Consider the following 115,343-nt stretch of genomic DNA (forward strand, 5'->3'; position numbering starts at 1 on the left):
GGTACTTTGAGAATGGTTGATGAAAATGGAGTGGCTCGGGTAACTATTAAAGGTGGAAGTCAACGCGCACCTGGTAGTGCTGGCCCTCATGTTGAGCTTAAAACTTCTAGTGGTCAAAGGGTAAATCCTGCTGGTAATCAAGTAACGCGTAAGAGCCCTGAAAATCACACACCAATTGACTTTGATTTATAGGGGGCTGTGTTATGAGTAATTATTATCACTGGGAAGGCTTTGCTGGTATTTATTTTGAAGATAGCTTTGTATTGGGTATTTATGAATCTTCCAATGAAATTTCTTTTATTGTTGAAGCGGTCTTAACAGAGAATCACCCATTATATACGACACCTGAGAGTGATGAGCAATATTGTTATAAGAAAGGTAAGGTTGTTTTTCAAGGCTTAAAGCGCGTTAAATGGATAAGTAGAAACGAAACTCCATTTAAAGATGTTTCCGGTGAAGAAGATTATGGCAATATTGATGTTTTTCAATTATCGAATGATCAGTATTTTCTGTCGGGCGATTGGGGTGAACTAGAAGTCACGTCATCACCTGTAAAGTGGATTTGGATTTAAAGTCAGAGCCATTCAGAACAAATGGGCCGGAGTTGATGTGAGCATTTGATTTAGATGGTCTGACTTTTTTATCTCACCTTAACAAAAACGCCTCAAGTGAACCTTGGGGCGTTTTTGTTTCTGTAACATCATAAAGCTACGGCTGTGTCTCTAGTTTTTTATCGCCACACATATTACTTTCATTCTGTTGGGATGGTGAGATTAAGAATTTCTTCGTTACAAAAATAATCAATCGTTGAAAGGCAATTTAGAGCAAAATGATATCTATCTCTTAACATCAATTTGTCAAAAAACACCATTCGAGTTAGCGATATCCCCACCGCTGATTAGAGAATAAACTCTCATCGAGAAATCAAGTGCTTGAATTGAATCCCAGTGCTCGACAATTCTGCCATCTTCGATGCGCCATGTGTCGATGATGTTCATCCCTTTTTGATCATTTCCTCTGTCCTCTCTATCTAATGTGGCATGCGAATGGAAGATCACGTAATCGCCGTCTACGTAGATATGTTTAACATCATAGGCATAGTCTGGGTAGTCCTCGACAAACTCTTCCAAGAAGTTAACTAAGCCTGTCACTTTATCAGGTAGATTTCGATTGTGTTGTACATAAGAGCTGTCGTTATAGTGCTCCAGGATGTAGCTAAAATTGTGATTATTCATGAGGTTTTGAACGAAATCAGTAATCAATTCTGCATTCTCAACCTCTTGTTCTGACCAATTCGTTTTCTGGAGCGATGGCAGATCAATGATCAACGTGTCTTTAGATTGCGCGTGTACCACTGTGCTTGCAAATAGAAGAATAAGTGAGGTAAGTGATTTAAACATAGGTAACTCCAATGGTCGTCTTGCTATTAAGGTATACATTGATAACTATAGTAATTAATAGTAACCTACATAACAAGAAGGCACCAAATACTTAGTTAGGCACTTTTTGGTAACCAATAGATTGAGAAGGGAGCGACAAATGGCAAAGAAAGTTAACTCAGAAAGGCGTGTTTTTCACAATAATGAAGATTGCCCTGTACGTAATGTTGTAGCGCAGATTGGCGATAAATGGTCGCTATTGATCCTCTTTGCTCTTGTAGATGGCTCAGAACGATTTAATGCTCTGAAATCAAGAATAGAAGGAATCTCTCAGCGAATGTTGACCCAAACTCTTCGTGATCTTGAACGAGAAGGTTATGTGAATAGAACTGTTCATCCTGAGGTGCCTGTACGAGTAGAATATGAACTAACGAAGTTGGGGCGGGAGTTGGTTAAGCCTTTGTACGAACTGGTTTGTTGGGCTGACGAGCACCAAGAAGAAGTAAAGCACTCTCGAAAGGTTTACGATGAAAAAAATTAATCTTGTTTCAAAGTTGGGATGGATATTAAACCATAAACATCTGTTGCATTTCTAAGTTTGAGACAGATATGTACAGTCCATTGATTTAGTCGTACGTACTTTCTCTTTGAACATTCTCACATTATCATTGTCTCAGTTTTTATCTTTGATGTGAATGTATGGTGTATGGAATGAAACATTTGATGTTGGCAGCACTCCTATCTAGCACTTTCCCAGTGAGTGTGTTGGCTGATGATGTGTTGGGTGTTCCCAATGTAGAACCAGAAGATGAGGGCTGTTTGAGTGTTGTGTGTAAAAACACTATCGAGCCAGAAACGGTTGCTAAAGCAGGTGAGTTTCCAGACCGTGAGGGCAATGAAACCCTATCCGCATTAGGGAGCGTACTCTTTGCAGCAGGAGAAATGGGGTTAGCCGAGAACTTACAAACAGAAGATCCAGAGCTGAGCACGACTAGGTAGTAAAGGAATGGTACTATGACGGGATTCGCTCTCTTCTAAATTAGTGTTCTCTATTTTATAGTAATACTAATATCTGAGTATCTTTGATACGCTCAATAAGTGATTCAAAAATAAAGACCGAGCCTTGTGCTCGGTCTTTTCGTTTGTGAGATGTTTTCTCACTTTTGAATCCTAAGTAATATCTCAATTTCGCGACTAGAGTGATGGGTTCCAAAGTTAGCTCGCAATCATTGTTTTCAGTCTGTTATGTATGTTTCCACAACGATTAGTATGAGTGTGCTTTCACAACACTCGAATGGAAGAAAACAAGGAGAAAACATGAAAAAGTCACTAACAGCACTTGGTCTTGCTTTGGTATTTGCGAGCTCCGCGAATGCGGCGAATTGGGGCTACGAGGGGGAGCATGGACCTGCTCATTGGGGGGAGTTTGCTTCCGAATGCGCTAAAGGACAAAACCAAAGCCCAATTAATATTCAATCGTCTACTGAAGCCCAACTAGATAAGCTTCAATTTGATTATCAAGGTAAAGCGATTTCATTGCTAAACAACGGTCATACCTTACAGACGAGTTTAGAAGGGAAAAATACACTGACGATTGATGGCAAAGAGTTCGTATTAAAACAATTTCACTTCCACACGCCATCAGAAAACCATGTAGATGGAAAGGAATACCCTCTAGAAGCGCACTTTGTGCATGCTGATAAGGCGGGTCACCTAGCCGTTGTCGCAGTGTTCTTCAAACTGGGTAATGAGAACCCAGATCTAGCTAAGTTACTGCAAAACATCCCTAATAAAGATCATGATGTTGCTATTGAAGTCCCTTTTGATGCGGACGCGCTTATCCCAAGTGATAAAGACTACTACCGTTTTAATGGTTCTCTAACGACTCCGCCTTGCTCTGAAGGAGTTCGTTGGTTGGTGATCAAAGACACTAAAACGATCTCACCTGAGCAGGTGAAAGAATTTGCTAAAGCAATGGGACACAACAACCGTCCAATTCAGCCGCTTAATGCACGTATGATCCTTGCTCAACAGTAATCCGCGCTCACACAGAGAAAGATCCCACTAAAGCTAATGAATGGCAATCAACCTGTTTTTGCCATTCATTTTCTAACCCAAGCGTCGCATCATCCCTACCGTAACCGTTTTGGCATCTGTTGCTAGAATTTTCTTATCATAAATAGTCGTGAAGAATGCCCTCTAAATACTGCATAGCCAATGAGTACAGGATTTTCTTTTTCATCGTCTTTAATGGCTTAATTTGTTAGCGTAATGTAACTTAAAACCTCAATTAAGCTTGAGGTTGGCATTTGTAAGAACAAGAGGCAAAGCATGGAAATCAGTGTTGGTGAGGTAGCAAAGCGTTCTGGAGTAAAGGTTTCAGCACTGCACTTTTATGAGCAGAAAGGACTCATATCAAGCTGGCGAAACCAAGGCAATCAAAGGCGGTATCACCGCAGTGTACTTCGTCGTATTGCGGTAATTAAAGCAGCTCAACAAGTCGGACTATCCCTAGAAGAAATCAAACAGGCATTAGAAGAGTTGCCCAAGCATCAAGCGCCAAACAAGCAACAGTGGGAAACCATGGCAAGTCATTGGCATGCACAATTGGATCTAAAAATTCAAAAGCTAAAAGCATTACAAAATGACTTAGGCGGGTGCATTGGATGTGGCTGTTTGTCGCTTGAAACGTGTGCGTTAAGAAACCCAGAAGACGTATTAGGGAAAGATCATTCGGGGTCGAACTTAACGTTGGATGATTAGGGGCAACTAGCCCCTAGTGACGAGAATGTGGTTCTATTCTTTATCAAAACTATCGACGACGATAGCGCCCATTGAAGCTGGCATGGTTATGACTATTACGCGTTTAAGAGCGATAATTGGGTCGGTAAACATTGGCAATTTGTTGATGCAAAATAGAACCAGAGCAACAACTACAGCGGCAATAAAATAAGCAATCACGACACGAAAAATAAATACCGTAATACGAGTCTTGATGTTGCTTTGAAATACACTTTGATAGGCGAAAAAACCTAAAAAGAGTACTGAAAGGCTAAACAACATCAGTAAGTTAATAAAAGGCAGGCTTTCTCCTAGTCGCCATGCCTCTTCCGAAAATGAAATTGGCACGGCTAAAGCAAAAGCACCAACGAGAACTTGGCTGGCGTCTTCGAGATTGAAGTGGCTACTCATGCTTAGACTCTGTAGTGTTACTTGTGAGAAGTTGCTCGAAGCGTTCATGCCCATGAAGCAGTTCCAGATCTTGCTCTTCAGCTAACAAGTCGCGAATTGATGGACTGGCATCTATTGCACGCTCCAAATCTTCAATCGCTTGTTCTTCAATGCCGAGTCGAGAGTACGCACATGCACGTTGATAAAGCGCCGGTCCGTTAGTGTCATCTACTTCCAAAACGCGATTACATAAGCTCAGTGCCCAATGGTATTCTTTGATCTCCATTGCGGCATCTGCTTTGTAAGTGAGTGCTTCCAAATCGCCCGGGCGAATCAGCAGAATCTCATCGTAGATATCGATACGTTGCTCTGGAGTTTGTGAGCTTTGTGCACGAAGCCATAAGTTATGGATTTCGTTGATTTTCTCGATTTCTTTGTTGTTCTCGCTGATGATGCGAGTTTTGCGTTTTAAGTCGCGTTCTAATGCTAGGAACTTTTTCTCGTATTCCTGAGCGATTTTTTCTAGTCGCTTGTCTGCCATTTCTTTGGTGTTGTGTTTAAATTCACGCAGTGACTGCCAACCGACAAAGGCAATTAGCGATGCAACACCTGCGATGATATAGAAGAAGTAGGTGACGGTGACGTTAGCGTAGTTCAATGATTTATCGGCTACGGTAAGTTCGCGGTCGGTGATCTCGACGACCATCCGTCGTTCTAAATCCTGTTGTTCCTGACGTAGAGACTTTAATTCGTCGAGGATATAACGTTCCATCAAAGGGCGATCTAAAAGGTCGGATTCTGAATACTTTTCTTCTGATGCTAGAGATGGAAAAGAGAGTAGAGCAGCGAAGAATATGCCGATGATTAAGCGCATAAAACGTCCTTTTGCGTCGAGAGTGGATGGATCTCTGAAACCATAGCAAATAGCGACTATGTTTAGCAAAGAACTCATGAAAAACACTTGTTTTATAATGTGTTCTGACGAGTCATTAGCTTTTCGTCTCGTGGCGGGCTATCTCACTTTGTAGGGCGTTTGCTCTTTTTACTCCGGTATTGTGTAAGTGGTCTATGCGAATTGATCTGGGCTGAACAAGCCTTGGGTCAGTGTTTGCCACTCTTCTTTCAATACGCCATATTTGACCGAGTCGTAGTATTCGCCTTGGTAATAACGCACTTTACGAATTCGTGCTTCTTGCTGCATGCCGAGTTTCTCCGCACAGCGCATCATCCTCGGGTTACCTGACCATGTGGTTAATCCGACTCGCTCTATTTCTTGTGTGTCAAAGATATGGCTTATCCAAGGCACCAATGCGCTAAAACCTAACCCTTTGTTCCAGTAGTTAGAATCGTAAATGACGATCCCAGCTTCTAACCAACGCGTGCTCTCGCATTCCCAATACCAACTGACAGAGCCAACAGGTTTACCCTCGAACTCAATCAATAACATGTCTTCACCTTTTATTAGGCGTTGTAAGGTGTTGTTACGAAAGCCTTCCAGTGTCGGAGTTTGATATGGAAAGTAAGGACCATTAAATTTAGCCCATCGTTCATCTTCAGTAATTAACTGATATAGATTCTTTGCTTCTTCAGGGGTCGCGCGTCGCAGTGTCACGCCTTGGAAATGGTACATAGTTTACCTTTTAATTAACGTTTAATGGCGGTGACGCTGAACGTGTGCCAATGCTTTGTGTGTCCAACAGCTGTTGTGCCATCTTCATCTCGTTCGTGAAAATGAAGTATTTCATAACCTTCAAACAAAGCTTCCACTTGCTCTTTGGTGAAAGCACAGATGTTGGGGTGAGTATCTGCCTCAACCCAAGAATCGTTGATTCCTAACAAGTCGCCACAAAATACGCCGTTAGGTACTAATGCTTTGTTGATTTTTTGCCAGACCTTGGCGAAGTGTTCGCTAGGGCAAAAGAACAAACTAGCGCTGGCGATAAATAAACTGCAAGCAGGGTACGTAAAATCACTAAAACAAGAATGGGATATGGAATAGTGAGGGTTGCCTTCAAAGCGAGTTAAGCAGGTTTCGACAGCGTCTTGATGCGCATCGAAAGCATGAACGGTGTAGCCTCGACTAAGAAGATACTGAGAGTCTCTTCCAGTTCCACATCCCGCATCTATAGCGGTTTTATTATCGAGAGTAAGTAAATTCGCTGCACGCTCGACGTTGGGACGGTGCGGCTGCTGCGCGACCTTTTGATAATATTCGTTCCATTTTACTGACATCGTGATTCCTTTTTCACTCTTCTATTTTTGTCGTATTACGTTTCAATAGAACACGACTCCCTTATGTTCTGAGCGGTGGGCTATTCTCTCTGGTTTCTGGTATTTAGCAGGCGCATAACGAGGGTTATAGCTGATCTTCAATTGGAAGTATGCCAGAGAACCAAGCGCCCATTTTTCTCCATACACTGGCTTCTGGCTCCGAATCGAATTCTTCACCAGTCTCCATATCAACCCACGCTATGTCGCCATCTTTGATTACGATTTTATAGGCATTTTCTCTGAGCTGTTTGGGCAACTGCGCTAAGGATTTTTGCACGTATTCAGGTTGTTCGATGACGACTGCCATTTCGGTATTGAGTTCAGCGGAACGTGGATCCCAATTCATGGAACCAACAAACAGAGTTTTACCATCGATCATCATGGCTTTGGCATGCAAACTTGCTCTGCTACTGCCCGTGAGACTCCATTTACTTTTGATTTTTGCGCTGGCTTTCACTTCCCAAAGCTTGATCCCAGCTTTAACCAAGTCTTCTCGGTATTTCGCATACCAGCCATGAACGGCAAACACATCGTTCGATGCCAAGCTGTTTGTGACTATTGTGATGTCGATACCTCGCTTTGCCGCGTCCGTCAGTGCTTTTGTCCCAGATTTTGTTGGCACAAAGTACGGGGATATTAGTACAAAAGAGTTATCTACGTTTGCTAACAGTTCACTGAGGTTGGCAACAAGTTGGCTTTCTTGAGTTGCAATCTTATCGGGCAAGTCGAACCAAACTTCACCTTGTCCCCAGTATAAATTCAACTTGCCCTGTTGCAGTTCTTCGTAAAGATCGAGTTCTTTAAAATTATAAGGACCAGTAGAGAACTTTTCTTCTAATTTCAAGTTCTTAACTTGAGTTTTAATAGCATCGTCGGCAACTCTTTCTGATTCAGGCACAATCCATTCCATTGGGATCGCATACAAGCTGTTCCAGTAAAGGTCGAATTGATCCGCGGTTTGTGTCACAGCCTCGCCATAAAGCATGACATCGAAATCGCCGAATTCGACATTAGATTCAAAAGAGAAGTATTCATTGCCAATGTTTCTACCACCAACAATCGCGGAGACACTATCTGATATTAGTGACTTGTTGTGCATACGACGATTAAGGCGGTCAAAGTCACTCGCAAGAGCAAATACGCGCGCGTCTCGGTATTGATGAGGATTGAACAAACGAATTTCGATGTTAGGGTGAGCATTCAGTTGCGCCATACCTTCATCATTGCGTTTTTGCATGTCATCCAGCAATAGGCGAACACGTACACCGCGTTGAGCGGCTTCATACAATCGCCATGTCATCAGTTGGCTAGTTTCGTCGCTACGGTAAATGTAGTACTGCAAATCCAAACTTTTCTCGGCGGATTCAATCAGAGCTATTCGAGCAAGAAGTGCGTCATTGCCTTGGTTTAGTGGATAAAAACCGGTATCAGAGTCTGGATCTTTGTCGTAGCTTTCAAAAAAAACAGCCAAAGCAGAATCATTTTGATAGCCAAATTGAAAGCTGGTGGATTTCTCACTTGGATCTCTGGGTTGAATGGATGAACACGCTGAGACCAGTAAGAGCATAGAGCCCAAGAGGGCTTTTGAGAGAGAACGTCGCAATGCACACTTCCTTGTTTATCATAACCTTTTGATTATATATCAAGCGTTGGTAACTGGTAATGCGAGCGGGTTAGGTTAAGTCGCAGTTTTCACATTCAAGGCAAAGAGCGCGAAACCACATTTAATGCATGAAAATGGAATATTATTCAGGCGGACAATATCATGTTTTTAACTTATGTTTTGTTGGTAAATGGTTAATATCACTAATATCTGGTGGTAATTACCAACACTGAACTACAAAAAATAGCTAGATTAATTTAACTTATTGATATTTAAAAAGTAAACGATTGGCACACCTATTGCGTATAAACGGTGAGTGTGAGAGGCCGTAACTTGCGAAAGTGGTTAAGTTTTTGTTAATTTTATTAACTTGCCATGGATAGTTCTTTTGTGATCGATAGTCACAAAAACAGCGGAAGCACGGCTCTTTTATAAAGTTGTCTATTTCAGATGCAAATATCTCACTGTTTGTCCGCGGGGAGTGTAAGGTCCAGTTACAAAATCTCGGATTTTTAACGTGGTCTTAAGGCGAATGCCTGATGGGGATGAATAGGAGAATACAAAAATAAAAAAGGATTTTTGATGTTAGCAAAACCAGTATTACGTTGGCTTTTACCCTTCGTCGTGATGGGGGGGGCTTATGCGGGCTATGCCGCTATCGCTGCGACCGCACCAGAAAAAGAGTCAACCAAAGACACCGTTACTGAACCTACAGTACAAACTTCTTCACTTTTTCCAACCGATCATAAAGTCGTAATCACCAGTCATGGTGAGATGGTCCCTTTTGAGAAAACCCACCTCGCTGCACAAGTCAGCGGTGAGGTCGTGAGTTGGCATCCAAACTTTGTCACTGGTGGCATCGTTAAACGTGGTGAAGTGCTATTCACGATTGAAAGTGATAATTACGAAGCGGCAGTACTCCAAGCTGAAGCCGGTTTAGCAAGCGCTCGTGCAGCTCTAATTGAAGAGCAAGCAAAAGCTGAGGTAGCGAAACGTCAAGCGAAGAAGTTAAGCGATAAACAAATTACAGACCTCTATTTACGCAAACCACAGGTGTTAAGTGCTCAAGCGCAAGTGAAGTCAGCGCAAGCAGCCCTGAAACGAGCAAAGCGTGACCTAGAAAACTGCAAAGTGGTAGCACCTTACGATGCTCTCGTTGTTGAACGCGACATCGGTGTCGGTCAATTTGTTTCTTCTGGTTCTCGCGTGGCTACGTTAAATAACATTGAAGTGGCAGAGATCCATGTTCCGATCGCAGGCTTTGACAGTGCGTTCCTTCCTGACTCCTTAAAAGAACTGCGAGCAACGGTGACCCAACAAGGTATTCTTTCAACAACGAGAGAAGGTAAGGTCGTTCGAGATTTAGGAATGATCGACAGCGCGACACGTATGATCAACATGGTCATTCAGGTGAAAGATCCTTATGGCTTAGATAACAAGCAGCCGCCGATTAAGTTTGGTTCGTATGTCGAAGTGAGTTTCACAGGTAAAGAACTAAAGCACATTTATCGCTTACCACAAGAGTTAGTGAAAAACCGAACGGTTTGGGTAGTGAATGGTGAAAATGAACTGCAACCAAGAACAGTAAACGTGCTTCGTGCAGAAGGTGAGTTTTTGCTTGTTGGGGAAGGCTTAGAGCAATCAGACATGCTTGTTCTGACTTTGCCTGAGTACCCGCAAAAAGGCATGGCAGTCCAAGTCGCAAAAAAGAATGACGACTCCGAAACCGTCGTACAGTAAGTAGGAGTCAATCATGGAAGAGAATCAACAAAAAGGCATTATTGCCTATTTTGCCAATAACTCTGTCGCTGCAAACTTAATGATGGTGTTCATCATCGTGATGGGCATCGTGAGTTTCTTATTCATTCAACGCCAAATGTTCCCGAATGTTGAGGTCAACTACATCAATATTCGTGCTGCTTATCCAGGTGCTTCTCCACAAGAAATTGAAGAGAGTATTTTGGTGAAAGTGGAAGAGTCGATTAAAGACGTCACCGGCATCAAAAAGACGGTCGCACGCGCATCCCGAGGCAGTGCGCATGTGTCGATTGAAGTGGATGTGAACGCGGACATCAAACGTGTGTTGGACGATGTAAAGCAAAGAGTGGACACCTTATCCAATTTGCCTGCGGGCATGGAGCCGATTAACGTTTATCAAGTGGAGTGGCGACAAGAAGTGATTGAGATGGGGTTAGTCGGGGACCGACCTCTTGAAGAGCTCAAACCTATTGCTAAACAAGTCGAAGATGAGCTTCTGCAACTACAAAACGTTATGTTAGTGGATCTCAGTGCGCCAGAGGAAGAGATTGCGATTGAAGTCGACCCACTTGTTTTGCGTAAGTATGATCTAACACTGAATGACGTGAGTAATGCGATTCGTCGCTATTCTGCTAACTTCTCCGCAGGTGAGGTGAAAACCAACGCAGGTATGATTGCGGTTCGTATTGAGAACCAGTATTACCATGGCGATGAATTTCGAAATATCCCCGTTAAACTCGGCGCAAATGGCGCCAAGGTGTTACTGCAAGACATTGCAACCATCAAAGATGGCTTCACAGAAGAAGATCGTTACTTTGAATATTCAGGTCAAAATGCAATTTACATGGCGGTTCAAGCCACGCGCGACCAAAACATCATTCCTGTTGCAGAGTCTGTTCGTAACTATATTGAAGCAAAGAACAAAACGTTACCTAGCGATATTCAGTTAAAAGTACTGGTTGATATGACCTATTACCTCAATGGTCGTCTCGATATGATGCTGAAAAACTTGCTTCAAGGTGCGGCGCTTGTAGCGATCATGCTGAGTGTGTTCTTGCGTTTCCGCTTGGCGATGTGGGTAATGTTAGGGCTGCCAGTGTGTTTCTTAGGCGCAGTGATGATGATGCCCATGCTTGGTATCACTGTAAATATCGTTTCTTTATTTGCCTTTATTATGGTACTCGGTATCGTTGTCGATGACGCTATCGTGACTGGGGAAAGTGCTTATAGTGAAATCGAAGAGAAGGGCGGTGGTGTCGAAAATGTTGTCACTGGCGTTAAACGTGTTGCTACACCAGCTACCTTTGGTGTGTTGACTACGATTGCGGTATTTGCACCTTTCCTGCTTTCTAGTGGTATTGATAGTGCCTTCTTTTATGGCATTGCTGGTGTTGTGATCCTGTGTCTTACCTTTAGTTTGATTGAATCTAAGTTGATTCTTCCGGCTCACTTAGCGCATACGAACTTCAAACCAATCAAACCAGATGGATGGCGTGATAGCTTTAACAAGCGTTTCTTTGGTTTTGTGAATGGTCCTTACCGTAGTTTTGTTAAAGCGTGTACGCATTGGCGCTGGACTGTATTTGCTTTCTTCTGTGGCTTGCTTCTTATTAGTGCAGCCTTGGTGAGTTCTAACTATGTGCGTGTGATTCCGAATCCAAAGGTACCAACGGATTATCCTGCGATTACGATTGAAATGAATGACACGGTATCGAGTGAGCAAACCATTAATGCGCTAAAAACCATTGAAGGTGTGATGCAAGAAATCGAAGATCAGATCATCGATGAATACGGTCAAGGTATGATTCGTGACATGCTGTCTTACAACCGCAGTCGTACTGAAGGTCGCATTCTTGTGCCACTTGTCGATGAAGAATTACGTCCATTTAATACCTTTGAGCTTGCGCGTCGTTGGCGTGAAGCTATGCCTGTGATTCCGGGAATGAAGAGCTTTAAGATCCGTGAGCAAAGTGCAGGCGGTGGTGATCGTGATGAGTTTGGTTACTTATTGTTTGGTTCGGATATTAACGAGCTGAATGAAGCGGGTCGTTACTTGATTGGTCGACTGCAGCAAGAAGAAGGTTTGTATGACGTATCTTCGTCTATCGATTCCGGTAGCAAAGAAGTTCTACTATCACTTGCTCCAGTTGCTTACGACCTTGGTTTGGATCTGACGATGATTGCAGAACAAGTTGGTGGCAGTTTCTATGGTGGTGAAGCGCAGCGCATTATTCGTGATGGTGAAGAAATCAAAGTCATGGTGCGTTACCCGCAATTGACTCGTGAAGCGTTTTCTTCTTTACGCTATGCAGTGATCACGACGCCAGCAGGGAAAAAGGTCATGCTGGGTGATGTGGTTAAGATCAACGAACAACCGGGTGTGAGTAGCATTCGACGAGAAGGTGGTTACCAAACCGTTTACGTTTATGGTTCTATTGATGAAGAGTTGGTTGAACCTCAAGAAGTTGTGAAGGTAATTGACGACAACATCTTACCGGACATGAAGCAAGCTTTCCCGAGTGTGAAAACGGAATTGGGCGGTGATATTGAAGAGCAAGCTGCGCAGCGTAACGAGCAAATCATGTTCTTCATTGCAGGCATGATCATCGTATACATCTTGCTGGCTGTGCCGTTGAAGAGCTATACCCAACCGCTGATCGTCATGTCGGTGATTCCGTTTAGCTTAACAGGTGCGATTTGGGGACACTTCTGGCTGGATATGGACATCAGCATGATGTCGACGTTTGGTTTGATCGCGGCAGCGGGTGTGGTTATCAATGATTCCTTGGTGATGACAGATTACGTCAACCAAGTGCGTGAAAAAGGCATGAGCATCAAGCAAGCAGTCGTTGAGGCAGGGTGTGCACGTTTCCGAGCGATCACGCTGACATCGATCACGACGTTTGCTGGTGTTTTACCCATCATGTTTGAAACCAGCTTGCAGGCTCGATTCGTTATCCCTATGGCAGTAGCCCTTGGTTTCGCAGTGCTGTTTGCTACTGTACTTACCTTGATTTTGGTGCCTTGTTTGTACCTGATGCTTGAAGACATTAAAAACATCTTCCGAGCAATCAAACGCTTTTTCGGGCGTGTGATGAGTAAGTTCAAGAAGCCGTCAGCGAATACAACTGGTAGAGAAAGTATGCAAAGCTAGTTTCACCTAGAACGAAATTACAAAGCAGTCTTCGGGCTGCTTTTTTTGTACCTTAAGCGAACTGAAATGAACTTCCTATACTATAAATTGAGTGAATGGTTAAATATTCATAAATTTGCTTGGTTAATTTAACACTGAGTGTGTGAAATTCGCCACCGAGCAGATGGTGGAAAAATGATGCTTATTTTAAGTCATTGATATTAAAGGTTTAAAAAGTTGGCATTCTATGTGCAATGTATAGGATGCAACCCAATGAACTGCTAATCCCTAAGGAGCTTATTATGCAAAGCGTATTTCTATCTACTCTAGGTCTTATTGCTGTAATGTCATCACCAATCGCTGCTGCTAACACTCTAGACAAAGATGAGTGGAGTGCAGATCTACGTCAAGAATTTACAACAATGAAGCATGAGGCAGTTGCGGACATCCAACAAATGAACATGGACGCCATTGATGAACGTGATGAGCGCATTGTTAAACACATCAAAGAACAACAAGCGCAGTTGGTAAAGATCAAGTGCCAGAAGATAGAGGCAACCAAATCTTAAGCTCTGACGTTAAAGATTCCGTGTTAGTCACAAGGAAGCGCGATTAACCAAAGTACATCCGATACAAGGGCGACGTGATGAATTATCGGCGTCAATCTTGTTGCTCTGTTTGCCAATCTATTTAACTAGGTTGGCTTTTTTTGTGTTTACGAGTTAGTGAAAACGAACGATATATCTGGCGACATGATAGGCAACAGTAGTGAGTTGAAATAGTTAGAAAGAAAAAAGCCCGCGAAGAATACCTTCGCGGGCGAAAAAAGGGCACCAATTTGGGTGTCTATTCATTTTGGAGATGGTCGAACGTCCATATCATACTGACAATAGGCTTGGTGAGAGGCTTACCACCAGTGCGACCAACGGGGCTAAAGTTAACATTGTTGTAATCATTGTTAAAATGTTAATTCTTCAATCAATGATTTCATTATCGTTAGTTCAAATTGTGAATGTGTTGTCTGTGTGTGTTTTTACTGTGCTAAATGTCGTTTTTGATAATAAAACTTATCATAAACACGGTACCTGTCATTTGAATTAGTTATATAAAAGTCAACATATCGCATTCTCAATTGTTCATATTTGCACTTAATGCCTCATAATAACCTTTTAATTGTTACGTGTTTGTGTGGCTTTTAACGTTTTTCACTGAAAACAAAAAGAGCGACCTAAGCCGCTCTTGTTTGTTTTGATAAGGAAACTTATCGGATTGTTTTAGATCTCTTCGTGCTTATGAACTAGACCGAAGTCAGCCAAAATGGCATAAGCGGCAGGAATCATAAACAGTACCAACAACGTCGAGGCGAAAATACCAAACACGATAGAGATAACCAGAGGTTGGATAACTTGGGCTTGCAAACTGGTTTCCGTTAGCAACGGTAGCAAACCTGCAGCGGTTGTCATCGAGGTTAGGAATACGGCACGGAAACGTTCTCTACTCGCTTTAACGACAGAATCATGAACATTGTCACCTTCATCTACATGATGGCGTATGTACTGTACTAGCAAGATTGAGTCGTTTACTACGATACCAGCCAATGAGACAAAGCCCATCATGCTCGGCATACTTAAGGAATGCCCAAGCACAATATGCCCCCATACTACCCCGATAAAAGCAAGTGGGATCGCGAGCATGACTACAAACGGTTCCAAGTAACTGCGGAATTGGTAACTTAGGATGGCAAACACGCCAAATAACCCAAGCAAGAAGCCTTTGCCCATAGAGGCTCCGGTCTCGGCGGTGTCTTTAGCTTCACCTTCAAAGTCGAAACGTAACCCAGGGTACTTCTGCATCAATTTTGGCGCTTCATCTTGTTGGAATTGGCGAATGATAGCGGTTGAGTTTGCCTTGGTGTTGTCGGTATCACCAAATACGCTCACCGTGCGCAATCCATCAATACGTTGGATGCGTACGTAGTTGCGCTGGAAATTCAATGTTGCAATGGTCGCGAGCGGAATTTGGCTACCGTCTGGCAAGATAATCGGAAAGTTCGCCAACTGTTGTAAGTCGCCTGCTTGCGTTTTATCTAGCCGAACTTCTATCGAAATATTCTCAACGCCGACTTGGATTTCGTCAGCGGTTTGACCAAAAAATGCCGCACGCAGTTGGTTTGCAACAAGCTGACCATTGATGCCATAAGCTTCTGCGCCGGGACGCAATTTAACCAGAACTTCCTCTTTACCCATGCGCATGTCATCTAGCACGCCATGAACACCGTCAAATTCATTAAGATACTGTTGAATATCAATCGAAGCCGCTTTCAATGCATCAAGATCATCATGTTTTGCACGAATTTCTATTGCTCGACCACCCGGTCCCATCGTGGGCTGTTTGAATACCAGAGAGATGGGATCTGCGAGTTCTCCAATATCTTCACGCCATGCTGTGATAAAGTCATCAATGAGAGTGTTGCGGCTTTCTGCCCCTAACAAGTCCAATCTAACTGTTGCGATATGGGGACCTGATTCGTTGGCATCAGCATTCGTGTTGAATTGACTGGTTATGTGTAGTACGAGCGGATTACCGCTTTCAACTTTTTCAGTCCATTCTTTATCGAGCTTTTGCGCTGATGCGACGATCTTATCTACCACTGCCTCTGTTTGGGATAGCGAAGACCCAGGAGGAAGAATGATACGAGCTTCGGCAATATCACCGTCTAGCTCAGGGAAGGGCTGGAATTTAAGCAAACCGCCAATTAACGTTGCGGCAGAAATCAGCAGCAAAGTAATGACACTGCCCATGAAAGCGTAGCGATACTCAACCACTTTATCTACGGCATTAACCAGCGTGGTATTACGGAAGTTCTCAAAAGATGCCAGTAGCTTTTGTTTGAACTTTGGCGTGGTCTTGTCTTGTTTTTGTTTATGCAGTGAATGAGATAAGTGGTTGGGTAGAATCAAAAATGCTTCCACTAAGCTCAAGCTTAATACCAAGATAAGTACTTGCGGAACCGCCTTTAGCACTGCACCCATTTCACCTTGTAGAAACAGCAGGCTACCAAAGATGCAAACGGTGGTTAAGAAGGAAGAAATTACACCCGGTAAAACTTTCTTAACGCCTTTGATAACGGCGTCATCAATCTCTTCGCCTCGGTCAAGGTGAGCGGCAATGGATTCCGCTATAACGATTGCGTCATCCATCATGATACCGATCGCCATTAGCAAGCCGACTAAGGACATAATGTTGATGGATAGTCCAAGCTGTGCCATCAAAAACAAGCCACCTAAAAATGCAACAGGTAAACCGGCGGCAACCCAAAATGAATAGCGAAAGCTAAAAAACAACCACATCGTAGCGAAGACCAAAATGATACCTTGCCAGCCATTTTTGACCATCATAGTAAGACGATCCCAAAGCACCGACGAGAGATCATTGGTCATTTGTAGCATGACTCCGTCTGGCGCAATGGCTTGCTGTTCTTCCACAAATTGAGCGACACGTTCTTTGATTCTGAGAGCATCGTCTTCTTTGTTTTTACTGATCTTTAGAAGGGCAGAAGGGTGACCATCGAAGAGTACTTTCTGCTCATCTAATTCGAAACGATCTGTAATCGTAGCGATGTCTTTTAAGCGAATGATTGAGCCATTCGGACCTGAGCCAACAACAATAGTTTCTAGTTCTTCTGGCGTAACGCGGCGTTCGTCAAAACGAATCAGGAAATTTTTGTCTGGTGTTTCAACATTACCACTTGGTAACTTAACGTTTTGACGACCAATTTGTTCCGCAATATCACCCACACTCAGACCTAATTGTCGAATCGCTTGTGTATCAAGCTCTACCCTGTATTGATGATCCGAGAAGCCTGCCACATCGACCAGAGACACGCCGTAATCGAGTTTTAGTGTGCGTTTAAGTTGTTCGGCATACCCTTTTAATTCCGGCCAAGTCGTATCTGCAGTGATTGCCACATCAACGACAGGCTCGTTCCAGTCCAGTTCTTGAACTACGGGCGACTCAATTTCTTGTGGGAAGTCATTGATCGAGTTAATTTGAGTTTGAACGTCAACGAGCATGCGACCGATATCGGCGTCCTCATTTAACTTTAAGATGAGACGAGCTGACCCTTCAATAGCTTCACACTGAGTTTCTTCAATATTAGCGAGTCCATCTACGGCGTCTTCCATACGAACACAGATACTCTCTTCCACTTCTTGAGGGGATGCTCCTGGATAAACCACGCCAGCAAGAATATAAGGGGGATCGAACTCCGGAAAGGTTTCTCGCTTGATGCCAGAGAGGGAAGAAATACCCAAGATAAGCAACGTCAACATCAACAAATTGGCTGCGGTTGGGTGTTTTGCAAAGAATCGGATCATGAGTCGGACCCCTCAGTCACCGTTTGGCTCTGCTCTGATGCTTCCTTCAACAACATGCCGTTGATAGCAGGCAACAGGTCATTAATGATTAACTTTTGACCTTGTTCCAAGGCACCTTCGACAACGACTTGGTTGTCGCGTCGATAGAGTACCTCAACAGTCACGATTTGAAGACGGTTATCTTCACCCATCAGGTAGATCTTGTCTCCATGGAGCGCGCGTTCAGGAATAACCCAGCTTGGATTCTGTTGTCCTTCAATCAACGCACGTACAAACATACCGTTCACGAGAGGTGGTACAGACGTTGGTTTCAATGCTCGATAATCTTGCTCAATCTCCAATATCACCCCAGCGGTGGCTTGGCTTGGATCCACCGTCTCACTGATACGCGCGACTTTAGCAGACCACGACGCAGATAGGTTGCCGCTATTAAGCTCAATAATGGCGTGGATAGCATTCATATCAGGTTGTGGGATACCAGACTCATCACGTAAAAACTCACCGATGCTTGAAGCAAGGGTTTGCATATCATGTATCGACAGCTGGGCTTCAACTTCCATCACATCAATGCCATGCCCTGTGACCATAGTTTGTTGAAGGTTCACTACTTGATTTTGTTCGATATCCACCTGAGCAATGCGCAGATCATATGGGAGCGTGATGAAGGTTTTATCAAGTGAACGTTTCGCCTCATCCACTTTCGAAGCGTTGACCTTAACTAACGCCTCAGCGACACGCTTCTCATCTGGCATCAAACCTATCTGATTTTCAATATCAAGCACCAACTTACGCTGAGAAAGCGCACTTTGCTCTTGTTGATCCACATCAGATTGTGATGTTAAGCCTTTCTTGCGTAGGTTTTGTTTACGAGCAAGTTCCTTGTTGGCGATCACTAAACGATTCGCTTCAATTTTTAGTGTGCTTTTTAAGTTCGCTTCTTCTTGGTTTAGCTTAGCTAGAGAGGTTTGTGCAGACTTAAGGTCGGCTTGAGCTTGAACCAGTTTTAATTCGTAATCGAGTGGATCGATCCTTAAGATCTCCGTTCCTGCTTGTAGTACTTGCCCTTTTTCCAATTGTGGGTGGCGATAAACTACTTTTCCAGTGACTTCGGCGATAGCCTTCCACTCAATTTTGGGTGTAATTTTTCCGAACCCAATAGCGATAGGAGCAATGGCTTTCAGTTCAAGAGGAACAGTTTCGACTAACCTTGCGCGATCCCCCGCAGGTTTTACTGGCAAATCTGGTTTGAGGTTAATTGCCAAAAGCAGAATGACGATCCCGGCAGCAAGGGCAGGAAAGAACAACAGTTTTTTATTCATTTTCATATTGGTCGCCCGAGTCTAAGAGTCCATATTTCATCAGTTGTATGTTGTGTTCGAACAACCGGTTCAAGAATGCTTCTGAGAGTTCAATACCGTGTATGGAGAGTAGCGCTGGTGGTGCCATAAAAGGGAAAACCATTAAGCTGATATAAGAGACACGACAAAGTTGCGGATCAGCTCCCTTTCGCAGAACACCACTGTCGACCAACTTATCGAAGATAACCCCTTGCATTGGTTGGCTGATGTCGGCAAATACTTTTTCAAGTAACTTTCGTTGAGTTTCGGAAGGAGGCATGTGCATGACTTGAGCTATTAAGCGAGGAAACTGCGGCACTTTGATCATTTCTCGGTAATAGGTACGCATTAAGTCGAGAAAATTTTGCTCACTGCTGTCTGATACGAGAGCTTGCAATTGCTTCTGCATGGGTGACAGTGTCTCGCGCAGCATCGTTTCAAATAGCCCTTCTTTATTTCCAAAGTAGTAACGAATCATCGCGACATTCACTCCAGCCTTTTGTGCGACCAAACGAGTGGATACTTTGTCGTAGGCCATGATGGTGAAGAGCTCGCGTGCGTGGAATATTAACTTTTCACGAGCATCAATTTGGTCTGTGGGTCTTCCTGCCTTTCTTTGAGCTTTTGTCACCGTTGCCTCTCAAAATATTAAACATTTGATTAATTATAAGACGGCGATTCGTTATACGACATACGAAAAATTCATCGCTATTTAATCAATTGATTAATTTGTGATGAAGGCTTGAACTTGGTGTTTTAGATGTTGTCATCTTCCATTTTTAGTGAAGGAAAGTAAATTTGTAAAAGATAAAATACTTACTTACACAAATTGGATGCACCACTCGTAATATATCTAATCTAATCCTTAAGTTTGTATTGAATTTATTAACATATAATCTTTGCTATATTTGAGAAAGATAAAATGACTTGGAAAATGTTAGATAAAGCTCCGACGGAAAGTAATGCGAGAGATGTTTTTGTATTAAATAGAACGAGTGATTATATAAGTTTATTAGGGATTAACCCTAAATTTTTGAGCGATAAAAATATTCACATTACTAGACAAGCAATATTGGTAATAAAGTCAATGACAGATTTCGATAGGAAAAATGTCATAGATGATATTTATAAAATAATAAATAATCCTAATAAGTCTAGTTTGATAAAACATAGGGTTAATCCTTTTTGGCGCATTGCAAGAAATATGAATCCATTTACAAGTTATCATTTTTTAATTCTATATCGAATTTCTGATATTGGTTCTATAGTCATAGAAGAGATTATGATTGACAATGAACTACATGGTTCAAAACTAAAATCAAAGCAACAAAGAACGATGTTATATGATGTAAGAAAAAAAAGTGATGCTCGATATACTAAAGATAAATGCAGTAACTCTGAAATCGAAGATGCTTTAAATAGCTGGGATAGTTATGGAGCTGAGATCATCAACAAAGTAAATTGTGAACATGTGACTATTAATGGAATGAACAACGACTACAATACTGCATCTAAGCTGATGGGTGTTCATACAGATGTCGCATACAGAAAAGATAATATTGTTAGGTACAATCTATTTCATAACCCTACTGATGGTGGAGTGTTCGATTTAGCTGAATGTATATTTGACCAAACTCGAATATTCAAAAGCAGGAATGCTCAACAGCTTGCATCTTTAATGATAAAGTCGCAAGGTGAACGTAGAAAAGTAAAATGGACGGTTCATAGCCAAGGAGCCATTATATTTCGTTCAGCACTTGAAGAAGTAAGAAAGCAGAGACCAAATTTAAGATTAGAGGGGCATGAGTTAGCAGTACATAGCCCTGGTGGAAATTATGGAATTTTGGCTGTTAAAGCCAAAAATATTGGTATGAAGGTTCAGGAGTTAAGATCTAATCCAGCAGATTTTGTACCTAACGTTATAGGTTTAAATGGAATGACTAGCTTGACAAAAATGAACTTAAGTTTGAGTCCAGTATTTATTTGGGCATGTTTTTTATCTAAAACAATTGGTGGAAGTCCTCATTCACTTCCTTACCTTGGACTTGACACCTATGAAAAACAGTTACGAGAGAATGGTGCAAAGCAAAAGGCGAGGGTGGTAGGAAAATATGCGAAAATAGGAAAGCACTGATGTACATTTCTTCATTTTTTAATCTTAAGTTTCGGGCAGGAGCTAAGCTTGCTCAAACGCAACAAAGACTCTATCGGTTTGGTAGTTTAATTTGTGACTTGACTGTTCCTGAAGGGTTTAACGAAAGTAGTCTAAGTGGTAATTTGCCAGAAGTGGATTTTGAATACTATCTTAATAATTCAAAAACTAAATATCATAACGATATTATTGAAATATCACGTTTAGATTGGTTTTACCATACGTTAATTCCATATCCTATGAATTATAGTTACTATGGTAAATTGACCGTTAAAATTCAATTGATCCCTTTTCTTTTTAAACATAAAAAAGAAATAGACATGGATTGTATAAAAAGAGATATTGAACAAAGATATGAAACATTCTATAACGCAGAGGAATATGATCCTGAAACAGGAAGAGGGTATAATAAATTTAAAATTAAGCTAATTAATGAACATTTCAACGAAAATTACATTATTGGTGATTTGAGACTTAAGGAAAGCCTTATAAATAAACGAATTCAAGAAGTTTTAATAAAAAATCCTGAATTTGTTTTTAGGGGTAATTATATAATGTATGAAGAGGTTCGTTCAGAATCAAATCTAAAGAATCAGTATTTCTATATCCTCAATGAATATGGATATATTAATTTGGAAGTCCACCATGATGGATGGAATGATAAATATATGGGTGTCTGCTTCGAAAATTCGAAACAGGCAGAAGAGATTATAGTGTCTTCATTACATGTTTCTAAATATATTGAAGAAGGCTCTTCTGAGCACTTGCTGAAGTAGGCTAGGTTTCATCAGAGCATGATTTTTTATCTACCTATTAGCAGTTAGTGTTGAACCACTAACCCCAATTCAACAAGGTCCAATTCGGTCTTTCAGCGTGCACTTTTAAGCGAGGGCATGGATTCACAAGGTAGACGTAATTTGCGTATTCACACAGTGGCAAGTCGTTGATTGAATCAGTACAGAAGTGGATTTCCGAATAGGACTTTGCCTGTGTCGCCAACCACTGTTTTAATCGGGTAACTTTGCCTTCTCGGTAACTTGGGATTCCATCGATTTCTGCGGTATAGCGGTTATCCGCTACCACCAAGTCAATTCCAAGAGAAGTCGGAATACCCAGATGTCGTCCAACAGCTGTCACTAAAAAAGTGACACTTGCAGAGATGATGACCATATCAATACCATCACCAGACAGTTGCTCAATGAGCGTTTTGGCTTGAGGGTACTGTTTAGCCAGAATATGCTTTTCAACGCACTCTTCAACCAAGGCGTTGACTTCTTTAATAGGCATGTTTTCTATTGGCTTCATGGAAAACGCTAGGTAATCTTCCATCTCCATTTTCCCTTCTGCGTACAAGCCCATTAGGCGAAGATCTTCCTCAATAAAGTTAGGCTCAGTTGCGATGCCTTTCTCCACCAAAAACTCATTCCAAATCATTGCACAATCTGCGTTGATTAAGGTCTCATCCATATCAAATACATACAAAGGTTTGGACATAGTTTGGTTCTCACTGGTTGGGTTGAGGACGATGTAACTTGTCGCTCAGTATAGAGCGAGGCTTATGAGTGCGTGAGGTATGCTAACGACAAACTGTGACGGTTTCGTTGCACTTTCTCCGGACTATCACAAAACTTAGTTTCAATGATTAGGGATGAAGCATTTCTGAGTTGGCGTTAGAGAGCTACAATAGAACTTTCGAATCTAATCTTATTCTTGTGTACTGAATACAGTCACGCTTTTGAGCGATAATAGAGTCACTCGCAAAGCGAACGTTAAGAAAAATACAAAAAGAACCCCCGATATGAACCAGTATGTAAATGATCCATCCAATTATCAGTTACTAATTAAAAACTTGCTGTTTTCCCCAGTTGCTTTCAACCCAGAGCAAGAAATCGTCTACGCTAACCACCGCCGTCATAGCTACAAAACGTTTCATGACCGTGTAAGACAGTTTGCCAACGCGCTTACCAAAATGGGCGTGAAAAAAGGCGACACGGTTGCTGTGATGGATTACGACTCCCACCGTTACCTTGAATGTTACTTTGCTATCCCAATGATTGGTGCCAAGCTGCACATGATTAACGTTCGTTTGTCTCCAGAACAGATCCTTTACACCATTGATCATGCTGAAGATGACATCATTCTTATTCATGAAGAGTTTCTACCAATTTTAGACCAGATCAAAGGGCGCATTGATACGGTCACTCGCTACGTTGTGTTACGTGATGATGAAGAGTGTGAGTATGAACGCCTTCTTGAACAGGAAAGCACGGAATACAATTTCCCAGATTTCGATGAAAACACGGTGGCGACAACTTTCTACACCACGGGTACTACAGGGTTTCCAAAAGGCGTTTTCTTCACGCATCGTCAACTTGTTCTTCATACTATGGGTATATTAAGCACAATCGGTACCAATGCTTCGCAAGGTCGATTGCATCAAGGTGACATCTACATGCCGATTACGCCGATGTTTCATGTCCATGCTTGGGGGCTTCCATATATGGCAACCATGCTTGGTGTTAAGCAAGTCTACCCGGGTAAGTATGTTCCAGATGTTTTGCTTAACCTGATTGAGCAAGAGAAGGTGACGTTCTCACACTGTGTGCCGACTATTTTGCATCTACTTCTGAGCTCTCCAAAGTCGAAGGCGATGGACTTTTCTGGGTGGAAAGTCGTCATTGGTGGTGCTGCGCTACCAAAAGCATTATGTAAATCAGCTCTAGAACGTGATATCGACGTATTTGCTGGTTACGGCATGAGTGAGACTGGACCTATTCTTTCTATCGTCCAATTGACGCCTGAGCAATTAGAGTTAGATGTCGACCAACAAGCGGAATATCGCTCGAAGACAGGTAAGAAAGTTGCGCTTGTAGAAGCGTATATTGTGGATGAGGATATGAACAAACTGCCTCATGATGGCGAAACCGCTGGTGAAATTGTTGTTCGTGCACCTTGGTTAACGCCTAACTACTACAAAGACAACAAAAACTCTAAAGCACTATGGCGTGGCGGTTACCTGCACACAGGTGATGTGGCGCATATTGATGACGAAGGCTTTATCAAGATCACTGACCGCGTAAAAGATATGATTAAGATATCTGGTGAGTGGGTAAGCTCTTTAGAGCTTGAAGACATTCTCCACCAGCATCAGAGTGTTTCCGAAGTTGCGGTGATTGGTATGCCGCACAACAAGTGGGGTGAAGTGCCGTTAGCTTTGGTGACATTGAAAGAAGACGCTCAAGTCACAGAAAAGGAACTGTTAGGTTTTGCGAAAGACTTCATCAATAAAGGGATTCTTGCTAGAGAAGCATTATTACTTAAAGTGAAGATAGTGGACGAGATTGCTAAGACCAGCGTTGGTAAAGTGGATAAGAAAGAACTGCGTAAACTTCATCTGTAAGTAGTGAAACTTTTTGAATCCAAACCATAATATTCGGCCCCGACACAAGTTATCTATCGGGGCCGATTTTCATTTAGTTAAGGCTGCGTACTCAGTAACGTACTAAATCAAACCTTGCTCTTTCGCCATGTGGTTCGCGATGCTTGGTGCTTTCCAAATGCTTGGCAGCAGAATAAAAGACACGGGTACTGCCGTAATGACGATGAAAGACTGCAGTGCAGAGATACCACCTGAGCCCATAGAAATAAGTGCGATTGCCACCACCCCCATCATCAAGCCCCAAAATGAACGAATAACGGCATTTGGCTCGGTAGAACCCGTCATCACGACACTAATGGTGTAAGTCATTGAATCACCAGTCGTTACGATAAAAGTCGTAGTCAGGATCAAAAACAATACTGAAATCACCATTGGGAATGGCAATTCAGAGGTAATGGCAAGTAGAACGGCGGGAAGGTTAAAGCCTTCGAATGCTGATGAAATCAAACCTGGGTTTTCTAGCTCGAAGGCCAAGCCGCTGCCGCCAACAATGCTGAACCAGAAGCAGGTGATCAAAGGCGCAGCGATGCTGATAGAGAGGATCAACTGACGAATGGTTCTGCCTCGTGAAATACGAGCAATGAAAATCGCCATCATTGGTCCGTAACCAATAAACCAACCCCAGAAGAAAACCGTCCACCAACTTAACCATTCTGTGTCACCGCGATAAAGCGCCATTGGGAAGAAGTTATCAACCATGCGACCAATGCCTTGTACGTAACCATCCACAATAAAGCTAGTTGGTCCGAAGAACAGAATGTAACCAATCAATGCTACAGACAACACAATGTTGTAACGGCTAACAAGTTGAATGCCCTTGCTCACGCCGCTTAGCGCTGACAAAGTGTACATGAGAATCGCAGCGACAATCACCAGGCTTTGAGTAATGAAGGTATCTGGCAAACCAAACAGAGAGTTCAATGCGTAGCTGATTTGTAGACCTAAGAAGCCGATTGGACCAATAGTACCAGCGGCTACAGCAATGATGCTGCACGCGTCTGCGACATCACCAATTCGACCGTGAATCGCTTTGTCGCCAAACACAGGGTACAGCAAAGTGCGTGGTTTAAGCGGTAAACCTTTGTCGTAGTGAAGGTGCATTAACACCACAGAAGAAAGACAACCTAAGATAGCCCAAGCAAGGAAGCCCCAATGCATGAAAGACTGAGAAAGCGCATTGATTGCAGAGGCTTTTGGTGAGGCTTCACCATATAAAGGTGGTGCAGAAACAAAGTGAGCAATAGGCTCAGCTGCAGCCCAGAATACACCGCCACCAGCAAGTAGGGTGCAAAGTACGATTGATAGCCATTTAAAGGTATCGATATCTGGTCTCGCTAAACCACCTAAGCGTACGTAACCCGTACGACCTAGCGCAATAGCCAAACCAATAAGGAAATTCAGAAGGAGTAATACTTGCCAGAAGGCACCGAAGTATTGAGTTGCAAAGCCAAAGCCTGCATTAACCATTGCGGTCAGAGAGTTTGTATTCGTTAGAGCTAGCAAAACAAACACAGTGAGGAAGCTACCACTTAACCAGAAAACAGGGTTAGTGAGTTCAAGACGCTTGAGAAGGGAAGGAGGATGAATCGCAGAATAGTCTGCCTCCTGAATAGGAGCATGAGAGGCGGCGTTCGTCATATTTGACATAATTACTTCGCTTTTTAGGGCTCGGAAGCCGTGCATTTCCCTCACACGAATAGCTCGAAAAGTGTGAGGATGATCAAAAAGCCGCTGATACTAGCACGTTGAGCACACCAATATAACCGTAGAGCCAGATTAATTATGGAAATCTGAAGCAAATTACTGATTTTGGGGTAGAGATTTTTTGCGTGAAGTGCGCCGCATTTCATACGTAAATGACATTTCCCTTATTCTTGCAAGGACATCTCAGGATTACATTGAACCAACCTGTTCTAATAAAAATTAAAGGTCTTATCCTATGGCTCATGTTGAATTCAATGGAATGTGGCAGTTAACTTCACCACAGCACCCAGATATAGATATTCCAATGACTTTGCCTGGAGACAACGTTTCTGCGTTGTTACAAGCAGAGCTCATCCCTAATCCTTATTTTGCGGATAACGAAGCGAAAGTTCGTTGGATTGAAACGTGTGATTGGCATATTTCACGTCAGTTTGATGTGGATGACGCAGTGCTCTTTGCCAAACAAGTTTGGATGACACTTACTCGCGTTGATACTTTAGCGACGTTTTACATTAATGGTGAGCAAGTACTAACTTGCAGCAACATGTTTGCCCAACAATGTCTTGATATTAAACCTTACTTAAAACAAGGCACTAACACGATTCGAGTTGAGTTTGCTCGCGTAGACTTAGAAGGCGCAGAGCGAGCAAAGAAACTGCCGTTTCCTATTCCTTCTGCAATGGGCAACAACCAAATTCCACACATGAATTTGCTCCGCAAAACCCAATGTCATTCGGGATGGGATTGGGGTATTTGTTTAATGGTCTCGGGTATCTATGACCCGATTCAAATCGATGTTGTCGAGGACGTGTGGTTAAAAAGCTTCTCCACAAACCAGCAATGGCAGACAGATGGAAGTGTATTGGTTGACGTTCTTATAGAGGTAGAGGCTGGCAATCAATGTCATGAAATCATTGTTAATTTTAATGGTGAACGACAAGTGCTCCAAACCGAAGGAAGTGGTCACTATCACTGTGAGTTCCTTGTAAGCGAACCTAAGCTTTGGTGGCCGGCAGGTTATGGTGAAGCGCATCTCTATTCCATTTCAGTCACTTCTGGTGAACAAACTCTAGTCCGTAAGATTGGTTTACGAGAGTTGAGCTTAAATAATCAAGCTGATGAACATGGATCGGCGATGGAATTCATCATTAATGGCACTCCGATTAATGCTAAGGGGGCGAACTGGATTCCGATCGATGCCATGCCGGAGCGTGAGTGCGAAACCCGCTACCGAACGCTTTTACAAAGTGCCGTTGATGCCAACATGAACATGATTCGTGTCTGGGGTGGTGGGCAGTATGAGAGTGAAACCTTCTATGACTTGTGTGATGAACTGGGGCTGTTAGTTTGGCAAGACATGATGTTTGCTTGTTCGCTTTACCCTTCTAGCGATGACTTCTTAAAAGAAGTTGAACAAGAACTGCGTTTCCAAATTCCACGCTTAAAAGAACACCCATCTATTGCGTTATGGTGTGGCGACAATGAAGTTATTGGAGCTATTGGCTGGTATGACGAATCCAAGCATAACAAAGTGAAATATACGGTGAACTATGACCGTCTCAACCGCATGATAGAGCAGGTGATCGGACAGTTAGACGAATCTCGTCGTTTTTGGTCTAGCTCTCCTTGTAATGGTGAACTGGACTTCGGAGATGCTTGGCATGATGACAGTAAAGGTGACATGCATTTTTGGGATGTGTGGCATTCAGGAAAATCATTTAATGCCTACCTAAACATTAATCCTCGCTTTTGCTCAGAATTTGGTTTCCAATCTTGGCCTTCGTTTGCGGAAGCAAAACAGTTTGTACCGGAACAAGACTGGAACGTTACGTCACCTACCTTTGAGCAGCACCAAAAGAACCCACGTGGTAACAGCATCATTACTGAGATGTTCACCCGATATTTCCGTTTTCCTAGCGGTTTTGAGCAAATGTTGTACCTTAGCCAAGTGCAGCAAGCGATGGCTATCAAAACTGCGTGTGACCATTGGCGAGCCATCGCACCGATATGTCGTGGCATGTTGTATTGGCAACTTAATGACAACTGGCCTGTGAGTTCATGGTCTAGCATCGAATACAGTGGTCGTTGGAAGCAGTTGCATTACCATGCGAAACGCTTCTTTGCACCTCAGTATTTCGTGTTCTCGGAGCACACAGGCAACTTGAGTCTGCATCTGCTCAACGATGCCAAAATACCAGTTAGTGCGGATATTCAACTTCATTGGGTTAATTGGCAAGGCGAAATTGAGAAAACTTGGCAGATAGAGAAAACGGTGATGAATGATAGCAATACTGTCATTTGGTCTTTAGATGAGCAGGTTGACCTAGTTGGTTTGGGCGACCTGAAGTCTGGGTTCTTGTATGTGGAAGCGCAGGTGGGTGATGAACGAATCAACAATACCTGGTTTAGCACTCATGAACTGAAGACGCTACCTATGGTTAAAGCAAATATTGAAGTAACGATTGAAGCAAACCAAGTGACCCTACGGGCAAATAAAGCGGCGTTTTTTGTTCATTTGGAGTGTGATACGGCTGGGCGCTTTGAAGATTCAAGCATCACTTTATTGGCAAACCAGCCCGTTACGTTAACATTCTTGGGTGACGATTGGGCGGCAATGGCAGAGTCTCTGCGTGTTTACCACTTGATGCAATAACGGAAAGCACTTTTGAAAGGGGGCTTCCGTGCTCCCTTTTGATTTCTCAGCCTGAGAACGGCTTGATTTAGAACAGGTTTCGTTTTGCCCAAGTGATCGCCTGCATTCGATTCTTCACTTCAAGTTTGCGAAAGATACTGTAGAGGTGCGACTTCACAGTGTGCTCACTTACAAACAACGAGTCGGCGATATCGAGGTTAGAACCTCCTTGGCAAAGCGCTGTAAGTACTTGCATTTCACGTCGAGTTAGCTCAATTTCGAGTTTCGTGTCGAGCTCAGCAACCGAGTGATTTAAGTTTACAAGATAGCTCACTAAACGATTGAGTATGTCGCGTGAGAGCCAGTTTTCACCATTCACAACACCTTTTAATCCTCGAATCACCTTGTCAAAATCTTCATCGAAGTAAAACAGACCTTTTAAGTTCGACCAAGAGAGCAGACTCTCGATGCCCAAATTAGGTTCGGCATTAACCAAAACGGTCGCATCAACGTGCTCGAGCTCGTTGAGCACGACTTTAACCCCAGAGAGATCTGGCAGTGAACTGTCGACAATAGCAACATAGTGTTCATCGCGATAAACAGGAAGATCAGTACTTGATCCTTTCGCCAAGAGGACTGGTTGACCAAGCTGTTGTTCGATTGTCGTCTGTAAGCCTCTTCCTTGAATGTTGTTGCAAGTGAATAATAAGATGGTGTTGGTGGTTGGATTGTTATTCATCATTAGTGGGCCTCCTGTCGAGACTGCATAAATTCATTTCCTACTTGATGGAAGCGATACAAAACAAGATCTAAGAATCCATCGAAGCAGTGTTTAACCATTGGGTTTTCAAATATTTGAGTGGCGGGTGCTTTGAAGTACGTGACTCGCCGATGGTGATAGAAATCCCGTATAAAAATGTCGAATAAAAGTTGCTTTACCACGGGTTCATGAACCGGAAAGTGGACAACCGCATTCCCCATGACTTGGATGATATCGGTGACTAAAAACTTCAGGATAGAGCGCCCCAAATGCCATAAGCTTAGAATCCTAAATTCAGACCTCAGCTCTTGATAAATAAGGTGTCCGACTAACATGCCTTTACAGTAATACAGGCGTACCTTACTTGAAGATTCATCAAATTGATTGAGCGTATCTGCCATACCGCCTGGGGTGATTAACTGCTTGTGGACTGCATCAATTTGTTGATACTCCGACGCGCTTATTTGATTGAGTGAGCAACTCTTTACATCGGTGACTTGATACTCATAAACAATGTCTTTAAAGCTTAAATAAATGTTTTTACTTTGCGAGGCTTTAACGCGCTTATACTCGCTTGAGGTATATTGATATTGCTCACCAATATAATGAGAGAAGGCGAGCCTTTTTAATAAACTCGGTGTGACTTTTCCGCTTTCCCATTGACTTAATGTAGGTTGATTTAAGCTTTCAAAAGCACTGTAACTCCGTGCTAACTCGTCTGCCAACTGACCTTGAGTTAAACCTCTCTCCTTTCGAATTGTTGCAACAGCATGCGAAAATTCTAACTTGCTAACCATATATCTACGTCCTGAACTCATTATATTTTTGATTGCTTGAAACGACTCGGTATGAGTCGCAAATCTATGTTCTTGATCTTTTAGTGAGATACATCATTTGGTCTGCGTGCTGGATTAAGGAATCGCTGCTATTGCCCTCATAAGGGAAACGTGCAATACCAACACTCAAACCGATGTGAACGTTTTGAAAATGGATAAAAATAGGTGCGCTACACGCTTGGTGCAGCGAAGACTGAAATTGTTCTAAGTCCTTTGTACTTTCTAGCTCAGGGAGGCAAACAATAAACTCATCACCACCTATCCTTGTTGCGAACTGACCACCACTGAGTAGGTTTAAAATACGCTGGGCGGTGATTTGTAGTACTTTGTCTCCGGCGTCATGACCGAATTCGTCATTCACCGATTTAAAGCCATCTAAGTCGATATATAACAGAGTAAACGGTTGAGCTCGTTGTATCTGTTGTTCGATCAACTGATTGCCTTTGAATCGGGAATAACACCCTGTTAGCTCGTCAATCTCGAGCAGTCTTTCTAGTTTTTCAACTTGTTCATATTGCGTTTGCCAGGCGCTAAACCAATAGCACTCGATGGAGCGCAAGCCTTGGTAAATAAAGAGATTGAACAAGTAAAGAAACGTGCTCCGAATGGAGAACTCACTTAAACCCTGTAGTTTAAACAGGTAATTACCTGCGGTTATCAAATCAATGTTAAAGCAGATTGCCATTGATAAGACATATGTGAGTGCCGACCAAAATACGCCAAACTCAATCAGGGTTAAAAGGAGATTCACGGTGACTAACGAAGAGAAGAGAAAGTGCCCGCCTAAGAAGTAATACAGGTAAAAAGTGAGGGTGTAGCCGAGGATCAGAGCGATGACAACAGACTGATGCTTTTGCTCGAGTGCAAATGATTTGCCCACCCAAAGGTAGGCAAAACAGACCATCGCGGAAAATATATAAGGAAGGTATACAACATAATCAACCCCTCTGATTGCACAAGCGACTAAGGTGATAAGAATCCCAAGACTTGTGGAGCGCATATAGTAGCGCGTAAAAATTTTGGTGAACTGCGTTCTGTCCATAGTTATGTCTCAAAGGAACAGCAAATAATGGGCAGTCAGAGAGAGGATTCTGTATGGGTTGAGTGTGGATGGAGGACGAGAGAAACATAGAACCAGCCCCGCATAAATAAGGAAATGCGAGGCGCATATGCTTTTTCGGGCGTTTTTCTCGTCTGCAAGCGACACTGCATTTCATATAGTTGCTCGATACCTACTGCCGTTTTTATAAACTATTCTATGAGGCGGGGTTGCATAAAACTATACGGTTTTCGGGAAAATGCTCCGATCTCAATATGTCCGCGTAAAAAGTGCGTTAACCGGTAAATTATTGAGGAAAAACTAGTACTTAAGTACTATGCGGGGTGATTAAAATGAGTCTTAAGTTTGAGATGTCTACTTGAGTTTTTGGTGGATACGGTAACCTATTGCATAACCAAGATAGAATAAGGCTGCAAGGGTAATAAACGCAGAAATGTAGGCAAACAGGTGATTCAGCCCTAAGCCGAATGACAGGGTAAAAGCAATGCCATTCACGGCTTCCATTGGGATCTTGTACCAAGAGGCGTGTACGGTCGAACCAAAAAGAATAAGGGTTCCGATTAAAAAGAGGGTACCAATTGAAAGGCCAACCCATCTGCTGCTGTTCATGTTCATCTCAAGAGTTACAGAGTTCGTAACAAAATATTTCAAGGTCAGCATTATACAACTTAGTGAGGGGGGAAGTGGTAGCAATATTTGCTTGAATAAAGCAAGAGAACACCGAAGTGTCCTCTTTTTAACCAGATGGCGTTTTAATTATCCAATCCAATTGATGAAGTATGGAATGATCAGTGCGTTGGCTAAGTCGATAAAAAACGCACAGACTAAAGGCACGATGATAAACGCTTGGTGAGAGTTACCGTACTTCTGTGCGACTGCCGACATATTTGCCATCGCCGTTGGAGTGGAACCAAGAGAAATTCCACCAAAACCAGAACAAACCACCGCCGCATCGTAGTTTTTTCCCATCAAAGGGAAAACGACAAAAATCGCGATACAAATAGCGACAAGAAACTGTGCGCCAAGAATGATGAAAATCGGTCCTGCCAAATCCACCAAAGCCCATAGTTGCATACTCATCAGTGACATCGCCAAAAATGCTCCTAACGCCATATCTGCGATCAATGCAACCGCGGGTTTTCTAGCCGGCCAGCGCGTTCCTGTTAGGCGCGGGTAAGAAGCAGGAATCAGGTTAGAAATCAGAATACCAGCAAACAGACAAGTTACGAACAATGGCAGCTCTAACCCTAAACTGCTGACGCCTTCATTCAAGATTGCACCTAAGATAATACATACATGAATCGCTAGCATCGCGTCTAAAAAGTCATAGGCATTGATCGAGGGTTGAGGCTCATCTTGCGCGGTACCGACATCCATCTCTTCAACTTTCGCGGGTTTGAGGTTGTGTTTGTTGATCAGGTACTTAGCAATAGGTCCTCCCATCAAGCTTGCTAAGATCAAACCGAATGTCGCGCTAGCGATACCGATTTCCATGGCGGTATTTAGGTCAAAAATTTCAGCAATTCTTGGTGACCAAGCGATAGCAGTGCCATGCCCACCAATTAATGAGACTGTGCCACTTAGCAAGCCAACCGCTTCTGGTTGACCGAGCATGGTGGCGATTCCGATACCAGTAAGGTTTTGAATCAACATATAGCCGATGGTGACCGAAAGCAGAATTAATAAAGGCTTTCCCCCTTTAAACAGATCTTGCAAGCTTGCGTTAATGCCGATGGTGGTAAAGAAATACACTAAGAGTAGGTCACGAGTCGCGAGATCGAATTGGACATCAATTTGAGTAACGTAATGAATCACCGCAAACAGTACGGACACCAAAATACCGCCAGAAACCGGTTCTGGAATACTGAACTCTTTGAGGAAAGTACTCGCTTGCGTTAATCGCCTACCTAAGAATAAAACGATGATTCCAAGAGTCACCGCGAGAAAGGATTCGACTTGTAATACACCGTCGACAAAGTTCATAACCACTCCTGTTCTAATAAAACATGATGAGAGAATTAATCGGTACGTTTACCTCTAAACATACTGACATGTTTGAATTACATCCAGTTGCATACTAATGAATTTGAACCAAGTCGGATTACTCTGAATATGGTATTCCCATGACAGATAGAAAAGAGGAGTGATACAAGGTTGCGTTAACCTATGCATGACTCCTCGTCGAATCAGCTCAAAAAGCCCCTAATTAAATAGCCAGTAGCTTTCTGGGTTATCAGGGCATTGGTATGGACCACACTCGGCAAATGTACCGATGGCATTAAGTGCGACAACGGAGATAGCCAACAGGCAAGCAATTCGACCAAGGTTGCTCATTTGGTAAGGTTCCGGTGACTCTTCTTTACTGGTGAGCATAAGGATGACCGCCACCGCAAATATAGTCGCGACGAACAAGACAAACGCCCAAGTGTAATAATGCATACCTAAGATAGGGCTACCATAACCAGGCGTTCCCGGAATGACATGCAGTGAGACTTGTCTTAGCGATGTGGCTACTCCATAAAGTGCGCCAATTAGAACCACGCCATAATGTCGAGCGTGCGGACCGTAAACCACATTCAATAGAAAGCCGAACATGATCATGACAAAGCCAATGCGTTGTAACAGACACAATGGGCAAGGCAGTTCATTGAGTACAAATTGCAGAACAAAACCAATTAACAACACGGCGGTCATGCCGAGTAATCCGAGGGTATTGAGTAAAGCCAAATAGTTGCGATTCATATCAACGCCCCCTACAACAAAATAGCTAGAGGGTCGGTTGCATGGTGGCTGAACCAATACAGCCCAATGATCACGGAGGAAGCAAAGAAGGCATAACCCATCGCTTTCTTGCCTAAAAATGCACTGAGCATCGCGATTAACAATAGTACAAAAATTAGTGTCATCATGAGGGAGTTCCTTCCTTACTCTCTGATTTCAATCCTTTTAACTATAGGAAATGCGTATCAATGCGCGACTTTATATAAAAAAGAGGAGAGGGCAGATTCGAGGTCCCAGATGAATCTGATCCTCTCCCCAAAACCGTTTTTACAAAAACGCGTTACTTACCGTCTTGTTTTGGTGGTTGTTCCAACGCCCAGTCACCGCCTAATGATTTATAGAGTGCGACGGTAACTTGTGCCGTTTGCAATTTGGCAGCAAGCTGACGGTCTTGCATCATGCGTTTTTGTCGCTGTGCATCAAGGACGGATAAGTGATCGATTAAACCTGCGCGATAGAGTGATTTCGCTTTGCTGACCGCGTTGTCCGTTGCCTCCAGCGCTTCTTCAATTCGGCGTTGGTTCTCTTGGCTTCTTCCGTAAGCAAATAGGGTCGAGTCTACTTCTGTAAATGCGGAATCAACGGCGTGTTGGTAAGCCAAGGTGGCGGATTCAAAACGAGCTTGGTTGATTTTCTCTAACGCTTCACCACGACCTCCGTCAAATACATTCCAACTGATACCTGCTGAGCCTACCCAGCCAAATGAATCACTACTGAATAAGTCATCAAAGCTAGACGCTGAAACACCTGGCGCCCCTGTTAGGAAGAACTTCGGATATTGATTGGCCACACTAGCTGCGAGTTCTTCATTGATGGCAGCCATTTCACGTTCCGCAATGCGGATATCTGGTCGACGCTGCAACAAGTCAGAAGGCAGCCCAATCGGCACCACGTTTTGCATGGTAGGTACTGTTTGTGACTGAGCGAGTCGTATCTCGACTTTCGATAAAGGCTCACCAAGTAGTACCGCAATGCGATGCTTGTGCGCTTGTTGTGCGATTTCCAATTGAGGGATGATGGATTCCATTGCTGCCAATGTTGCTTTAGCTTGGGCTAAATCGAGCTCGGAACCGTAACCACTGCGAACCACCTTTTCGACTAAATCCATGGTTTTTTGTTGGTCCTCTAGGTTGGATGTTGCCAACGCGAGACGTTCTGTTGCACCTTGATATTGTAAGTAGTTGTGGATCAAATAAGCGGTGAGCAATGTGGTGAGCCCACTCTGATAGATTTCAGCTTGTTCTACACGAATCTTTGCCGCATTAGATTGACGCTCAAGACGCCCAAATAAGTCCACTTCCCATGCGATGCTTGCACCAGCAAAAACGCCATCATGTTGATTATCTAATAGTGTCGTGTTGCCAATCTGTGGCGGTAAACCTGCTGCTGAATCACCAATCGGATTGAGTGCAGGACCCAGCAGAGAATCATTTTTGCTCAGTTGGTAGTTGAAGTAACCCGCGCCAATATTGACGGTTGGTACTTTGAATGACTCTACAACGGTTTTGTAGTTCTCAGCCATCTTGATGCGCTCTGCTGCCACTCGTAACGGGATGTTTTGGCTTTGCATATCAAGGACTAAATCGTTCAGCGTCGGATCATTAAATTCCGTCCACCAAAAGGCTTCTTTTTCGCTAACCTGGCTGACGTTGCTTTGCTCAGCATGAAGATAGGTTTCAGCCATACTTGTGGTTGGCGCTTGGTAGTCGGGACCAACAGCGCAACCGGATAAACTCATTGCCAATACAAGTGGCGCAAGAACGAACTTTTTCATGATTACGCCTCCTTCAGTTTGGCGTCAGTGTGGGTTGTTTGTGGCTTTTCTTTGTATGCCAAGCGATACAGTGCCGGCATGATGAACAATGACAATACTGTCGCTGCTGCCAAGCCACCGATAATGGTTGCTGCCATTTGGTCGAACAATAGGTCTGACAGCAGCGGAATCATTCCAAGGGCTGTTGTTAATGCACCCATAGAGATCGCCATCGTTCGGTTGACGGTAGCCTCCTTAATGGCATCGACCAATGCGCGTCCATTTGCTCGTTCTAGTTCGATTTGATCCATCAATACAATGCCATTTTTAATGATCATCCCAGTCAGCGTTACCGCACCAATCAATGCCATAAAACCGAATGGTTTATCAAAACCAAGCAAAGCAAAGGTTGCGCCCGTTGCGGCCAATGGCAAAGTCGCAAAAATGATGATTGGTTGTTTAAAGCCGTTAAACATCGCGACCAAAATGATCACCATAATTAACATCGCTTTCGGTAATTGCTTGAAGATATCCGTAACAGCTTTGTGTTCGTCGTAGAACTCTCCACCCCATTCCAAGCTGTAGCCCGCAGGAAGGTGAATGGCTTCAATCTGATCTTTCACAGCATTTCTTACTGTCGCAGGTGTCGAGTGACGTGCGACACCCGCTTGCGCAGTGATGGTTTTTACTCGGTTACGACGCCAAATCATGCTCTCTTCTGGTACTAACTCAAAGCCATCAACCACCTGACCAAGAGGTACGCTGTGCATGCCCAGTAGTGAACGTACAGGTAATGTTTCCAGTGACGCCATGTTTTGAGAAGTGCCACGCAGTTGAATTGGAATGAGCTCATCATTGAGATTCATCTGTCCCAAAGGCATGCCGTCAGAAGCACGTTTCAAAGCAAAGGCGATGTCCGCACGGTTGATACCAGCTTGACGCATTTTGTCTTGATTGATGATGGGTTTGAGAACCTTGCTCTCTTGGCGCCAGTCATCACGAACGTATTTTGCATCAGGATGAGTAGCAAAAATGGCTTTTGCTTGATCCGCTAGCTGATGCAGTACTACTTCATCTGGACCAGAGAAGCGAGCTTCGACTGCGTATTTGTCCGAGGTTGCGAGCTTCAGCGCTCTAAAGCGGGGCTCTGCGTCCGGGAATGTGTTCTGCAGCCATTTATCACCACGTTCAACAAGTTGGCTGATGCCTGCGTAATCCTTGGTATTAATTAAAATCTGACCATATGCGGGATCAAACGGTTCGGGTTCTACAGTCACAGAGAATCGAGGTGCACTTGCGCCCATGTAGCTAGAAATACTTTCTACTTCAGGTTGCTTGAGCAGCCACTGTTCGACTTTGCGCATGTCTGCTGAGGTTTGCTCAATCTTGGCGCCATTTGGTAGCCAGTAATCTAGGAACACGATAGGGCGATCCGATTGTGGGATGAAGTTTACCGCTACATAGGGCACGGCAAATGCAGTCACTAAAATCAGCGGAATCAATGCCGTCAGTGCTTTCATCGGATTGTCGACTGTCCAAAACACTAATTGCTTGTATCGGCTTGGTTTGGCATCTTCATCCGCGGGTGTTGGTTTGATGAACATCCAACACATCAATACGGTGAAGGTCATGGCAACCAGCCAAGACAGCAGCAGCGATGAAGCAACAATGTAGAATACTGAACCGGCAAATTCAGCCGAGTCGGTTTTCGAAAACAATACTGGGCTTGCACCCATGATGGCGATGATGGTGGCACCAAGTAGTGGTACTGCCGTTTCCTTGACTGAATCAATAGCAGCACGAGTGCGCTCAATGCCTTTGCTCAGCTTCACGATCATCATGTCAGTGATCACGATGGCATTATCTACCAACATGCCTAGCGCAAGGATGAAGGTACCTAGCGAGACACGATGCAAATCAATTCCCGCGATGTTCATGTAAATCAACGTGAGCAAGATTGTTAGCAACAAGCTTGAGCCAACAATCGTTGCGCTTTTAAAGCCCATGAAGACCAGCAGCACCACGAATACGATACCGACACTTTCCAGTAGGTTGCCCACGAAGTCATCAATGGCTTTTTGTACTTCCTCTGGCTGATAAGCGACGGTAGAAATATCGACGCCGAGCGGCAATGTTTGCTCGTAGTTATGGATAATGTCACGAATGGTATCGCCCAATGACACAACGTTAATGCCTTCAACAGGACTCACCGCCAAAGTCACGGCAGGTTGACCATTAAATCGACTTTCTGTCAGCGCGGGAGTTTGGTATCCCATACTCACTTCGGCGATGTCACCTAAGCGAATTAGACCTGTGCCTAGTTCACTTACGCCACCTTTGATTACCAAGTTGCGAATATCGTCTAGTGATTGAAACTCGCTGGTTTGCGTGATGCGAATACGCTCGGTTCCTGCATCGAATTTCCCCGCTTCAAAGGTCATGTTTTGTGTGCTGAGCTGGTTCCACACTTGCGCCACAGATAAGCCGTATTGTGCTAAACGCTCATCAGGCATATCGATGTGCACGACACGCGGCTGTACGCCGTGAAGTTCGATCTTTTTGATGCCTTTTACCGCCTTAATTTGGCGCTGAAGCTCTTCTGCATAACGACGTAATTCTTCTGGTGCTGCGTCTTCACTGTGGATAGAGAAAAGCATGCCGTACACTTCAGAAAACTCATCTTGCACTATGCTGATTTGTGCCGTAGAAGGCAGTTGTAGCTTCACGTCATTCACTTTACGTCGCAGTAAGTCCCATTGCTGAGGCAACGCTTTTGAATTGAGACTCTCTTTCAAATCGACAAATACCATCGACATTCCAGGACGAGACAATGAACGTAATCGGTTCAGTTCTGCCATTTCCTGCAGCTTAGTCTCAATAGTATCGGTCACTTGCTGTTCGACTTCTTGAGCCGATGCTCCCGGATACAAGGTCACCACGACAGCGGTTTTAACGGTAAAGCTTGGGTCTTCTAATTTCCCTAGGTCGAAGTAGGAGTAAATACCCGCCACCACACTTAAGGCGATGAAGAACAACACGAAAGTACGCTGTCTTATCGCGAATTCGGCTAAATTGATCATGGTTTGAACCTATAGCGTTTTGATGGTTAGGTTTGGCGTGTTATCGCCTGGTTTGAGATAGTGAGTTCCGCTGATAACGACATAGTCACCTTGTTGGAAATCGCCGGAAACACAAGCTTGATGAGAATCGATGGATTGCAAGTTAACGGGTTCACTGTGTACGACAGCATCTCGCACCACGTTGACGTGTAGGGTCTTCTTTTCGCCCAAAATGGCAGAGTATGGGAAGCAGTGGCTTGATTGATTCGGTTGGAACGAGGTCGTTACCGTAACCGCTTTACCATTGAACAAGTTTTTAGAAATAGAATCGATCGCTAGCGTGACAGGATAAGTTTGCTTGATTAAATGCTTTTTCGGAGCAATCTCGGCGACTTTTGCACTGTAGGTTTGCTCAGCACCGTACCAAGAAAGTGCTGCAGATTGACCAAGGTTAAACTGTCGAACCATATTTTCTGGCACATCGATATCCACTTCCCATTGCCCATCTTGCTGAATCGTAGCCACGCTCACGCCAGGCAGGGTTTGTTCGAAAGCATCAATACGGACTTCACCAATGTTGCCTGAAAATGGTGCGCGTAATGTGGTGTAAGTCAGTGCGTCTTCCGCTCGCTGGATGTTTTTTTCTACCACTTTGACAGCGGATAGACTGCGTTCATAACCGCTGATGGCACGGTCTAAATTAACGCTAGCAATGGCATTATCGTCAGTTGCTTGCTTAACGCGCTTAAGCTCCGCTTTCGCCAGTTTATGTGCGGACTTTGCCTCCAGCATACGAGCTTGTAGCTCTTCTAGTGAGACTTGATAATCGTGTGGGTCAAGCGTAGCAATGACTTGCCCTTTCTCGACATGATCGCCTTTCTTCACCAAAACGCTTTCTACCGTGCCTGGTACACGAAAAGAAAGAGAAGCACTTTCTTTGGCGTGAACAATGCCGCTAAATGATTTGCTTGAGGCGGAGTTGCTGTCCTTTACTTCGACGACTTGTATTGGTCGAGGAGATTCAGGTTCGGCGAATGTGGTTTGGTTTTGGTTACAACCAAGCAGCGCGAGTGTCGCTGCACTTAACGCTGTGGTTTTGAATAGACGGTTCATAAGATGGCTCCCTAATTTTGGTGCCATCATACAATCGAACGCTGTTCAGATAATTACTCGACTCTGAGACTCACTGTCTCAAAAAATGAGACAATAATGTATCTAAACCAATTTGGGGATTTCTTTAATTAGATGCTCAATAAGTAATCGGCTCGCTTGGCTTAGGGTTTTAGGTTGAGGGTAGAGTAGCCAGCCAGACTCTTCTGTTACCGAATACTGTGACAATAACTGGACCAAAGTGCCCGATTCTAATTCACGTTTTACGAGCAGTTTGGGCATAAAAGTAATGCCGCGATCTAAGATGGTGGCGTTTTTAATAAAACCGATGTTATTCGAGATAAGCTTGGGACTGAGTTGTACGCTTTGTTCTTGAAAATGCCAGACATTATCAATGTCGCCATTTGGCCAACGGAAGCACACGCATTGATGCGTTTTTAATTGCTCTAGTGTTTCCGGCGTTCCATGGGTTTGTAGGTAGCTCGGGGAGGCGACCAAGCATCGGTCGAGCGTCAGCAGTTTGCGTGCCACAATATCAGAATCGAATAATGCACCACCGTGAAACGCAATATCCAAGCCTTGTTGGAACATATCATGAAAGCCGTTGTTGATATTACGAATATCTAACTCAACATGAGGGTATTGATCGTGAAAGTCGAACAGAATAGGGCGCACTAGTTCATCGGTTTCAGGTAATAAACCGAGCTTGATTCGACCGCGGACCTCATTGGTATCGTTGCTGACTTGCTCATTTGCAGAGTCGAGCATAGTGAGTGCTTTTTGCAGATTCTCGTAATACGCCTCGCCGTTGTTGGTGAGCGATAAACTGCGTGTTGTTCGATGGAATAGCTGTGCTCCAAGAGATTGTTCTAACTCTCCAATTCGCCGGCTTACATTCGCACGTGGTAAGTCCAGCGCATTGGCTGCGGCGGTAAAGCTACCTAAATCCACCACCTTAATGAACAGTTTGAGATCGTCAATTTTCACTCTGGCGCTCCATGCTTATTGAACACTGTATTAAACCGTGACACTCTAAAGCATCACGAGGTTATGCACAAAACATAACGCGACTTTTGATAACCGTCACTTGTCATCAAATAGAAATAGGGAATTAATGTGCTGAGAGTTATCCAACGCCGTCGAATCAAAAAGGTCATTAAATTACTGTCTGCAAGGCTAATAAAGGGCTATGGCAGTCGTGACTACTTTTCTATTGGTCAAGTTCAGAGCAGTACAACTGAGTTAAGTAAGCGCCAACAACACATTGCTTTAGCGCTTTATGCTAACCCTGAAGCGCTTAACTCAGAAGAAGCTACTGAAATTCAGTCTCTGCGCACTGATGTCGCCAATGATTTTTTCGAAGGTGGTGACTACAACGCGCAAGATGTGTTGAATTTATTGGGCTCTGGCGGCTGGAAGGGAGGACGTATGGATGATGATATGTCCCACCGATTTGGAATGAATAGCCGATACTAAATCTCGTAATCTAATACGATGATGTCTTCAAGCAGAGGTCTAAATACTTCTTTCAAGGCGTCGTGCTCAGGGTGAGGCAGATAATTCTGACGACCTGCTTCATCAGAAAATGTCATTATCACGGCGTGCGTGTAGTCTTTGTTCTTTCCTTCTGGGCTGTTGTTTAAGCCCCACTCAACGTCGGTTACGCCTTCTACTTTCGTTGGCATGGTTTCGAATAGCTCTCGTAATTGCTGAATTTTTTCGCTGGTGGCAGAAGCTTTAAATTTGATGAGTAGAATGTGTCTGATCATGGTTTTGGTCATGTTGTTGTTTTTGAAGAACAACACTATAGCGGGCATCTGCGCTCAAGTTAGCTCTTAGCTTCACAAAATAGGAAAACCAAAACGCGAGCACAGTGGCTCGTGCTTTAGTTAAGTTAGCTAGATTATCGGTAGTTAGTGTGAGCGATTAACCTTCGAGACGCTTCACCAAGCAGAAGTGCTTTTTACCGCGTTGAAGCAACCAGTACTGGTCGAACAGTGGGAAGTTCAAGCTTGGTTTTTCTGTATCGATTTTTTCGCCGTTCACACTGATGGCGTTGTTGCCAATTAGCTCACGAGCAACGCGTTTTGAGCTGGCTAGACCGGATTCAACCAGAAGCTCAACCAAGTCTTGCTCAGCACTTTGCATGCTCGGTAAGCCATCGAGTTCCAACTGTTTTAGCTCGCTCAAGCTCAATTGCTGCACATCACCGCTAAATAGCGCTTGAGTGATTCGTTCTGCACTTGCTAATCCTTTTTCGCCATGAACAAAGCTTGTCATTTGTTCCGCTAAGATACGCTGTGCTTGCGGTTTGCCTTTACTCTCTTTGTCTTGTGTTTCAATTGCTGCAATCTCATCGCAACTCAAGAAGGTGTAGTAGCGTAGGAAGTGGTAAACATCGGCATCTTCCGCGGATAACCAGAATTGGTAGAAGGCGTAAGGCGAGGTTTTACTTGGATCCAGCCACACTGCACCTCCTTCGGTTTTACCAAATTTAGTGCCATCGGATTTGGTGATCAAAGGTAAGGTTAAGCCAAATACTTGTTCACCATTTTGACGGCGAGTAAGGTCAATGCCGCTAACAATGTTGCCCCACTGGTCGTTACCACCGATTTGTAAGCGACAGCCATACTGACGGTTTAATTCTGCAAAGTCGTAAGATTGCAGCAGTGCGTAACTGAACTCGGTGAATGAAATCCCTTGGTCTGGGCGTTGTAAGCGTTGCTTAACCGACTCTCGGCTGATCATGGTATTCACGGAGAAGTGTTTACCCACATCGCGGAAGAAGTCGATCACGTTAATTTGCTTCACCCAATCTGCGTTGTTTACCATGATCATTGGCTTGCTGACTTGGTTATTCATCAATTGTTGAATTTGGTTCGACAGATCTTTTACCCAGCCTGTTACGGTTTCTTCTGAGTTTAAGCTGCGCTCTGTTGCTTTAAAACTTGGATCGCCGATCATACCCGTTGCCCCACCAATCAGGGCGATGGCTTGGTGTCCTGCATCTTGAAAGCGTTTGAGCATAATAAGTGGAACAAGGTGACCGATGTGCAAGCTACCTGCGGTTGGATCGAAGCCGCAGTACAAGGTTTGTGGCTCAGAAAGCAGTTGTTGAACTTGGTCTAAATCACTCGCTTGGGCAATCAAGCCGCGAGTTTGTAAATCTTCAATCAGTGTCATCGTCTTATCTTTATCTGGTTCGGTTGTATTCAGATTAAAAGGCGATGCGGAATCGAGATATATCCCTAAAGGGACAGTTTGTTATCTTGATTGAGTGATCAGGTGGTTGAGAAACAACTGAAAGAACTCGCTTAAAGACGCCACATTCAGTTGTGCGTAGATGCGTTTACGGTGATTCTTGACTGTGCCTTCTACGACATCTAGCTGCGTTGCAATCTCTTTGCTGTCATAGCCTTGCGCGATTAATGCGGCAATTTCTTGTTCTCGATTAGTGAGGACAGTTTCGCCAAAAGATGCCAGAGCGGATTCAATTGCAGTACGCATTTGTCCCGAGTAGGTGGTAGGACTGAAAACTGGCTCGGCGAGTGTAAACTCGGTTTGTTTCCAGTGCTGTCGGCACAAAGACTGAATAATGGCAAAGTAAGATTTGAGCTTGGCTACTTGAGGCTTGGTGAAGCGCTTATCGTCCTGCATAAAACCGAAGTAGAACATCACCCAACGTGTCGGTTCGATTTCGACCAACATGCTGAGTTCATCTTTCCAGCCAGTTTGATGGTAGAACTGCTCGCAGTAGGCTTGATAATCGAGATCGTTGCGCGCGACATCTTTTCTCACCACGTCTTTGAGCGTAAAGATACCTTGTTCTTTGTTAGCGTTAAGTTTTTGATAAAATGGGTCATTTTGAAAAGAAGTCGTGAGATAACGCTGGAACAGTAGCTCGCGTTCATTTTCAATCGAATCATACAGGTAGATAGGGTGTTTGCCTTCGCGGTAGCCGAGGATCACTGCGCAATCAAAACTCAGTAGTGAAGCTATCACGCACATGAGTTTAGGCGTAAAGCTTGGTGAGTTAAGGGCAGATATTGTTTCTGCAAGCTGAGTGTTGAATGCGTCGCTGGGCATGGTGATTCGGGAGTTCGATAAAGGTTGGGGTAAGCATAACGCAACAGGCTGATATCCCAAAGTGATCAGAAAGGGGAGCGTTGTGCTCCCCCTCAATAAATCATTGTCACTAAGAGATTACTGTGAATCGGTTAGCTCTTTATTCACCCAGTACTTTGAGCCAGAAACGTTTGCATCAACTAATAACCCTGTGGTGTTTAGCTGATATACTGCTACGCCGCTGTTGAATTGCGCTGTCATTTCTTCGCCGTCCTCACCAGCGACTAAAGAAGCTTCGCTTGATGCTTCCCAACCTTCTTCGACAAAGGTGTTAAAGTCTTTTTCTTTTTCAAACAGTACGACTTGCTGGTAGAACTTACCACCAACGCCAAGAGCGACGCCTGCACCAAACATATTCATATAAGTACGTTGATCTGTGGACTTGTTGACCGCAACCCCAGAGCCCGAGTTGGTATGGAACATCAGCGATAGTTTGCGTGAATCAAAAACCGCGTAGCCGTATGCCTTGTCGTACAGTGCTTTGGCTTTAGGCTCTTCATTGAACAGTTTGAGAAGTGTGCTATCCGCCATAAGATCAATCGCTTGGCGTGCTTCTTCAGGTGTATCGCCTTCCATCAGTTCGGTGATCTTCTTGTCCGCTTCATCGATCCAACCTTTACTGGTTTCAATGCTTGCGTCGGTCCACTCGCCAGCGGTGTTAATCGCATCTTCTGACCAATTGGTGAAATCCTCCCAAGCTTGTTTGGAGAAGGCTTTGGTGCTGTCCCAAGTTTCTTTAGCGGTGTCAGAGACGGCATCTCCTAGGTCTGAAAGGCTGTTGGAAATGTCATCCCAGTCTGCATAAGCAGGAGAAGCAAGAAGCGTTAATGCGGTAATGAGAGCAAGTGGCTTTTTCATAGGTCCATTCTTTTATGAAATCATATTCTTTTATTCTAGGTGAAAATTTTAGCAGGGAGAATTGATCAGCTTATTGGGTTGGGATTGCTGTCACGAACTCACGTAGGTTTGACATAATTAAGACACAGTAAAAAGCCCTCAAACTCAGGAGCTTGAGGGCTATATTATCGACAGAGTAGAGTGGCTTATTTGCTCACTTTACCTAGCTTCAACCAGGTATCGATAACCGTATCTGGGTTCAATGACACAGAGCTGATGCCTTGTTCCATTAACCATTCTGCAAGGTCATCGTGGTCTGATGGACCTTGACCACAGATACCAACGTATTTGCCTGCTTTAGTGGCCGCATCGATCGCCATTTGTAGCATGGCTTTCACCGCTGGGTTACGCTCATCGAATAGGTGTGCAACATCGCCAGAGTCACGGTCAAGACCAAGTGTAAGCTGAGTCATGTCGTTTGAACCGATAGAGAAGCCATCGAAGTACTTCAAAAATTCGTCAGCAAGTACCGCATTTGATGGCAGTTCACACATCATGATGACTTTTAGACCTTGGTCGCCACGGCGTAGGTCGAACTTAGCAAGTAAGTCGATAACCGATGCCGCTTCGCTCGGTGTACGAACGAACGGGATCATGATTTCAACGTTTTTCAGACCCATCTCGTTACGAACGCGCTTGATTGCCTGAGTTTCTAGCTCAAAGCAGTCTTCAAACACTGGAGAAATGTAGCGAGATGCACCACGGAAGCCCAGCATAGGGTTTTCTTCATGCGGTTCGTAACCTTTACCGCCGACCAAGTTGCTGTACTCGTTGGATTTGAAGTCAGACATACGTACGATGACGCGTTTTGGCCAGAATGCTGACGCGATGGTAGCAATGCCTTCTGTTAGCTTACTAACGTAGAAGTCGATTGGATCTTTGTAACCACGGATACGTTCAGTGATTTCAGCTTTTAGCTCATCGCTTTGTGCGTCGAAGTTCAGCAGCGCTTTCGGGTGAATACCAATCATCTTGTTGATGATGAATTCAAGACGCGCAAGACCGACACCTTCGTTTGGAATCTGAGCGAAGTCGAATGCACGGTCTGGGTTACCCACATTCATCATGACTTTGGTTGGTAGCAGTGGAAGTTCATCAACCGCAGAGCGTTTCACTTCGAAGTCCAGCTCGCCTTGGTAAACGTAACCCGTTTCGCCTTCAGCACAAGATACTGTTACGGTCTCACCGTCAGTCAGTTTGCTGGTGGCGTCACCACACCCAACGATAGCCGGAATACCAAGTTCACGTGCGATGATGGCTGCGTGACAAGTACGACCGCCACGGTTTGTAACAATCGCAGAGGCTTTCTTCATCACTGGTTCCCAATCTGGGTCAGTCATGTCTGTAACCAGTACATCACCGTCTTGGACCAATGACATTTGGTCTAGAGAGTCAACCAAACGTACTGGACCTTTACCGATACGTTGACCAATTGCACGACCTTCAACCAAAACGTCTGCTTTGTTGCTCAGCTCGTAACGTTCAATTACGTTTTGCTCGCTTTGAGAACATACGGTTTCAGGGCGTGCTTGAACGATGTAAAGTTTGCCGTCGATACCATCTTTTGCCCACTCAATATCCATAGGACGCTGGTAGTGCTTCTCGATGATCATCGCCTGTTTTGCCAGCTCTTTGATCTCTTCATCGTTCAGAGAGAAGGCATTGCGCTCTTCTACAGAGGTATCGATGATCTCAACTTGCTTACCGATCTCTTGGCTATTTGAGTAGATCATCTTGATCTGCTTAGAGCCAAACGTCTTCTTAACGATAGGGTATTGACCCGCTTCTAGCATTGGCTTGTGAACGTAGAATTCATCAGGGTTAACTGCACCCTGAACCACCATTTCACCCAAGCCCCAAGAAGAGGTGATGAATACGACCTGATCGAAGCCAGATTCTGTATCTAGGGTAAACATAACGCCAGAAGAGGCTTTGTCCGAGCGCACCATGCGTTGAATGCCTGCCGATAGCGAGATGCCTCGGTGGTTAAAGCCTTGGTGTACGCGGTATGAAATTGCACGGTCATTGAACAGAGAAGCGTAAACGTGCTTAGTCGCTTCTAAGACTGCATCAATGCCTTTTACGTTTAGGAACGTCTCCTGCTGACCAGCAAATGACGCGTCCGGCAGATCCTCTGCAGTTGCAGAAGAGCGAACAGCAACAGAAATCTCAGGGTGATTATCTGTCAGTTCTTTGTAGTTATCGCGGATGTCTTGTTCAAGATCCGCCGGGAACGGGGCTTCTAATACCCATTGACGAATGGTGGCACCTGTCTTGCGCAGGGCTTCTACATCCTCAACGTCCAGTTCATCAAGTAGTTGGTGAATACGCTCATCCAAACCTTCGTGGTCAAGGAATTGGTTAAACGCATACGAGGTTGTCGCAAAACCGTTTGGTACCGATACACCAACATTGGCTAGGTTAGAAACCATCTCGCCAAGTGAAGCATTTTTACCGCCGACTTTGTCGACATCATCCATGGATAGTCCATTGAACCAGAGGGTGTTCTTTTGCATGTCTTTCTCCAGAAACATTGCAGCTTTGTAGGGATTAATACCAACCTCGAACAGTGGTTATGCATCCTTGCAGGTCAATGTCATTGAAGACGCAGTTTCGAGCTGATAGCAGCCATTGTAGATAAGGGGCGTTAACTACAACTTCCCAACTAGGGCTTAAACGAATTTTCCGACGCAAACATGTATCAACACTTTTCTTGGTTGATATGAAAGGCAAACGATTACGTATTTGCTGAAAAAAACTCCGAAGAATTTTCAAAGCTGTGGGGAACGTAATTGCAAGCCAAACTCATTTATTAATATTATGTAAACCATCCTACTCAAATGAATTTGAAAAATTAAACTAAAATGCAAATAAATAACCAAAGTCGTGATGTATTCTATGTTTCTGACGGAACGGCCATAACATGTGAGACATTAGGACATGTTGTTTTGGGTCAGTTTCCCTTTATTCCTAATGAAAAAACCTTTCCTTTTGTTGAAAGTGAAGACAAAGTTGCCGATGTCATCAAAGAAATCGAGATTTCCTACCAACGTGATGGCGTGAAACCGCTGGTTTTCTTTTCGATTGTTGTGCCAGAAATTCGTGAAGTGTTGCTCAAAGCTCCCGCTTACAGCTATGACGTGCTAGAAAGCATTGTGCAAAAGGTACAAGACGACATTCAGATGGCTCCTCAGCCTAAGATGCAGCGTTCAAGAAGCGTGAGCAAAGATTCCGATACTTACTTTGACCGTATCGCGGCGATTGAGTACACACTTGCTCATGATGATGGTATTACGCTCAAAGGCTTGGAGGAGGCTGACATTATTCTGCTTGGCGTCTCACGCAGTGGCAAAACCCCAACCAGTCTTTACATGGCGATGCAGTTTGGTTTACGTGTGGTGAACTACCCGTTTATCGCTGAAGACGTCAAGATGATGCGTTTGTTGCCGGAGTTCGAAATTCATCGGCACAAACTGTTTGGTCTAACCATCAATCCAGAACGTTTGAATGAGATTCGCGAGAACCGCTTATCAGGCAGCGAATACGCGAGTACGGAACAATGCAAACTGGAACTAGATACGGTAGAAGCGTTGTTTAGAAGAGAAGCAATTCCGTATATAAATACGTCTTCTTTGTCTGTAGAAGAGATCACTACGCGGATTCTTGAAAGAGCAGGGATGAAGCGCCGCTTGTTCGGCTAAGTTTCCTGTAATAAATCAAAAAAAGAGGAGGCACCTGTGCCTCCTCTTAAATTTAACCTCAAAAGGTCAATAGACCCTAGTAATGCTGAAACATCTTCTGAATGTCTTGGTAATTTTTGGTTTGTGTCAGTGATAGCATCAGCAAAATACGTGCTTTTTGTGGGTTTAGTGTACCTGATGCTACGAAACCGTACTTATCATCATCAACCTCTGAATCTAAAGTGGTTGAGCCGGTAGGCGTACGAGAACTACGAACAACCAGAATGCCGTCTTTGCTTGCTTTTTCTAACTCATCAAATACCGTGTGGTACAAGTTACCATTGCCGACACCTGCGCTGACGATGCCATCAAACTTCGCATCGACGAATGCTTTAACAGGTAAGCTCGACGCATTTGCATAGTTATAAACGATTCCGACTTGTGGCAACTTATCGAGCTTGGAAACATCGAAGGTTGTTTCAGTAGTGTGTTTACGTTCCGGGCTTCTTTGATATTTCGCATCACTGTTGTGGATATAACCTAGCGGACCAAAGTTAGGAGATTGGAAAGTGCTGACTGACGTTGTGTTAGTTTTTGTTACGTCACGCGCATCAAAGATGGTGTCATTCATCGCAACCAGTACACCACGACCTTGAGAATCTTCGTCTGTTGCTGTGACCACCGCATTGTAGAGATTAACCGGACCGTCAGCACTCATTGCAGTAGAAGGGCGCATTGCACCAACGATAACCACTGGTTTATCGCTTTTTACCGTTAAATCGAGGAAGTAGGCTGTCTCTTCTAATGTATCAGTGCCATGAGTAATCACAATGCCATCCACGTCATCTTGGGCGAGTAACTCATTCACTCGTTTAGCCAACTTAAGCCACACCTCGTCATTCATATCTTGAGAGCCGATGCTGACCACTTGCTCGCCAGAAATGTCGGCGATCTTCGTCATACTGGGTACGGCGGCGATCAACGAATCAACACCGACTTTACCTGCGGTGTAATTTGATTCTGTCGCAGATTGACCTGCGCCAGCGATAGTGCCGCCAGTCGCCAGAATTTTGATGTTTGGTAAATCGGCATTGGCAAAAGCAAATGAGCTCATGCACAAACCAAGCGTGATCGAACTGAGGCGGAGAAACTTTTTGGTCATAGGAATCACCTGTTTTTGGGTTAGATGTTGGGGGAAACGTTATCTATCCTAAAAACAGAACAGTAGATTTTTTGAGTACAACTTCACCAATTTACAGATGAAAATCGTGATCAACTAATCACTTAAAGAACATTAAATCAAGTGTTTAACCTAATTGGCGTGCTTCATTAACAAGTGAGATGTTCCGGTAATCTGGACAACATTTGATTAATTGTAATTAATTGATTTGTAAGTAAAGACCCTGCGAGAGAACTCGGAGTGACAGTTTACTTGAGTTACCTTTGGTTAGCCATACGAGCTCCAATCTGCTTGTTCAACTGCTGGTTGATGATCGCTGCTTAACTGACGGCAGGTGCGAATTTTTGAAAAGCGACGGTTGGCTTTACTTCTAAATAATCGAGAAAGAGAGGTTTAGGTAGTGGTTTTGAAAAGTAGAACCCTTGAATGTTGTAAAAACCGAGATCGTGCAAGACTTGCAATTGCGCTCGCTCTTCTACTCCTTCGACAATCACTGACATGCTTAGGTTTCTTGTCAGGGTGAGGATTGCTTCCAACAAAGGTTGGATCGTCTGGCCATTACCAAGGTTGTTAACGAATACGCGGTCGATTTTGATGATGTCGAATGAATATTGACCGATAAAATCTAAACCCGAATATCCGGTACCAAAATCATCCACCGCAATTCGGATACCAAGTGCGGTTAATCGGTCCAAGTGCTTTCGAAGTACAGCCAGTTCACTCGCGCTGAAGATGGCTTCTTCGGTGATTTCAAACACCAAACGCTCACTAATGAAATAATGATATTTAAGACGCGATTCAACCTCTTGAATAAAGTCTTCTCTGAGGATCAATGAGCGGCTCACGTTGACGCTAATGTAGCGGTCATGGAACGCAAGCTTGTTACTGCTTATCATGCTGATCACTTTATCTAGCACAAGGTAAGTGATCTGATCGATCAACCCCACCTTTTCTGCCAGAGGGATAAAGATGCTTGGTGAAATAAACCCTTGTACTGGATCGTTCCAGCGAACAAGTGACTCTCCACCAATAACTCTGCCATCACGTTGATCGACAATGGGTTGATAATGAACGGTTAAGTTACGCCCTTTAATGGCAAGAGCAAGAGAGAATTCTAAGCTATTTTTGGCGAACTTCTTGGAAGAGAAAAATAGGTGAACAATCAACGCACACGCCATTCCCAACAACCCAATCCAAAGCTTGCTACCTAAGAACTGAAAATAGAATGGATAGCTGATTGCAGAGTAGACGGTAAAAGGCAAAATCTCGGAACTGGCTTGTTCCATTCTAAGTGGGTTGAGTGCAATGGAATCTATAGCGGTTTTGTCTGTGATGTCGATTCGGTAATCCATATCACCAAAACGAAATATATCGCTAACGAGAACTTCCAAAACCTCTTTCGGGAAAACAACACTGATTCCTCGTCCTTGTTGTTTAGTGAAAAAGAGAATCAGAGCTTGGTTGTTGGTGAGCGCTCGCTTAGTAAAAGCCAATGTTGCATGCACATCACTGTCACCAAGACGCGTCAATATTGACGAATAGATACTGAAAGACGGGTGGCGTTCGCTACTCGTGCACAACACTTTTCCGTTTTGATCGAAGGTGGCAATGTCTTTTGCCATGCCCAGACCAAAAATGCTTGTCCTGAGATCATGGATAAGCTCGTCGCACGACTTAAGAAAAAAGTTATCGTCTAACAGGTGTGTTAACTGCTCCACGTTATCGTGAAATTCAGACTCAATCGTCAAGATAGCTTCTTCTGTGAGCTTTTTATGATATTGGTGTGCAAAAGGGATAAAAGCCAGCATAGTGATGCTAAAAGAGAGTACACCAACAACTATTAATGCAATGTTGTCACTCCAACTCTTGGACGGATTTTTAAAGAATTTATTGTTCACAGTTATCGGTGCTACCAGCAAGTAATTGCGTAAAACTATAACAAGTGTCTCATTTTTAGGAATTGAACATTTCAAAGTGTGATTTGGATCTTATAAATTATCTATAAACTACTATTTTAAAATAAAAAGTATGGGTTTCCTTATCTAAATATAAGGCGACCATAAAGCGAGTTTATTCAATTTTAGTTGCTATTTAGGCAACTGCTCGTGCCTGTTCGAGTAGAAATTGGCTGAGATAAAGACAATTTTTTTGCATTATCTTAGGGTGATTTTGATGTGCTTTTATTTGTTTCTGGGAGTGAAGTTTTTGAGATTAAATACTGGATTTATGATCGATGAAAATGCTGGTTTTTGATGATGAGATAGTCATGAATATGAGAGGTTTTGGTGTTTTTTGCTGAGCTTTTATTTCTCTTTTGAGCTTTATTTGCAACTTTGTGTGGGCGTATAGTTTATCGATGATGACTGAATGACAGCATACTGTGCTGGAAGCGCACAATGACGGGATAAAACTAAAAAAAAGCGGCTTTACCCCGGAAAAGATAAAAGCCGCTTGCCAATAGACGTGTTAATTCACGTCTTAGCGCATAATCATTTGTTCACGACCAGGACCAACCGATACCATCTTCACAGGTACACCCATCAGCTCTTCAATACGTAGAACGTATTTTTGTGCCGCGACTGGTAGCTCTTCGAATTTACGACAACCAGTAATGTCTTCGCTCCAGCTTTCCATCTTCTCGTAGATTGGTGCTAGTGCAGCCGTTTGAGGCCAAATTGGGTTTTCGCTGTGCTCGCCTTCGTAACCAACACAGATTTTTAGATCTTTAAGACCAGTCAGACAGTCCACTTTTGTCAGTGCGATTTCAGTCGCTGCTTGAAGCTCAACACCGTTCTTCGTTGCTACTGCATCGAAGTAACCCATGTCACGTGGACGACCTGTTGTTGCACCGAACTCACCCGCTAGTTCACGGAATGCATCTTGCTCTTCCATTGCAGTAATTAGTGTGCCGGTACCTACCGATGAGCTGAACGCTTTTGCTACCGCAATAACACGCTCTGGACGAAGAGCAGGAAGACCACTACCGATACCAGCATACATAGACACAACGTTTGAAGATGTTGTCCATGGGTACTCACCGTAAACAAGGTCACGACCTGCACCTAGCTGCGCTTCGAACAGTAGAGTTTGGTCTTTTGCTTGCAGTTCTTTTAGCGGTAGCGTTACGTTGCAGATAGCGTCACGCCAAGGTGAAGATACTTCTAACAACCAGCTCGCCATCTCTTCAGCGGTTTGTTCAAACTCGAACGTTGGGTAAAGCGCACGTAGCTGAGGAAGTTTCCACTCCATCCAGAATTTGATGCGCTCTACTAGGACTTCTGGCTGCTTCAACCAACCAACTAGGATGCCTTTTTTCATCACACGGTCGCCGTATGCAGGTGCAATACCTTGACGAGTTGAACCGTATGCTTTGTCGCCTAAGCGTTGTTCTTCTAGCGTATCTTCTAGTGCGTGTAGAGGTAGACACAGTGTTGCGCGATCAGAGATGCACATGTTCACTTTAACGCCCGCTTCTTCAACTTCCGCAATCTCCTGAGACAGCGACGCTGGGCTGATTACCATACCCGGACCTAATACTGCCAAACAGTCAGGGTTGAAAACGCCACTTGGTAGCTGGTGTAGCTTAAACGTACCTAGGTCGTTAACTACGGTATGACCCGCGTTGTTACCACCTTGGAAACGAATGCTTGCAGAAGCTTGCTCTGCCAAAAAGTCAACGATGCGGCCTTTGCCTTCATCACCCCAGTTTGCACCCACAACAACGATAGACGACATAATTCATTCTCCAAAAACAGACCGGAAAATCTTAGGATGCTCGCATGAATAAGAGAAATTAATTATACTCATTAACTTGATAAGAAACTCATATCGGGTAATTTTCTATGTTGGATTTGAACTGGTTACGCACGTTTGTCACCTTGGCAGAAGTGAAACATTTCGGAAAAACAGCGATTGAACTGCACATGACGCAGCCAAATGTGAGTCTTCATATCAAACAGCTAGAACAAGCCACTCGCACTAAGTTGATTGAACGCAACCCTGTGCAATTGACCCAAGCCGGAAAGCGTTTGTTAGACACTGCCGAGCACATGCTGAATGAGCTGCAAATCTGCCAATCCGACCTCAATGCCATCAATGACTTAACGCAAGGAACGCTCTCGATTGCAGCGAGTGATATTGTCTCGCGCCTATTACTTATCAAGCCTTTTCAACAGTTTAAAAGTGAATATCCTGGAATTGATTTGGCGCTGTTCAACACTACATCATCACAAGCGGTAGATTTGGTAAAAAGTGCTCGTGCAGACATCGGCTTTGTTATTGCGCAGAAAGAGAGCCAACCATTGCACTTTACGTCACTTACTCAAATCCATTGGTGTGCTTTCGGCGATAACATCTTCGATTGGCGAGAAAACAGTGAAGAGAACCAAACATTGATCTTGCTCGGTCACGATACCCGAACGCGCGAGTTGATTGACGCATCTCTACCAGAGCTAAATCTTCCTAGGCATAGGGTCATGGAAGTTGGCAGTGTTGAAGCTCAAATAGATTGGGCTGAAGCCGGATTTGGAACTGCGATTGTGCCTGACTTCTCCCTCGACCCAAGGTTGAAACTCTCGCGAGAAGTCACACCATTACCTAGTTTCCCCAACACGGATTTTGGCTACATAGTGCGCCAAAACCAAGTGCTGTCCAAAGCCGCAAAACAGCTTCTTAAATGGGTGGCTGATAATGTGTCTGTGGTGGGGTAATACCTAATAAAGCTCTTCGAAAGTAAGCGCATTTAGGTCGCAAACACTATAGATTTCATTGGTGACTGGTTCCGTTTGTGTTGTAGGGTAAGTGAACACTTTGAGTGGGGAGTTCAAATTACAAGCTAAGCTTTCAAGAGAAATGAGCAGAAGGGGAGACGGGTGAAATGAGTGTACTTTTGATTGCCATATCGTCACTTCATCACCTTGAAACTCGGTACTCAGATCCAGCTTCACTCGAATATCTTGCAAAGAATGTTGTTGGTGTTTGGAATCTAATAGCACAGCTTCAAAAACAAAGTGCCCTTCGGCGTCAGATTGCGTCGAGTCAGAAGCAACACCGTTGAAAACAATCGTCCTTTCTATATTGATGCCCTCGACGGGCTTGCCATTTAAATGCAAATAGCCAGAAATATAAGGGCTTAAAATGCGCTCTATTTCTTATATCACCTTGTCCAAGAATGAAAGGTGCCAGAATCTTTAAAGTCTATTGAGCGGGCAAGCATAAACCTTGTATTTTCGACCAAAATCACCACGCTTTGAAAACGATTAGGTTTTCTCGATGAAAAAATGAGGCGAGCTGTTTATCATAGGCGACGAAATTAACCATGCCACTATTGTGATGACTGACAAGACTATCTCCATCCCTCTACCATCTTTGATTCACCGAATTGGTGGCGATCATGCTAAGCGAGCTAAAGCAATTGCGGCTGAGAAGAAGTGCGAAATGAAGCGCATTCGACGCTCTCGTAATTGGCAAATTGCTGGTGATGCGTTGGATTTGAAAGTGTTCCTCGATCATATCAAGGCAGAAGAATCTGAGCCGATGCGGTTCGTGATAAACAAAATGGAAGCTGGTCTCGCCAAGCACAGCGATAAGCTTGAACCTTTGGAAGCCAAGCTGATTCGATTGGTCTTGGAGAATCCAAACATTACTTTGGCGGAGCTAATGTCAGAAACCAACTGTACTATCGCCCAAGCTCGAACGGCGCGTTTCGAGGCTGAGATGCTTTAAACCTGAAAGTTTCTTCTGATTTTTCCTGTCTATACTGGTAAGCGACTGATTATCGACATTGGATAAGATGAGAGAGGAAGTTATGAAGCTGATATCGAAACTTTTGAGCGTATTCTTCATCTGGGGGAGTTTGACGCTTCCTGCTTTCGCGCTTGATCCTGTTTATAGCGACTTTCTCGGTAAAGCGATTCGTGGTTATGACCCTGTCGCATACTTCACTCAATCGAAACCGGTAAAAGGTGACAGCGATTTCACTTACCGTTGGAATGATGCCAAATGGTACTTTTCATCGGCTGAAAATCGAGATGCATTTGCGAAAAATCCTGAGAAATTTGCACCGCAATATGGTGGTTATTGTGCTTGGGCAGTAAGCAAAGGTTACACCGTAAAGATAGACCCGAATGCATGGTCAATTGAGAATGGCAAGCTCTATCTCAACTACAGTAAATCTGTGCAAGCGACATGGGAAGAAGACATTCCTGGTAATATTGCGAGTGCTAATAAGCATTGGCCAACACTGCTTTCCCAATAGGGCTCTGATGCCAAAACGAAAAGATACAGAAATCAAAAGACGCAGAAATAATTAAGCCGCGATGATCGCGGCTTTTTCAATTTGGGTTCCAAGAAGTGGAGCATTACCACATCAGATCGTCTGGTACGACGAAATCTGCGTACGGATCATCTTCTGCCGGGATGTCTGCTTCTGGTTCTTTTTGCTCGATGATCACAGATTCATCGCGTTGAGCAATCTTGTTTGCTACACCACGTGGGATGACAACGTAGCTTTCACCAACAATCGCGATTGCCAAGATGCCTTTGATAAGCTGTTCGCGGATCTCTGACTCAACGTACAGAGACTTCACAAGTGTACCGTGTGTGAAATTGTATTTGATGTCTCCATCTTTCAAATCAACCTTGTTCATTTCAATCAGTTGGTTGATTTGCGCTTTGATTTCTTTGTTCAAGCGCTCTGCGTTTTGTTGCTCGCTCAATTGCTTGTCACGCTCTAACTGCTGACGTTTGTTCTCTTCAACCGCCGCTTTTACTTCGCGAGCTTGAACGCGTGATTTTTTAGAGCCTTTTTTCGCTTTCTTCAGTTTTTTCTCGTTAACCAAGCCTGCTTTTAGCATCTGCTCTTGAAGGGTAAGTTTTGCCATGATCTATCCAGTTAGTGCGCAATTTTGTGCATTTTAACCACTCATCCGCCGCAAAGAAAGAGGGATAAACACAAGGCGGGATATGACTCGGCGCTTTGTTGAGCAAAAAAACAAAAAATAAATCGAGAAAGTGTGCGTCTTATTGCAACTTCCAGCGTCTTAAGTACATTAGGCGAAAAATTTTGAAGCAAAACCATGAGTACCTCAGACAAACAAACGATCCCACAACAAGTGATTGAAGAAGCTTGTGAGTGGGCAATCATGCACGGCGTGGCATTTCGCCAAGCAGATAACACCGCAAGACACTGTCCTTTTAGCTTTGCGCCAATGACGATAGAGCGTGATGTGTTAGCACATTTGAAGAAAGTGACGCCGTTGATCGCCAAGCTGATCAGTCATGTGTCTGAGGATTATGAATTCCTGCAAACCTCCTTAGCCGAGCTAGGCAAAGCCGATACTTTCTTTGAGCGTTTGTTGGAACTGCATAAAGAGGTTCACCATGAAGCCACGCGCCAACCCCTGTTGTTAATGCGCACCGACTTTATGGATGATCGTCAACACGGCGCGAAAGTGATCGAGTTCAATGGCATCGCGGCTGGGATGGCGCCGTTTGGTCAGCGTACCACAGAGCTGCATCAATTTTTGAGCTCTCAGTGGGGCAGCGTTTACCAACAATGGTTAGAAGATAAAACGGCAACACCAGTCGATAACCAAGGCATGCAGCAACTTGCGCTTGGCATTGCCACTGCCGCGAGAAAAGTCAAAGCGCATTTTAATGAAGAAGGCGCACCGACGTTTTTGATGGTGGTGCAGAAAAACGAAGACAATGTGTATGACCAACACTTACTCGAAGTGGAATTGCAGAAGCTTGGCGTTCGCACGGTAAGACGTACCTTTGAGCAGCTAAGTTCACAGCTATCGAGTGGTGACAATCAACGCCTCTTGTTAGAAAACATTGGCGGTCTTGACGTTGTGTACTTGCGTGCGGGCTATCAATATATGGATTACTTCTCTCCAGAACTGAATGAACCAATCTGTTGCCATACCTTGAGCCAAACTCGTTTGTTCATGGAAAAGCACTACGTAGCGATGAATGCGACCATCAGTCAACAGTTGGCGACCAGCAAATCAATGCAAATGTTGTTAACCATGATGCCGGCAAGTGAGTATCAGCGCTGGGGACTCAATCTTGAAGAAGCCGAGTTGGTCAAAAGCGTATTGGCAGAGATGAAGCCAATTAACACTGACACGATTAAATGGTTTGCTGCTTCTGGTAACAAAGACGAATGGGTATTGAAAAACCAAGGCGAGGGCGGTGGTCACTGTATCTTTGGTGAAGATATAGCGAAACAACTGAGTCGACTGCCACAAGAGCAATACAGTGCTTGGGCTTTGATGCAGCGTTTGTATCCGCATGAAAGAGAAATACCGACGATTGCAGTGCGTGATGCAAAGCAGAGCGTGGTGACGGACCTTGTGAGTGAAATTGGTTTATTCACGGCGCACTATCAAGGTGAACCTGTAACGCAATTGGATGGCTACGCGGGTTATTTGATTCGCAGTAAACCAGCCAGTGAAAACGAAGGTGGCATCCACAGCGGCAAAGGCATCTTAGATTCTTTAGTGCTGGTGGATTAAAAAGAAACACTCTCCATGAGTAAAACGTGGAGAGTGTTTTTTGTGGATTAGTCAGTTATATGTGACCCATACCGTGGAACATCCCTCCGAACAGGGCACCTAAGATACTGAAAATAATACCTAGGATGATCATTGCAGGGATTGAAGCGATAGCGAACTTGACCATAAAGATCACCATCGACATAAATGGCATCTTAATATCAACAACCGTCACTTCTTGTTTTGTATTTTCATCAGACACGAGCGTCCTCCTAAATTTGCATTCTGAATATGCAGCCAGTTTATTACACTCAAACTTAAGAAAACGTTGAGCTGTGTTGCGCTTTTCTTTTTATGGGATAGCAACTGATTAATCTGAGAAATACGGCACGCTATGAATCGTTATCAGAAGCGGGTAAAGCCTCTCAACCAAGCGCCGGATAATCTGTATAGCCGTGTTCATTACCACCAAAGAGTGTGGAGCCATCCAGTTCTGCCAGAGGTTGTTGGTGCTGTAAGCGCGCCACCAAATCTGGGTTAGAAACAAACGGGCGTCCAAACGCGACTAAATCCGCATAACCTTTTTCAAGCACCTCGTCAGCACGCTCTTGGGTGTAACTGCCCGCGACGATAATCGTATTGGTGAAGTATTCGCGCAGTTCGATGCGGAAGCTTTCTGGAATCACTGGTGCGTCGTCCCAATCCGCTTCAGACAGGTGTAAGTACGCAATATCACGAGCTTGAAGTTGTTTCGATGCATCGAGGATGGTTGGCACAATATCTGGGCAGTTCATGTCCTTGAAAGTGATGAAAGGTGCGAGTCGTACTCCTACTTTGTTGGCACCAATGGCTTCGCTCACCGCATCGACCACTTCTAATAAAAAGCGAAGTCGGTTTTCGCGAGTACCGCCGTAGTTGTCGGTTCTGTGGTTTGAATTGGTACGTAGGAATTGGTCAATCAGGTAACCATTACCGCCGTGGATTTCGACGCCATCGAAGCCTGCTTCAATCGCACGTTTCGCTGCATGGGCAAAATCACTTACCACACGGTCAATATCGGCTTGAGTCATCGCTCGTGGCTCTACACAATCGACCATGTTGCCGTTGCCTTGCTCGTCGGCAATCCACACTTGGGTTTCTACGGGTTTTAGTGCTGATGGGGCAATAGGCTGTTCGCCTTTTTGGAATGTTGGGTGTGATACACGACCGACATGCCACAACTGACAAAACATAGCTGCGCCTTGCTCTTTTGCTGCTTGAGTGACGGTTTTCCAGCCTGCCACTTGTTCATCAGTGTAGACGCCTGGTGTGAATGAGTAACCCTGCGAATCGTCTGAAATCTGGGTGGCCTCAGAGATGATTAACCCTGCGGTAGCGCGTTGCTTGTAGTAAGTCGCCATCATTTGGTTTGGAATGTTTCCCGGTTGGCTAGTGCGCGCTCGGGTCATTGGAGCCATGGCTACGCGGTTTTGCAGAGTTAGTTGTTTCAGCTGTGTTGGTTCAAATAGTTTGCTCATGATCGATTCCTTACTTAAGTAGTGGTACTTGGGTTTTGTTGCTTACAGATTCCATCCAATCTTTCACAGCGTTGTCCCATTGGATTTCTGCGGCGCTGAAGAATCCGCGCAAAATAGAAAATAGGATCGCTTCGTCTACCAAAGTCACATGCTGATAAGAGTCGAGATTCAACACGCTTTTCGCACGTTCAATGAGCGCTTCGACCTCTTTGGCAATGTTTGGTGTGTCTTGCAAAAGTGCATCAAAATTGAGTGCATCCGTTTCCTTTTTTGCGCGCCAAGCTTGTTGTGCAGACTGAGTGGCAAACTCTGGTAAATCCATGTTTGACCAACGTGGGTAACCCACTTTTTGTAATGGAAGGAACGCGATTTTTTGCCAATCCAACACCGCTTGCGACGGTTGGCTTGTTTCACTTGATGTTGCCAGTTCAAGGAAGTAAGCGATGATATCGAGACTTTCTGCCATCGCTTCACCGTTGTCTTTGATAAGAAGTGGCACTTGCTTGGTTCCAATCAGGTCTGTTGTGGTTTTATCGTCGTCATAAGCAATATTGATGACGTCGAGTTGGATATTCAGCATGCCAGCAACGTAGCGGACGCGAGCACTGAATGGGCAATGTTCGTAAATGTAGAGTTTCATAGTATTTTCCTGGTGATTCGTATTGGGTAGCCCCGCTTGCTCGAGAAGCGTTAAGTCAGGGCTACCTGTAGGGATGACATTAGTTGTTGAAGCTCGGAGCTAACTCAGCCTGTTTGCTTTCTTTACGGTTTGCCTTGGCGATGAATAGCAAACCAATCAGTGGAACAATGATGGCTGCGTAAGGGATCATGCCTGCGCCCATTTGGCTATCGAGCACCATGCCGCCTAAGAAACCGCCAAAGGCATTGGCTAAGTTGAACGCCGAGATGTTTGCTGTCGCTGCTAATTCCTGACCTTCACCACCGTGGTTCATTACTCGAAGTTGCATTGCTGGTACGTTGGCGAATGACGCAATACCAAATACAAAGGCGGTGGCAATGAACAGCACTTTGCTGTCTACAGTGATTCCGACCAGTACGAGTGACACAATCATCGCGATAGCCCAGAACATAGATGCTTTTTGTAGGTTTTTATCCGATGAACGACCACCCATGGTGTTACCAACAATCAGACCGACACCAACAATAACCAGAATCCAAGTTACGGCACTTTCACCAAAGCCTGTGATGTGCATGGCGATAGGGGCGATGTAGCCATACAGAGTCATGAACCCCGACCAAGCAAATACGGTGATCGCAAGGCTAATAAGTAGCATTGGGTTTTTGAACGCAGCTAATTGTGCTTTGACATCTTTTGCTTCGCCATGACCTGTGGATTTGATCACTGAAGTGATAAAGAACAGAGCGACTAAACCAAAAGCTGCAACGGTCAAGAAAGTGGTGTGCCAGCCGAATTGCAAGCCAATCCAGGTACCGCCAGGCACACCTAAAACGTTAGCCAGCGTTAAGCCCGCGAACATTTGTCCGACCGCACGACCTGCCATTTTTTCTGAAACCAAATTGGTCGCGACCACGGCACCGATGCCGTAGAAAGGACCTTGAACTAAACCTGTGATCACTCGGCTGACCATCAATACAAAGTAGTTCGGCGCGAAAGCGGACAACACGTTGCCGAGAATAAACAGCACCATTAGCCCAGCCAGTACGGCTTTCTTGTTAAAGCGTGCTAAGTAAATCGTAAGTAGCGGACCGCCAAATACAATGGCAAGTGCGTAGGCACTGATTAGGTAACCGGCTTGTCCTTCCGTGATGGACAAAGAGTTGGCGACTTGAGGAAGGATTCCTGCAATAACAAATTCTGCGGTACCGATAGCAAAAGCTGCAAGTGTTAAGATCCATACCTGCAGCGGCATTTTTTCTTTATTCATGGGGGAGTCTCTTTTTTTAATTAGTTTTAACCCATTGGTGCCATGCTTTTTTCTTGCTCTGGCACCTTGTTTTTATTTGTTGTTATCCAAACGTGTGTTGTTAGCCGAGCAGTGCGCCACCATCGACATCAATCACGGCACCGGTCATATAGGTGTTTTCAATCAGAAGTAGGTAAGCTTTTGCAACGTCACTGGCTTCGCCAACTTTGCCCACTGGTAAGCTATTTTGTGTGCGTTTGTACATGGCATTTCTGTCGTCTTCGTTCATGCCTTGATACGCCTCAGTTTTGGTCAAACCTGGGCTGACTGCATTCACTCTGATTGGAGCCAGTTCTTTCGCCAGTACTTTTGTGGTTGCTTCAATGGCAGCGTTAATCGCGGTTTTTACGTAGGTGTTAGCAACAACTTTGCGCGATAACATGCCGGAAGTTAGCGTTATTGATCCGCCTTTCTTGATGTAGCGTGCTCCATGTTTCGCTGCGTTGATGGCGCCCCAAAATTTGGTATCGAACGCGTATTTTGCTTGGGAAACTTCTACATCCACCACTTTGCCTGCTGGAGCATAAGAACCTGCTGTGACGATCAGGTGGTCAAAAGCACCAATGGTTTCGAAGTAGTGGTAAACCGACTGTTCATCGCTGATGTCTAACCCTGTTTTGCGGCTTGCTACGTGGACAACCGCATTGTCGCTCGCAAGTTGTTGGCTAAGTTCAGCGCCAATACCTGATGTGCCACCCAGTACGACATAAATGGTTTTTTCTGTTGTCATGATTTGTTTCTCCAATCTCGTTTCGATGGAGTCAGTATATTGATTGGAATAAATTTGATAATTGAGTAATATTTGAATTGATTATTCAGCTCAGATGAATAATGAAGTTTAAGGAGGGAATGTGGACAAGTTTTCGGATATGACGCTGTTTGTCAGCATAGTGAAGAACCAAGGGTTGGCGGCGGCTGGCAGAGAGCTCGGCTTATCGCCAGCAACAGTAACGGCAAGATTGCAGTCGCTGGAAGATCGCTATGGGGTGAAATTACTTAATCGCAGTACAAGGCATATCTCACTGACGGACTCTGGCGCTATGTACCATCAGGCATGCTTGGAAATCATCGACAGCGTCAAAGAGACGGAGAACTTACTCCAAACTGGCACCAAAGAAGTGCGCGGCACACTTAAAATCTCGGCTCCTCGTGATATTGGAAAGCAATACATTTCGCCAATACTGTCGGAATTTAGTCAGCTCTATCCCGATGTGATCCCTTATCTGTATTTGAACGATAACTTATCCAACTTAGCTGAGTCCGGTTTGGACATCGTTATCCGATATGGGGAGCTAGCCGACAGCAACCTTATCTCTCGCAAACTGGCGTCCAGTCGCCGAGTGCTTTGTGCTTCTCCTCAGTATTTGGCAAAGAAAGGCACGCCGATCACGCCACAAGATTTAGCACATCACGATTGTTTAGCCATGGTTCGCAGCAATGAAGAGTTGAAAACATGGCACTTTCAAGATGAAGAGCAGCACAATGTTGTTACTGTCGTACCGAAGCGTTTTTCTGATGATGGCGAAGTGATTCGTCAGTGGGCGTTAGATGGCGCGGGTATTGCGTTGAAATCGATTCTCGATGTACAAGAGGACATCAAACAGCAGCGTTTAGTGACGGTATTAAATGGCTATATGAAGAACTTCAACGCATCGACCTCTTCTGCAGGCGCGGATTTGAACGTGATTTACCTGAGCCGCCAGTATCAACCCAAGCGACTTCGCTTGTTTTTGGACTTCTTGATTGAGCGTTTTCACACTCAATTTTAATGAGGCGAACGTTTCGATGTGTCGCATGGAAAGGCTGCATCATACTGAGGTTAGAGATTAGTAACACCGCGCTTTTAAGAATATTGGCATCAAGTGCGGTGTGGCTGAGTTAGCTAAAAACAGGTCTGAAGAAGCTGCGTTCGTAACTCAATACACAGTCGGTCTCTTCCGCGAACTTAAAGGCTTGGATGCACTCTTCATCGTTGAGCGACTTTTCTCGGTATTCCTCATACGCCGCGAGGCTTGGGAATGTAAATAATGCCAGTGCAATATTGTTAGCACCTTCAGATGGAAGATAGTAGCCGTTGTGTTGTCCGCCAAATTTCTCTACTAACGGAATCCACATTTTTGCGTACTCTTCAAACTCTTTGGTTTTTTTTGCATCAATGACATAACGAACATAGCAAGTGATCATAAAGATAAAGTCCTTTTTATTTGGTTTATACCCAAGTAACCTCGAGATGCTAGGTTCAGCGAGAATGACTTGGTTTGTAGACGCGGCGGCGATTTAAAGGTCTAGTGGGTCTAAATCAAGAATCGACAACAAAGTATACAAACCAAGACAACTCGCCCTTTGGGAGCGTGTCATTGACTCGACTTCTGCGTCATACAACTTGGAAAGAGCTGGCTATTACGCTGCGTTGTTTTCCTTGACCTCGAATCAATGACTACGCTCTGAATCCTGCATCTTGAAGTCACTTGGGTATATATATCCGAGAACCTTGAGGTTACTTGAGTACAAGTTTTAGGTTTGGCCAAATGGTTAGCCAATTTTTCTGAGTTAATCGCTGTCGAAATAAAACTAATGGTCGTTCTGGATTCCAAGTCAGGTAACCTCTAAACAAAGACTCAAATCCGAACGCTGAAATGCACTCTATCTGGTTCTTTTCGTTCAATCTGGCAGCAACCGCCGTCTCTTTTTCTGGCCAGTAACTCATCGCATCCAAGGTAGTTTGGTATGGCTTATCACCATTCCTTAGGTGCATGTTTGCTTGATTACGTACTTGCCAGTTGAACTCTGGCATCATTGCAGTTAACTGGGCTTCATAAATCAACGCCGCCTTGTCATCTATTTCATTTGGGTCGAAGTAGACAATATCAAGGTCATTGAGTGGGGTTGGCTGCGGTTTGTGATGAAGATGGTCCCAAACTAGATTTCGTACGAAGCCTGCAGCAATGTAGCAATCTGGTAAAGCCAGTGAGCGAGCACATTCCATTGCTTTCATACGTTCATGATCGGCGAGCAATAATTGAACAAGATCTTCCATGTTCACCCTTAAGATTTGGCTGGTGGCAGCTCAATGCCCAATTCATCGCGTTTTCGCTTACTCAAGCCAAGTGCAACTAATCGATAAGATTCTGATAAATAGTACTTTAGCTCTTCGTCTAGGCGTCCGGAGGTTTCCGTTTGTTGAATCCACTTCATACCTCGGTTAGCGAAATAAGGGGCAGGAATATAGCCTTCATAATCACTTAAAAAATCGAAGTTTAAAGGGGAAGTCTTAAACGTAAATGCAGGCTGCTTGTCTTTACTCCAGCCACCAATAGCAAATACCTTTCCACCGACTTTCCAAACGTGCGCATCACCCCATTGAACAACATGAGAAGTAGCAGCGAATGAGCCACAGAATTGATTAAATTCATCGTATGTCATGATGACGTCTCAACCTATCTTAGTCACGGATTTCGCTAGACTAACACAGGTTGAGAGTAAGGTTAGGACGTTTGCGGAAAAGTGCTCACCAGCGCTTGGATTCCGACATGCTAATGGAGAGATGATCGATAAAGGCTCTTAATAACGGTGTGACTTGTTTACGTGTGCCATAGATGGCATGAACGCCTAACGTTTTTGGGTGCCATTCTGGTAACAGCTGAATCAACTTACCCTCAGTGAGCAAATCCTTCACGGTTGGGAAAGGCTGTAAGCTGATTCCGTTACCATTTAAAGCGGCAGCAAGCAGTACTTCTGGGGTATTCGCGCTGATATTGCCTTTGATGGAGACTGATTCATCACCGTTTGGTCCAGAGAATATCCACTCGGAACGACCAAAATAGCTAAAGGAAAGACAATTGTGGTGTCCTAGATCTTGGGCGTTTAACGGTGCGCCTTTTTGTTCGATATATTTGGGGGACGCACATATCACCGAGCGGCATTCACCTAATTGCTTTGCTACGACATTAGCAGGTAACTCATTGGTGATGCGTATGGCAAGATCAATACGTGATTCCACGAGGTTTACGGTTTCATCTGTCGACACAATATCAATCGCCACATCAGGCCATTGTTCAACAAAGCTTGTGATTGCATCAATGAGGAAGCTACTCACAATGGAATAGCTTGCGGTAATACGCAATTGACCTTTTAGATTCACTCGATTTTGGTTTCGGATTCCGCTTAGGGACTCTTCAAGTGCAAGTAGCTCTCGTGCAATCTCAAGCGTCTCTTTCCCTGCACTGGTTAAGCTGAGGCTTCGAGTTGTGCGGTGGAGTAAACGAGTATCCATCCACTTTTCGAGCTCACCTAGATAACGTGTCACTTTAGTTCGCGAAAGATCGAGATGCTCAGCGGCAGCACTTAAGCTTCCTCGCTCTACGATCGTGACAAAGACGTTCATTGCCTCAAGTCTGTCCATTCTGTTGCTTCACCTTAAGAAAATCGCCGTCACAGTATATGTCCGGATTTCGCAATAGTGAAAGTTGATTTGCTGTCTATTTCATCTAAAACCAATCAAATAAGATGACCTCAACACTAAACGAGCCGCATGAGTTGGTTCTCTAATACGGAATAAGATGATGAATAAGCGTTCAATTACTCTACTGATCACAGCACTAGCGGCATCGAACTATGTGTCGGCTGCGGACTTAACGATTACCCACTACAACCCCGGTAAAAATGCGATCTTTCCTGCAAGCTCTGTGCTTGTTTCTGGTGAAAAAGAGCTGATGTTGTTTGACGCACAATTTAGCGTCAAAGACGGAAAAAAATTGGTGGAACAGATTAAAAACACTGGCAAAGAGCTGTCGATGATTTACATCAGCAGCGGTGACCCAGACTATTATTTTGGCTTAGAGCCTATTGTTGCTGCATTCCCTGATGTAAAAGTGGTTGCGAGCGAAGCGGTTGTTAAACATATCGAACGAACAAAAGACGCGAAACTGGCGTACTGGGGACCTATTTTGGAAGAGGGGGCACCATCAAAAATTGTTGTGCCTACTGTGCTCAATGACACCACCCTGACGCTTGAAGGTAAGCGCATTGAAGTAAAAGAAATCAATACTCATGATGCTTACCTTTGGGTGCCTGCGGAGAAAACTGTATTTGGTGGTGTATCGGTTTACAGTGGTGTTCATGTTTGGATGGCGGACACTCAGTTGAAACAAGAGCGAGCTCAATGGTCTCAATCGTTGGAGCGTATGAAAGCACTGAAACCAAAAACCGTGATTCCGGGACACTACCTTGGTGATATGCCGAAAGGTGTGGAAGGTGTTCAATTCACTATAAACTACATCGCAGACATTGAGCAGACGTTAGAAAAGTCAAGCAAGCCATCATCAAGCGAGATTTCGGCAGCGATGAAGGCTAAGTACCCACAGTTTGCTGCGACAGAAGGTGATCTTGAACTGGGCGCGAAAGTGCTAAGTGGTGAAATGGAGTGGCATTAATCTAAGCTTGCTATTCGCCATACTGCCCAAAAAAACAGCCCCTCATTGTGAGGGGCTGTTTTTTATTATTTTGCTGCTTGTGGACGTGGCTTGCGACGTTGTCCTGATGGCTTGTTGCCTGACGGTTTGCCGTTTGAAGGTTTTGCACCCGCAGGTTTACCGCTGTTAGGCTTGCGGTTTCCTGATGGTTTACCACCGTTACCATTTTTATTTGCGCCTGATTTGTTCGTATTAGGCTGTTTGGTATTCGGTTTGTTACCGCTTGGCTTGTCGTTTGTGCGAGCTTGACCATCACGGTTGCCTTTTGGCTTACCAGCGCCGCCTTTGCCTGATTTGTTTTCGCCCTTGCCATTTTTGTTGTCGCTGTTGAAACGACGCTTTGGTTTGTTGTTACCGCCGTTGTTTTTCTTCTCAGCTGTTTGACCGTTTTCACCTTCTGCTTTTGGCTTCTTAGGCTTTTTCGGTTTCTTTGGCTTGATAGGGCGAGTATCAAGCTTCGACTCTGGCAATACGTTAGTTGGTGCGTAGCCTTCCAGTTCTTTACGAGGCAGCAGTTGTTGAATTAAACGTTCAATCGCAAACAACTCGGATGCTTCAAGTGCGCATACTAAAGAAATCGCTTTACCCACTTCACCAGCACGACCGGTACGACCGATACGGTGAACGTAGTCTTCAGCTACTTTTGGCAGCTCAAAGTTAACCACTTGAGGAAGCTGAGGAATGTCGATACCGCGCGCAGCGATGTCTGTTGCGACTAATACGCGAACTTCGCCAGATTTAAAGTCAGCCAGTGCTTTGGTACGTGCGCCTTGGCTCTTATTGCCGTGAATTGCAGCTGCTGTAATCTTTTGGTCGATTAGGAACTTGGCTAAGCGGTTCGCGCCATGCTTGGTTTTGGTAAATACCAATACTTGTTTCCAATCGCCTTCTTTGATCAGCTTGACCAGCATTGGTGCTTTCTTCTTCACGTCTGCTGGGTAGATGCATTGTTCTACGGTGCGTGCTGTCGAGTTTGCTGGGTTAACTGAAATCTCAACAGGGTTGTTGACCAGACCTTTCGCAAGCTCACGGATTTCGTTTGAGAATGTCGCAGAGAACAATAGGTTTTGACGTTGCTTCGGTAGCAATTCAAGAATCTTGCGAATGTCGCGAATGAAACCCATGTCAAGCATGCGGTCTGCTTCGTCCAGTACTAGCATTTCTAGTTGGTCGAACTTCACTGCATTTTGGTTGTGTAGGTCCATTAGGCGACCTGGTGTTGCAACCAATACGTCTGCACCTTTACGCAGGCGAAGCATTTGTGGGTTGATCTTCACACCACCAAATACCACTGCACTCGTTAGAGGTAAGTGACGGCTGTACATGAATACGTTTTCTTGTACCTGGGCAGCAAGCTCACGAGTTGGTGTCAGCACCAATGCGCGGATGTGGTTGCCGCGTACGCGTGGACCGTTTGACAGACGTTCAAGAATTGGCAGCGTAAAGCCCGCCGTTTTACCTGTACCAGTCTGTGCTGCTGCCATTACGTCTTTCCCTTCCAAAACAGCAGGAATTGCTTGAGCCTGAATCGGCGAAGGGGTGTCGTAGCCTTTTTCCTGAATAGCCTTAAGGATTGGAGCAGATAGACCTAACGAGGTAAAACCCATATGTATGATTCTCAATTGTCGAGTTTGATAACAAGGCGTCGATTTTATGCGCGACGCGAAAAGTGCGACATTCTGAGGCTTTTGGGCGTTAGCTTCAACTATTTCCGTCATGGATAAATGTTTGAGGTAGATCTCATTTCGAAATTGAGTGAGCTAATCAAGCGATTTGAGCGTCGAAGAAGAGCTCTCATACCTTTGGCATTTTTGGTAGTGATGATAAAGGAGGTCGGCTTAACAACACATTTCATAGATATGAATACTGTTGCTAAATGTAATTGTTGCTTATTAATTTAAAGGTGTCTTTTTTATTTTATAATATTTGGTTATGCAAATTAAATTATCTTTCTATTTATAAAGCAAAAATATAGCAAACGATAAAACGACGCTTTGTAATTGAAAATTAAGAATTAATCTAATTGATTTCATGTGTGTAAAGTGAAGATGAAAAAATAGAAATAATCGTCTTAACAATGAGACCAATTGCTGTGCTTAAATGCTGAACGCCGAAACGGCTATTAAAATAAATAGATATAGTGGTAATAAGAGCGATCATAAACCACATAGATAAATGATATTCAGCTTGCTTAATAAAGGTTCCTTAATGTTCTCGTTTCTTCGTATTAATTTAAAATATATATCCTCATTTCTTTATTATAAGTTCAACGTTATTCTTTCTGTCAATTAATTGACTGCTTCGGCGTGCCAGCGTGAAAGTACCGCTCTGTAACGCCCTGATTTGAAAATTATATAAATTCACTGCTGTTTACCTGACCACGTCATTTAGCGGTTCGGGTTCAAGGCATTTTTGCGTTCCTGTCGATTAAATTATTCAAAAAAGATCTGTAAAGGTTCTATATTTTTAATTAGTAGGTCGTTCTAATATTTGTGTGAGTAATAATCATGTTAATTGAGAATGAAAAGTTCTATTGGCTCGGGGATAAACCAACTGAATACGAACTTGAAAATGTAGAGTATATCAATGACGTAGAGGCACTGCCTGCTGGTATGGGAGGTATGTTTTGTGTAAACGCTTCGGAACCAAAGCAACTTGAAGGAATACTTAAAGCTTTTTACCAACAGCAAGAGAGATGGAGTTGGGCTGTCTACACCACGATTGAAACACCATATTCTCGATGTGTTACTGATGGCACTTTTGATTTAACGATGTCCTATAAAGCATGGCAAAGCTCGCGAAGCCGCCTTGAATCGGTACCTCAGGTGACGTTGTTAGATCCGCTGATTGGTTGGCTTGGCATAAATAGAAACCGCAGATTAACGGCGATGAAAAGCCTTGAATCATCTTCAATTTATACGTATCCGCTGATAGAAGCGTTTTACCCTGACATTTACTCAACCTATCGCTATGTGTTGTCCGAGAAAGCAAGAGATATTATAGAAAGTGAACAACTGATGGATCGTATTCGTGTCTGTACGCATTGCAACAGCGGTCACTTGAATTACGTTGAAGTTTGCCCTCAATGCAGCAGTATCGACATTGAGTCTCAGAGTTCGCTCCACTGCTTTACTTGTGGTCACGTTGGTGAGCAGCAGTCATTTCAACGCCGCGGTAAGTTGGAATGCCCAAAGTGTTTAACGCAACTAAGACACATTGGTGTGGACTACGACCGCCCTCTAGAGAATCACGTTTGTAATCAGTGCTCTAATCTTTTTGTTGAAGCAGCAACGATGAGCCAATGCTTGAGTTGTGATGAGAAGATGAAGGTTGATGATCTCGTTGTGCGCAAGCTTTACCAATACCGTTTAGGTGAAGCAGGAGAATACATATTCCAGCACGGAAAGTCCTCTCAAGCTCCTGAGCTCTCAATCAAAGGCAAGGTTGAGAACAGTTTCTTCCAGAACTTACTCGCGTGGCTCAATAAAGTCGCTATGCGCCACAAAGAGCATCACCTACTTTTGGGGTTACACCTTCCATCTTTAGATGAGTACGGAAAGCAGCACGGTGACGCCAAGCTTTTCTCCTTGATGGATCAACTGACTAAGCGTCTTAGTGAGATATTCAGAGATACGGATATCTGCTGCCAATTTAAGCAAGATGTGTTGCTGGTGCTCATGCCGAATACCGAAACGTCTAGCTTATCGGTATTGCAGAACAAACTCTCGGCACTGGGAAGCCAAATTGAAGATGAAGAGTTTGAGCTCAATGTCTTCTCATGGGCACTTCCTCAAGCAAGTATTGAAGATGGCGTAGCGGTATGGTTAGAAACACTGGTTGGTGATATTTATGCTGCAAGATAGTCTTGTTCTGCTTGATTATCTTCGAGGGATGCTGCTTCACAATGAAGAGCTGTGGCTACTGCTATTCCCGGTCATGATTATTATCGAACTGCCCTTGTACCTGTTGGTATTAACGGGCATTTTTCGATGGTCGTATGATCAGGAAGACGTTGAGTTGACGCAGTTTCCATCGATCAGTTTTGTCATCACTTGTTATGGCGAAGGGGATGCGATTGGAATCACCATCGACACTTTAGTTGAACAAGTGTATCCGGGTTACATAGAAATTCTCGCCGTCGTAGATGGTGCGGTACAGAACCAAGATACTTACCAAGCGGCGTTGAACGGAGAACTGCGTCACGCTGGCGTCCGCAATCGCAAAGTACGGGTTATTCCAAAGTGGCAACGTGGCGGACGAGTGTCGACTCTTAATGCTGGTTTATCTGTTGCTCAGGGCGAGATTGTGATTAACGTCGATGGTGATACCTCCTTTGATAACGACATGGTGTTTACCATGATGAAACAATTTACATCGAAAGATGTGATTGCAAGCGGAGGCGCGTTACGGGTTAGAAATCATGACGCCAATATTCTGACAAAAATGCAGTCCTTAGAATACATGTTGTCCATGCAAGCAGGCAAAACTGGGATGGCAAAATGGGGCGTATTAAATAATATTTCAGGTGCGTTTGGGGCTTTTAGAAAAAACTTACTCAAACAAGTGGGTGGCTGGGATACGCATACTGCAGAAGATTTGGATCTAACCATGCGTTTAAAACAATATAAGCGACGCTATCCAAACAATAAATTAGCTTTTGCCACACATGCGATTGGTCATACCGATGTTCCAGATACCTTAAAAGGGCTAGTTATGCAGCGTTTAAGGTGGGATGGCGATTTGCTTTTCCTATTTTTGCGTAAGCACAATGAAGGATTATCACCATCTCTTTTGGGGTGGGGTAATTTTCTATTTACTCTCGCTTATGGTGTGGTTCAAAACGTCTTATTACCTTTGTTAGTTGTTATTTTTACGGTGTATATGCTTATAGCGTATCCGCTTAAAGCTGTTCTGGCGTTAATGCTGTTGCTGTACTTAACGTATTTATTTCTCTCTTTAATTATATTTATTGTTTATATCGGGCTGGTGTCTGAGAGAAAAAAAGAAGACTTAAAATTTACGAAATGGCTATTTCTATACCCCGTTTATCAGTTTTTCATGCGTCTAATAACGGCGTTTTCGATGGTGAATGAGGTAGTAAGACGCAGTCACGAAGAATCTAGCATGGCACCTTGGTGGGTATTGAAACGAGGCAAAAAGTTTTAGTATGAAAGTTAACTTTCACTTAGATAAAAAGAACAAGCCACAATCTGAGAGTGGCATGAAAGTCGCCTACGGTCAGGCGAAGCGTGGTGGTTATCGACTTCGTTGGTATCTGATTTTGGCAATTGTCATTAGCCCGCTGTTATTTATGGCTTATTACTTGTTTAAGACGCAGATTCTAGTGACTGCGCCCGGTATCGTGACCTCTTATCCATTAACGATAACGGCGACTCAAGCCGCAATTGTTGGACCGATTCCGGCGAATGTTGGAGACGAGGTAGGCAAGGGGCAGTCTTTAATTCTATTGGCAGATAGTGCGTTAAACAAAGAAGTCGAGTTTTTACAAAAAGAGTTGGTTTCGTTGTCCAATAACAAGGTTCAAAGTACAGATGAGTTGTACCAGCAAGCGATAGCCAGTACCAAAACAAGCCTCGCTAAGGTGCAACAAATTCAGCAAAAGTACGACCAATTTAGAAAGAAAGGTCAGGTGTCAGAAGTGGATTACGCTGCGGTAGTTAACGTGAGCAATGCCATTGATAGCCAATTGAGCGACCAAGAAATAGCTTACATCAATGCCAAACGTGATAGAGAGCAATTGGCATTGGCGGGGCCGGTTGCACAGCAGTATCGAGCGTTAATGCAAGAGCTTGTCGTAAAGCGTGCCCAACAAGAGAGCTTGACGTTTAGAGCACCGTTTAGTGGTCGAGTTTTGGATATTCATGTTCATGAAGGTTAGCGCGTTACAGAGAATGCACCATTATTGACGGTAGCTCAGAACGTAACACCGGACATTACCGCATTTTTAAATCCTAAGTATCTGGATTACAGCCAAAAAGGAACCAAAGCGAAGGTCATCTTTCCTGACGGTAAAAAGTTATCTGCGACAGTTTCAAGACCGGTTGAAGTGGTTAACAAGCTACCCCAAGAGCTGCAAAGCCCGTTTGAGGGTCAACCAGCGTACCTGAAAGTCACATTATCTTTTGACGAACCCGTAGAGCAAACGAGATGGATTGAGGGCGTTGAAGTGGAAGTTCGTTTTTAACTTAATGAGTTTAATAAATGATAAAAGGGAGCAAATGCTCTAATGCCGTTCACTTAAGGTGAGCGGCATTGTTTTTTCTAGGGTATCGGCTAGGTTTTTTCTTCACTACTCTAGGGAAGGATCTTTCCCGTCTTGGCTCTAATATTAAACTCTCGCTTATTGAGTAAAAGTTCTGGAGTTGCCTAGGTATTGCTCCTGGTGACGAATATGGAAGACCGACTAGCAAGCGCATAATATGGGCTAATGCACCATTGAAGCTTAGTTGGTATGGCAGGTAATCTCCATTCAACGTATGACACATTTGAGCCATTTGATACCTGACCAAGTTATACGTTAGCAAGATACCCCAGAGCTCTTGCTTCACTAATTCTGGAAGTCGACTTCTTAGTGTAAGTCGGTTGCCAAGCATATATTGTTTTTGTTCTCTGTATCCGAGCTCAATTTCCCAGCGGTATCCATAAAGACCAACTATGTCTGATTTTGGGTAAAGCATCGGGTCGGTCATTGAGGTAAGAACATCATATGACTTGCCATTCTTGACCCTCGTGATTAGACGGACAACAACTTCACGTTCTAGCGTTGGCCATTTCTTGCGAGCTTGCGGGTTACTCTTCAGTTTAATGAGTTTATCTTGTCGACCAAGGGACTGAACGACTTCATAATTTAATCCCTTTTTCATTGGGATGAGCCAATGTCGATTTACACCTTTAGCGCTCCACTCTTGAAGTAACCCGAGAGAGTAAAAGCCTTTATCGAAAAGGGTTAGACTGTTGTCGGGAGTCGTTTCTATTAGTTGCTCGGCCAGCGTCATTTCATTCACGGTATAACAGTCGAAAGCGCTGCCTGTGATTAGATGACTGCTTAGTTCCATCTGGCACACCATACGTAGCTGAGGGTACTGTGTTTCTTTACCATCACGATTGGTAGGCTTTGCAAAAGCCTCGGCGTTATCATCAGTATCCTCTGTTCGCCACAAAACCCCATCAACACCAAGCAGTGTGAGTCCGTTCCAGTTGGGTAGTCTTGCATGCTCAAACCAATGTCTTTGCGTACACTTAAAAAGAGCTTTAGCCGCAGATTCACCGAGATTTTTTCTACGCTGTGTTAATGCACTCGGGGCAACAAACGGTTTACCCGAACGGTCGACAATATCGAGCATATTAACGATATCAGCCATAGATTTGTCGTTATAAATAGCCATTCCGACCAACAGCCATGCCATCGATTCCAAAGTCAGTTTTCGCTTTCTAAGAGTGACTGTATCTGTCAGCTCATAGGCATCTTTGATTAGCTCAATCGGTAGGAGGTCTGCGAGAGTTTCGACTTCATTCGGTTTGTAGTTATTTATGATATCGAGGGCTTGAGAAACGTGCATAAAAAAATCCGATAAACAGAGTCTATCGGATTTTTACACATTGGAAGGATCATTCAATTGATCTGCCGATTAATGTTTAACTGATCGGCATTAGAGCAAATGCTCCCTTTTTTGATGAATATCGCGAATAGACTCAGTGCTTCGCGTGATCCAAAAACGCTTGAGTCAGCGTTTGAAACAACGTATCAACACTTAGTTTTTGTTCTATATGGTCGAATAGGGGAGTATGAACGTCGCCACGAATATCATCGTTATGCCCGCAAAGGCGATTACATAGCTTTACTGGTTCAACGATTTTTTCTACGTCAGCATCTATGAGAATACAGGCTTGAGAGAGCACTACTTGTCCTCCGCCTTTTTTCAGTAAGACACGTTGTGCTGTCCCAACCACTTTTTTCCCATCAATATTTAAGTTGTATTCGCCATCACAATAGGAGTTTGGCGTAGCGTGCACATCAACTTTGACACCTAACTGTTTAAAAAACACGGCGAGTACGGAACATAAGTCGAGATACGCTTTTTTAATGTCGTAAGGTTGACCTTCAGGCCAGTGGTAGATATGAGAGAGGTTTATGATCCCCGGAACCTGTGGAACTGGTGCACCGCCGGTTTTACGTGAAAACAGCCTCCAACCTGAGTCTGCTAGACCTTGTTCTAGTTGCTCTGAAATTGTCCACTTCTTACCTGCTGGAAGCACTAGCGTAGGGCTTTTGACTTGCCACAACAGTAATACTTGAGAAAGTTGACCAGATTGAACAAGCTTGATTAACTCGTCTTCTTTGCTGAATACGTCAGCTACTTCTTTAGATTGGTAACGGATCAGTTTGTTTTTCGAAGTCAAATTCAGTCCCTCTTGCCGCTTACTCCTCTGTTTTACTCTAATTTGGTCAAAAAGCAAATCGCCTAGTTATTTATGTTTTCTATTAAATTATTAACTAAAACATAAACTTAATAAAAATCCATTTAATTAAGCTAAATTTTAATGATTTTATTTTGGGTGCAAGTGTTGCGTACGCAATGATTGTTATGTAATCTTTTTTGTACCGTGAGTCCCAACAACATGAAAAGAGAATATCGCTATGAAAAAGACACTCAGCTTTGCTCATCGAATCACCTCTATTAGTGCATACCTGCTCATCATTAGCTTTTTCACCAGTACAGTCGCGGTTGAGTTGTTTGGTGATCATCACACAATTTTGGCGGTTAAAACTTATATCTCGTACGCGATTTGGGCAGTTGTCCCTCTTATGGCAGCAGCCGGCATAACCGGATCAAAGATGGCTCCGAATGTGAAAAAAGGACCTCTAGCGGCAAAGAAAAAGCGTATGCCTTTCGTTGCGATGAACGGCATCTTGATTTTAGTTCCGGCGGCGATTTATTTGCAGCATTTAGCCGCAAGTAATCAGTTTGATACGACCTTCTATGTTGTTCAGTTGGTTGAGTTGCTTGCTGGTTTCACGAACCTAACATTGATGACGCTGAACATTCGCGATGCGCGTGCATTAAAGAAGCCTAAGAAAGCTCCTAAACGAGCGGTTATGTAAAGCATAAAAATAATTTGTTGGTCATTGTCTAAACGATAAATAGAATCCGCAGACGATTTAATTCTAAGGCGATGAAATTATGAAAAAGTTAATGACTGGTGCAGCATTAGCAGCGTTATTAACTGGCTGTGTGACGTTCCCAACACAAGAATCTGAACAAGTAAAAGTGATTTGGGATGACGCAAACGCAATCGCGAACTGCCAACATTTAGGTACAGTGATCGGTTCAGAAGGTCACTTCTATGACTACTGGTTGCATGCGGACAAAGATATGGTTTGGGGAACGCTGAACCAAATGCGTATCAAAGCTGCTGAACTGGGGGGTGACACTCTTTATTTGTACCAACCGCTTGGTTTTTCGAGCTCAGTGACAATGTTCGCTAACGCGTATAAATGCCAGAACTAATAAAAGCAGACCTGAGGTCTGCTTTTGTTTTTGTGTAATCGTCAATTTTGCTATCTAATTCAAGCCCGCCGTTGCTATGGCGACCGCATCAGTAAATGACACCGAGAATGCTTCGTCGGTATTCAACACCTTCGCAGGAAATTCCAGGCTAAGCTTCATTTCGGATGCGACTTCCGACTCGATACTGGTAATGAAAGTGCGTGTTTCTCCCGGAGCAATCACCAGATCAGTTCCGCTTTCTGGACCGAGTTCAGCGATTCCCACGGTTGTTAGACCATTTCCCTCGCTGTCCACTAAGCTCAACAAGGATTCTGATTTGTAGATAAGTTCACCTTTGTCTGTTTGGTATGCCCTAAACGTATTGAAGTTTGGTTGTAGTTCACCATCAGCGGATAGGTTAGTCACAGAGAAGGTCACATTGGAGCCATCGAACTTTTCAACTTTAACCAAAACATTTGGGTCTTGATAGCGAGCTGCTGCTGCTGCCGCTAACTCTTGCTGTCTCTCTTTCTCACGTTCTACTTCTTCTTGGCGCGCCTTTTCTTCTGCGAGCTTCGCTTCTTCTTCAGCAATACGTTTTTCTGCCATCGAATAAGACTTATCGACCATTGTTAGCAGAGCTGGTATTGAAAATGCAGTTAACCCCTCTAAATGGTCAAAATCGATTTTTGCATGCGTAGTGAGTTGGTTGGTTGAGAACTGGCAGTGCCCGTCAATAAGGCTCACAAACGCTACTTCAAAAGTCCCTTGAAGCTTACTCACTTCTACGCCTGCTTTTTCGATGTTTTCTCGTACTTGCTTGATTTCTTCTAATGACTGCTTGGATAACGGTCCATTTGGTGAAACATTGTTAGAGACAGAGACAAGCTCTTCGGTCACAAACGGATTATTTTTTGCTGGGACAACAGTAGTGATTAGATTTGATTTGGTGATGTCTTCACCCAGCAATATCGTCATTTTCTGAGAAGCGGCGGTCTTGTTACCCGCTAGTACGTCGCTACAGTTTGGTGAATTGCCCGCATGCGCTGTTTGTATGGCTGCGAGAGAAAGCATGGCGGACAAGCCCGTGACGACGAGTCCTTTCGATGGTCGATTGTTCATCCTGATAAACCCCTCTGTAATATGATGCGCTAAGCCGACGTGTATAAGACCAATCGCGGATTGGTATAGCGACATTCAGAATGGTTGTAATTGCGTCCTCACCACGTTCATCTTCATCTTCACAAGACGACATTGCTGATGGTGTCAGCTCGACTTTCGATGGTGATAAGCCATCACGATCAAAAGTGTTTGAATTCGCAGATGATGCTGCAAGGGCGATGTCTTTTTTCTGAAAGATAGACGTAACCTTTCCAAGCTTCAAATACGTGATCGAGATCTATTTTTTGCGATAGTGCGAGGATCAAGCGAAAACAGACACTTAAGCTAGAGAGTTGATTTTGAGAGAAAAAAATAAATTTTTTAGGGAACTTTTTATACTGCTGCCTTTGGGACTTAATTCGCATCCCAAAGGCAGGTGATTGGATTCTAAAGGGGAATTCGGATTACAGCGCGTTCAGTACATCAGCTAAACGGGTTACGGCAACTCTGAGTTCATCAGGTGTTGCGTTGGTGAAGTTCAAGCGAAGCGCTGCTTTTACTTCTGAACCTTCTGGGTAGAACACTGGGCTCGGTACGACAGCTACACCGTTCGCAAGCAATGACTTCGCTAGCTCAAACGTATCGCACTCTGGAATCTCCACCCATACGAACATGCCGCCATCAACCGGTTTCAATACACAACTTGTCGGAAGCTGTTTTTCTAATTCTGCATACATCACGTCGTAGCGCGATTTGTATAGCTCACAAATAGTAGAGATGTGGGTTGCAAAGTTATCGTGTTGCAATAGACCGTGCAACAGGGCTTGCATAGGCACGCTAGAATGCAGGTCTGCACCCTGTTTGATTTTAATCAGTGGCTCTAGGTAGCTGGTTTTACCCGTTACAACACCGATTCGTAAACCCGGAGAAGCGATCTTAGAGAAAGAACGCAACACGATAGAGTTTTGTGGGCAGAAGTCAGATACCAATGGCAGAGCTTCACCAGAGAAGCGTAACTCGCGGTATGGTGCATCTTCAATGAAAGCCACGTTGTATTGAATACAAAGCTCCGCAACCTTTTGGCGTGTTTCCAGTGCCCAGCAAACACCTGTTGGGTTATGGAAATCTGGCACGGCGTAGAACATCTTCGGTTGTTGCTTAGCGAAGCATTGCTCCAGCTCATCAAGGTTTGGACCAAATTCTGTTTGAGAAACGGTAACGATGTTTGCTTGAACCAAACCAAACACCTGCATGGCACCCAAGTAACTTGGCGCTTCCATCACGACTTTGTCACCTGGATTCACGTAAGCACGTGCGATCAAATCCAAACCTTGTTGGGAGCCAGTAGTGATCATCGCAGTGTGTGTTTCAGGCAGTTTGAAGTAACCGTTTAGGAAGTTTAGTAGTGGTCCATAGCCTGCCGTTGAACCGTATTGGAAAACTTCAGGCATGTTTGCCAAGTTCTCTAATGTTGGCTTCATCAGCTCGATAGGAAAGGTTTTTTCATCTGGCAAACCACCAGCAAGTGAGATGACGTTTTTATCGCTAGCGGCAGCGAGGATCTCTCGAATGTACGATGACTTTACTTGTTGCAGTGACTGTGCGATTTCCATGTGTTGTGTTTCTCGTATTTTTTAATTTTATGTGAAAGATAGTACATGGGATTTGCTAACTAAGGTGTGTCCATTTATGCTGTTAAACATGTCCATTTATGCTATTTCATTAAAGCGATAAGTTATGAGCCAGCAACAGGTTTCCAGAATCAATGACGTGCTGTTCTATATTCATCAAGACATCAGTAGAGAATTATCCGCCAAAGAGCTAGCTGATGTAGCGGCGTATTCTGAACAGCACTTCCACCGTGTATTTAAAGATGTAGTGGGTGAGTCTATTCATCAATACATACGTCGTACGCGAATGGAATACGCAGCAAACCAGTTGATGTTTGATACTAAATCGTCGGTATTGGAAATCGCTAATAAGTGTGGTTTCAGCTCAGTGTCGTCTTTTAGTCGTGCTTTTAAAGCGACGTTTGAATTGTCTCCAGGAGCATGGCGTAAGCATGACCTTCATGTGGCAGAAAAGCCGTATTTGAAGGATCCGGAAGTGGCAGCAGGGTATCATCGAGTCGCAAAGCGCACTCTACCAGAGCCAAAGATTATTGAAGTTCCACAACGCTTTGCTGCGTACGTTCGCCATGAAGGTTACAACCGTTCGATTCGTAATGCGTGGCTGGTGCTGAAAGCGTGGGCGAACTCTGAGCAGCGTGATTTCTCTACTCAATATGGTTTGCACCATTCCAACCCTGCTTGGGTAGAGCTGGATAAGTGTCGCTATGTCGCGTGCATGGCGATTGATAAACCGCTTAAATACCGTGGTGTGGTGAATCAAATGACCATTCCAGGTGGCTTACACGCGGTGTTCCGATTAACAGGCGTCTATGGTGAGCTTTTGCCGCAAATCAGCATGGTATTGGAAAAGTGGTTACCTAACTCTGGTTTTAAGCAACGTTCGACACCTGCTTATGTGCACTATCATAAAAACCATTTTCTTAATCACGAAGAAGTCTTCGAGTTAGATTTCTATTTACCTATCAGTTTCTTCTAAAAGTCTTTGCTTCAAATTGAATGCTTTACTATTGTGTGGGAAGAAAATAGCCATTAATAACCTCAGACTTTATAGAATAAGTTGAAAATAAAATGAACATAGAACATCTAAAACTTTTCGTTCGTTTAGCATCGACCCACAATATCAGTATGGCGGGACAAGAGCTGGGATTATCTCCTGCGGTTGCTAGTGCCCATATTAATAAATTGGAAGAAGGTTTGGGTGTGCGCCTCGTACATCGAACCACGCGCAAGGTCTCGTTAACAGAAGAGGGGCAGGCATTCTTACCTCATGCTGAGGAAGTGTTGGCAACGGTTGAAGCGGCACGAGGTGCTGTAGGTGTTGGTCACAAGGCGCCAACAGGGACGTTACGAGTCACCGCATCTGCATCTTTTGGGCGCTTGCATTTAGTGCCAGCACTTAAAGGGTTTATGGCAAAGTACCCAGAGCTGACCATTGATTTTCGCTTCTCCGATTCGATTATCGACATGGTGGAAGGTGGCTTCGATGTTGCTGTTCGCCTTGCCGAGCTGAAAGACTCGTCTCTGGTGGCACGCAAACTTGCTCCAGATCGTCGTATTGTTGTCGCGTCACCGGAGTATTTGGCGCAGCATGGCACACCTCAATCGCCAGAAGAGCTTGTAAATCATGAATGTGTGACTTTGGCTGGTTTGGAGAACTGGGTATTTGAAACCCCAGAAGGGCAGTACTCGATGCGCGCTTCTGGCAGCTTTAGAACCGATAATGGTGATGCAATGCGTGATGCTTGCATTGATGGGCTCGGGGTTTCAATTAACTCGATTTGGAGCGTATACAAACAGCTACAAAAAGGCGAGTTAGTCGAAATATTACAAGACTATCCATTAGTGATGAATGCGAGTATCTGGGCGGTCTACCCGAGCTCTCGCCTGATCGCCCCTAAAGTTCGAGCGTTTATTGACTATTTCGCGGAGTATTACGGTCAACCGCCTTATTGGGAGCTTGAACTGGCAGAACAGCAAAAGTAGCCTGAATAATATTCAATGGAAACGCCACTTAATTCGCATTAAGTGGCGTTTTTTCTCATAAAATTAAGAAGATTAGCTGCGACCAAGCATACGTGAGATGGTGCCATCCTTATCGATCACTTGGTGTTTGATAGCGCCAGCAACGTGCAAAACAAACACTAAGATGAGCACTTCTACCGCAGAGTGATGAATCGTTGAGCCAAGCTCTTGCAGCCAAGGTGTTTCTGCGCCTTCTGCGATGATCACCCACCCGAAAATATCAACAGCTCGACCACCGCCAGCACTCATAGCAATACCAGAGATAGGCATTGCTAAGGTGGCTAACAGTAGAATACCGTGGACTGCCTTGGCTGCTTTGTCTTGCCATGCTGGCATCTCAGAAGCTGGTGGTAGAGCGCCTTCTTTTAAGCGCCACACTAGACGAGCAAGAGCGATAACTAAAAGGATAGCGCCTAGCGATTTATGAATCCCGTACCATTCGAATTTTACTGGGCTGCGTGGTAAATCCACCATGTATAAACCAAGTGCGAACACACCAATAAAAGCGAGTCCAGTTACCCAGTGCAAAGCGATAGTTTGCCAAGTTAAAGGTGTTTTGTTGAGCATAAGATAATCCTCTTTTTCTTTGTGGTTATACGAACGATTATCCATTAATGTTGTGAATAGAACTACACATGTCAGTGTAAAGTTGGGTAAATTTTGTTCACAAAAAACGCTCCGAAAGTTGGAGCGTTTTGCGTTAATTCAATGAGCAAAAATTGCTTAGCCTTGCTTTAACTCAGCGAGAGCGTGGTGCAGTGAAGGAACGATCGCATGACCAAATCCACGCACTTCTTCACAAGGTTCAACGAGGTCTGGGATTTGGAAAGTTACCATGTTGGCAGCAACAGCAGCACGAACGCCATTATTTGAATCTTCAAAGGCGAGACATTTGGTTGGTTCTATGTCTAAACGACTTGCCGCAAGCAAATAAATTTCTGGATCGGGTTTACCGTGTGAAACTTCACAGCCGGTAGTTAAGTTGTCGAAATACTGGCTCAAACCTGCCAATTCCAACTTCTTTTTCGCCACTTCTTTTGCTGTAGAAGTGGCAACAGCAATGGGTAACCCTTGCTCTTTCAACCATTCAAGTAGCTCAATCACTCCTTCTTTGACCGGAATGGCTTGGTGTTTAACTACCGCATCGTATCGGTCGCGCCATTCTTTGTGTAAGCGATCAAGATCATCCCCATAAGCTTTGCGGAAAATCACTTCAATGCCGGCTGCATTGCGACCAATGATTGAAAGGTAAACGTCTTTATAGAATAGGAGGTTTTGTGCTTCACACGCTTCTTGGAAAATGCGCATGCACACACGTTCCGTATCGAGGAGTAAACCATCCATGTCAAAAATAGCTGCTTGAAAATTCATTACGTTATGACTTGTCGATTGAGATGGCGCATTTTGACATAAGCGAAAACGATTTTCTTGTGGAATTCCACCATCTCACATGCTTTTTACTCAATCCTTATTTTATTCCTAAGCGTTTTGCTAAACGGTGCAAATTACCGTTATCCAGCTCAAGTTGACGTGCCGTTGCTGCCCAGTTACCTTGGTTCTCTTCCAGTGCTCGAATAATCATCGCTTTTTGGAATGCGTCTGTGGCTGGTTTTAATCCGCCTTCTGGCAGCTCTAAGCGAGAGTTTTGTTTCGTTTCTTTAACGTTCTTGATGTTCTGATTCGGCGTTCGAATATCAAAATCTTGTTCGACTAACTCAATATCCATGGAATGGGTGCGTGCTTTTGCCAAAACTCCAGCCCGTTTGATGACATGTTCGAGTTCTCGAACGTTGCCTGGCCACGAATAATCCTTAAGTGCGTGAACGAGCGTAGGGGACAAGCGAATGCTGTTCAATCCGAGCTTACTTCTCAAGTGTTCAGCAAAGAAGCCCGCTAGCAACACTACATCATCCTCGCGTTCGCGAAGAGGTGGCACATGAAGTGGGAAGACGCTTAGGCGGTGATATAAGTCGGCTCGAAAACGCCCAGCGGTGACTTCTTCATGCAAAATACGGTTGGTGGCGGCGACAATGCGTGTATTGACTCGGATATGACGGTCGTCACCCACTCGTTGGATGTCGCCGTATTGTAGGGCTCGAAGTAACTTGGCTTGTAGCTCTAATGACAGTTCACCGACTTCATCCAAAAACAGTGTGCCGCCATCTGCTTGTTCGAATTTACCCTTACGATTACTGATTGCGCCCGTAAATGCGCCTTTGATGTGCCCAAACAGTTCGCTCTCTGCTACGGACTCAGGCAGAGCCGCACAGTTGAGGTAAACCAAGGTATTGCTGGAACGATTGGAGCGATGGTGAATAGCACTGGCGACCAACTCTTTACCCACGCCAGTCTCACCCATGATCAGTACAGACAACTCGGTATCGGCGACTGCATCTATTTGTTCTTGAAGATTCTTCATCCCCTGAGAGTTGCCAATGATTTCGTTGCTCAAGGTGCGTTTTTCGGCGTAGGAATCACGTGGCAGGCTCGTTTGAGTTTCTAGTTGCTCTAACAGTAGAGCTGTATGTAAGCCACCTGCGGCTAATGCACTAACAAAACGTAATTCTTGGTTACGCAACCCATCAAATTGGTTGGGGTCGAAGGCGTCAATCGTAATAGCACCAATGAGTTGATCGTCGATCAGCAAAGGTAAACCAATGCAGGAATGGACATGCAGTTTGTCATCGTGGTTTGGAATCAAGCCGTCGTAAGGATCAGGTAAGTCGCTGTCAGAGGGAAAGCGCACAATGTCGCCAGCTCGGGCAATGGCTTCTAACCTTGGGTGCTGCTCAATGGAGAAACGGCGTCCCAGCACTTCTTCTGCCAAACCATTGATCGCTAATGGCTTAAAGTGCTGATCTTCATACAAAAGAAGGGCCGAAGAGTCACACTTTAATACCTCTCGAATCGTGGTCAACAACGTATCAAAACGAGCTTGCTGAGTGAGTGCCGAGTTAAGGTCTTGCGTGATGTGTAGCCACTGCGCGATTAAAGAAGTCATAACCAATACCAATTGTGTCAATATGACTATTGTAGTGTCTTAATGACAATTTTCAACTGTGTCTTAATGACAGTCTTTATTGTTGATTTTGTTTTAACTTGTTGAAAATAAAGGAAGTAAAAAGTTGGCATGCCCGATGCAATATAAAAGTCAGTTCTTCTTATTTATTTCGTCATTCAAGGTAGTAATTATGACAATTCACGTAAAAAACAACATTCATTGGGTAGGTCAGCGCGATTGGGAAGTTCAGGACTTCCATGGTACAGAATACAAAATGACAAAAGGTACCAGCTACAACAGTTATCTAATTCGTGAAGAGAAAACCGTACTGATTGATACGGTCGATCATCGATTCAGTCAACAATTCATCCAAAATTTAGAGATGGAAATCGACCTTAAGTCTATCGACTTTATCGTGGTAAACCATGCAGAAGAAGATCACTCGGGCGCATTGTCTGCATTGATGGAGAAGATTCCGAACACGCCAATTTACTGTACAGAAGCGGCGATTGACTCCATCGTTGGTCATCACCACCATCCCGAGTGGAACTTCAAAACCGTAAAAACGGGCGACAGTATCGATATCGGTAATGGCAAGCAACTGGTGTTTGTGGAAGCGCCAATGCTGCATTGGCCGGACAGCATGATGACATACCTAACGGGCGATGCGGTGCTATTCAGTAACGACGCATTTGGTCAGCACTACTGCGATGAACGTCTGTTCAATGATGAAGTGGACCAAAATGAATTGATGGAGCAGTGTTTGCGTTACTACTCAAACATCCTAACGCCATTTAGCAGCTTGGTAACCGCTAAAATCAAAGAAGTACTGAGCTTCAACTTGCCTGTCGACATGATCGCAACGTCACACGGTATTGTATGGCGCGATAATCCGGTTCAAATCATCGAGCAATACTTGGCGTGGGCAGACAATTATCAAGAAGATCGCATTACGATTTTCTACGATTCTATGTCAAATAACACCCGAATGATGGCAGATGCCATTGCGCAGGGCATTCACGATGTCGATCCTGGTGTGGCGGTTAAAGTCTTTAATGTCTCTAAGCACGATAAGAATGAAATTCTCGCCAATGTATTCCGCTCAAAAGGTATCTTAGTTGGTTCATCTACGATGAATAACGTCATGATGCCGAAGATCGCAGGCATGTTAGAAGAAATTACCGGTCTGCGCTTTAAAGCGAAGAAAGCCGCTGCGTTCGGTAGCTACGGTTGGAACGGTGGTGCGGTGGATCGTATCCATGCTCGATTGACTGACGCAGGCTTTGAAACGGCGGTGAGCTTGAAAACCAAATGGCGACCAGATGGTAAAGCGATGCGTGAATGTCGCGAACATGGTCAGAACATCGCGAAATTGTGGGCGAAGCATGACCTGACGAGCCCTGTTTTTGCACCGACGATTGCTGCGTCTGCACCACAAGTTCAATCACAACCCGCTGCACAAGTAGCAACACAAGCTGTGGTAGATGCTGCTCCTAGTAACCCTAGTACCGAGGCGCATCCTGCAGATTGTCAATGCATGGTTTGTACGGTTTGCAATTGGGTTTACGACCCAGCTAAAGGTGAGCCTAATCAAGGTGTTGAACCAGGTACGGCTTGGACTGAAGTGCCAGATTACTTCTTGTGCCCAGAATGCCACTTGGGTAAAGACGTTTTTGTCGAATACAACGGGTAAGGGGGCGAATATGCAAGCTCCTATTGTGATTATTGGTAGCGGCTTTGCGGCTTACCAATTGGTGAAAACAGTGCGTCGAATGGACGCACATATTCCGCTACAAGTGTTTACTGCTGATGATGGCGCGGAATACAACAAGCCTGATTTGAGTCATGTATTTAGCAATAAGCAAACCGCCCAGGACCTAGTGGTTAAGAGTGGAGAAGCGTTTGCACAGGAACACAACATTGAGTTATTTGCCCATACCATGATTGAGCATGTCGATGTGCAAGCTCAGCAAGTGGTAGTCAATGGTCAAGTCTATCCTTACTCCAAATTGGTATTTGCGACAGGTGCGAGAGCCTTTGTGCCACCGATGTCAGGCAATGCGGCATCTGAGGTGCTCACGTTAAATTCACTCCAAGAATACCAATTGGCAGAAGAGAAAATTAGCCGTGCGAAACGTGTTTTAGTGATTGGTGGTGGGTTGATCGGCGTCGAGATTGCCATGGATCTCGCGACCAGTGGTAAAGCGGCTACGGTGGTTGAGCCAAATCCCCGTTTGCTCGCTAACCTGATTCCTGAATTCGTTGCATTACCGCTCGAAAGCCAACTTAAGCAGCAAGGTATTCAACTTGCTTTGGAGACTGGGGTTGTCGCGATCAATCACTCAGATGATTCGCTGGTAGCAAGCGTGAGCAAAGGTAATGCAATCGAAGCCGATGTAGTGATTTCAGCGGCGGGTTTACGTGCTAACACTTGGTTAGCGAAGGCTTGTGGGGTGTGCGTCAATAAAGGCATCAAGGTGGATGCTCGATTACAGACATCAGTAGCCAATGTATTTGCATTAGGCGATTGCGCCGAGATCCAAGGTCGAATGATGCCGTATCTCCAACCGATCGTGCTAAGTGCCAATGTGTTAGGCAAACAGCTACTGGGGCAAGAAGCAGAGTTGAAACTACCACCTATGATGGTAAAGGTGAAAACGCCGAGCTACCCAATTCAATTAGCGGGCGATTTTAGTTCGGTAACGAACTGGAGCGTGCAGATTTCTCAAACTGGTATTGCCGCAAAGGCTGAAGATGAAAATAGCCGACTCAAGGGCTTCGTCGTGACGGGCGAACAAGTCAGCCAAGCATTTCCATTACTTCGAGAGTTGTCTCAAGCCGGTCAGGCTTAACCGATTTAAACGAAAAGAATTGTAATTAGAGAGGGTATCATTATGTCGCACTTACGAATTCCTAAAGACTGGACTGTTCAACGTTCAACGCCTTTCTTCACTAAAGACAATGTGCCACCAGCGCTACTGACTCATCATAATACCGCTGAGGGTGTGTTTGGGCAGCTGTGTGTCATGGAAGGGCAAGTGACTTACTACGGCTTTGCTGATGAAAATGCCGCAGAAGCAGAATTGGTGGTGGTGATTAATGCAGGCCAGTTTGCTACCAGTCCTCCGCAATATTGGCACCGAATTGAGATGAGCGATGATGCTCAGTTCAACATCAATTTCTGGTCGAACAAAGATAAGAGTGGGCAAGCGATGTTCCACGCGAAGAAATAACGCATACAGAAGTGAATACAGCGCTAATTTGTCGGGAAGAAGCGTTTACTATCACACTATGCATTAAGCGTAGGCAAAAGAGCAGAGATTCGTCTCTGCTCTTTTTTGTCTCTTACTTTACGACGATTACAAATGATGTTGAATAATGGTTTGCGTACACAGAACTCCGACGAGAAGAGCGTTAAAACGAAACCGTGCTCTCATTTATGTGATGGATATCAATTATATAGTTGGAATGTAACAAAAAGTTACGATATTTTTGTTATGTTATAACGTAATTAATATTGAAAAGCTCGAGTTATTCGGAAAGAATCAACTTAAGGAAATACTATGACGCTAAAAAAAGTGGCTCTATTTTGCGCACTGGCATTCGCAACTAACGCAATGGCAGATGTGGAGGTCAAAGATACCAACAACTTTAACGATGTTGCGGCTAAAGTAAATCAGCTGAAAGAAGCAGGGAAAAATCCACTGATCGTGGTTGATATCGACAATACTTTGCTGACTTCGACTTCCGATATTGGGGGCGATATTTGGTACCAATGGCAACGCGGTAAATTGGATGTGAAGCCGAAAGATGGCGATAAAGTCGATTGTCTTTTTCAAGACTCTATCGGCATGCTGTACGAGCTAGTACCGATGAAAACCATCGAAAATGGCGTGCCTGCGATGTTGCGCGGCTGGCAAGATGATGGTCTAACGGTGATGGCTCTAACGTCTCGTTCTCCAAATTATCGTTACGCCACAGAGCGTGAAATGATGCGTAATCAATTTGATATGACACGCACTGCGCTTAAAGAGAAAGGTTCAGACGCACTGCCTATCTATATCGATAATCCCAAGCGCCCGCTGAGCTACATCAATGGCATTATGATGACCACAGGTATGAACAAAGGCACCATGCTTGAGTACATTTTAGATAAGACAGATCAAAGCTTTAGTGACGTTGTGTTTGTTGATGACAGTGAGAAGAACGTCGTCAATATGAAGAATGCCTACAAAGATGACAAAGCAGTAGATATGACAATCTTCCACTATACCAAAGTAGAGCATGACCGTATTGCAGCAAATGGAGCAGTACTAACACAGGAACAAGCAAATAAGATGGCGAGTGATTGGAAAGCGTTAAACAAAGTCCTGGACCAGATTGCGCCTGCACGTATGGGTGACACTTGTTTGGGTCAATAACCAGGTGAAAAAGTGATTTAGGTTTGTTGCTTGTGCCGGGTTATTAATACCCGTTTAGAGAGATGGAGGGGTCCAATCGATTTTTTCGGATTATTTACTGGTCTTGCAACCTTATCCAAAGCGATATCAATGTTGGTATCGCTTTTTTTCTGCCTGTAGAAAGCTAGATTCGATCCTGTTCTGCTTATTCTGAAATCATTCAGGATTTGAATGGGTATAGAGGTCTAACTTGATGATTTTATGGACAATTAAATATCACTAAACTGTCATTTAAATAGGAATCAATAGTCCTGATGTAAGCCTCATCCTACAATTTCTTCATTGCGACGGAGCGACAAGCTTAAGGAAAGTCATCACTCAGTTACGTTTTAGCATTGTTTAGATCGTCTTAAACGTCTAGAGCGTCTTAAACTAGGAGCTTCCACAATGAATTTAATGTTGGACTACGCCTCTCTGGCGATCTTATTTGTGGTGCTGTTAATTCTGATTTTTGGATTGATAGCCTTACATGATATACCCTACGAAATTGCAAAAAAGCGCAACCATCCCCATGCCGATGCGATTCATATTGCCGGTTGGGTGAGCTTGTTCTTTCTTCATGTGATTTGGCCGTTTCTTTGGATATGGGCAGCCATGTACGACGGAGAGAAGCAAAACTGGTTAGGTGCTAAGCCTTCGGTATCTCAACAAGATTATGAGCAACTATTGGTTCGTATCAATCAACTTGAGCAAGCGAGAGGGGGCGAATAATGGAAACTCTTATCATCCTAAGTTACGTAGCGCTGTGCGTTATCGTATTTCGAGTATTTCGTGTACCTAAAACCAAGTGGACACTCACCACGGCATCCGTTATTGGCATGTTCATCGTGGGATGGATTTTTCTCTATATGGCAATGTATCAACCCGTTTCTCGCATGGCGCGTTTGTACAGTGTGACGACACCAATCACTTCTCAGGTAGAAGGTATAGTTACTCAAGTGTATGTGCAAGGAAACCAACAAGTGAAAGCGGGTGACCCTCTCTATCAAATTGACGATACACCGTTCAAAGATAAAGTGAGCCGTATTCAAGGTGATATCAGTCGTACCGAATCAGCGATTGAGTTCTATCAGGCGGAGCTGGAGAGATACCAAAAGTTAGGGCGTAAGGGGTATTCTTCTCAAGAGAAAGTGGACGATATTGAGAACCAATTGCTGGAACAAAAGGCAAATAAGAGCAAATATCAATCAGAGTTAGCTGTTGCTGAGTTTAAACTAGGCAAAACCACCGTCACCGCACCAACGGATGGCTATGTCACGCAAGTGGCGCTGCGTCCGGGGATGAAGAGTCGCATTGTGCCGTTTCAAGGAAACCTGACCTTCGTCCACAAAGAAGACAAACAACTGTTTGCTGCATTTAAACAAGCGCCAGCACGATACGTGAAAGTCGGTTATCCGGCGGAAGTGACCTTCAATACCATTCCCGGTCATGCTTACAAGGCGCATGTGACACAAGTGAATGACATTTTTGCTCAAGGCGCGGTATCACCATCAGGCAATATGAAGTACCCAGAACAAATTCCTGCTGGTGGTCGAATCTTAGTGAAAGTGGAACTGGATAATCCAGACTTGGTAAAAGACATGCCATTGCCATCCGGCACAGATGCACATGTTGCGGTGTACTCACCGAAATGGGAAATGTTCAGTATCGTACGTAAAGTGATTCTGAGAATGCAGAGTTGGCAAAACTGGCTATTCGAAGGCTAATGACATCAAGGGCAAGGTAGTACGCTTTGCCATTTTTCTATGGGTGTACTGCTATTGTTCGTCTGTTACTCAATGGATTGAGCGACCGCCTGTTTAATTGCATTCCTCAGCCATTCGTGTCCTTTGTCGCTCTTTTGTGATTGGTGCCAAGTCATGTAAATAGGCACCTTATTGGCTTCAAAAGGCAGAGGGAAAGCGTTTAATCCGAGCTTGCTTGCCAAGTTGTCAGAGAACCAACGCGAGGTGACGCATATCCAATCGGTTTGAGACACTAACTGTAGCGCTGTCATGGTCGAGCCGGTGGAATACGCCACTTGTCTCGGGGGAAGCGTATCTTCGATAATCAAAGAGTCTAAAGCGTTGGTGTTGAGCCGCTGCGTTCGCCAAGTTACATGAGATTCACGCATGAAATCGTCGTACGTGAGCTCGTCCTGAATACGAGGGTGACCTTGGCTTATTGTCACCATAAGTTCTTGTTCAAACAACAATTCATTGTGATAACCATGATCCGTCAAAGGCACGGTAGCAAGAATCACGTCCACGCGTCGGCGTCTCAAATCGTCTTGACGGTCTTGTTCGTTCAAGTGTTCCACATCTGCTTCAATAGACACCAATGGCGCATGCTGGGATTTGTATTTCGCCAAGGCTGGCACGAGCATTAAATCGATGTCTTTATGGCTAGAGATTCGAAACGTGCGTTGGCTGGTTTCTGGCGCGAATTCTTGACGAGATTTCGAACCGTTGATCAATAGGCTCAAAGGCTCTTTGATTTCTGCGTGTAACTCAATCGCGAAATTCGTCGGCACAATACCTCTACCTTGACGAACAAAGAGGGGATCTTGGTATTGATCTCTTAACTTGTTGAGTGCGTGACTCACGGCGGGCGCAGTGATGTTTAATGCGGTAGCGGCATCGTTGACGCTTTTTGATTTCATGACCGCATCAAACGTTTTTAACAAGTTAAGGTCCATAGGCTATCTCTTTGATTTGCTTTATCTTCAATGTAGGTGGATAGCGTAAAGATTTCGAGGATTATTTCTGTCAGGCGAGATTCAAATCATCACCAACGAAAAGACCAGATTTTGGGTTCTGTGCTTTTCGTTGGTTGAAAAGGGTTATAAACACTGCAGTAAACGCCGAGGTAGCGCGGTTTGATCCATCCAATGATTTGGAATCGACATTGGTGTGTCGTAGTAACTTGCCCCGAGAATGGCACCGAGCGGAATGGCTCGCCCACTTGAATCGCCGCCACAGTAAATGTTCTCACGCATGGTAGTTTCGTAGCTTTCTGAGTTCATCAACAAATGACAAATCACCACAAATGAAGCGTCTAAACCGCAATGCATTCCAACGGACTCCGCAACGCTGGTGGCGCTTCTGCCGCTCATCGCTTCTGCTCGTTGAATATCGCTAGCAATTTTTGGAGAAACCGTCTGAGCTGCCATTACACACGCTTTGGGCGCAGCGCCTTGCAATGCCATCTGAATCATCACTGCGACAGCTTGGGCATACATAACTGCGGTGTCGTTGTTATTGGTAACCCGCACGGCGGAATCGACCAGTTTAGCGAGTTTGTCATCATCTGAATGAAAAGCCACCAACGGCGGAAGCTTAGATAATGCAGGGTTTTGCGTGTCGTCAGCCCCACATTGCGTTACGCGTAGCTCTTTGGCTTCCAACTCATGAATGTTGAGCAGTGTTTGCTTAGTCGGTTTGTCTGTATAACCCTGCCATTTACCACCAAAATCAAACCATTCTCGAAAGGAGCGAATGTAACGCGCCTCGTCGTAGTGTCCGGTTTGAACCAGAGCATCTAACATGGCAACAAGCTGCGCACCATAGTGGGTGAGGTCACCGACTTGCTTACTACCGTGGGCAAAATAACCTTTGTCATGGTATTCAGTTCGGTTAGGTTGGTGAAATTCCGGATGCGGAGAACCAAACTGCCTGATGAGTTCTTGATCGTAAAGCCAATGAAATCCGAGAGATGCTGCATCACCGACGAGTGCGCCGATAATGGCATGAAGAGAGCGAGCGTTTCTATGAGTCATCTTGCCACCTTTATCAACAGGGCTACTCAATAAGTCTTACACAGTTTCTTGGTTTTGTAGGGAAATTTTTCTGTTTTGGATCAAGACTATAGTGCTCAATTAACCATTGCTTTACTAGGGTTAAAAAGACTAAGGTTAAAAGCAAAACGCCCCGCGAGTGGCGAGGCGTTGGTTTTAGTGGCGTACTATCAATAATAACGATTAGCTGTAAGCGCGTGCGACACGACCTTCACAATCCAAAGTAACCTGTTTTGCGTAAGCTGGAATGAAAACTGATTGTCCTTTTTCAACTACGCATGTTTCGCCGTTTGCGTGAGTTAGCACAAGCTTGGTATCCAGAGGCATAAGGATCTCAGCGGTTTGAACTTCTAGAGTACGCTGGTGAGCTTGTTTAACGATGGCGAATTTGAAATCGTCGACTGGGATTGGGTATTCCAACATATCGTCGATTTCGTTTGGTGCGAGCAATAGGCTGTCGAACGGCTTCTCGTTGAAGCGTGTACACGCAACAAGCTCTTTCACGTCCATGTATTTTGGTGTCAGACCTGCGCGTAGTACGTTGTCTGAGTTCGCCATGATCTCTAGACCTGTACCTTTCAAGTAAGCGTGTGGCGTTTCTGCATCCAAGAACATGGCATCACCCGGTTGTAGGGTAATCACATTAAGCATCAGTGGTGCAAACAAACCAATATCGCCAGGGTATTGCTTCTCTAGCTCAAGAATAAGGTTGAACAGAGGTAAGTCGGTGATGCGAGCTTGAGCCAATAGCACCGTCAACGCCATCTCTTTCTGTTCGCCCTCTAGTGATAGTAGACCCGAGAAGAAGGTCGCCAAGCCTGTTGGCGTCTGGTTTGCGATAAGGTCATCCACCAAGCCTTGCAGCTCAGGAATCGCCAGCTCAGAGAAGAAGCTGATGATTTCACTGGTTGGGCGGAAGCCATTCATCGCTTGGTATTCGGTTAGCGCGTAAACCAATTCAGGTTTGTGGTTTGGATCTTTGTAGTTACGGTTTGCAGCGGTTAGGGGAATGCCTTGTTTTTCTTCCAGTGCAAAGCCTAGCTCTGCTTGTTGTTTGTTTGGATGAACCTGAATCGACAGTGCTTTCTCAGCGGCAAGCACTTTAAACAGGTATGGAAGTTCACCAAAACGGTTTGCGACTTCTTCACTCAGAAAGGCATTCATGTCTTGAGCAATCAGTGAAGAGAGTTTGGTCTCTTCACCGTTTACCATCACCAATGAGCAACCGTTTGGATGCGCGCCCATCCATACTTCTGCTTGTGGTTCGCCCGTTGGGTTTTCAATGCCAAACAGTTGGTTAACAGAAGTAGTACTGCCCCAAGCGTAGTTTTGAATCACGTTGTTCATCAGGAAAAACATCGGATGCTTAGCTTGAGTTTGAATCGTTTGTGTATCGGACATCGTTAAATCAGACATAGAGTGTCACCATGAGAGAAAATCATGGCTTGGGCGACATTGCCCAAGCCATAGGAGCCATTTGGGGGTAGGGGTGATTAAGCGGCTGCTTGCATCATTTTTGCTTTGCGAACTTTCTTCAGAGTTACACACGTTACTGCGGTAACTACTGCGCCAGCTGCCATACAAATCAGAGCAAGTACTGGGTGGTTCATCGCGCCAAGTAGAGCCACAACTGGACCGCCGTGAGCAACGCTGTTGGTAATGCCGAATGAGAACGCCATTACTGCCGCTACCATTGAGCCAAGTACGTTTGCAGGAATCACTGACATTGGATCTTGCGCTGCGAACGGAATCGCACCTTCAGAGATACCAACCAGACCCATTGCACCAGCTGCTTTGCCCGCTTCGGTTTCTGATTCTTCGAACAGGTCGAACTTACGACCAAGCGCTGTTGCCAGTGCCATGCCTAGAGGTGCCACAGGGATTGCACACGCCATTGCACCCATAAATTGAGTTTGACCGCTCGCAATCATGCCCACAGAGAATAGGAACGCGACCTTGTTGAATGGACCACCCATATCGAAGCCAGCCATACCACCAAGTACGATACCCAGTAGAACGACGTTACCTGTACTCATGCTTGTTAGTAGCGCAGTCAGACCGTCCATTAGGCTTGCGATTGGCGCGCCGATAACGAAGATGAAAAGACCAGCGATGAATAGCGAACCTGTGATTGGCGCAATCATGATTGGCACTAAAGGTTGAATGAATTTGTGGTAGTTAATCGACGTAATCCACTTCACGAAGTAACCCACAAGCAGACCAGCGATGATGGCACCGATAAAGCCTGTACCAGCGTCTGCGCCGTAGAAAGAACCGTTGTTTGCAATCCAACCACCGATCAAGCCAGGAGCTAGAGCAGGACGGTCAGCAATCGCGTAAGCAATGTAACCGGCAAGGATTGGGATCATCAGCGTAAAGGCAACCACACCTACGTTGAGGATTTGGTTCCACATGCTGCCTTCAGGAATAGCCATGCCCGCTTCACTTGGCTGACCACCGACTGCAAGAGCAAGTGCAATCAACAGACCACCCGTTACAACGAATGGGATCATGTGTGATACGCCGTTCATCAAGTAGCGGTACAGGTCAGAGCGAGCCTGAGAGGCTTTGTTTGCAACAGACGCTTGAGCATTGCTGCTTGCTTCTGCTTGGTATTCTGGAGCGCTTAACGCTTCGTTAATCAGACCTTGAGCATCGCGGATTGGAGCTTTTACGTTAGTTTTAACCACGCGTTTGCCCGCAAAGCGGTTCATGTCGACTTGCTTGTCACATGCCACGATGATTGCGTCTGCACGTTCGATTTCTTCTGCGGTTGGGCTGTTTTTCACACCGATTGAACCGTTCGTTTCAACCTTGATTTCGTAACCCATCGCCGCTGCACCTTTCTCTAGCGCTTCTGCCGCTAGGTAAGTGTGCGCAACGCCCGCAGGACAACCAGTAACACCAATGATGAAGCCTTGGTTTGCTGGTGTGTCTGTCACTGCTTGAGGCTCTTCTTTAGCAAGTAGAAGTGCCAGTGCGTCTTGGCTGTTTGCTGCACCTAAGAACGCATCAATGAAACCATCTTCAATCAGTTTTGAAGACAGCTCTGCGAGAACTTCGATATGGTGGTTATCGCCACCGTCTGGAGAAGCGATCATGAAGAACAGTTTTGAAGGCAAACCGTCTTCTGCGCCGTATTCGATACCTGATTTGCTTACGCCGATCACAACCGCTGGTTCGATGACCGCGGCACTTTTCGCGTGTGGGATAGCAACGCCATCCTCAAATCCGGTGTTACCTAATTCTTCACGTGCTTTTATATCTGCAAGAAATTGCTCTTGGTCTGAAATACGACCTTGGGCGTGTAGAACTGCAACCAGTTCTTTAAATACGTCTTCTTTTGAAGTCGCTTGAAGATCAAGCTTAATCAAGTCTTCATTTATTAGTTTGGTGATCATTGTCGAACCCCTATAAATATAATTTTTATTTCAGGGGTATTTTGAAATTAACCAAGCGGAGACAGTAGTGAAGAAAAAATGCATTTACTGGACGATTGTAACCGCCCGACTAGAGTGTGATGTAGATCGTCTACTGGATAAACTTACTGCATATCTGTGACATTATGTGGAAGTCGGTGAACCATAAGTGAAATGTGTTATTGCTCCCATATATAAGGCTTTAAGAGCTTTATTGATGATTTACTAGACTGGATAATTGATGCGTTAACTGGATTTTTGTAACCTTAAAATGGAAGTGTGATTTTGCTCAATAGCACAAAAATCCAGTAGGGTGTATATCTATGGGTATAGCATCATGGATGCGCGTTTAAGAGTACGTAAAATGATTTTTCATGATTTGATTTCATCAGTATTAAACGAGCGAGAACCATTTCACAATATATGGTTTGCTGGTGATTTTCATACACCACCTGAATTTAGCTATCAGGTTAACTTCCCTCGATTAGAATTAGTCTTGTCTGGTGAATATATTAATGAAATGGAAAGTCATGATCGCAAAGTGACGCATATCGTGGCGAAAACCGGTGATGCGATATTTATTCCGCCTAACTGTTGGAATAAACCTGACTGGGATACAGATTGCTCGGTATTAAGTATTCTCTTTGGTCGCCGTCAATTGGGTTTGAGTCTCGTGTCCAAACGTAAAGGGGAAGCGAGCTTTTACGATATCCAAAAGCACAGTATTCAAACTCGTTCTGGATTTGCGATTGATAATATCTTGGAAGCACTGAGTTCATTGGCTCGTGAGTGTAATAAGAAGCCAATGGATGAGTTACTGCTGCAAGCCTTGTTGCAATACGCTAAGTCGATGTTAGATGCGCCTATTGAGACGCAGGCGCACAGCCGAGTGCAAGACCTGTATCAGGGCATTTGTATCTACATCCAAGAGAACTTCCATCGTCCAATTACACGTGACAGTATTGCGTCGAGGTTCAGCATCTCTTCTAACCATTTGTCGCGTTTGTTCCGTCAGCAAGGTCACATGACGTTAGCCGATTACATTACGTGGGTACGGGTAGACCGCGCGAAGTTTATGCTCAAGAAATACAACTTTAAGTTGAATGAGGTATCGGTGCGCTGTGGATTCAAAGATGTGAACTACTTCTGCCGAGTATTTAAGAACCGAACGGGCAGAACGCCGACGGAATATCGCGGTTCAATCTAGAACAGAAATCAAAACAGTAAAGACTAAGCGAGCAGCCTCGACATGGCGTACATCAGAAGCGCCTGCAAGTCGACGCTGCTTTTTGTTAGCAGTAAACGTTCAGCCATTTGGTCGGTCAGCAGATTACGAGTTAAGTTGGTTGCCGCAATGATGTGCTCGCGTGTGGGTTTTGCTGGCATTACTAATGCTATAGCAAGATGCACTTCACCCATTTTGGATGCCCAATCCATCGGAATCTCGTTCGCGATAACCGCTACAGAAATGTGGTCCACACCTTCGAACATGACGTGGGGCAGGGCAATGCCCGGTGTTACTGCGGTCGAAGATCGTTCTTCGCGTTTGATAAAGGCGAGAATGAGTTCGTCTGGGTGAATCGGATGAATAAGCTGCGCTAGCCCTTTCAAGCACTCAAACTTGGTGAGCTCAGTGTGCGCTTTGGCGTAATGCCATTGGATTTCACACGGTGGGCAAATCTGGGGAAGACGCTCTGCAAGTTGGCTTGAGAATTCGTAATTAATGTGGGAGCCGACAACGGTAAAGTTCTCAGCAATGATGTCTTTGATAACGAAACAAGCAAGCTCGGCGTCAATACCGATGGCAGTGATTTGGCACAGGTCGCCTTGCTGTAAGCCGACCTGTAAAACCGCGACTGACTTGGTGAGTTCAGCGATGCGGTTTTGGGTTATGTTGATGATGTGTATCGTGCTTTTGAACTTTTTGGCAACGCGATTGAGGGGCTGCGCTACGTGAGCACTGGCATTAATATCGTCGACAAAAAAGGTGATTTGGTATTCGTTCATCAGCACAGCGTATCATCGACAGTGCACGAGGAACACTTTATCGACATTGAGTAACACATCTTCAATTGGGATTTGGACTTTGTTCGTGCCTTCAAAGCGGGCTGGCTGTTCAATCTCAATATCGGACACAATTAAGACACGATCCGCCTGTGCAATGTCGTGGGGAGTGAGCTGATTCTCAATACCCATCGCACCTTGCGTCTCGACCTTAATTTGTACGTTATGCTTAGGCGCAGCTTTCATTAGAGCATCTGCCGCCATATAAGTATGAGCGATGCCTGTAGGGCACGCTGTCACCGCTACGATTTTCATGTTCTATCCATTTTATTTTTTGTGGATTTTAGCATAGTGGTCGACGAAAGGATGGATTTAAAGCAGATAATCGCAAGAGCTCTATCACAGTTTAAATCTCATGTTACATTAATCCAGTTAATGCACTTTTTATCCTGTATTGAAAACAGAAAGTGTTGGTTACTCTGTACACAGTCATAGATGGAACAAATAACTCATGACTCACGAGCGTGAACATTGCAAGGTACAAACAATGGACATATTAAACCTTATTGAGCCGGAAACCATTTGCTTGGATTTGCAGGCTCAAACCAAAGATGAAGCGCTCAAAGAGCTCGTTGAATTGTTGGACGCGGCGGGCAAGCTCACTAGCAAAAGTCAGTTCTTGGCGGACATTTGGAAACGAGAAGAGATTGGCAATACCGGCTTTGACGAGGGTATTGCCATTCCTCACGCCAAAAGCAATGCAGTCGCTAAACCCGCAGTCGCAGTAGGCATCAGCCGAAAAGGGATTGATTACGGCGCTGATGACGGCGAACTGTCTGACGTATTTTTTATGCTGGCTTCTCCGGATGGGGATGACCATCACCACATCGAAGTCTTGGCACAAATTTCCACCAAAATCATTGAAGATGGTTTCGTCAATAAGTTAAAAGCGGCGGAGTCAGTGGAGGAAGCGCGCGAACTACTCACTGACATTCAGTCGAACGCAAACGACTCAGGTTTAGATCCTCTGGAATTCGCATCTGAACCCCTTAGCCCTTGGGCACAAAAGCTGAGCAGAATGAAAGAGCACTTGCTGTTCGGCACTTCACATATGATCCCGTTTATTGTCGCGGGCGGTGTATTGCTATCTCTCTCTGTGATGATCTCAGGTCATGGTGGGGTTCCGAAAGAAGGCATTCTGGCTGATATCGCCAAAATGGGTATTGCTGGTCTGACACTATTTACCGCGGTATTAGGTGGTTACATTGCCTATTCGATCGCTGATAAGCCTGGTCTTGCTCCGGGAATGATTGGATCTTGGATTGCGGTTAGTCATTACAACACTGGCTTCTTGGGCGCGATTGTCGTCGGATTTTTCGCCGGCTTTGTGGTTTGGCTACTGAAGAAGATTCAATTGCCGGACAGCATGAGCTCCCTCGGCTCCATCTTTATCTACCCACTGGTTGGTACGTTTGTCACCTGTGGCGCAGTGATGTGGGTTATCGGCTCACCGATCGCCAGCGCAATGACGACCATGAACGATGTGCTCACAGGTATGGCAGGCTCTGGCAAAGTGATGTTGGGCACCGTACTAGGCGCAATGACCGCGTTTGACATGGGCGGCCCTATCAACAAAGTGGCGACCTTGTTTGCTCAAACACAGGTAAATACGCAACCGTGGCTAATGGGTGGCGTCGGTATCGCGATTTGTACCCCGCCTCTGGGCATGGCGTTAGCGACCTTCTTGTCGCCAAGTAAGTTTAAACGTGATGAGCGTGAGGCCGGTAAAGCCGCGGGCATCATGGGCATGATTGGCATCAGTGAAGGGGCGATTCCGTTTGCTGCCGGAGACCCTGCTCGCGTACTGCCTGCGATTGTTGCTGGTGGCATTGTCGGTAACGTGATTGGTTTCATGTTCCACGTGATTAACCACGCTCCGTGGGGCGGCTGGATTGTACTGCCAGTCGTTGATGGCAAGATTGGCTACATAGTTGGCACAATCGCAGGCTCGTTTACCACAGCATTGATTGTTATTGCGCTTAAGAAGACAGTCACAGAAGACGACAGTCCGGTAGGTCAATCTCAAGCTTATACGTCTGTGCAAGGCGAGGGCGAAGCAGACATTCTTGCCGTGACGTCTTGTCCATCAGGTGTGGCGCACACCTTCTTAGCGGCGAAGTCATTAGAAAAAGCTGCCTGTGCGTTAGGCATTAAGATCAAGGTTGAAACACAAGGGGCGAACGGCATCATTAACCGAATCACCGACAAAGATATCGCCAAGGCGAGGTTTGTCATCTTCGCTCACGATGTCGCCATCAAAGAGCCAGAACGATTCAGAAAAATGAAGGTGCTGGATGTCAGCACTAAAGACGCGATGCTCAATGCCGCAGCACTGTTGCAGGCGAAAAGAATCCCTTAAGTATGTAGCCCCTAACTCAGGCTATCTGCTAGTTAGCTCCATCATTTTTGATGGAGCTTTTTTTAGCCCTGCGAAAAGTGCTGCACTAAGAAATCAATAAAAGTGCGAATGCGCTGAGGTTGGTACTCACTATCTTTATAAACCAAGTACATTGGTAGCTTAACTGATTGATATTGCGTTAGTACTTGAATTAATTCACCGTTGATAAGCTCTTGTTCTACCATCCATTTTGGCATTGCAGCGATGCCTTGCCCAAGCTTTGCCATTTGCACCAACATCTCAGGACTATCACTTCGAACCTGTTCTTTCACTTTGACTTTAATGGTTTCATTTCCATCGCTAAAACGCCACAAGTTAGACGGATTGGAGAGTGAGTAGGTTAAGCAGCAGTGCGTACTCAAATCGTTAGCACTAAGAATAGGGTCGCGCTTGTCTATGTAACTTGGAGAGGCGAAGTAAACCAATTCGTTATCCATCAACCAACGCGCTTTTAAACCCGAGTCTTTTAGGTAGGCGGCACGAATCGCGATATCAACATTGCCTTCAGCTAAATCGACAAACTTGTCCGAAATCGACACATCAACGCTAAGCTCTGGATGTTGGTTGAGAAACTCATTCAGTGGGATGAAGATACTGTGTTTCTTCGATACTGTGACGAAAGCGCTAATCCCCAAGATGACTTTTAAGCAGCCATAGTGAACACACAGCAGCAACAGCGAGAGGTCTTAGAGGTAGCCGCATGGTGGTTTGACCTTAATGAAATGCTAGGTGATCAACTTGTGACCGTATAGGGAAATCTGGTTTTGTTCAGGTCAATAAAGCACTCATCAAAGCAGTAAATTAACGCACCAACATGGTGCATAAAGGTTGTTTATAATAAAGACCATCTACAGATAAGGAGTGGTTTATGGGACAACAGTTTAAGAAGTTTACTTATTACCTAAAGGTCGTCTTCAATCCTAGTTATGCACTAGAGGCTCTAGCGAGCTATTTAATAAAGAAGAAACGCTATAAAGTAGGATACTTTATAAAAAATCTCAGTGGTTTTTGGGGGCATGCTATAGCCCTATATCAAAGTCATAGCCTATTAACCAATGAAACGTTTGGTATTAGTGTGGAGTACATTTATACGTTTTCCTCTGCATTATGGGTGTGTGGTCTTATCGGGCTTTCATACTATGAATATAAGGTAATGTGTGGGGATAAAGCTGGTAGGAACTTACCCCCAGAGAGTAAAGGCTAGGGGAACACTAAAACAGATTACCGTGTGAATATGACTCTGCGCATGGCTATGACAGTATCACTTACAATTGAGACTATTCGGTAATATGTTTACTCACGATATCTCTAATGACTCCAAGCTCATAAGACTCAGCTGTTAAAAAGTACGCAGATATATCTTCAGCAAGCGCTTGAGTATAACTTTGTAGCTTTGCTTTTTTTAAGTCTTTTTCAATACTACTAAACACTCCATCCACAGACATAGCAACTGTAAGTCTAGTTGAAAATAATTCATAAGCTCTATCTGTTATGGGGTTTCCTTTTGGGGTATATCCATATGCTTCCTCATTATCACGGTGATAACCATACTTAGAGTGTAATTTTGTTAGTTGGTCTGTCATTTCAATAGAGCTTTGTGTATTAAATTTATCCCTTTCTATATCCTTTGCAATACTCCAAATAGAGTACAAGATAGCGTTTTTAAACCGTTTTTCTTTCTGGAGAAACACACGCATTTGTTTGGCAATATCAGCTTGTGAAAAGACATCGGTATACTCTGCATTCAACTCGTTTAAGATCCGCCATGCTTCATCGTTTCTACCAGCTAGTTGAAGATACATTGGTAAACGAAGCCTGTCTTTTACCATTAAATTGTTTGCGTCTGGACACTCATAAGCTTCTTTCAACTTCTTACAAGCCAAGTCATACTCTTTAGCTTTTTTGAGCTGAGTTGCTTGCTTCAGTAACTCTCTTGATTCCTGAGACTTATATGAGTTTATTGTATTACTTGATGAGTAAACTATTGGCTTTGACGTTTTTACTGGAACTTCTATTTCAACACTACTTGATGGTTTGTCTTGATTAGATGAAGAACTAAACAGTTTTAACAGTTTTGATAGCAACGCTGATATTCTCATAATTATTATTTATAAAATGCAAATATTATTACTGTGGTGTAGTGCATATGGAGAAAACATAGAACTACAGGTTATGTTTAAAGTTAAAGACTGGTAGTCGCAGAGCCTAGATCAGCCCTTAACATTGTTATATTTAATTTATATAAGCCTTTATTATTACGCCCAACGAGTATCCATAGTTACTGTAAACCTAAAAACTGTATTGCTTAACCAAACCGCTATCCCCTTTGGTTTCTCATGGGCTACAGCTTTTTTTATCGCTGAGAAAAGTGCTGAACTAAGAAATCAATGAAAGTGCGAATGCGCTGAGGTTGGTACTCACTATCTTTGTAAACCAAGTACATTGGTAGCTTAACTGATTGATATTGCGTTAGTACTTGAATCAGTTCACCGTTGTTAAGCTCTTGTTCTACCATCCATTTTGGCATTGCAGCGATGCCTTGCCCAAGCTTTGCCATTTGCACCAGCATCTCAGGACTGTCACTTCGAACCTGCTCTTTCACTTTGATTTTAATGGCTTCATCACTATCGCTAAAACGCCACAAGTTAGACGGATTGGAGAGTGAGTAGGTTAAGCAGCAGTGCGTACTCAAATCGTTAGCACTAAGAATAGGGTCGCGCTTGTCTATGTAACTTGGAGAGGCGAAGTAAACCAATTCGTTATCCATCAACCAACGCGCTTTTAAACCCGAGTCTTTTAGGTAGGCGGCACGAATCGCGATATCAACATTGCCTTCAACTAAATCGACAAACTTGTCCGAAACCGACACATCAACGCTAAGTTCTGGATGTTGGTTGAGAAACTCATTCAGTGGCGCAGATAACAAGCGAACGCTAAACGCACTCGGTACTGAAAGCTTGAGTTCGCCAGAGACCGACGCTTGCTCTTGTCTAAGCTGCGACTCGAAGGAATCCATTTGTTCTGTGAGTGTCTGCGCCAGTTCGAGATACTGCTTTCCACCAGAAGTTAAGCTAATAGCGCGTGCATGACGGTGAAACAAGGTGATGCCAATTTCTCTCTCAAGCCACGCGATCTTCTTACTCACTGCGCTCTGAGTGGTATTGAGCTCATTGGCGGCCGAGGTAAATGAACCTAACTGAGCGACACGAGAAAAGACTTTCAAACAATCAAATTTATCCATGACGCATTCCTGCTTGGAATGATAAGTAGCTAAATACTACTCTCCTTAAGTTTTAAGTGGAATGCTTTAATACTTCCATCATCTGTTCGGGAGTTAAAATTATGGTGTTTATTCAAGGGTTGTTAATCGCGTTTTTCTTGTTTGCCAGTTCTATCAAAATCATCGGTTGGGTGAAGCCGATTTTTGAGCCACAGCTCGCTTTCTTTCATAAATATGGATTGAACCGTGCCGCTATGTTTTTGATTGGACTGGTTGAGGTAACGGGTGCAATTTTGATGTTAATTGGCTTGTTATCGGCGAACAACTTGTTAAGTGCGATAGGTGCAAGTTTTATTGTTTTCACCTCAGTTGGTGCTATGTTTTTCCATTTTCGTTTTGATACTTGGAAAGATGCGATTCCGTCTATTGTGACGCTTTTATTATCACTTTTGGTGGCTTCGCCTTTAACTGAGTTTGTTGCGCTTATTTAAGACGAAATTATTGCAAGTAATGTTCTGAAATCTTTAGTAACATGTTTCAAATAGTAACTGTTTCAAATAGTAATAGTTTCAAAACGTCACTTATTTCGAATTCAAGGAGGCTTGCAATGGAAAAACTAAGAGTAGCATTTATTGGTCTGGGTGTGATGGGATACCCAATGGCTGGTTACCTAAGTAAAGCGGGCTTTGAAACCAAAGTATACAACCGCACAAAAGCGAAAGCCGACAAATGGGCTGAAGAATACCAAGGTGTGGCTTGTGAAACACCACGTGAAGCCGCAGAAGGCTGTGACATTGTTTTTACCTGTGTGGGTAATGATGATGACGTTCGTAGCGTTGTTTACGGTGAAGAAGGCATTCTGGTCGGTTTGAAAGCGGATGCAGTGTTAGTGGACCACACGACCACTTCTGCAGACCTAGCGGTTGAGCTGGCTGAAGCGTGTGTTAAGTACGGCAATCACTTCATTGATGCGCCAGTTTCTGGTGGTCAAGCGGGTGCAGAAAATGGTGTACTAACCATCATGTGTGGTGGTGAACAAAGCATTTTTGACCGTGTGTCTCCAGCGATGGATGTGTACGCGAAGCAGATGACGCTACTGGGTGAAAACGGTCAGGGCCAACGTTGTAAGATGGTAAACCAAATCTGTATTGGTGGCGTTTTACAAGGTCTGAGTGAAGCTTTGCTGCTGGCACAAAAATCAGGTTTGGACATCGCTCAAGTTGTAGAAACGTTGAAGCATGGCGCTGCAGGTTCATGGCAGATGGAAAACCGCGCAAATACGATGGCGGAAGATAAGTTCGATTTTGGCTTCGCTATTGATTGGATGCGCAAAGACTTGGGTTTCTGCCTGCAAGAAGCAGAGCGAGTGGGTCTAGAACTTCCACTGACTAAGAAAGTGGATGAGCAATACGCAGACCTTCAACGCGATGGTTTAGGGCGCATGGATACATCAGTACTGATCAAAGCGGTCGCTAAAAATCAGTAGTTGATGTGTCAGTAATAGATAAACAGTTCTTTGGTATCAAAGAGCTTAAAGAAATCTAAGTTAATCATAATGAATCTCCTTGAGCATTGGTTGTGGCTAGTGATTAAGGATTAGTAATTTGAAATCAGGAGGTGCTGTTGGGCACCTCCTTTTTTATGTCTTTTAATCACACAGCGTGATGATTACAGCGTTCGCTTACTTGTTTAAGCCTAGCGCAATCTCAAGACCTTTGCCGTACGCTTCGTCCGCTTGGTATGCGTGTTGAACGTGGCGCTGTTGGATGAACTCTGGCACACCGTCCATTGCGCGAGCTGTGTTGTCGAACAGAGTTTGACGTTGCTCTTCGCTCATCAGACGGAATAGGTCACCCGCTTGGCTGAAGTAGTCTTCGTCTACACGGTGATCGTAGTGATCAGCGTTGCCATTGATGCGTAGAGGTGGCTCAGAGTAATCTGGTTGCTCTGCCCATTCTTGTTTGTAGTTTGGCTCGTAACCCAGTGTTGAACCAAAGTTGCCATCAACGCGCATTGCGCCATCGCGGTGGTAGCTGTGAACAGGGCAACGAGGTGCGTTCACAGGGATTTGATGGTGGTTCACACCTAGGCGGTAACGCTGAGCATCGCCGTAAGCGAACAGACGACCTTGTAACATCTTATCTGGAGAGAAGCCGATACCAGGGACTACTGCTGCTGGGTTGAACGCTGACTGCTCAACTTCTGCGTAGAAGTTTTCTGGGTTACGGTTCAGTTCAAACTCACCAACTGGGATCAGTGGGTAGTCTTTTTGAGACCATACACGTGTAAGGTCGAATGGGTTGAAGTTGACTTCATCCGCTTCTAGTTCCGGCATGATCTGTACGTACATCTTCCATTTAGGGAAGTCTTGACGCTCAATCGCTTCGTAAAGGTCACGGTGATGGCTTTCGCGGTCTTTACCTACGATCGCTTCTGCTTCTTGGTCAGTCAGGTTCTTGATGCCTTGCTGAGTTTTGAAGTGGAATTTCACCCAGTAACGCTCGTTTTCTGCGTTGATGAAGCTGAATGTGTGGCTACCAAAACCATGCATATGACGGTAAGAAGCTGGGATACCACGGTCACTCATTACGATAGTCACTTGGTGGAATGCTTCTGGTAGTGATGTCCAGAAATCCCAGTTGTTGGTAGAGCTACGCATGTTAGTGCGAGGGTCGCGTTTTACTGCGTGGTTTAGGTCTGGGAATTTTAGTGGGTCACGTAGGAAGAATACTGGTGTGTTGTTACCAACCAAGTCCCAGTTACCTTCTTCAGTGTAGAATTTTAGTGCGAAACCACGGATGTCGCGTTCTGCGTCTGCTGCACCGCGCTCACCAGCTACGGTCGTGAAGCGAGCGAATAGTTCTGTTTTTTTACCGATGTCAGAGAAGATTTTCGCGCGAGTGTATTTTGTAATGTCGTGCGTTACAGTGAACGTACCGTAAGCACCAGAGCCTTTTGCGTGCATACGACGCTCTGGGATCACTTCGCGGTCAAAGTGCGCTAATTTTTCAAGGAACCAAACGTCTTGTAATAGTTGAGGGCCACGAGGACCAGCAGTCATAACGTTTTGGTTATGGGCGACAGGGCAACCTGCTGCTGTAGTCAGTTTTTTGCTCATTTGATTTTCCTTGCAATATAGTGATTATTTATCGACTTTTCGGCAACTGCTCGAAAGTTATGCAAGGAGAATAGCGCTGCAACTGAGAATAAAAAAACTGTTATTAGCAATCAGTGTGATAGGTATCACCTATGCTTTAAGTGCTTGTTAAACAATGCCTTTGTGTCAATTAACATTATTTGTCGTATGGATTAAAGGTTGTTCTTGAATATGGCTTATATGAATAATTTCTGTCTATTTCAATTAAATCGGAAATAGACAGAAACTTAGGCTACTCAGCGCAGATTGGCAGTCATTAAGTTAGCCATACTTTACCTCTAGCTCTTCAGCTTTGTGGAATGCTGGATGAGTGGCAAGCTGTGCACCATAACGTTGGATGTTTGGGAAGCGCTCAATGACGCCAAACTTGTTTAGGATATCGACGACAAAAGACATCATGAAATCCGCGCCTGTTAGTCGCTCTTCTACAAAGTAGGTTTTCCCTTCTAGGCTTTGATCAACGTAGCCCATGACTTTCATGGTTTCCGCGTCGGCGTAGTCCGCAAGGAAATTGGTCTGTGCGCCATCTTTAGCAACAAACATCTTGAGCAGCAGGGGAACCATGGCTGAGCTCTCTGCAAAATGCAGCCATTGAATGTACTGCGTGTAAGCTTTACTGCCACGCACTGGTGCAAAACGTCCATCTGCATACTTTTCAATTAAGTATTCAGTGATAGCACCAGACTCTGTAACGATCTCGTCGCCATCTTCCAATACAGGTGACTTGCCGAGTGGGTGAATACTCTTGAGCTCAGGTGGCGCAAGGAAGGTGACGCTGTCACGAAGGTAGGGCACGATCTCATAATCCACCCCTAATTCTTCTAACAACCAAATGATGCGTTTTGAGCGAGACTGGTTTAAATGATGCAGTTTAATCATAGAAGAATCCTTTCTATACGGGTTGATTGGTTTGAATAACAAGTTTGCCGAAGTTTTTGCCTTCCAGCAGACCGATGAATGCTTCTGGCGCATTTTCTAAACCTTCCACTAAATGCTCACGGTAGTGGATTTTGCCTTCCGCTAGCCATTGGCTTACATCTTTCACGAAATTTGTGTAGCTTTGCTCATAGTGATCAAAAATGATGAAACCTTGCATCTTGATGCGTTTGACCAGGATGTTGCCCATCAACATCGACATACGATCGGGACCTTCTGGTAACGCTGTCGCGTTGTATTGAGAAATCAAACCACAAAGTGGCACGCGAGCGCCGACATTTAACAGAGGTAACACGGCATCAAAGACTTTACCGCCTACGTTTTCAAAGTAGACATCGATACCTTTGTCGCATGTAGCTGCTAGTTGATCTGCAAAGTCATCTGCGGTGTGATCAAGACAATCATCAAAGCCTAGGGTCTCTTTTGCGTACTGACACTTCTCTGCGCCGCCCGCGACACCAATCACGCGGCAACCTTTTAGCTTACCGATTTGACCAACCATAGAACCAACTGCACCTGTTGCGGCTGCGACAACTAGAGTATCACCAGCTTTAGGCTGACCAATTTCCAATAACCCCACGTAAGCGGTAAAGCCAGGCATACCAAGTACACCAAGGGCATAAGAAGGATGCGTCGGCTCACTGCCTAATTTAAATAGACCTTCGCCGTTAGATAGCGCGTAATCTTGCCAGCCTGTGTAAGCTACCACCCATTCGCCTGCTTGGAAGTCAGAGTTCTTCGATTCCACGACCTGACAAACGGTCCCGCCAACCATCACGTCGTTTAGTTCAACGGGATCTGCGTAGGATTTGCCTTCATTCATTCGACCGCGCATATATGGGTCGAGAGATAGGTATACGCTGCGCAGAAGCACTTCACCTTCACTTGGAGTAGGGATAGCAGTTTGTTCTAAACGGAAGTTCTCTGGGACTGGCGAACCTTTTGGACGGTTAGCCAATACGATTTGACGGTTAAGCGTTTGGGTCATGGTAAGTTCCTACATTAATTATTAGACCAGTCGTCTAGTTTTTATTCCTAAAAAATCCGCCGTACTTTTTGGGTAAAGATAAGGCGGATTAAGTGTGGTTCGTTATTTGCCTTTTAGCATACTTTGAGTGCTCTCAAAGCTGCGTATTAAGCCGGAACGATCCTGATACAGTTTGTTGAGTAAGCTTGCACCAATCCATTGATGATAAATCAAGTGGGCGGTTTGTTCTGCTGATTCAACTTGGATAGAGCCGTCTTCAATGCCCGCTTGGACACAATCTTCGATGGCTTTCACCACTTGAGTGGCACCCGAAGCCAGTCTTACACGCATTGCTTCTGAAAGATCAGAAACTTCCGCGCTCAACTTCACCACCAAGCATTTGTTGGCATTACATTGACCATTTTCAATCGCCATCCAGCGCTCGAAGTAGCTCAACAGGCGCTCGGAACCAGAGCCTTCACTTTCAGTAAAGTGGGCTGTGATCATTTTAAGGTAGCGAGAGAAGTAATCTTCAATCAATGCCTCACCAAATTGCTCTTTCGACTTGAAGTAGTGGTAGAAAGAGCCTTTCGGCACATCCGCTACCTTTAATAGTTCTGAGAGTCCAACACTGGTAAAACCTTTGGTCACTACCAACTGGTAGCCGACATCAAGAATGTGTTGGCGTGTATCGTTCGTTTTTGCATTCATGACTAATACTATAAAAGCGATTAGACCAGTCGTCTAGTAATTTGTAAATCTTACTTGATCAGTTCGTATTCAATCACATACAGCTCATCGATATTTGGGTAGATCTCACGGATAAGTTCTTTCAGTTTTGGCAGTTCAATCGCTTCTTGCTCTGCGTGGAACTCATTGATGTCATCAAACTTCAGTGGTGCTACTGACAGGATTTTAATGTCGCATACCTTGCGATCTGTTTCTAAGGTAAACACTTCCACTTCGGTATTGGGCACGTAGTGGCTTTCTGATTCATCACGAATCGTGATTGTCTTTTTACCTGCAGTGATAAGTGGTGTTAGGAATTCAAAGAAGGTGATTTTAGTTGGATGTGAAGACATAACCGATGCTCATATTAATGTAATAGGGCGAGAGTATATCTCGCCCTTTAAGAAAAATATCCAAAAAAGTGCTCACCAAAGACGCCTATGTAGAGTCGCTATTTCGAGGTGTGTAGTTTGTCGCTTTAGAGTGTTGAGTGCGCCGAAAATATTATTATTTAACAATGAGTTTTATAAGTTTGGCACAGAAGTAACCTAATATAATACCGATCCAATTAGTGCTTAAGTCATCAAAACTGAAGGAGCGAGTTGCGATAAACAATTGGCTGAACTCCTCTAAAGAGACGATAAACAATAGGACGATCAGTAACCGAATACCAAACATGTCCGCGTTTGTTGCTGTCACCCATTTAGGGAAGTTAAACACGGCTAGAAAACCAATCAAAAGGCTAAAGGTAAAATGTAACGTACTTGAGCCGCCGACATAATTCTCTAGATTTTGGTACGTGGCATGACTGATATCAGAACTCTTCCAAAGCGATAGAGAAATCGTCAGTAGTAACACTCCGATAAAGCTAATTCGCGCAATCGTATTTGTCATATTTACCCCACTGGAAAAAAGCCAAGATAACGTTTCACGAAGTAGAGTGCGGCTAAGTTTTGGATTGCTAAACCTATCGCCATTGCCCAAGCTGCGCCTAATACGCCGTACCATTGAGAGAGCGTGACCAGTAATGTAATGGAGATGACACCAGATACGATAGTGATGTATTTCATGGTCTTTTCATGTCCACTCATAAGCAATAAAAACCCAACTGAACCTGTTGCTACATTCACTAGTTGCCCTAGCGACAATGCAACGAGTAAGGGCGCAGCTGCAGTAAACTCTTTGCCAAACAGTTGCATGACAAACTCAGGAAAGGCGACGCACACAACCACGGGAATCATTGCTGCTCCAATATTTGCACGGCATGCCAAACGACTAAGGCTTTGCAGTCGATCTAGTTTTCCTTCCTTATAGAGTGAAGCAAACATCGGAGCGACGACGAAGTTAATTGTGACTAACACAAAGCCAATGAGTAATGAGGTGCGTTGTGCTGCAGCGAGTAAGCCAAGATCGGAAGTTGCGAGAAAGAAACCCGCAATGACCAAGCTGCCCCACTGAACCAAATTGGAAAAGATGCTGCCAAACCAAACTTGTTTTGCTGAATAGGTTAGCTCGGTATTTTTCTCCGTTTTCCCATGACTATATTGATCAGACTTAAGCCATTTGATGCTCGATTGGAGAGCGACAGCCCCTGTTGCTATAACGAGTAAAATCATAAGGAGATCTGCATCAATTGAGTAAGCTCTCTGAGCCACTAATACCAGCGCAACCATAAAGAAGCTCACGCCGAGTTGTAACGCAAATAGCGAGGGGACAACTCGTCTAGAGGCTTGCAATACTCGGCTATTTGTCTGTCCAATAACGAGTAATGGGATCGACAACAAAGCAAGTGCCAGTGCAGCGTCGGAAACGCCAGTTGTGTTTACGTGTTTAGGGAAAAAGTTGAATGCCAAGTAGATAAAAGTACACGCTGCTACACTAAACAACAGACTTCGTGCTAGCGCGATACGGTAGTTGTTGCTCTGTTCCTCACTATTGTTATTCGAGAAACCAATAGCGTTGTACTTAACAAGCGAAACATCAAATCCTAACTGAGAAATAATGGCAGTGAAGTAAGCGAGATTAAACAAAAAGAAAAACTGCCCTGATGTCGATGCATCTGTGACTCGGGAAACGATGAGCGTTAAAAGAAACGCAAAACCAGCACTCAGAACACGGGTAACTGCGGTTTGAAAGCCGAGGGAAAACAGACTTTTTTCCTTGTTCTGAGTGGCTGCGCGCTTTTGTTGTAGTTGTTGAAGCATTTGATCCTCTAGCTGTAAATGCTGATTAGCGCGATTCGTTGTTTTTCTTCACTAAATGTTTCATTGAGCTCCTTTGAGTACTGATTGAAGTCAATATCGTGGTAGTGATTAATGCAATGGGTGATTTGTTTTGCCATCTCTTGTGGACCTTGTGCCAAGAAAGGGTAGTTAAGATCTTTGGTGGCACCGATAGAGCGAATGACCATAGGTAAATGCAGCTTCGCCGCTTCAAGAATGGTCAGCGGCATACCTTCCCAAGCAGCAGTATGTAAGTACAAATCCGAAGTTTTGAGTAGGCTAACGACTTCATCTCGTGGAATCATGCCCGTGACTTTAATACCTTGTGCACGTAACTGATCTTCAAGCTCTCTCTCGCCGCCACCAATCCAAGTGATATCAATATCATGTGCTAACTCAGCCTTTTTGATTTGACCGAGTGTATCAAGCAAGAACTGAGGATCTTTTTGTGGAGCGACTCGTCCTAGAATGACCAATTTCAGTTGAGTTTTGTTAGTATTTGGACTGCGCTCTTCGCTACCATAGGTTACGTAGTTATTGAGTAACTCAGCGCGCTTAGCGCCTATGCTGATGGCTAAATCGCATTCGCGTTGACTGCACCCAGCAACAACATCGATTTTTTTAAGCGCGATTTTTTCTAACGTCTTGTAAATCTGTTTGGCAAAATTGGAAATATCTTCACGTTCAAATGCATAACAGTGGGGCGTGTAGATAAGGCGAGCATGACCGAGCTTTAAGAATCGACCGAGGAAGCCCGCTTTACTTGAGTGCAAGTGAACAAAATCTGGCTTGATCTCCGCAATGAATGCGTTTGCGTCCTTCATGAATTGCAATAAGTTGCCCTCTACCCATTTTGTGTGGCTAAAGACATGGTTGCTTGATTCATTAGTCATATCATTTGAGCGAGCACGAGCAAGCAATGAATGCTCGAATGCTTCGCTACGCGAAGAGTGAACGTAGCTGTAGAGTGCTGTTTGAACCCCACCGCCAAAAGCTTCGGTTATGTGCAGTACTTTCTTCATTATGCTTTGGTCCCTGGAGTTTGCTTCCACTTGTTCTTAAATGCTGCACGCTCTTGCTCTGAGTAAAGGTGACGATAAAGAGGAAGATCGTACATGTAGAAAAGCTTGGAGAAGTCGTAACGCTCTTTAAAGTACTGATGGATATTGGAATACCACTTGTTTTTTGCTTCGTTGCTGTTTTTAAGAATAAAATCATCAAGCTGAAGAAACTCACCGATCTCTTTATCAAGGGAGCTAAGCTGTTCGCATTTAATTAGAATGACACTCGCCTTTTCATTACTGAATGTATAAAAAGGTTGAGTGTTATCAATCTCTTGGCGAAGTACATCGATGTTGAAGTTACGTTTAAGCTCGTTATCGAACCAGTTAGCAAAATAATTAAGGTTAAGGTAGTTATCGAAGCAATGCTCTAAATGTTTGTAAGTCACATCCATATCGCGATGGATAGCGTCGTTTTTCTTGCCTTCGATGAATTGAATATGCAGGTCTTGGAAAAAGCGGGAGAAAACCGTTGCAATTGGATCACGTACCAGAGTCACAATCTTGATGTTGTCGCGCTTTTGTAAGATGCGTTTTCTTTTGTTGAGAACAAGGCGATACATGGTGCGGTTTTTAAAGTCGAAGAATTTACTCACATCTTTTTTATTGTGGTACATCTGGAACTCTTCGTGATCATCAAACGTGTGGATGTGATAGCTCGGAATTTTACGCTCACCCAAAGTATGCTCAATAGACGACGAACCGACTTTACCCATTTGGTAAACCAGCACGAAATTGTCTGCTTGAAGTTCTCGGTTTTTCTCAAATTGTCGAGAGATTGAATATTTCATTTATCCTATCCTTGATAGCTTTAAATTGTTTGCTCTTCGCCATTTCTATTTGTTGGTTGGTGGCGAAATCAGTTAATTGGGTTTTGAATCATGAGCAGGTTGAGAGTGGAACTCTGCCGAAACGGTTGTCTCTTGCTGGAGGTTATAATGCCTTGCTTTACTGATCATGACGGGTAGTAAAAGTATTAAAATGATGGTGGTATTCACGGCGACAAAAAACACCATGATTAGAGCGTAGATTGCGAGTAGGAAGCTCTTTCTATTCTCTTCCAATGAGTTGAAACAGCCCTTCATAAAGTGCACATAACCACCAAATAACAACAAAATGCCTAATAGCCCGTATTCGATAGAGGTATCTAGAACAAAGTTGTGGGTGTAAATCGCTAACTCATCGTAGTTAAAGTAGTTGATCATGTAGTGAGGTAACATCTTTGCTCCGACACCTAAAATTGGATATTGAAGCAAGATGTCTAACCCGTTTGCCAAGAGCAATTTACGGTGTAAATTGGAGACCCAACGCGCTTCACTTTGGTTGGCAAATAGGATGTCTTCCTGAGTAATTTCGAGCTTGTCTGCAAGCTGGTCAAAACCCACGTAAAGCGTTGTTGATACGACGAAGAAGATGACTAAACTTACCCCAATCAGAACAGTCCAAGTGTAGGTCTCACTGATGGTTTGTCGTACCAATCGCTTGATCACCAGTTGATCCATAAAAACCAACAAACAAAAACCGAGCAATGCTTTTCTCTCTTGAGAAAGAACCAGTAGTACGAATGCAAATAGCATTAATAGGGGAAAAGCGCGGATTTTGTCTCTGTAAAGGTAGAGTAGGGAGCAGAGAACACCGAAGGCGTACTTACTCACGCCCAATAGCTTGAATCCACTCTGGTAGCCTTGTGAGAAGTGCCACAGCGCAACAAGAGAGCAAATCACCAGTAAGCTGTATGTAAAATAGACCATGATTCGGTCGTCGTTAAAGACACCGTAGGCGTAAAGCAAACACAGCAAACTTAATATGGCAACCCATTGAACTGTCTCCGTAACCAAAGGCATAAATGGGACACGATTAAGAAGTCCATTGACAAAAACATAGCTGGTAAACAGTAATAAGAAGCCCATGCGAGGATGTAGCAATGCATGGGTTTTACCTTCCAGTATGATAAGAGCCACCAAACCGATCGAGAGCAAGCTTGCAATATCGGAAGGCGCGAGTACGAGGCTACCTGCTCCCACTTTAAATGGTGCGAAAAAG

General features: G+C 44.3%; 105 protein-coding genes and 2 pseudogenes (2 of these 107 running past the window's edge). 39 read left to right on the plus strand and 68 right to left on the minus strand.

The window, feature by feature from the left end; genetic code table 11:
* Window positions 1–192 carry the 3' portion of a hypothetical protein gene (locus NL647_RS01130; protein WP_253649490.1) on the plus strand. 270 nt of this gene lie to the left of the window's left edge, so 192 of the gene's 462 nt are visible here — the last part of the coding sequence; its start codon lies beyond the left edge, outside the window; the stop codon is at window positions 190–192.
* Window positions 193–203: 11 nt separating this feature from the next.
* Entirely contained in the window at window positions 204–572 is a 369-nt protein-coding gene (locus NL647_RS01135) for a hypothetical protein (protein ID WP_253649491.1), read from the plus strand.
* A 285-nt stretch (window positions 573–857) separates the two neighbouring features.
* Here the strand turns inward: NL647_RS01135 and NL647_RS01140 are convergent, their stop codons facing one another.
* Window positions 858–1,400 carry a nuclear transport factor 2 family protein gene (locus NL647_RS01140; protein WP_017819406.1) on the minus strand — a complete coding sequence of 181 codons (543 nt, stop codon included), beginning with the start codon at window positions 1,398–1,400 and terminating at the stop codon, window positions 858–860.
* A gap of 139 nt (window positions 1,401–1,539) precedes the next feature.
* Between NL647_RS01140 and NL647_RS01145 the strand changes: the two genes are divergently transcribed.
* The 4 genes from NL647_RS01145 to soxR all read left to right on the plus strand — a co-directional run bounded on the left by NL647_RS01145 (window position 1,540) and on the right by soxR (window position 4,142).
* Window positions 1,540–1,920: a helix-turn-helix domain-containing protein gene (locus tag NL647_RS01145; protein WP_050907032.1), complete on the plus strand. Its 381-nt coding sequence runs from the start codon at window positions 1,540–1,542 to the stop codon at window positions 1,918–1,920.
* Between the two features lie 170 nt (window positions 1,921–2,090).
* On the plus strand, window positions 2,091–2,378 hold the full coding sequence (locus tag NL647_RS01150) for a hypothetical protein (RefSeq protein WP_114093003.1): 288 nt from the start codon (window positions 2,091–2,093) through the stop codon (window positions 2,376–2,378).
* Between the two features lie 318 nt (window positions 2,379–2,696).
* Window positions 2,697–3,416 carry a carbonic anhydrase gene (locus NL647_RS01155; protein ID WP_050932221.1) on the plus strand — a complete coding sequence of 240 codons (720 nt, stop codon included), beginning with the start codon at window positions 2,697–2,699 and terminating at the stop codon, window positions 3,414–3,416.
* Between the two features lie 294 nt (window positions 3,417–3,710).
* Window positions 3,711–4,142, plus strand: coding sequence for a redox-sensitive transcriptional activator SoxR (gene soxR / locus NL647_RS01160; RefSeq protein ID WP_005448768.1), 432 nt, complete (start codon window positions 3,711–3,713; stop codon window positions 4,140–4,142).
* A 33-nt stretch (window positions 4,143–4,175) separates the two neighbouring features.
* Here soxR and NL647_RS01165 read toward each other — a convergent pair whose 3' ends face one another.
* The 5 genes from NL647_RS01165 to NL647_RS01185 form a co-directional block, all read right to left on the minus strand.
* On the minus strand, window positions 4,176–4,571 hold the full coding sequence (locus tag NL647_RS01165; protein ID WP_005448769.1) for a DUF2391 family protein: 396 nt from the start codon (window positions 4,569–4,571) through the stop codon (window positions 4,176–4,178).
* Complete coding sequence (locus NL647_RS01170; RefSeq protein ID WP_005448770.1) at window positions 4,564–5,424, minus strand: tetratricopeptide repeat protein; 861 nt, start codon at window positions 5,422–5,424, stop codon at window positions 4,564–4,566. Before NL647_RS01170 ends, NL647_RS01165 begins: the two co-directional genes overlap by 8 nt.
* Before the next feature lie 192 nt (window positions 5,425–5,616).
* Window positions 5,617–6,180 (minus strand): GNAT family N-acetyltransferase, encoded by a 564-nt coding sequence (locus tag NL647_RS01175; protein ID WP_253649492.1) that lies wholly within the window; start codon window positions 6,178–6,180, stop codon window positions 5,617–5,619.
* A 14-nt stretch (window positions 6,181–6,194) separates the two neighbouring features.
* On the minus strand, window positions 6,195–6,782 hold the full coding sequence (locus NL647_RS01180; protein WP_005448778.1) for a bifunctional 2-polyprenyl-6-hydroxyphenol methylase/3-demethylubiquinol 3-O-methyltransferase UbiG: 588 nt from the start codon (window positions 6,780–6,782) through the stop codon (window positions 6,195–6,197).
* A gap of 124 nt (window positions 6,783–6,906) precedes the next feature.
* A complete protein-coding gene (locus tag NL647_RS01185; protein ID WP_253649493.1) occupies window positions 6,907–8,424 on the minus strand; it encodes a phospholipase D family protein in 1,518 nt (505 codons plus the stop codon).
* Window positions 8,425–9,006: 582 nt separating this feature from the next.
* Between NL647_RS01185 and NL647_RS01190 the strand changes: the two genes are divergently transcribed.
* The 3 genes from NL647_RS01190 (at window position 9,007) to NL647_RS01200 (ending at window position 13,884) form a co-directional block, all read left to right on the plus strand.
* Window positions 9,007–10,164: an efflux RND transporter periplasmic adaptor subunit gene (locus tag NL647_RS01190; protein ID WP_009697217.1), complete on the plus strand. Its 1,158-nt coding sequence runs from the start codon at window positions 9,007–9,009 to the stop codon at window positions 10,162–10,164.
* Between the two features lie 13 nt (window positions 10,165–10,177).
* Window positions 10,178–13,336, plus strand: coding sequence for an efflux RND transporter permease subunit (locus tag NL647_RS01195; RefSeq protein WP_101960143.1), 3,159 nt, complete (start codon window positions 10,178–10,180; stop codon window positions 13,334–13,336).
* A 281-nt stretch (window positions 13,337–13,617) separates the two neighbouring features.
* Window positions 13,618–13,884, plus strand: a complete 267-nt coding sequence (locus NL647_RS01200; RefSeq protein ID WP_009701831.1) for a hypothetical protein — start codon at window positions 13,618–13,620, stop codon at window positions 13,882–13,884.
* Window positions 13,885–14,589: 705 nt separating this feature from the next.
* Here the strand turns inward: NL647_RS01200 and NL647_RS01205 are convergent.
* The 3 genes from NL647_RS01205 to NL647_RS01215 are packed head-to-tail and all read right to left on the minus strand — an operon-like array spanning window position 14,590 to window position 19,659.
* Window positions 14,590–17,691, minus strand: coding sequence for an efflux RND transporter permease subunit (locus tag NL647_RS01205; RefSeq protein ID WP_253649494.1), 3,102 nt, complete (start codon window positions 17,689–17,691; stop codon window positions 14,590–14,592).
* A complete protein-coding gene (locus NL647_RS01210; protein WP_253649495.1) occupies window positions 17,688–19,016 on the minus strand; it encodes an efflux RND transporter periplasmic adaptor subunit in 1,329 nt (442 codons plus the stop codon). Before NL647_RS01210 ends, NL647_RS01205 begins: the two co-directional genes overlap by 4 nt.
* Window positions 19,003–19,659 (minus strand): TetR/AcrR family transcriptional regulator, encoded by a 657-nt coding sequence (locus tag NL647_RS01215; RefSeq protein ID WP_154202282.1) that lies wholly within the window; start codon window positions 19,657–19,659, stop codon window positions 19,003–19,005. Before NL647_RS01215 ends, NL647_RS01210 begins: the two co-directional genes overlap by 14 nt.
* Window positions 19,660–19,950: 291 nt before the next feature.
* On the opposite strand from NL647_RS01215, the gene NL647_RS01220 reads away from it, so the two are divergent.
* Window positions 19,951–21,162: a hypothetical protein gene (locus tag NL647_RS01220; RefSeq protein ID WP_009697213.1), complete on the plus strand. Its 1,212-nt coding sequence runs from the start codon at window positions 19,951–19,953 to the stop codon at window positions 21,160–21,162.
* On the plus strand, window positions 21,162–21,956 hold the full coding sequence (locus tag NL647_RS01225; protein WP_253649496.1) for a hypothetical protein: 795 nt from the start codon (window positions 21,162–21,164) through the stop codon (window positions 21,954–21,956). Before NL647_RS01220 ends, NL647_RS01225 begins: the two co-directional genes overlap by 1 nt.
* 58 nt (window positions 21,957–22,014) lie before the next feature.
* Here the strand turns inward: NL647_RS01225 and NL647_RS01230 are convergent, their stop codons facing one another.
* Entirely contained in the window at window positions 22,015–22,674 is a 660-nt protein-coding gene (locus NL647_RS01230; RefSeq protein ID WP_253649497.1) for an HAD family phosphatase, read from the minus strand.
* Between the two features lie 304 nt (window positions 22,675–22,978).
* Here NL647_RS01230 and NL647_RS01235 point away from each other — a divergent pair, with 304 nt between their 5' ends.
* Window positions 22,979–24,580, plus strand: coding sequence for a long-chain fatty acid--CoA ligase (locus NL647_RS01235; protein ID WP_017819392.1), 1,602 nt, complete (start codon window positions 22,979–22,981; stop codon window positions 24,578–24,580).
* A 102-nt stretch (window positions 24,581–24,682) separates the two neighbouring features.
* On the opposite strand, the gene NL647_RS01240 is transcribed toward NL647_RS01235, so the two are convergent.
* The gene (locus tag NL647_RS01240) at window positions 24,683–26,266 is read right to left on the minus strand and encodes a BCCT family transporter (protein ID WP_009697209.1); all 1,584 of its coding nucleotides are present in this window, start codon (window positions 26,264–26,266) and stop codon (window positions 24,683–24,685) included.
* 292 nt (window positions 26,267–26,558) lie between these two features.
* Between NL647_RS01240 and NL647_RS01245 the strand changes: the two genes are divergently transcribed.
* Window positions 26,559–28,976, plus strand: coding sequence for a glycoside hydrolase family 2 protein (locus NL647_RS01245; RefSeq protein ID WP_253649498.1), 2,418 nt, complete (start codon window positions 26,559–26,561; stop codon window positions 28,974–28,976).
* 67 nt (window positions 28,977–29,043) lie between these two features.
* Here NL647_RS01245 and NL647_RS01250 read toward each other — a convergent pair whose 3' ends face one another.
* From NL647_RS01250 to NL647_RS01300, 11 genes are all read right to left on the minus strand, one after another.
* The gene (locus tag NL647_RS01250; protein WP_253649499.1) at window positions 29,044–29,697 is read right to left on the minus strand and encodes a LuxR C-terminal-related transcriptional regulator; all 654 of its coding nucleotides are present in this window, start codon (window positions 29,695–29,697) and stop codon (window positions 29,044–29,046) included.
* A complete protein-coding gene (locus NL647_RS01255; RefSeq protein ID WP_005451271.1) occupies window positions 29,697–30,512 on the minus strand; it encodes a helix-turn-helix domain-containing protein in 816 nt (271 codons plus the stop codon). Before NL647_RS01255 ends, NL647_RS01250 begins: the two co-directional genes overlap by 1 nt.
* A 64-nt stretch (window positions 30,513–30,576) precedes the next feature.
* Window positions 30,577–31,593 carry a GGDEF domain-containing protein gene (locus NL647_RS01260; protein ID WP_009697206.1) on the minus strand — a complete coding sequence of 339 codons (1,017 nt, stop codon included), beginning with the start codon at window positions 31,591–31,593 and terminating at the stop codon, window positions 30,577–30,579.
* A gap of 372 nt (window positions 31,594–31,965) precedes the next feature.
* Window positions 31,966–32,220: a hypothetical protein gene (locus NL647_RS01265; protein WP_026000163.1), complete on the minus strand. Its 255-nt coding sequence runs from the start codon at window positions 32,218–32,220 to the stop codon at window positions 31,966–31,968.
* 147 nt (window positions 32,221–32,367) lie between these two features.
* Window positions 32,368–33,594, minus strand: a complete 1,227-nt coding sequence (gene gltS / locus NL647_RS01270) for a sodium/glutamate symporter (RefSeq protein WP_005451274.1) — start codon at window positions 33,592–33,594, stop codon at window positions 32,368–32,370.
* Window positions 33,595–33,813: 219 nt separating this feature from the next.
* Entirely contained in the window at window positions 33,814–34,353 is a 540-nt protein-coding gene (locus NL647_RS01275; RefSeq protein WP_009697204.1) for a disulfide bond formation protein B, read from the minus strand.
* 11 nt (window positions 34,354–34,364) lie between these two features.
* Complete coding sequence (locus NL647_RS01280) at window positions 34,365–34,520, minus strand: DUF5993 family protein (RefSeq protein ID WP_253649500.1); 156 nt, start codon at window positions 34,518–34,520, stop codon at window positions 34,365–34,367.
* Between the two features lie 152 nt (window positions 34,521–34,672).
* Entirely contained in the window at window positions 34,673–36,166 is a 1,494-nt protein-coding gene (locus tag NL647_RS01285) for an efflux transporter outer membrane subunit (RefSeq protein ID WP_253649501.1), read from the minus strand.
* Window positions 36,167–36,168: 2 nt separating this feature from the next.
* Window positions 36,169–39,225, minus strand: a complete 3,057-nt coding sequence (locus NL647_RS01290; RefSeq protein WP_009697202.1) for an efflux RND transporter permease subunit — start codon at window positions 39,223–39,225, stop codon at window positions 36,169–36,171.
* A gap of 9 nt (window positions 39,226–39,234) precedes the next feature.
* Window positions 39,235–40,317: an efflux RND transporter periplasmic adaptor subunit gene (locus tag NL647_RS01295; protein WP_029790137.1), complete on the minus strand. Its 1,083-nt coding sequence runs from the start codon at window positions 40,315–40,317 to the stop codon at window positions 39,235–39,237.
* 102 nt (window positions 40,318–40,419) lie between these two features.
* Entirely contained in the window at window positions 40,420–41,301 is an 882-nt protein-coding gene (locus NL647_RS01300) for a LysR family transcriptional regulator (protein ID WP_005451283.1), read from the minus strand.
* A 129-nt stretch (window positions 41,302–41,430) separates the two neighbouring features.
* On the opposite strand from NL647_RS01300, the gene NL647_RS01305 reads away from it, so the two are divergent.
* Entirely contained in the window at window positions 41,431–41,790 is a 360-nt protein-coding gene (locus NL647_RS01305; protein ID WP_029790136.1) for a DUF6559 family protein, read from the plus strand.
* Here the strand turns inward: NL647_RS01305 and NL647_RS01310 are convergent.
* The 5 genes from NL647_RS01310 to ppsA form a co-directional block, all read right to left on the minus strand.
* Window positions 41,787–42,095 carry a Dabb family protein gene (locus NL647_RS01310; RefSeq protein ID WP_182878411.1) on the minus strand — a complete coding sequence of 103 codons (309 nt, stop codon included), beginning with the start codon at window positions 42,093–42,095 and terminating at the stop codon, window positions 41,787–41,789. The genes NL647_RS01305 and NL647_RS01310 overlap by 4 nt on opposite strands.
* 145 nt (window positions 42,096–42,240) lie before the next feature.
* Window positions 42,241–43,497 (minus strand): tyrosine--tRNA ligase, encoded by a 1,257-nt coding sequence (gene tyrS / locus NL647_RS01315; RefSeq protein WP_009700222.1) that lies wholly within the window; start codon window positions 43,495–43,497, stop codon window positions 42,241–42,243.
* A gap of 81 nt (window positions 43,498–43,578) precedes the next feature.
* Entirely contained in the window at window positions 43,579–44,400 is an 822-nt protein-coding gene (locus tag NL647_RS01320; RefSeq protein ID WP_253649502.1) for a LuxR family transcriptional regulator, read from the minus strand.
* A 117-nt stretch (window positions 44,401–44,517) separates the two neighbouring features.
* On the minus strand, window positions 44,518–45,297 hold the full coding sequence (locus NL647_RS01325; protein WP_017188640.1) for a hypothetical protein: 780 nt from the start codon (window positions 45,295–45,297) through the stop codon (window positions 44,518–44,520).
* A 185-nt stretch (window positions 45,298–45,482) separates the two neighbouring features.
* Complete coding sequence (gene ppsA / locus NL647_RS01330) at window positions 45,483–47,852, minus strand: phosphoenolpyruvate synthase (protein WP_038898784.1); 2,370 nt, start codon at window positions 47,850–47,852, stop codon at window positions 45,483–45,485.
* A 348-nt stretch (window positions 47,853–48,200) separates the two neighbouring features.
* On the opposite strand from ppsA, the gene NL647_RS01335 reads away from it, so the two are divergent.
* Window positions 48,201–49,037, plus strand: a complete 837-nt coding sequence (locus NL647_RS01335; protein WP_005451298.1) for a pyruvate, water dikinase regulatory protein — start codon at window positions 48,201–48,203, stop codon at window positions 49,035–49,037.
* Window positions 49,038–49,113: 76 nt separating this feature from the next.
* Here the strand turns inward: NL647_RS01335 and ansB are convergent, their stop codons facing one another.
* The 3 genes from ansB to NL647_RS01350 all read right to left on the minus strand — a co-directional run bounded on the left by ansB (window position 49,114) and on the right by NL647_RS01350 (window position 53,931).
* Window positions 49,114–50,178: an L-asparaginase 2 gene (ansB, locus tag NL647_RS01340; protein WP_253649503.1), complete on the minus strand. Its 1,065-nt coding sequence runs from the start codon at window positions 50,176–50,178 to the stop codon at window positions 49,114–49,116.
* A gap of 338 nt (window positions 50,179–50,516) precedes the next feature.
* A complete protein-coding gene (locus tag NL647_RS01345) occupies window positions 50,517–52,004 on the minus strand; it encodes an EAL domain-containing protein (RefSeq protein ID WP_253649504.1) in 1,488 nt (495 codons plus the stop codon).
* A 670-nt stretch (window positions 52,005–52,674) separates the two neighbouring features.
* Complete coding sequence (locus NL647_RS01350) at window positions 52,675–53,931, minus strand: adenylosuccinate synthase (protein WP_009699225.1); 1,257 nt, start codon at window positions 53,929–53,931, stop codon at window positions 52,675–52,677.
* A gap of 107 nt (window positions 53,932–54,038) precedes the next feature.
* On the opposite strand from NL647_RS01350, the gene NL647_RS01355 reads away from it, so the two are divergent.
* The gene (locus NL647_RS01355) at window positions 54,039–54,905 is read left to right on the plus strand and encodes a LysR family transcriptional regulator (RefSeq protein ID WP_005451305.1); all 867 of its coding nucleotides are present in this window, start codon (window positions 54,039–54,041) and stop codon (window positions 54,903–54,905) included.
* 3 nt (window positions 54,906–54,908) lie between these two features.
* Here NL647_RS01355 and NL647_RS27215 read toward each other — a convergent pair whose 3' ends face one another.
* On the minus strand, window positions 54,909–55,307 hold the full coding sequence (locus NL647_RS27215) for a DUF6795 domain-containing protein (protein WP_367618284.1): 399 nt from the start codon (window positions 55,305–55,307) through the stop codon (window positions 54,909–54,911).
* A gap of 220 nt (window positions 55,308–55,527) precedes the next feature.
* Between NL647_RS27215 and NL647_RS01360 the strand changes: the two genes are divergently transcribed.
* Complete coding sequence (locus NL647_RS01360) at window positions 55,528–55,920, plus strand: ribosome recycling factor family protein (RefSeq protein WP_017819377.1); 393 nt, start codon at window positions 55,528–55,530, stop codon at window positions 55,918–55,920.
* An 82-nt stretch (window positions 55,921–56,002) separates the two neighbouring features.
* Complete coding sequence (locus NL647_RS01365; RefSeq protein WP_253649505.1) at window positions 56,003–56,452, plus strand: YHS domain-containing (seleno)protein; 450 nt, start codon at window positions 56,003–56,005, stop codon at window positions 56,450–56,452.
* A gap of 103 nt (window positions 56,453–56,555) precedes the next feature.
* Here NL647_RS01365 and NL647_RS01370 read toward each other — a convergent pair whose 3' ends face one another.
* Window positions 56,556–57,077 (minus strand): DUF2058 domain-containing protein, encoded by a 522-nt coding sequence (locus NL647_RS01370; RefSeq protein ID WP_005439241.1) that lies wholly within the window; start codon window positions 57,075–57,077, stop codon window positions 56,556–56,558.
* Between the two features lie 195 nt (window positions 57,078–57,272).
* Here NL647_RS01370 and NL647_RS01375 point away from each other — a divergent pair, with 195 nt between their 5' ends.
* Window positions 57,273–58,715, plus strand: coding sequence for a glutathione synthase (locus tag NL647_RS01375; RefSeq protein ID WP_253649506.1), 1,443 nt, complete (start codon window positions 57,273–57,275; stop codon window positions 58,713–58,715).
* A gap of 55 nt (window positions 58,716–58,770) precedes the next feature.
* On the opposite strand, the gene NL647_RS01380 is transcribed toward NL647_RS01375, so the two are convergent.
* The 5 genes from NL647_RS01380 to NL647_RS01400 form a co-directional block, all read right to left on the minus strand.
* Window positions 58,771–58,956 carry a hypothetical protein gene (locus NL647_RS01380; protein WP_010452931.1) on the minus strand — a complete coding sequence of 62 codons (186 nt, stop codon included), beginning with the start codon at window positions 58,954–58,956 and terminating at the stop codon, window positions 58,771–58,773.
* Window positions 58,957–59,119: 163 nt separating this feature from the next.
* On the minus strand, window positions 59,120–60,211 hold the full coding sequence (locus NL647_RS01385; protein ID WP_005451315.1) for an alkene reductase: 1,092 nt from the start codon (window positions 60,209–60,211) through the stop codon (window positions 59,120–59,122).
* Window positions 60,212–60,221: 10 nt separating this feature from the next.
* Complete coding sequence (locus NL647_RS01390) at window positions 60,222–60,851, minus strand: GrxB family glutaredoxin (protein WP_009699218.1); 630 nt, start codon at window positions 60,849–60,851, stop codon at window positions 60,222–60,224.
* A 79-nt stretch (window positions 60,852–60,930) separates the two neighbouring features.
* Window positions 60,931–62,118, minus strand: a complete 1,188-nt coding sequence (locus NL647_RS01395) for an MFS transporter (RefSeq protein WP_009697187.1) — start codon at window positions 62,116–62,118, stop codon at window positions 60,931–60,933.
* Between the two features lie 100 nt (window positions 62,119–62,218).
* Complete coding sequence (locus tag NL647_RS01400) at window positions 62,219–62,887, minus strand: SDR family oxidoreductase (protein ID WP_005451320.1); 669 nt, start codon at window positions 62,885–62,887, stop codon at window positions 62,219–62,221.
* 121 nt (window positions 62,888–63,008) lie between these two features.
* On the opposite strand from NL647_RS01400, the gene NL647_RS01405 reads away from it, so the two are divergent.
* Entirely contained in the window at window positions 63,009–63,926 is a 918-nt protein-coding gene (locus NL647_RS01405; RefSeq protein ID WP_005451321.1) for a LysR family transcriptional regulator, read from the plus strand.
* A 109-nt stretch (window positions 63,927–64,035) separates the two neighbouring features.
* Here NL647_RS01405 and NL647_RS01410 read toward each other — a convergent pair whose 3' ends face one another.
* The 4 genes from NL647_RS01410 to NL647_RS01425 form a co-directional block, all read right to left on the minus strand.
* A complete protein-coding gene (locus tag NL647_RS01410; RefSeq protein WP_017188647.1) occupies window positions 64,036–64,341 on the minus strand; it encodes an NIPSNAP family protein in 306 nt (101 codons plus the stop codon).
* A 313-nt stretch (window positions 64,342–64,654) separates the two neighbouring features.
* Window positions 64,655–65,194, minus strand: coding sequence for a nucleotidyltransferase family protein (locus NL647_RS01415; RefSeq protein WP_253649507.1), 540 nt, complete (start codon window positions 65,192–65,194; stop codon window positions 64,655–64,657).
* 8 nt (window positions 65,195–65,202) lie between these two features.
* Window positions 65,203–65,580 (minus strand): MmcQ/YjbR family DNA-binding protein, encoded by a 378-nt coding sequence (locus NL647_RS01420; RefSeq protein WP_009697183.1) that lies wholly within the window; start codon window positions 65,578–65,580, stop codon window positions 65,203–65,205.
* Window positions 65,581–65,665: 85 nt separating this feature from the next.
* Entirely contained in the window at window positions 65,666–66,559 is an 894-nt protein-coding gene (locus NL647_RS01425) for a LysR family transcriptional regulator (RefSeq protein WP_009697182.1), read from the minus strand.
* Window positions 66,560–66,719: 160 nt separating this feature from the next.
* On the opposite strand from NL647_RS01425, the gene NL647_RS01430 reads away from it, so the two are divergent.
* Window positions 66,720–67,589: a Vmh family MBL fold metallo-hydrolase gene (locus NL647_RS01430; protein WP_253650100.1), complete on the plus strand. Its 870-nt coding sequence runs from the start codon at window positions 66,720–66,722 to the stop codon at window positions 67,587–67,589.
* Window positions 67,590–67,654: 65 nt separating this feature from the next.
* Here NL647_RS01430 and NL647_RS01435 read toward each other — a convergent pair whose 3' ends face one another.
* Window positions 67,655–69,235, minus strand: coding sequence for a DEAD/DEAH box helicase (locus NL647_RS01435; protein WP_253649508.1), 1,581 nt, complete (start codon window positions 69,233–69,235; stop codon window positions 67,655–67,657).
* Between the two features lie 900 nt (window positions 69,236–70,135).
* On the opposite strand from NL647_RS01435, the gene NL647_RS01440 reads away from it, so the two are divergent.
* The 3 genes and pseudogenes from NL647_RS01440 to NL647_RS01450 all read left to right on the plus strand — a co-directional run bounded on the left by NL647_RS01440 (window position 70,136) and on the right by NL647_RS01450 (window position 73,833).
* On the plus strand, window positions 70,136–71,491 hold the full coding sequence (locus tag NL647_RS01440; RefSeq protein WP_239924573.1) for a diguanylate cyclase: 1,356 nt from the start codon (window positions 70,136–70,138) through the stop codon (window positions 71,489–71,491).
* Window positions 71,478–72,794 (plus strand): glycosyltransferase, encoded by a 1,317-nt coding sequence (locus NL647_RS01445; protein ID WP_253649509.1) that lies wholly within the window; start codon window positions 71,478–71,480, stop codon window positions 72,792–72,794. Before NL647_RS01440 ends, NL647_RS01445 begins: the two co-directional genes overlap by 14 nt.
* Window position 72,795: 1 nt before the next feature.
* Window positions 72,796–73,833 (plus strand): annotated as a pseudogene (locus NL647_RS01450) (HlyD family secretion protein).
* Window positions 73,834–73,882: 49 nt separating this feature from the next.
* Here NL647_RS01450 and NL647_RS01455 read toward each other — a convergent pair.
* Entirely contained in the window at window positions 73,883–75,208 is a 1,326-nt protein-coding gene (locus NL647_RS01455; protein WP_253649510.1) for an IS4 family transposase, read from the minus strand.
* A 133-nt stretch (window positions 75,209–75,341) separates the two neighbouring features.
* Window positions 75,342–76,049, minus strand: coding sequence for a lipoate--protein ligase (locus NL647_RS01460; protein ID WP_050933094.1), 708 nt, complete (start codon window positions 76,047–76,049; stop codon window positions 75,342–75,344).
* A 238-nt stretch (window positions 76,050–76,287) separates the two neighbouring features.
* Here NL647_RS01460 and NL647_RS01465 point away from each other — a divergent pair, with 238 nt between their 5' ends.
* The gene (locus NL647_RS01465) at window positions 76,288–76,752 is read left to right on the plus strand and encodes a hypothetical protein (RefSeq protein ID WP_253649511.1); all 465 of its coding nucleotides are present in this window, start codon (window positions 76,288–76,290) and stop codon (window positions 76,750–76,752) included.
* 79 nt (window positions 76,753–76,831) lie between these two features.
* On the plus strand, window positions 76,832–77,158 hold the full coding sequence (locus NL647_RS01470) for a DUF4156 domain-containing protein (protein WP_005451338.1): 327 nt from the start codon (window positions 76,832–76,834) through the stop codon (window positions 77,156–77,158).
* Window positions 77,159–77,212: 54 nt separating this feature from the next.
* Here the strand turns inward: NL647_RS01470 and NL647_RS01475 are convergent, their stop codons facing one another.
* The gene (locus NL647_RS01475) at window positions 77,213–78,259 is read right to left on the minus strand and encodes a hypothetical protein (protein WP_253649512.1); all 1,047 of its coding nucleotides are present in this window, start codon (window positions 78,257–78,259) and stop codon (window positions 77,213–77,215) included.
* A 443-nt stretch (window positions 78,260–78,702) separates the two neighbouring features.
* Window positions 78,703–79,851 (minus strand): PLP-dependent aminotransferase family protein, encoded by a 1,149-nt coding sequence (locus NL647_RS01480; protein WP_005451342.1) that lies wholly within the window; start codon window positions 79,849–79,851, stop codon window positions 78,703–78,705.
* Window positions 79,852–79,975: 124 nt separating this feature from the next.
* On the opposite strand from NL647_RS01480, the gene NL647_RS01485 reads away from it, so the two are divergent.
* Both NL647_RS01485 and NL647_RS01490 read left to right on the plus strand, forming a co-directional pair.
* Complete coding sequence (locus tag NL647_RS01485) at window positions 79,976–80,845, plus strand: GyrI-like domain-containing protein (protein ID WP_253649513.1); 870 nt, start codon at window positions 79,976–79,978, stop codon at window positions 80,843–80,845.
* 92 nt (window positions 80,846–80,937) lie between these two features.
* The gene (locus NL647_RS01490; protein ID WP_005451346.1) at window positions 80,938–81,852 is read left to right on the plus strand and encodes a LysR family transcriptional regulator; all 915 of its coding nucleotides are present in this window, start codon (window positions 80,938–80,940) and stop codon (window positions 81,850–81,852) included.
* Between the two features lie 72 nt (window positions 81,853–81,924).
* On the opposite strand, the gene NL647_RS01495 is transcribed toward NL647_RS01490, so the two are convergent.
* The 3 genes from NL647_RS01495 to norR all read right to left on the minus strand — a co-directional run bounded on the left by NL647_RS01495 (window position 81,925) and on the right by norR (window position 84,892).
* The gene (locus NL647_RS01495; RefSeq protein WP_009700145.1) at window positions 81,925–82,458 is read right to left on the minus strand and encodes a cytochrome b; all 534 of its coding nucleotides are present in this window, start codon (window positions 82,456–82,458) and stop codon (window positions 81,925–81,927) included.
* Between the two features lie 156 nt (window positions 82,459–82,614).
* The gene (locus tag NL647_RS01500; RefSeq protein ID WP_253649514.1) at window positions 82,615–83,262 is read right to left on the minus strand and encodes an HAD family phosphatase; all 648 of its coding nucleotides are present in this window, start codon (window positions 83,260–83,262) and stop codon (window positions 82,615–82,617) included.
* A 97-nt stretch (window positions 83,263–83,359) separates the two neighbouring features.
* Complete coding sequence (norR, locus tag NL647_RS01505) at window positions 83,360–84,892, minus strand: nitric oxide reductase transcriptional regulator NorR (RefSeq protein ID WP_253649515.1); 1,533 nt, start codon at window positions 84,890–84,892, stop codon at window positions 83,360–83,362.
* Window positions 84,893–85,082: 190 nt separating this feature from the next.
* On the opposite strand from norR, the gene norV reads away from it, so the two are divergent.
* The 6 genes from norV to NL647_RS01535 all read left to right on the plus strand — a co-directional run bounded on the left by norV (window position 85,083) and on the right by NL647_RS01535 (window position 91,058).
* A complete protein-coding gene (gene norV / locus NL647_RS01510; RefSeq protein WP_005451353.1) occupies window positions 85,083–86,585 on the plus strand; it encodes an anaerobic nitric oxide reductase flavorubredoxin in 1,503 nt (500 codons plus the stop codon).
* A gap of 10 nt (window positions 86,586–86,595) precedes the next feature.
* Window positions 86,596–87,744 (plus strand): NADH:flavorubredoxin reductase NorW, encoded by a 1,149-nt coding sequence (gene norW / locus NL647_RS01515; RefSeq protein WP_253649516.1) that lies wholly within the window; start codon window positions 86,596–86,598, stop codon window positions 87,742–87,744.
* 42 nt (window positions 87,745–87,786) lie between these two features.
* Entirely contained in the window at window positions 87,787–88,125 is a 339-nt protein-coding gene (locus NL647_RS01520) for a DUF1971 domain-containing protein (RefSeq protein ID WP_253649517.1), read from the plus strand.
* A gap of 330 nt (window positions 88,126–88,455) precedes the next feature.
* On the plus strand, window positions 88,456–89,313 hold the full coding sequence (locus tag NL647_RS01525; protein WP_009697166.1) for a DUF2608 domain-containing protein: 858 nt from the start codon (window positions 88,456–88,458) through the stop codon (window positions 89,311–89,313).
* Between the two features lie 426 nt (window positions 89,314–89,739).
* Complete coding sequence (locus tag NL647_RS01530) at window positions 89,740–90,063, plus strand: DUF3302 domain-containing protein (protein WP_005451360.1); 324 nt, start codon at window positions 89,740–89,742, stop codon at window positions 90,061–90,063.
* The gene (locus tag NL647_RS01535; RefSeq protein ID WP_253649518.1) at window positions 90,063–91,058 is read left to right on the plus strand and encodes an HlyD family secretion protein; all 996 of its coding nucleotides are present in this window, start codon (window positions 90,063–90,065) and stop codon (window positions 91,056–91,058) included. The genes NL647_RS01530 and NL647_RS01535 overlap by 1 nt, the downstream gene beginning before the upstream one ends.
* Before the next feature lie 65 nt (window positions 91,059–91,123).
* On the opposite strand, the gene NL647_RS01540 is transcribed toward NL647_RS01535, so the two are convergent.
* The 4 genes from NL647_RS01540 to NL647_RS01555 form a co-directional block, all read right to left on the minus strand.
* Window positions 91,124–92,029, minus strand: a complete 906-nt coding sequence (locus NL647_RS01540) for a LysR family transcriptional regulator (RefSeq protein WP_253649519.1) — start codon at window positions 92,027–92,029, stop codon at window positions 91,124–91,126.
* Window positions 92,030–92,173: 144 nt separating this feature from the next.
* A complete protein-coding gene (locus NL647_RS01545) occupies window positions 92,174–93,109 on the minus strand; it encodes an ADP-ribosylglycohydrolase family protein (RefSeq protein ID WP_132699167.1) in 936 nt (311 codons plus the stop codon).
* 201 nt (window positions 93,110–93,310) lie between these two features.
* A complete protein-coding gene (gene manA / locus NL647_RS01550) occupies window positions 93,311–94,543 on the minus strand; it encodes a mannose-6-phosphate isomerase, class I (protein ID WP_101960172.1) in 1,233 nt (410 codons plus the stop codon).
* A 77-nt stretch (window positions 94,544–94,620) separates the two neighbouring features.
* On the minus strand, window positions 94,621–96,528 hold the full coding sequence (locus NL647_RS01555) for a fructose-specific PTS transporter subunit EIIC (protein ID WP_253649520.1): 1,908 nt from the start codon (window positions 96,526–96,528) through the stop codon (window positions 94,621–94,623).
* A gap of 382 nt (window positions 96,529–96,910) precedes the next feature.
* On the opposite strand from NL647_RS01555, the gene NL647_RS01560 reads away from it, so the two are divergent.
* Window positions 96,911–97,753 carry a helix-turn-helix transcriptional regulator gene (locus tag NL647_RS01560; protein ID WP_005451367.1) on the plus strand — a complete coding sequence of 281 codons (843 nt, stop codon included), beginning with the start codon at window positions 96,911–96,913 and terminating at the stop codon, window positions 97,751–97,753.
* Window positions 97,754–97,776: 23 nt separating this feature from the next.
* Here NL647_RS01560 and NL647_RS01565 read toward each other — a convergent pair whose 3' ends face one another.
* On the minus strand, window positions 97,777–98,553 hold the full coding sequence (locus NL647_RS01565) for a PTS sugar transporter subunit IIA (protein WP_005432062.1): 777 nt from the start codon (window positions 98,551–98,553) through the stop codon (window positions 97,777–97,779).
* 12 nt (window positions 98,554–98,565) lie between these two features.
* Window positions 98,566–98,865, minus strand: a complete 300-nt coding sequence (locus NL647_RS01570; RefSeq protein ID WP_005441202.1) for a PTS fructose transporter subunit IIB — start codon at window positions 98,863–98,865, stop codon at window positions 98,566–98,568.
* A gap of 232 nt (window positions 98,866–99,097) precedes the next feature.
* Here NL647_RS01570 and NL647_RS01575 point away from each other — a divergent pair, with 232 nt between their 5' ends.
* Window positions 99,098–100,969: a fructose-specific PTS transporter subunit EIIC gene (locus NL647_RS01575; protein ID WP_253649521.1), complete on the plus strand. Its 1,872-nt coding sequence runs from the start codon at window positions 99,098–99,100 to the stop codon at window positions 100,967–100,969.
* Between the two features lie 62 nt (window positions 100,970–101,031).
* On the opposite strand, the pseudogene NL647_RS01580 reads toward NL647_RS01575, so the two are convergent.
* Window positions 101,032–101,592, minus strand: a pseudogene (locus NL647_RS01580) (substrate binding domain-containing protein); the annotation flags it as partial.
* Between the two features lie 284 nt (window positions 101,593–101,876).
* Between NL647_RS01580 and NL647_RS01585 the strand changes: the two are divergent.
* Entirely contained in the window at window positions 101,877–102,212 is a 336-nt protein-coding gene (locus NL647_RS01585) for a hypothetical protein (protein WP_253649523.1), read from the plus strand.
* A gap of 73 nt (window positions 102,213–102,285) precedes the next feature.
* On the opposite strand, the gene NL647_RS01590 is transcribed toward NL647_RS01585, so the two are convergent.
* Both NL647_RS01590 and NL647_RS01595 read right to left on the minus strand, forming a co-directional pair.
* Window positions 102,286–103,107 (minus strand): hypothetical protein, encoded by an 822-nt coding sequence (locus NL647_RS01590; RefSeq protein ID WP_253649524.1) that lies wholly within the window; start codon window positions 103,105–103,107, stop codon window positions 102,286–102,288.
* A gap of 254 nt (window positions 103,108–103,361) precedes the next feature.
* Window positions 103,362–104,249 (minus strand): LysR family transcriptional regulator, encoded by an 888-nt coding sequence (locus NL647_RS01595; RefSeq protein ID WP_253649525.1) that lies wholly within the window; start codon window positions 104,247–104,249, stop codon window positions 103,362–103,364.
* 101 nt (window positions 104,250–104,350) lie between these two features.
* Here NL647_RS01595 and NL647_RS01600 point away from each other — a divergent pair, with 101 nt between their 5' ends.
* Complete coding sequence (locus NL647_RS01600; RefSeq protein WP_253650101.1) at window positions 104,351–104,719, plus strand: DoxX family protein; 369 nt, start codon at window positions 104,351–104,353, stop codon at window positions 104,717–104,719.
* Window positions 104,720–104,835: 116 nt separating this feature from the next.
* Window positions 104,836–105,714, plus strand: coding sequence for an NAD(P)-dependent oxidoreductase (locus NL647_RS01605; RefSeq protein WP_010452745.1), 879 nt, complete (start codon window positions 104,836–104,838; stop codon window positions 105,712–105,714).
* 195 nt (window positions 105,715–105,909) lie between these two features.
* Here NL647_RS01605 and NL647_RS01610 read toward each other — a convergent pair whose 3' ends face one another.
* From NL647_RS01610 to NL647_RS01655, 10 genes are all read right to left on the minus strand, one after another.
* Complete coding sequence (locus tag NL647_RS01610) at window positions 105,910–107,346, minus strand: catalase (RefSeq protein ID WP_009704876.1); 1,437 nt, start codon at window positions 107,344–107,346, stop codon at window positions 105,910–105,912.
* 300 nt (window positions 107,347–107,646) lie between these two features.
* Complete coding sequence (locus NL647_RS01615; RefSeq protein WP_253649526.1) at window positions 107,647–108,264, minus strand: glutathione S-transferase family protein; 618 nt, start codon at window positions 108,262–108,264, stop codon at window positions 107,647–107,649.
* A gap of 13 nt (window positions 108,265–108,277) precedes the next feature.
* On the minus strand, window positions 108,278–109,309 hold the full coding sequence (locus NL647_RS01620; protein WP_253649527.1) for an NADP-dependent oxidoreductase: 1,032 nt from the start codon (window positions 109,307–109,309) through the stop codon (window positions 108,278–108,280).
* A 102-nt stretch (window positions 109,310–109,411) separates the two neighbouring features.
* A complete protein-coding gene (locus NL647_RS01625) occupies window positions 109,412–109,999 on the minus strand; it encodes a TetR/AcrR family transcriptional regulator (protein WP_009697152.1) in 588 nt (195 codons plus the stop codon).
* Window positions 110,000–110,049: 50 nt separating this feature from the next.
* Window positions 110,050–110,370, minus strand: coding sequence for a N(4)-acetylcytidine aminohydrolase (gene yqfB / locus NL647_RS01630; RefSeq protein ID WP_005432046.1), 321 nt, complete (start codon window positions 110,368–110,370; stop codon window positions 110,050–110,052).
* A 154-nt stretch (window positions 110,371–110,524) separates the two neighbouring features.
* Window positions 110,525–110,911, minus strand: a complete 387-nt coding sequence (locus tag NL647_RS01635; protein WP_009697151.1) for a VanZ family protein — start codon at window positions 110,909–110,911, stop codon at window positions 110,525–110,527.
* A gap of 2 nt (window positions 110,912–110,913) precedes the next feature.
* Entirely contained in the window at window positions 110,914–112,221 is a 1,308-nt protein-coding gene (locus NL647_RS01640) for an oligosaccharide flippase family protein (RefSeq protein WP_017188673.1), read from the minus strand.
* Between the two features lie 8 nt (window positions 112,222–112,229).
* Window positions 112,230–113,261 carry a glycosyltransferase gene (locus NL647_RS01645; protein ID WP_009697149.1) on the minus strand — a complete coding sequence of 344 codons (1,032 nt, stop codon included), beginning with the start codon at window positions 113,259–113,261 and terminating at the stop codon, window positions 112,230–112,232.
* On the minus strand, window positions 113,261–114,091 hold the full coding sequence (locus NL647_RS01650; protein ID WP_029790091.1) for a putative capsular polysaccharide synthesis family protein: 831 nt from the start codon (window positions 114,089–114,091) through the stop codon (window positions 113,261–113,263). Before NL647_RS01650 ends, NL647_RS01645 begins: the two co-directional genes overlap by 1 nt.
* 72 nt (window positions 114,092–114,163) lie before the next feature.
* Window positions 114,164–115,343 carry the 3' portion of an O-antigen ligase family protein gene (locus NL647_RS01655; RefSeq protein WP_017188676.1) on the minus strand. It continues 71 nt past the right edge of the window, so the window shows 1,180 of its 1,251 coding nt (coding positions 72–1,251); its start codon lies off the right edge, out of view; it ends in the stop codon at window positions 114,164–114,166.

This window comes from Vibrio sp. Y29_XK_CS5, from assembly GCF_024181835.1.
Classification (GTDB): Bacteria; Pseudomonadota; Gammaproteobacteria; order Enterobacterales; family Vibrionaceae; genus Vibrio; species Vibrio harveyi.

Excerpts from the sequence above, each read along its gene's own strand:
- NL647_RS01135 (WP_253649491.1), top strand. The coding sequence starts at position 204 with ATGAGTAATTATTATCACTGGGAAGGCTTTGCTGGTATTTATTTTGAA.
- NL647_RS01140 (WP_017819406.1), bottom strand. The coding sequence starts at position 1,400 with ATGTTTAAATCACTTACCTCACTTATTCTTCTATTTGCAAGCACAGTG.
- NL647_RS01145 (WP_050907032.1), top strand. The coding sequence starts at position 1,540 with ATGGCAAAGAAAGTTAACTCAGAAAGGCGTGTTTTTCACAATAATGAA.
- NL647_RS01150 (WP_114093003.1), top strand. The coding sequence starts at position 2,091 with ATGAAACATTTGATGTTGGCAGCACTCCTATCTAGCACTTTCCCAGTG.
- NL647_RS01155 (WP_050932221.1), top strand. The coding sequence starts at position 2,697 with ATGAAAAAGTCACTAACAGCACTTGGTCTTGCTTTGGTATTTGCGAGC.
- soxR (WP_005448768.1), top strand. The coding sequence starts at position 3,711 with ATGGAAATCAGTGTTGGTGAGGTAGCAAAGCGTTCTGGAGTAAAGGTT.
- NL647_RS01165 (WP_005448769.1), bottom strand. The coding sequence starts at position 4,571 with ATGAGTAGCCACTTCAATCTCGAAGACGCCAGCCAAGTTCTCGTTGGT.
- NL647_RS01170 (WP_005448770.1), bottom strand. The coding sequence starts at position 5,424 with ATGCGCTTAATCATCGGCATATTCTTCGCTGCTCTACTCTCTTTTCCA.
- NL647_RS01175 (WP_253649492.1), bottom strand. The coding sequence starts at position 6,180 with ATGTACCATTTCCAAGGCGTGACACTGCGACGCGCGACCCCTGAAGAA.
- NL647_RS01180 (WP_005448778.1), bottom strand. The coding sequence starts at position 6,782 with ATGTCAGTAAAATGGAACGAATATTATCAAAAGGTCGCGCAGCAGCCG.
- NL647_RS01190 (WP_009697217.1), top strand. The coding sequence starts at position 9,007 with ATGTTAGCAAAACCAGTATTACGTTGGCTTTTACCCTTCGTCGTGATG.
- NL647_RS01195 (WP_101960143.1), top strand. The coding sequence starts at position 10,178 with ATGGAAGAGAATCAACAAAAAGGCATTATTGCCTATTTTGCCAATAAC.
- NL647_RS01200 (WP_009701831.1), top strand. The coding sequence starts at position 13,618 with ATGCAAAGCGTATTTCTATCTACTCTAGGTCTTATTGCTGTAATGTCA.
- NL647_RS01205 (WP_253649494.1), bottom strand. The coding sequence starts at position 17,691 with ATGATCCGATTCTTTGCAAAACACCCAACCGCAGCCAATTTGTTGATG.
- NL647_RS01210 (WP_253649495.1), bottom strand. The coding sequence starts at position 19,016 with ATGAAAATGAATAAAAAACTGTTGTTCTTTCCTGCCCTTGCTGCCGGG.
- NL647_RS01220 (WP_009697213.1), top strand. The coding sequence starts at position 19,951 with ATGACTTGGAAAATGTTAGATAAAGCTCCGACGGAAAGTAATGCGAGA.
- NL647_RS01225 (WP_253649496.1), top strand. The coding sequence starts at position 21,162 with ATGTACATTTCTTCATTTTTTAATCTTAAGTTTCGGGCAGGAGCTAAG.
- NL647_RS01230 (WP_253649497.1), bottom strand. The coding sequence starts at position 22,674 with ATGTCCAAACCTTTGTATGTATTTGATATGGATGAGACCTTAATCAAC.
- NL647_RS01235 (WP_017819392.1), top strand. The coding sequence starts at position 22,979 with ATGAACCAGTATGTAAATGATCCATCCAATTATCAGTTACTAATTAAA.
- NL647_RS01240 (WP_009697209.1), bottom strand. The coding sequence starts at position 26,266 with ATGTCAAATATGACGAACGCCGCCTCTCATGCTCCTATTCAGGAGGCA.
- NL647_RS01245 (WP_253649498.1), top strand. The coding sequence starts at position 26,559 with ATGGCTCATGTTGAATTCAATGGAATGTGGCAGTTAACTTCACCACAG.
- NL647_RS01250 (WP_253649499.1), bottom strand. The coding sequence starts at position 29,697 with ATGATGAATAACAATCCAACCACCAACACCATCTTATTATTCACTTGC.
- NL647_RS01255 (WP_005451271.1), bottom strand. The coding sequence starts at position 30,512 with ATGGTTAGCAAGTTAGAATTTTCGCATGCTGTTGCAACAATTCGAAAG.
- NL647_RS01260 (WP_009697206.1), bottom strand. The coding sequence starts at position 31,593 with ATGGACAGAACGCAGTTCACCAAAATTTTTACGCGCTACTATATGCGC.
- NL647_RS01265 (WP_026000163.1), bottom strand. The coding sequence starts at position 32,220 with ATGAACAGCAGCAGATGGGTTGGCCTTTCAATTGGTACCCTCTTTTTA.
- gltS (WP_005451274.1), bottom strand. The coding sequence starts at position 33,594 with ATGAACTTTGTCGACGGTGTATTACAAGTCGAATCCTTTCTCGCGGTG.
- NL647_RS01275 (WP_009697204.1), bottom strand. The coding sequence starts at position 34,353 with ATGAATCGCAACTATTTGGCTTTACTCAATACCCTCGGATTACTCGGC.
- NL647_RS01280 (WP_253649500.1), bottom strand. The coding sequence starts at position 34,520 with ATGATGACACTAATTTTTGTACTATTGTTAATCGCGATGCTCAGTGCA.
- NL647_RS01285 (WP_253649501.1), bottom strand. The coding sequence starts at position 36,166 with ATGAAAAAGTTCGTTCTTGCGCCACTTGTATTGGCAATGAGTTTATCC.
- NL647_RS01290 (WP_009697202.1), bottom strand. The coding sequence starts at position 39,225 with ATGATCAATTTAGCCGAATTCGCGATAAGACAGCGTACTTTCGTGTTG.
- NL647_RS01295 (WP_029790137.1), bottom strand. The coding sequence starts at position 40,317 with ATGAACCGTCTATTCAAAACCACAGCGTTAAGTGCAGCGACACTCGCG.
- NL647_RS01310 (WP_182878411.1), bottom strand. The coding sequence starts at position 42,095 with ATGACCAAAACCATGATCAGACACATTCTACTCATCAAATTTAAAGCT.
- tyrS (WP_009700222.1), bottom strand. The coding sequence starts at position 43,497 with ATGACACTGATTGAAGATTTACAAACTCGCGGCTTGATTGCCCAAGCG.
- NL647_RS01320 (WP_253649502.1), bottom strand. The coding sequence starts at position 44,400 with ATGCCCAGCGACGCATTCAACACTCAGCTTGCAGAAACAATATCTGCC.
- NL647_RS01325 (WP_017188640.1), bottom strand. The coding sequence starts at position 45,297 with ATGAAAAAGCCACTTGCTCTCATTACCGCATTAACGCTTCTTGCTTCT.
- ppsA (WP_038898784.1), bottom strand. The coding sequence starts at position 47,852 with ATGCAAAAGAACACCCTCTGGTTCAATGGACTATCCATGGATGATGTC.
- NL647_RS01335 (WP_005451298.1), top strand. The coding sequence starts at position 48,201 with ATGCAAATAAATAACCAAAGTCGTGATGTATTCTATGTTTCTGACGGA.
- ansB (WP_253649503.1), bottom strand. The coding sequence starts at position 50,178 with ATGACCAAAAAGTTTCTCCGCCTCAGTTCGATCACGCTTGGTTTGTGC.
- NL647_RS01345 (WP_253649504.1), bottom strand. The coding sequence starts at position 52,004 with ATGCTGGCTTTTATCCCTTTTGCACACCAATATCATAAAAAGCTCACA.
- NL647_RS01350 (WP_009699225.1), bottom strand. The coding sequence starts at position 53,931 with ATGTCGTCTATCGTTGTTGTGGGTGCAAACTGGGGTGATGAAGGCAAA.
- NL647_RS01355 (WP_005451305.1), top strand. The coding sequence starts at position 54,039 with ATGTTGGATTTGAACTGGTTACGCACGTTTGTCACCTTGGCAGAAGTG.
- NL647_RS01360 (WP_017819377.1), top strand. The coding sequence starts at position 55,528 with ATGACTGACAAGACTATCTCCATCCCTCTACCATCTTTGATTCACCGA.
- NL647_RS01365 (WP_253649505.1), top strand. The coding sequence starts at position 56,003 with ATGAAGCTGATATCGAAACTTTTGAGCGTATTCTTCATCTGGGGGAGT.
- NL647_RS01370 (WP_005439241.1), bottom strand. The coding sequence starts at position 57,077 with ATGGCAAAACTTACCCTTCAAGAGCAGATGCTAAAAGCAGGCTTGGTT.
- NL647_RS01375 (WP_253649506.1), top strand. The coding sequence starts at position 57,273 with ATGAGTACCTCAGACAAACAAACGATCCCACAACAAGTGATTGAAGAA.
- NL647_RS01385 (WP_005451315.1), bottom strand. The coding sequence starts at position 60,211 with ATGAGCAAACTATTTGAACCAACACAGCTGAAACAACTAACTCTGCAA.
- NL647_RS01390 (WP_009699218.1), bottom strand. The coding sequence starts at position 60,851 with ATGAAACTCTACATTTACGAACATTGCCCATTCAGTGCTCGCGTCCGC.
- NL647_RS01395 (WP_009697187.1), bottom strand. The coding sequence starts at position 62,118 with ATGAATAAAGAAAAAATGCCGCTGCAGGTATGGATCTTAACACTTGCA.
- NL647_RS01400 (WP_005451320.1), bottom strand. The coding sequence starts at position 62,887 with ATGACAACAGAAAAAACCATTTATGTCGTACTGGGTGGCACATCAGGT.
- NL647_RS01410 (WP_017188647.1), bottom strand. The coding sequence starts at position 64,341 with ATGATCACTTGCTATGTTCGTTATGTCATTGATGCAAAAAAAACCAAA.
- NL647_RS01415 (WP_253649507.1), bottom strand. The coding sequence starts at position 65,194 with ATGGAAGATCTTGTTCAATTATTGCTCGCCGATCATGAACGTATGAAA.
- NL647_RS01420 (WP_009697183.1), bottom strand. The coding sequence starts at position 65,580 with ATGACATACGATGAATTTAATCAATTCTGTGGCTCATTCGCTGCTACT.
- NL647_RS01425 (WP_009697182.1), bottom strand. The coding sequence starts at position 66,559 with ATGGACAGACTTGAGGCAATGAACGTCTTTGTCACGATCGTAGAGCGA.
- NL647_RS01430 (WP_253650100.1), top strand. The coding sequence starts at position 66,720 with ATGAATAAGCGTTCAATTACTCTACTGATCACAGCACTAGCGGCATCG.
- NL647_RS01435 (WP_253649508.1), bottom strand. The coding sequence starts at position 69,235 with ATGGGTTTTACCTCGTTAGGTCTATCTGCTCCAATCCTTAAGGCTATT.
- NL647_RS01440 (WP_239924573.1), top strand. The coding sequence starts at position 70,136 with ATGTTAATTGAGAATGAAAAGTTCTATTGGCTCGGGGATAAACCAACT.
- NL647_RS01445 (WP_253649509.1), top strand. The coding sequence starts at position 71,478 with ATGCTGCAAGATAGTCTTGTTCTGCTTGATTATCTTCGAGGGATGCTG.
- NL647_RS01455 (WP_253649510.1), bottom strand. The coding sequence starts at position 75,208 with ATGCACGTTTCTCAAGCCCTCGATATCATAAATAACTACAAACCGAAT.
- NL647_RS01465 (WP_253649511.1), top strand. The coding sequence starts at position 76,288 with ATGAAAAAGACACTCAGCTTTGCTCATCGAATCACCTCTATTAGTGCA.
- NL647_RS01470 (WP_005451338.1), top strand. The coding sequence starts at position 76,832 with ATGAAAAAGTTAATGACTGGTGCAGCATTAGCAGCGTTATTAACTGGC.
- NL647_RS01475 (WP_253649512.1), bottom strand. The coding sequence starts at position 78,259 with ATGAACAATCGACCATCGAAAGGACTCGTCGTCACGGGCTTGTCCGCC.
- NL647_RS01480 (WP_005451342.1), bottom strand. The coding sequence starts at position 79,851 with ATGGAAATCGCACAGTCACTGCAACAAGTAAAGTCATCGTACATTCGA.
- NL647_RS01485 (WP_253649513.1), top strand. The coding sequence starts at position 79,976 with ATGAGCCAGCAACAGGTTTCCAGAATCAATGACGTGCTGTTCTATATT.
- NL647_RS01490 (WP_005451346.1), top strand. The coding sequence starts at position 80,938 with ATGAACATAGAACATCTAAAACTTTTCGTTCGTTTAGCATCGACCCAC.
- NL647_RS01495 (WP_009700145.1), bottom strand. The coding sequence starts at position 82,458 with ATGCTCAACAAAACACCTTTAACTTGGCAAACTATCGCTTTGCACTGG.
- NL647_RS01500 (WP_253649514.1), bottom strand. The coding sequence starts at position 83,262 with ATGAATTTTCAAGCAGCTATTTTTGACATGGATGGTTTACTCCTCGAT.
- norR (WP_253649515.1), bottom strand. The coding sequence starts at position 84,892 with ATGACTTCTTTAATCGCGCAGTGGCTACACATCACGCAAGACCTTAAC.
- norV (WP_005451353.1), top strand. The coding sequence starts at position 85,083 with ATGACAATTCACGTAAAAAACAACATTCATTGGGTAGGTCAGCGCGAT.
- norW (WP_253649516.1), top strand. The coding sequence starts at position 86,596 with ATGCAAGCTCCTATTGTGATTATTGGTAGCGGCTTTGCGGCTTACCAA.
- NL647_RS01520 (WP_253649517.1), top strand. The coding sequence starts at position 87,787 with ATGTCGCACTTACGAATTCCTAAAGACTGGACTGTTCAACGTTCAACG.
- NL647_RS01525 (WP_009697166.1), top strand. The coding sequence starts at position 88,456 with ATGACGCTAAAAAAAGTGGCTCTATTTTGCGCACTGGCATTCGCAACT.
- NL647_RS01530 (WP_005451360.1), top strand. The coding sequence starts at position 89,740 with ATGAATTTAATGTTGGACTACGCCTCTCTGGCGATCTTATTTGTGGTG.
- NL647_RS01535 (WP_253649518.1), top strand. The coding sequence starts at position 90,063 with ATGGAAACTCTTATCATCCTAAGTTACGTAGCGCTGTGCGTTATCGTA.
- NL647_RS01540 (WP_253649519.1), bottom strand. The coding sequence starts at position 92,029 with ATGGACCTTAACTTGTTAAAAACGTTTGATGCGGTCATGAAATCAAAA.
- NL647_RS01545 (WP_132699167.1), bottom strand. The coding sequence starts at position 93,109 with ATGACTCATAGAAACGCTCGCTCTCTTCATGCCATTATCGGCGCACTC.
- manA (WP_101960172.1), bottom strand. The coding sequence starts at position 94,543 with ATGTCTGATTTAACGATGTCCGATACACAAACGATTCAAACTCAAGCT.
- NL647_RS01555 (WP_253649520.1), bottom strand. The coding sequence starts at position 96,528 with ATGATCACCAAACTAATAAATGAAGACTTGATTAAGCTTGATCTTCAA.
- NL647_RS01560 (WP_005451367.1), top strand. The coding sequence starts at position 96,911 with ATGATTTTTCATGATTTGATTTCATCAGTATTAAACGAGCGAGAACCA.
- NL647_RS01565 (WP_005432062.1), bottom strand. The coding sequence starts at position 98,553 with ATGAACGAATACCAAATCACCTTTTTTGTCGACGATATTAATGCCAGT.
- NL647_RS01570 (WP_005441202.1), bottom strand. The coding sequence starts at position 98,865 with ATGAAAATCGTAGCGGTGACAGCGTGCCCTACAGGCATCGCTCATACT.
- NL647_RS01575 (WP_253649521.1), top strand. The coding sequence starts at position 99,098 with ATGGACATATTAAACCTTATTGAGCCGGAAACCATTTGCTTGGATTTG.
- NL647_RS01585 (WP_253649523.1), top strand. The coding sequence starts at position 101,877 with ATGGGACAACAGTTTAAGAAGTTTACTTATTACCTAAAGGTCGTCTTC.
- NL647_RS01590 (WP_253649524.1), bottom strand. The coding sequence starts at position 103,107 with ATGAGAATATCAGCGTTGCTATCAAAACTGTTAAAACTGTTTAGTTCT.
- NL647_RS01595 (WP_253649525.1), bottom strand. The coding sequence starts at position 104,249 with ATGGATAAATTTGATTGTTTGAAAGTCTTTTCTCGTGTCGCTCAGTTA.
- NL647_RS01600 (WP_253650101.1), top strand. The coding sequence starts at position 104,351 with ATGGTGTTTATTCAAGGGTTGTTAATCGCGTTTTTCTTGTTTGCCAGT.
- NL647_RS01605 (WP_010452745.1), top strand. The coding sequence starts at position 104,836 with ATGGAAAAACTAAGAGTAGCATTTATTGGTCTGGGTGTGATGGGATAC.
- NL647_RS01610 (WP_009704876.1), bottom strand. The coding sequence starts at position 107,346 with ATGAGCAAAAAACTGACTACAGCAGCAGGTTGCCCTGTCGCCCATAAC.
- NL647_RS01615 (WP_253649526.1), bottom strand. The coding sequence starts at position 108,264 with ATGATTAAACTGCATCATTTAAACCAGTCTCGCTCAAAACGCATCATT.
- NL647_RS01620 (WP_253649527.1), bottom strand. The coding sequence starts at position 109,309 with ATGACCCAAACGCTTAACCGTCAAATCGTATTGGCTAACCGTCCAAAA.
- NL647_RS01625 (WP_009697152.1), bottom strand. The coding sequence starts at position 109,999 with ATGAATGCAAAAACGAACGATACACGCCAACACATTCTTGATGTCGGC.
- yqfB (WP_005432046.1), bottom strand. The coding sequence starts at position 110,370 with ATGTCTTCACATCCAACTAAAATCACCTTCTTTGAATTCCTAACACCA.
- NL647_RS01635 (WP_009697151.1), bottom strand. The coding sequence starts at position 110,911 with ATGACAAATACGATTGCGCGAATTAGCTTTATCGGAGTGTTACTACTG.
- NL647_RS01640 (WP_017188673.1), bottom strand. The coding sequence starts at position 112,221 with ATGCTTCAACAACTACAACAAAAGCGCGCAGCCACTCAGAACAAGGAA.
- NL647_RS01645 (WP_009697149.1), bottom strand. The coding sequence starts at position 113,261 with ATGAAGAAAGTACTGCACATAACCGAAGCTTTTGGCGGTGGGGTTCAA.
- NL647_RS01650 (WP_029790091.1), bottom strand. The coding sequence starts at position 114,091 with ATGAAATATTCAATCTCTCGACAATTTGAGAAAAACCGAGAACTTCAA.